General features: G+C 64.8%; 104 protein-coding genes, 1 tRNA gene and 1 pseudogene (1 of these 106 running past the window's edge). 53 read left to right on the top strand and 53 right to left on the bottom strand.

All coding sequences use genetic code 11. The annotated features are described in order from the left end of the window. Positions 1-4: 4 nt before the first annotated feature. Positions 5-382, bottom strand: coding sequence for a tautomerase family protein (locus tag AB7531_RS37065; protein ID WP_063985471.1), 378 nt, complete (start codon positions 380-382; stop codon positions 5-7). Between the two features lie 171 nt (positions 383-553). Between AB7531_RS37065 and AB7531_RS37060 the strand changes: the two genes are divergently transcribed. Continuing rightward, positions 554-1,153 carry a TetR/AcrR family transcriptional regulator gene (locus AB7531_RS37060; RefSeq protein ID WP_063985470.1) on the top strand — a complete coding sequence of 200 codons (600 nt, stop codon included), beginning with the start codon at positions 554-556 and terminating at the stop codon, positions 1,151-1,153. A 142-nt stretch (positions 1,154-1,295) separates the two neighbouring features. Here the strand turns inward: AB7531_RS37060 and AB7531_RS37055 are convergent, their stop codons facing one another. Both AB7531_RS37055 and AB7531_RS37050 read right to left on the bottom strand, forming a co-directional pair. Continuing rightward, positions 1,296-1,769: a hypothetical protein gene (locus AB7531_RS37055; RefSeq protein WP_063985469.1), complete on the bottom strand. Its 474-nt coding sequence runs from the start codon at positions 1,767-1,769 to the stop codon at positions 1,296-1,298. An 11-nt stretch (positions 1,770-1,780) separates the two neighbouring features. After that, a complete protein-coding gene (locus AB7531_RS37050) occupies positions 1,781-2,281 on the bottom strand; it encodes a hypothetical protein (RefSeq protein WP_063985468.1) in 501 nt (166 codons plus the stop codon). Between the two features lie 294 nt (positions 2,282-2,575). Between AB7531_RS37050 and AB7531_RS37045 the strand changes: the two genes are divergently transcribed. The 3 genes from AB7531_RS37045 (at position 2,576) to AB7531_RS37035 (ending at position 9,704) form a co-directional block, all read left to right on the top strand. Further along, positions 2,576-4,258, top strand: coding sequence for a methyl-accepting chemotaxis protein (locus tag AB7531_RS37045; RefSeq protein ID WP_063985467.1), 1,683 nt, complete (start codon positions 2,576-2,578; stop codon positions 4,256-4,258). Positions 4,259-4,452: 194 nt separating this feature from the next. Continuing rightward, on the top strand, positions 4,453-7,755 hold the full coding sequence (locus AB7531_RS37040; protein ID WP_063985466.1) for an acetyl-CoA carboxylase family protein: 3,303 nt from the start codon (positions 4,453-4,455) through the stop codon (positions 7,753-7,755). 95 nt (positions 7,756-7,850) lie between these two features. Next, positions 7,851-9,704: a sigma-54-dependent Fis family transcriptional regulator gene (locus AB7531_RS37035; RefSeq protein ID WP_063985465.1), complete on the top strand. Its 1,854-nt coding sequence runs from the start codon at positions 7,851-7,853 to the stop codon at positions 9,702-9,704. 206 nt (positions 9,705-9,910) lie between these two features. Here the strand turns inward: AB7531_RS37035 and AB7531_RS37030 are convergent, their stop codons facing one another. Together AB7531_RS37030 and AB7531_RS37025 are read right to left on the bottom strand one after the other, a co-directional pair. Then, positions 9,911-10,465 (bottom strand): flavin reductase family protein, encoded by a 555-nt coding sequence (locus AB7531_RS37030; RefSeq protein ID WP_187387815.1) that lies wholly within the window; start codon positions 10,463-10,465, stop codon positions 9,911-9,913. A 57-nt stretch (positions 10,466-10,522) separates the two neighbouring features. Then, entirely contained in the window at positions 10,523-11,620 is a 1,098-nt protein-coding gene (locus AB7531_RS37025) for an LLM class flavin-dependent oxidoreductase (RefSeq protein ID WP_063985464.1), read from the bottom strand. 240 nt (positions 11,621-11,860) lie between these two features. Here AB7531_RS37025 and AB7531_RS37020 point away from each other — a divergent pair, with 240 nt between their 5' ends. The 3 genes from AB7531_RS37020 (at position 11,861) to poxB (ending at position 15,238) form a co-directional block, all read left to right on the top strand. Next, positions 11,861-12,775: a 2-dehydro-3-deoxygalactonokinase gene (locus AB7531_RS37020; RefSeq protein WP_063985463.1), complete on the top strand. Its 915-nt coding sequence runs from the start codon at positions 11,861-11,863 to the stop codon at positions 12,773-12,775. Positions 12,776-12,788: 13 nt separating this feature from the next. Next, a complete protein-coding gene (locus tag AB7531_RS37015) occupies positions 12,789-13,421 on the top strand; it encodes a 2-dehydro-3-deoxy-6-phosphogalactonate aldolase (protein ID WP_063985462.1) in 633 nt (210 codons plus the stop codon). A gap of 80 nt (positions 13,422-13,501) precedes the next feature. Next, complete coding sequence (gene poxB, locus AB7531_RS37010; RefSeq protein WP_063986686.1) at positions 13,502-15,238, top strand: ubiquinone-dependent pyruvate dehydrogenase; 1,737 nt, start codon at positions 13,502-13,504, stop codon at positions 15,236-15,238. Here the strand turns inward: poxB and AB7531_RS37005 are convergent. Both AB7531_RS37005 and AB7531_RS37000 read right to left on the bottom strand, forming a co-directional pair. Further along, complete coding sequence (locus tag AB7531_RS37005) at positions 15,235-15,600, bottom strand: hypothetical protein (RefSeq protein WP_038942774.1); 366 nt, start codon at positions 15,598-15,600, stop codon at positions 15,235-15,237. The two genes, poxB and AB7531_RS37005, sit on opposite strands and share 4 nt — an antisense overlap. 68 nt (positions 15,601-15,668) lie before the next feature. Beyond that, positions 15,669-16,577, bottom strand: a complete 909-nt coding sequence (locus AB7531_RS37000) for a PaaI family thioesterase (protein ID WP_063985461.1) — start codon at positions 16,575-16,577, stop codon at positions 15,669-15,671. 161 nt (positions 16,578-16,738) lie between these two features. On the opposite strand from AB7531_RS37000, the gene AB7531_RS36995 reads away from it, so the two are divergent. Then, complete coding sequence (locus AB7531_RS36995; protein ID WP_028151536.1) at positions 16,739-17,056, top strand: hypothetical protein; 318 nt, start codon at positions 16,739-16,741, stop codon at positions 17,054-17,056. A 38-nt stretch (positions 17,057-17,094) separates the two neighbouring features. On the opposite strand, the gene AB7531_RS36990 is transcribed toward AB7531_RS36995, so the two are convergent. Beyond that, the gene (locus AB7531_RS36990; protein WP_014492253.1) at positions 17,095-18,564 is read right to left on the bottom strand and encodes an amidase; all 1,470 of its coding nucleotides are present in this window, start codon (positions 18,562-18,564) and stop codon (positions 17,095-17,097) included. A 112-nt stretch (positions 18,565-18,676) separates the two neighbouring features. Further along, complete coding sequence (locus tag AB7531_RS36985) at positions 18,677-19,783, bottom strand: ring-opening amidohydrolase (protein ID WP_166081270.1); 1,107 nt, start codon at positions 19,781-19,783, stop codon at positions 18,677-18,679. 246 nt (positions 19,784-20,029) lie between these two features. On the opposite strand from AB7531_RS36985, the gene AB7531_RS36980 reads away from it, so the two are divergent. The 4 genes from AB7531_RS36980 to AB7531_RS36965 all read left to right on the top strand — a co-directional run bounded on the left by AB7531_RS36980 (position 20,030) and on the right by AB7531_RS36965 (position 25,138). After that, the gene (locus AB7531_RS36980; RefSeq protein WP_231143621.1) at positions 20,030-22,366 is read left to right on the top strand and encodes a Tex family protein; all 2,337 of its coding nucleotides are present in this window, start codon (positions 20,030-20,032) and stop codon (positions 22,364-22,366) included. A gap of 340 nt (positions 22,367-22,706) precedes the next feature. Further along, a complete protein-coding gene (locus AB7531_RS36975) occupies positions 22,707-23,282 on the top strand; it encodes a hypothetical protein (protein WP_063985458.1) in 576 nt (191 codons plus the stop codon). Positions 23,283-23,382: 100 nt separating this feature from the next. After that, the gene (locus AB7531_RS36970; RefSeq protein ID WP_063985457.1) at positions 23,383-24,075 is read left to right on the top strand and encodes a response regulator transcription factor; all 693 of its coding nucleotides are present in this window, start codon (positions 23,383-23,385) and stop codon (positions 24,073-24,075) included. Beyond that, the gene (locus tag AB7531_RS36965) at positions 24,062-25,138 is read left to right on the top strand and encodes a sensor histidine kinase (protein WP_063985456.1); all 1,077 of its coding nucleotides are present in this window, start codon (positions 24,062-24,064) and stop codon (positions 25,136-25,138) included. The genes AB7531_RS36970 and AB7531_RS36965 overlap by 14 nt, the downstream gene beginning before the upstream one ends. Positions 25,139-25,150: 12 nt before the next feature. Here the strand turns inward: AB7531_RS36965 and AB7531_RS36960 are convergent, their stop codons facing one another. Together AB7531_RS36960 and AB7531_RS36955 are read right to left on the bottom strand one after the other, a co-directional pair. Continuing rightward, complete coding sequence (locus AB7531_RS36960; protein WP_063985455.1) at positions 25,151-25,522, bottom strand: response regulator transcription factor; 372 nt, start codon at positions 25,520-25,522, stop codon at positions 25,151-25,153. Next, complete coding sequence (locus AB7531_RS36955; RefSeq protein ID WP_063985454.1) at positions 25,519-26,385, bottom strand: S1C family serine protease; 867 nt, start codon at positions 26,383-26,385, stop codon at positions 25,519-25,521. Before AB7531_RS36955 ends, AB7531_RS36960 begins: the two co-directional genes overlap by 4 nt. A gap of 200 nt (positions 26,386-26,585) precedes the next feature. Between AB7531_RS36955 and AB7531_RS36950 the strand changes: the two genes are divergently transcribed. The 3 genes from AB7531_RS36950 to AB7531_RS36940 all read left to right on the top strand — a co-directional run bounded on the left by AB7531_RS36950 (position 26,586) and on the right by AB7531_RS36940 (position 31,046). Continuing rightward, complete coding sequence (locus tag AB7531_RS36950; RefSeq protein ID WP_063985453.1) at positions 26,586-27,551, top strand: VOC family protein; 966 nt, start codon at positions 26,586-26,588, stop codon at positions 27,549-27,551. Between the two features lie 64 nt (positions 27,552-27,615). Then, the gene (locus tag AB7531_RS36945; protein ID WP_063985452.1) at positions 27,616-28,494 is read left to right on the top strand and encodes a dihydrodipicolinate synthase family protein; all 879 of its coding nucleotides are present in this window, start codon (positions 27,616-27,618) and stop codon (positions 28,492-28,494) included. A gap of 227 nt (positions 28,495-28,721) precedes the next feature. Continuing rightward, positions 28,722-31,046 (top strand): xanthine dehydrogenase family protein molybdopterin-binding subunit, encoded by a 2,325-nt coding sequence (locus tag AB7531_RS36940; protein ID WP_063985451.1) that lies wholly within the window; start codon positions 28,722-28,724, stop codon positions 31,044-31,046. 237 nt (positions 31,047-31,283) lie between these two features. Here the strand turns inward: AB7531_RS36940 and AB7531_RS36935 are convergent, their stop codons facing one another. Genes AB7531_RS36935 through AB7531_RS36925 form a run of 3 tightly spaced genes read right to left on the bottom strand, consistent with a single transcriptional unit; the run spans position 31,284 to position 34,494 of the window. Next, a complete protein-coding gene (locus AB7531_RS36935) occupies positions 31,284-32,480 on the bottom strand; it encodes an acyl-CoA dehydrogenase family protein (RefSeq protein WP_063985450.1) in 1,197 nt (398 codons plus the stop codon). Between the two features lie 15 nt (positions 32,481-32,495). Further along, positions 32,496-33,635, bottom strand: coding sequence for an acyl-CoA dehydrogenase family protein (locus AB7531_RS36930; protein WP_063985449.1), 1,140 nt, complete (start codon positions 33,633-33,635; stop codon positions 32,496-32,498). Between the two features lie 4 nt (positions 33,636-33,639). Continuing rightward, a complete protein-coding gene (locus tag AB7531_RS36925; protein ID WP_063985448.1) occupies positions 33,640-34,494 on the bottom strand; it encodes an enoyl-CoA hydratase in 855 nt (284 codons plus the stop codon). A 171-nt stretch (positions 34,495-34,665) separates the two neighbouring features. Here AB7531_RS36925 and AB7531_RS36920 point away from each other — a divergent pair, with 171 nt between their 5' ends. The 6 genes from AB7531_RS36920 (at position 34,666) to AB7531_RS36895 (ending at position 40,010) form a co-directional block, all read left to right on the top strand. Then, a complete protein-coding gene (locus AB7531_RS36920; RefSeq protein ID WP_063985447.1) occupies positions 34,666-35,274 on the top strand; it encodes a LemA family protein in 609 nt (202 codons plus the stop codon). Positions 35,275-35,412: 138 nt separating this feature from the next. Then, positions 35,413-36,309, top strand: coding sequence for a TPM domain-containing protein (locus AB7531_RS36915; RefSeq protein ID WP_063985446.1), 897 nt, complete (start codon positions 35,413-35,415; stop codon positions 36,307-36,309). A gap of 5 nt (positions 36,310-36,314) precedes the next feature. Further along, entirely contained in the window at positions 36,315-36,812 is a 498-nt protein-coding gene (locus AB7531_RS36910; RefSeq protein WP_063985445.1) for a TPM domain-containing protein, read from the top strand. Positions 36,813-37,146: 334 nt separating this feature from the next. Further along, positions 37,147-38,118 carry a hypothetical protein gene (locus tag AB7531_RS36905; protein WP_441280246.1) on the top strand — a complete coding sequence of 324 codons (972 nt, stop codon included), beginning with the start codon at positions 37,147-37,149 and terminating at the stop codon, positions 38,116-38,118. Between the two features lie 93 nt (positions 38,119-38,211). After that, positions 38,212-39,762 carry a hypothetical protein gene (locus AB7531_RS36900; protein ID WP_063985443.1) on the top strand — a complete coding sequence of 517 codons (1,551 nt, stop codon included), beginning with the start codon at positions 38,212-38,214 and terminating at the stop codon, positions 39,760-39,762. 80 nt (positions 39,763-39,842) lie between these two features. Further along, complete coding sequence (locus AB7531_RS36895; protein WP_014492272.1) at positions 39,843-40,010, top strand: hypothetical protein; 168 nt, start codon at positions 39,843-39,845, stop codon at positions 40,008-40,010. 11 nt (positions 40,011-40,021) lie between these two features. Here the strand turns inward: AB7531_RS36895 and AB7531_RS36890 are convergent, their stop codons facing one another. From AB7531_RS36890 to putA, 3 genes are all read right to left on the bottom strand, one after another. Then, positions 40,022-40,669, bottom strand: a complete 648-nt coding sequence (locus AB7531_RS36890) for a glutathione S-transferase family protein (RefSeq protein ID WP_063985442.1) — start codon at positions 40,667-40,669, stop codon at positions 40,022-40,024. A gap of 156 nt (positions 40,670-40,825) precedes the next feature. Continuing rightward, on the bottom strand, positions 40,826-42,031 hold the full coding sequence (locus tag AB7531_RS36885) for a CaiB/BaiF CoA transferase family protein (RefSeq protein WP_063985441.1): 1,206 nt from the start codon (positions 42,029-42,031) through the stop codon (positions 40,826-40,828). Positions 42,032-42,153: 122 nt separating this feature from the next. Beyond that, positions 42,154-45,147, bottom strand: a complete 2,994-nt coding sequence (gene putA, locus AB7531_RS36880; RefSeq protein WP_441280245.1) for a bifunctional proline dehydrogenase/L-glutamate gamma-semialdehyde dehydrogenase PutA — start codon at positions 45,145-45,147, stop codon at positions 42,154-42,156. A 114-nt stretch (positions 45,148-45,261) separates the two neighbouring features. Here putA and AB7531_RS36875 point away from each other — a divergent pair, with 114 nt between their 5' ends. Next, positions 45,262-45,723 (top strand): Lrp/AsnC ligand binding domain-containing protein, encoded by a 462-nt coding sequence (locus AB7531_RS36875; protein WP_038954741.1) that lies wholly within the window; start codon positions 45,262-45,264, stop codon positions 45,721-45,723. Between the two features lie 36 nt (positions 45,724-45,759). Here AB7531_RS36875 and AB7531_RS36870 read toward each other — a convergent pair whose 3' ends face one another. The 5 genes from AB7531_RS36870 to AB7531_RS36850 all read right to left on the bottom strand — a co-directional run bounded on the left by AB7531_RS36870 (position 45,760) and on the right by AB7531_RS36850 (position 51,315). Then, complete coding sequence (locus AB7531_RS36870) at positions 45,760-47,094, bottom strand: IS5 family transposase (RefSeq protein WP_063982113.1); 1,335 nt, start codon at positions 47,092-47,094, stop codon at positions 45,760-45,762. A gap of 343 nt (positions 47,095-47,437) precedes the next feature. Next, positions 47,438-47,638 (bottom strand): cold-shock protein, encoded by a 201-nt coding sequence (locus AB7531_RS36865; protein ID WP_008134691.1) that lies wholly within the window; start codon positions 47,636-47,638, stop codon positions 47,438-47,440. A 208-nt stretch (positions 47,639-47,846) separates the two neighbouring features. Beyond that, the gene (gene sorB / locus AB7531_RS36860; RefSeq protein ID WP_063985439.1) at positions 47,847-48,155 is read right to left on the bottom strand and encodes a SorB family sulfite dehydrogenase c-type cytochrome subunit; all 309 of its coding nucleotides are present in this window, start codon (positions 48,153-48,155) and stop codon (positions 47,847-47,849) included. Between the two features lie 12 nt (positions 48,156-48,167). After that, positions 48,168-49,367, bottom strand: a complete 1,200-nt coding sequence (sorA, locus tag AB7531_RS36855; RefSeq protein ID WP_063985438.1) for a SorA family sulfite dehydrogenase catalytic subunit — start codon at positions 49,365-49,367, stop codon at positions 48,168-48,170. Between the two features lie 217 nt (positions 49,368-49,584). Then, positions 49,585-51,315 carry an adenylate/guanylate cyclase domain-containing protein gene (locus tag AB7531_RS36850; protein ID WP_155794894.1) on the bottom strand — a complete coding sequence of 577 codons (1,731 nt, stop codon included), beginning with the start codon at positions 51,313-51,315 and terminating at the stop codon, positions 49,585-49,587. A gap of 428 nt (positions 51,316-51,743) precedes the next feature. Here AB7531_RS36850 and AB7531_RS36845 point away from each other — a divergent pair, with 428 nt between their 5' ends. Further along, complete coding sequence (locus AB7531_RS36845) at positions 51,744-53,249, top strand: glycosyltransferase family 39 protein (protein ID WP_063986685.1); 1,506 nt, start codon at positions 51,744-51,746, stop codon at positions 53,247-53,249. A gap of 256 nt (positions 53,250-53,505) precedes the next feature. Further along, a complete protein-coding gene (locus AB7531_RS36840; RefSeq protein WP_063985436.1) occupies positions 53,506-53,748 on the top strand; it encodes a hypothetical protein in 243 nt (80 codons plus the stop codon). Positions 53,749-53,760: 12 nt separating this feature from the next. On the opposite strand, the gene AB7531_RS36835 is transcribed toward AB7531_RS36840, so the two are convergent. From AB7531_RS36835 to AB7531_RS36820, 4 genes are all read right to left on the bottom strand, one after another. Further along, complete coding sequence (locus tag AB7531_RS36835) at positions 53,761-53,964, bottom strand: hypothetical protein (RefSeq protein ID WP_063985435.1); 204 nt, start codon at positions 53,962-53,964, stop codon at positions 53,761-53,763. 313 nt (positions 53,965-54,277) lie between these two features. Further along, positions 54,278-54,412 carry a hypothetical protein gene (locus AB7531_RS36830; protein WP_256376432.1) on the bottom strand — a complete coding sequence of 45 codons (135 nt, stop codon included), beginning with the start codon at positions 54,410-54,412 and terminating at the stop codon, positions 54,278-54,280. Positions 54,413-54,998: 586 nt separating this feature from the next. Then, on the bottom strand, positions 54,999-56,024 hold the full coding sequence (locus tag AB7531_RS36825; protein ID WP_063985433.1) for a YcjF family protein: 1,026 nt from the start codon (positions 56,022-56,024) through the stop codon (positions 54,999-55,001). Beyond that, positions 56,021-57,490, bottom strand: a complete 1,470-nt coding sequence (locus AB7531_RS36820) for a YcjX family protein (protein ID WP_063985432.1) — start codon at positions 57,488-57,490, stop codon at positions 56,021-56,023. Before AB7531_RS36820 ends, AB7531_RS36825 begins: the two co-directional genes overlap by 4 nt. A gap of 179 nt (positions 57,491-57,669) precedes the next feature. Between AB7531_RS36820 and trhA the strand changes: the two genes are divergently transcribed. Continuing rightward, the gene (trhA, locus tag AB7531_RS36815) at positions 57,670-58,365 is read left to right on the top strand and encodes a PAQR family membrane homeostasis protein TrhA (RefSeq protein ID WP_028151267.1); all 696 of its coding nucleotides are present in this window, start codon (positions 57,670-57,672) and stop codon (positions 58,363-58,365) included. Between the two features lie 93 nt (positions 58,366-58,458). Then, positions 58,459-59,253 carry an SDR family oxidoreductase gene (locus AB7531_RS36810; protein WP_063985431.1) on the top strand — a complete coding sequence of 265 codons (795 nt, stop codon included), beginning with the start codon at positions 58,459-58,461 and terminating at the stop codon, positions 59,251-59,253. Positions 59,254-59,328: 75 nt separating this feature from the next. Here AB7531_RS36810 and AB7531_RS36805 read toward each other — a convergent pair whose 3' ends face one another. Then, on the bottom strand, positions 59,329-59,790 hold the full coding sequence (locus AB7531_RS36805) for a MarR family winged helix-turn-helix transcriptional regulator (protein ID WP_084795397.1): 462 nt from the start codon (positions 59,788-59,790) through the stop codon (positions 59,329-59,331). A gap of 75 nt (positions 59,791-59,865) precedes the next feature. Between AB7531_RS36805 and AB7531_RS36800 the strand changes: the two genes are divergently transcribed. Beyond that, positions 59,866-60,642, top strand: coding sequence for an SDR family NAD(P)-dependent oxidoreductase (locus tag AB7531_RS36800; RefSeq protein ID WP_063985429.1), 777 nt, complete (start codon positions 59,866-59,868; stop codon positions 60,640-60,642). Between the two features lie 110 nt (positions 60,643-60,752). Here the strand turns inward: AB7531_RS36800 and mdlC are convergent, their stop codons facing one another. The 4 genes from mdlC to AB7531_RS36780 form a co-directional block, all read right to left on the bottom strand. After that, positions 60,753-62,375, bottom strand: a complete 1,623-nt coding sequence (gene mdlC, locus AB7531_RS36795; protein ID WP_063985428.1) for a benzoylformate decarboxylase — start codon at positions 62,373-62,375, stop codon at positions 60,753-60,755. 140 nt (positions 62,376-62,515) lie between these two features. After that, on the bottom strand, positions 62,516-63,367 hold the full coding sequence (locus AB7531_RS36790; protein WP_063985427.1) for an FAS1-like dehydratase domain-containing protein: 852 nt from the start codon (positions 63,365-63,367) through the stop codon (positions 62,516-62,518). A 15-nt stretch (positions 63,368-63,382) separates the two neighbouring features. Next, a complete protein-coding gene (locus AB7531_RS36785) occupies positions 63,383-64,486 on the bottom strand; it encodes a CaiB/BaiF CoA transferase family protein (RefSeq protein WP_063985426.1) in 1,104 nt (367 codons plus the stop codon). Positions 64,487-64,495: 9 nt separating this feature from the next. After that, entirely contained in the window at positions 64,496-65,665 is a 1,170-nt protein-coding gene (locus AB7531_RS36780) for an acyl-CoA dehydrogenase family protein (RefSeq protein WP_063985425.1), read from the bottom strand. A 125-nt stretch (positions 65,666-65,790) separates the two neighbouring features. On the opposite strand from AB7531_RS36780, the gene AB7531_RS36775 reads away from it, so the two are divergent. Then, positions 65,791-66,711, top strand: a complete 921-nt coding sequence (locus AB7531_RS36775) for a LysR substrate-binding domain-containing protein (protein ID WP_063985424.1) — start codon at positions 65,791-65,793, stop codon at positions 66,709-66,711. A 234-nt stretch (positions 66,712-66,945) separates the two neighbouring features. On the opposite strand, the gene AB7531_RS36770 is transcribed toward AB7531_RS36775, so the two are convergent. Together AB7531_RS36770 and AB7531_RS36765 are read right to left on the bottom strand one after the other, a co-directional pair. Next, on the bottom strand, positions 66,946-68,220 hold the full coding sequence (locus AB7531_RS36770; protein ID WP_063985423.1) for a cytochrome P450: 1,275 nt from the start codon (positions 68,218-68,220) through the stop codon (positions 66,946-66,948). A gap of 54 nt (positions 68,221-68,274) precedes the next feature. Next, positions 68,275-69,540 carry a cytochrome P450 gene (locus AB7531_RS36765; RefSeq protein ID WP_063985422.1) on the bottom strand — a complete coding sequence of 422 codons (1,266 nt, stop codon included), beginning with the start codon at positions 69,538-69,540 and terminating at the stop codon, positions 68,275-68,277. A 390-nt stretch (positions 69,541-69,930) separates the two neighbouring features. Between AB7531_RS36765 and AB7531_RS36760 the strand changes: the two genes are divergently transcribed. Together AB7531_RS36760 and AB7531_RS36755 are read left to right on the top strand one after the other, a co-directional pair. Further along, on the top strand, positions 69,931-71,085 hold the full coding sequence (locus AB7531_RS36760; protein WP_063985421.1) for a YjgN family protein: 1,155 nt from the start codon (positions 69,931-69,933) through the stop codon (positions 71,083-71,085). Positions 71,086-71,088: 3 nt separating this feature from the next. Beyond that, a complete protein-coding gene (locus AB7531_RS36755) occupies positions 71,089-72,201 on the top strand; it encodes a M48 family metallopeptidase (RefSeq protein WP_063985420.1) in 1,113 nt (370 codons plus the stop codon). Positions 72,202-72,266: 65 nt separating this feature from the next. Here AB7531_RS36755 and upp read toward each other — a convergent pair whose 3' ends face one another. Genes upp through AB7531_RS36740 form a run of 3 tightly spaced genes read right to left on the bottom strand, consistent with a single transcriptional unit; the run spans position 72,267 to position 75,456 of the window. After that, positions 72,267-72,896 carry a uracil phosphoribosyltransferase gene (gene upp, locus AB7531_RS36750; protein ID WP_014492299.1) on the bottom strand — a complete coding sequence of 210 codons (630 nt, stop codon included), beginning with the start codon at positions 72,894-72,896 and terminating at the stop codon, positions 72,267-72,269. A gap of 57 nt (positions 72,897-72,953) precedes the next feature. After that, positions 72,954-74,192 (bottom strand): URC4/urg3 family protein, encoded by a 1,239-nt coding sequence (locus tag AB7531_RS36745; RefSeq protein ID WP_063985419.1) that lies wholly within the window; start codon positions 74,190-74,192, stop codon positions 72,954-72,956. Positions 74,193-74,199: 7 nt separating this feature from the next. Continuing rightward, positions 74,200-75,456 carry a GTP cyclohydrolase II gene (locus AB7531_RS36740; RefSeq protein ID WP_014492301.1) on the bottom strand — a complete coding sequence of 419 codons (1,257 nt, stop codon included), beginning with the start codon at positions 75,454-75,456 and terminating at the stop codon, positions 74,200-74,202. A 383-nt stretch (positions 75,457-75,839) separates the two neighbouring features. Here AB7531_RS36740 and AB7531_RS36735 point away from each other — a divergent pair, with 383 nt between their 5' ends. Further along, entirely contained in the window at positions 75,840-76,967 is a 1,128-nt protein-coding gene (locus tag AB7531_RS36735; RefSeq protein WP_063985418.1) for a threonine synthase, read from the top strand. A 49-nt stretch (positions 76,968-77,016) separates the two neighbouring features. Here the strand turns inward: AB7531_RS36735 and AB7531_RS36730 are convergent, their stop codons facing one another. Next, a complete protein-coding gene (locus AB7531_RS36730) occupies positions 77,017-77,832 on the bottom strand; it encodes a DUF2927 domain-containing protein (RefSeq protein ID WP_063985417.1) in 816 nt (271 codons plus the stop codon). Between the two features lie 84 nt (positions 77,833-77,916). Further along, the gene (locus AB7531_RS36725) at positions 77,917-78,495 is read right to left on the bottom strand and encodes a L,D-transpeptidase (RefSeq protein ID WP_063985416.1); all 579 of its coding nucleotides are present in this window, start codon (positions 78,493-78,495) and stop codon (positions 77,917-77,919) included. A 269-nt stretch (positions 78,496-78,764) separates the two neighbouring features. On the opposite strand from AB7531_RS36725, the gene AB7531_RS36720 reads away from it, so the two are divergent. Both AB7531_RS36720 and AB7531_RS36715 read left to right on the top strand, forming a co-directional pair. Then, a complete protein-coding gene (locus AB7531_RS36720) occupies positions 78,765-80,312 on the top strand; it encodes an acetolactate synthase large subunit (protein ID WP_028151250.1) in 1,548 nt (515 codons plus the stop codon). 38 nt (positions 80,313-80,350) lie between these two features. Beyond that, positions 80,351-80,881 (top strand): hypothetical protein, encoded by a 531-nt coding sequence (locus AB7531_RS36715; protein WP_063985415.1) that lies wholly within the window; start codon positions 80,351-80,353, stop codon positions 80,879-80,881. A gap of 194 nt (positions 80,882-81,075) precedes the next feature. Here the strand turns inward: AB7531_RS36715 and AB7531_RS36710 are convergent, their stop codons facing one another. Together AB7531_RS36710 and AB7531_RS36705 are read right to left on the bottom strand one after the other, a co-directional pair. Continuing rightward, positions 81,076-82,614, bottom strand: a complete 1,539-nt coding sequence (locus AB7531_RS36710) for a peroxidase family protein (RefSeq protein WP_231143615.1) — start codon at positions 82,612-82,614, stop codon at positions 81,076-81,078. A gap of 328 nt (positions 82,615-82,942) precedes the next feature. Continuing rightward, the gene (locus AB7531_RS36705; RefSeq protein ID WP_028151247.1) at positions 82,943-83,176 is read right to left on the bottom strand and encodes a DUF3551 domain-containing protein; all 234 of its coding nucleotides are present in this window, start codon (positions 83,174-83,176) and stop codon (positions 82,943-82,945) included. A gap of 253 nt (positions 83,177-83,429) precedes the next feature. On the opposite strand from AB7531_RS36705, the gene AB7531_RS36700 reads away from it, so the two are divergent. The 6 genes from AB7531_RS36700 (at position 83,430) to AB7531_RS36675 (ending at position 88,226) form a co-directional block, all read left to right on the top strand. After that, positions 83,430-83,768: a hypothetical protein gene (locus AB7531_RS36700; RefSeq protein WP_063985413.1), complete on the top strand. Its 339-nt coding sequence runs from the start codon at positions 83,430-83,432 to the stop codon at positions 83,766-83,768. Positions 83,769-83,934: 166 nt separating this feature from the next. After that, entirely contained in the window at positions 83,935-84,420 is a 486-nt protein-coding gene (locus tag AB7531_RS36695) for a hypothetical protein (protein ID WP_063985412.1), read from the top strand. A 92-nt stretch (positions 84,421-84,512) separates the two neighbouring features. Next, positions 84,513-84,995, top strand: coding sequence for a transcription elongation factor GreA (gene greA, locus AB7531_RS36690; protein ID WP_063985411.1), 483 nt, complete (start codon positions 84,513-84,515; stop codon positions 84,993-84,995). 202 nt (positions 84,996-85,197) lie between these two features. Next, entirely contained in the window at positions 85,198-86,784 is a 1,587-nt protein-coding gene (locus AB7531_RS36685; protein ID WP_063985410.1) for a tetratricopeptide repeat protein, read from the top strand. Positions 86,785-86,804: 20 nt separating this feature from the next. Continuing rightward, entirely contained in the window at positions 86,805-87,368 is a 564-nt protein-coding gene (locus AB7531_RS36680) for a hypothetical protein (protein ID WP_084795301.1), read from the top strand. 180 nt (positions 87,369-87,548) lie between these two features. Beyond that, positions 87,549-88,226, top strand: a complete 678-nt coding sequence (locus tag AB7531_RS36675) for a hypothetical protein (RefSeq protein ID WP_063986683.1) — start codon at positions 87,549-87,551, stop codon at positions 88,224-88,226. A 92-nt stretch (positions 88,227-88,318) separates the two neighbouring features. Here the strand turns inward: AB7531_RS36675 and AB7531_RS36670 are convergent, their stop codons facing one another. The 3 genes from AB7531_RS36670 to AB7531_RS36660 all read right to left on the bottom strand — a co-directional run bounded on the left by AB7531_RS36670 (position 88,319) and on the right by AB7531_RS36660 (position 90,443). Further along, positions 88,319-88,684 carry a hypothetical protein gene (locus AB7531_RS36670; protein ID WP_063985409.1) on the bottom strand — a complete coding sequence of 122 codons (366 nt, stop codon included), beginning with the start codon at positions 88,682-88,684 and terminating at the stop codon, positions 88,319-88,321. Next, positions 88,681-89,115: a hypothetical protein gene (locus AB7531_RS36665; protein ID WP_071909693.1), complete on the bottom strand. Its 435-nt coding sequence runs from the start codon at positions 89,113-89,115 to the stop codon at positions 88,681-88,683. Before AB7531_RS36665 ends, AB7531_RS36670 begins: the two co-directional genes overlap by 4 nt. A gap of 62 nt (positions 89,116-89,177) precedes the next feature. Then, entirely contained in the window at positions 89,178-90,443 is a 1,266-nt protein-coding gene (locus AB7531_RS36660; RefSeq protein WP_231143614.1) for a metallophosphoesterase family protein, read from the bottom strand. Positions 90,444-90,769: 326 nt separating this feature from the next. On the opposite strand from AB7531_RS36660, the gene AB7531_RS36655 reads away from it, so the two are divergent. The 3 genes from AB7531_RS36655 (at position 90,770) to AB7531_RS36645 (ending at position 94,173) form a co-directional block, all read left to right on the top strand. Continuing rightward, on the top strand, positions 90,770-92,107 hold the full coding sequence (locus tag AB7531_RS36655; RefSeq protein WP_063985407.1) for a TAXI family TRAP transporter solute-binding subunit: 1,338 nt from the start codon (positions 90,770-90,772) through the stop codon (positions 92,105-92,107). Positions 92,108-92,140: 33 nt separating this feature from the next. After that, positions 92,141-92,890 carry a bestrophin-like domain gene (locus tag AB7531_RS36650; protein WP_063985406.1) on the top strand — a complete coding sequence of 250 codons (750 nt, stop codon included), beginning with the start codon at positions 92,141-92,143 and terminating at the stop codon, positions 92,888-92,890. A 965-nt stretch (positions 92,891-93,855) separates the two neighbouring features. After that, entirely contained in the window at positions 93,856-94,173 is a 318-nt protein-coding gene (locus tag AB7531_RS36645) for a hypothetical protein (RefSeq protein WP_187387814.1), read from the top strand. 74 nt (positions 94,174-94,247) lie between these two features. On the opposite strand, the pseudogene AB7531_RS36640 reads toward AB7531_RS36645, so the two are convergent. Further along, a pseudogene (locus AB7531_RS36640) lies at positions 94,248-94,442 on the bottom strand (SulP family inorganic anion transporter); the annotation flags it as partial. A gap of 136 nt (positions 94,443-94,578) precedes the next feature. On the opposite strand from AB7531_RS36640, the gene AB7531_RS36635 reads away from it, so the two are divergent. After that, complete coding sequence (locus tag AB7531_RS36635) at positions 94,579-95,997, top strand: DUF2252 domain-containing protein (protein WP_084795299.1); 1,419 nt, start codon at positions 94,579-94,581, stop codon at positions 95,995-95,997. A 32-nt stretch (positions 95,998-96,029) separates the two neighbouring features. On the opposite strand, the gene AB7531_RS36630 is transcribed toward AB7531_RS36635, so the two are convergent. The 4 genes from AB7531_RS36630 to AB7531_RS36615 form a co-directional block, all read right to left on the bottom strand. After that, the gene (locus tag AB7531_RS36630; RefSeq protein WP_084795298.1) at positions 96,030-96,299 is read right to left on the bottom strand and encodes a hypothetical protein; all 270 of its coding nucleotides are present in this window, start codon (positions 96,297-96,299) and stop codon (positions 96,030-96,032) included. A 611-nt stretch (positions 96,300-96,910) separates the two neighbouring features. Then, positions 96,911-96,985, bottom strand: a tRNA-Val gene (locus AB7531_RS36625). Between the two features lie 158 nt (positions 96,986-97,143). Continuing rightward, positions 97,144-98,442, bottom strand: coding sequence for a hypothetical protein (locus AB7531_RS36620; RefSeq protein ID WP_063985401.1), 1,299 nt, complete (start codon positions 98,440-98,442; stop codon positions 97,144-97,146). Between the two features lie 220 nt (positions 98,443-98,662). After that, the gene (locus AB7531_RS36615) at positions 98,663-99,268 is read right to left on the bottom strand and encodes a DUF1134 domain-containing protein (RefSeq protein WP_028151234.1); all 606 of its coding nucleotides are present in this window, start codon (positions 99,266-99,268) and stop codon (positions 98,663-98,665) included. A 139-nt stretch (positions 99,269-99,407) separates the two neighbouring features. On the opposite strand from AB7531_RS36615, the gene AB7531_RS36610 reads away from it, so the two are divergent. Next, a complete protein-coding gene (locus AB7531_RS36610; RefSeq protein WP_063986679.1) occupies positions 99,408-99,893 on the top strand; it encodes a YHS domain-containing (seleno)protein in 486 nt (161 codons plus the stop codon). Between the two features lie 8 nt (positions 99,894-99,901). Here AB7531_RS36610 and AB7531_RS36605 read toward each other — a convergent pair whose 3' ends face one another. Next, positions 99,902-100,732, bottom strand: coding sequence for a 3'(2'),5'-bisphosphate nucleotidase CysQ family protein (locus AB7531_RS36605; RefSeq protein WP_187387813.1), 831 nt, complete (start codon positions 100,730-100,732; stop codon positions 99,902-99,904). Positions 100,733-100,902: 170 nt separating this feature from the next. On the opposite strand from AB7531_RS36605, the gene chpT reads away from it, so the two are divergent. The 7 genes from chpT (at position 100,903) to AB7531_RS36570 (ending at position 108,343) form a co-directional block, all read left to right on the top strand. After that, on the top strand, positions 100,903-101,556 hold the full coding sequence (gene chpT / locus AB7531_RS36600; protein WP_063985400.1) for a histidine phosphotransferase ChpT: 654 nt from the start codon (positions 100,903-100,905) through the stop codon (positions 101,554-101,556). A gap of 195 nt (positions 101,557-101,751) precedes the next feature. Then, positions 101,752-104,535, top strand: coding sequence for a hybrid sensor histidine kinase/response regulator (locus AB7531_RS36595; RefSeq protein WP_231144255.1), 2,784 nt, complete (start codon positions 101,752-101,754; stop codon positions 104,533-104,535). 27 nt (positions 104,536-104,562) lie between these two features. Continuing rightward, positions 104,563-105,036 (top strand): chemotaxis protein CheW, encoded by a 474-nt coding sequence (locus tag AB7531_RS36590; protein ID WP_063979738.1) that lies wholly within the window; start codon positions 104,563-104,565, stop codon positions 105,034-105,036. 72 nt (positions 105,037-105,108) lie between these two features. Further along, a complete protein-coding gene (locus AB7531_RS36585) occupies positions 105,109-105,474 on the top strand; it encodes a response regulator (protein ID WP_007600538.1) in 366 nt (121 codons plus the stop codon). A 74-nt stretch (positions 105,475-105,548) separates the two neighbouring features. Continuing rightward, positions 105,549-106,736 carry a protein-glutamate methylesterase/protein-glutamine glutaminase gene (locus tag AB7531_RS36580; RefSeq protein WP_063979739.1) on the top strand — a complete coding sequence of 396 codons (1,188 nt, stop codon included), beginning with the start codon at positions 105,549-105,551 and terminating at the stop codon, positions 106,734-106,736. Beyond that, entirely contained in the window at positions 106,733-107,605 is an 873-nt protein-coding gene (locus tag AB7531_RS36575) for a CheR family methyltransferase (RefSeq protein ID WP_063979740.1), read from the top strand. The genes AB7531_RS36580 and AB7531_RS36575 overlap by 4 nt, the downstream gene beginning before the upstream one ends. 294 nt (positions 107,606-107,899) lie before the next feature. Beyond that, on the top strand, positions 107,900-108,343 hold the full coding sequence (locus AB7531_RS36570) for a hypothetical protein (protein ID WP_231144256.1): 444 nt from the start codon (positions 107,900-107,902) through the stop codon (positions 108,341-108,343). Positions 108,344-108,399: 56 nt separating this feature from the next. Here AB7531_RS36570 and AB7531_RS36565 read toward each other — a convergent pair whose 3' ends face one another. The 4 genes from AB7531_RS36565 to ctrA form a co-directional block, all read right to left on the bottom strand. After that, complete coding sequence (locus AB7531_RS36565) at positions 108,400-109,560, bottom strand: glutathionylspermidine synthase family protein (RefSeq protein ID WP_231144257.1); 1,161 nt, start codon at positions 109,558-109,560, stop codon at positions 108,400-108,402. 85 nt (positions 109,561-109,645) lie between these two features. Beyond that, positions 109,646-110,029 (bottom strand): hypothetical protein, encoded by a 384-nt coding sequence (locus AB7531_RS36560; RefSeq protein WP_063985398.1) that lies wholly within the window; start codon positions 110,027-110,029, stop codon positions 109,646-109,648. Between the two features lies 1 nt (position 110,030). Next, positions 110,031-110,435 carry a DUF350 domain-containing protein gene (locus tag AB7531_RS36555; protein WP_014497691.1) on the bottom strand — a complete coding sequence of 135 codons (405 nt, stop codon included), beginning with the start codon at positions 110,433-110,435 and terminating at the stop codon, positions 110,031-110,033. 169 nt (positions 110,436-110,604) lie between these two features. Further along, complete coding sequence (gene ctrA / locus AB7531_RS36550) at positions 110,605-111,306, bottom strand: response regulator transcription factor CtrA (protein ID WP_008138878.1); 702 nt, start codon at positions 111,304-111,306, stop codon at positions 110,605-110,607. 431 nt (positions 111,307-111,737) lie between these two features. Between ctrA and fliI the strand changes: the two genes are divergently transcribed. Next, positions 111,738-113,063 carry a flagellar protein export ATPase FliI gene (gene fliI / locus AB7531_RS36545; protein ID WP_038936482.1) on the top strand — a complete coding sequence of 442 codons (1,326 nt, stop codon included), beginning with the start codon at positions 111,738-111,740 and terminating at the stop codon, positions 113,061-113,063. 121 nt (positions 113,064-113,184) lie between these two features. After that, positions 113,185-113,453, top strand: partial view of a flagellar export protein FliJ gene (gene fliJ, locus AB7531_RS36540; RefSeq protein WP_008138882.1) — the 5' portion only. It continues 151 nt past the right edge of the window; only the first 269 of its 420 coding nucleotides appear in the window; the start codon lies at positions 113,185-113,187; the stop codon falls past the right edge of the window.

Raw genomic sequence — 113,453 nt, 5'->3', positions numbered from 1 at the left:
CACTTCACGCAAATTGCGCGATGCCGTTTCCGACGGACCAGTTCTCCGCGGGGGCGTCGAGCACGTTGACGAACACGTCCTCGGAGCGGATGCCCGGGTTTTCGCCGAGAAGCTCCGCGATCCGCCGGTACAGCGCCTTCTTCTGCTCCGCCGTGCGCGATGCGAACACAGTGATCTGGATCAGCACGGCGTCGTCGCTGCGTTTGACGCCATAGGCATTGCCGCAGCGGAAGTTCGAGGCGTCATGCTCGCTGATGGTCATGAACTCGTCGCCCTCGGGCACGTTCAGCGCCTCGCGCATGGCGAGGTACAAACCATCGAGGATCGCCTGCCGATAGGCTTCCGGTTTGCCGGCGCGCATCGAGATGTGAAGGAGAGGCATGGGCGGGTCCCTTTTGGCATGCGGGCCCGATCGGCCAGGGCGCACGCAAGCGCCGGCCGTTGGGCCCATTGACGGAACGGGCTATCAATCCCAATTAGTTTTTGACACGATGTCGAGAAAACACGTTATTGACGTCGTGTCAAATACTTTTGCCGGGCAGAGGAGCAGGATTTGAGGCCGCGCGAGTTCGACCACGACGACGTCCTGCGTATCGCGTTCGACCAGTTCTGGCGCAAGGGCGTGCGCGGCACGTCGCTGTCGGACATCGCGCGCGATGCCGGTGTTCAGCGCGGCAGCCTCTACAATGCCTTCGGCAGCAAGGAGGCGCTGTTCCTCCAGGCCTATGAGCGTTATGCGGGCGATTATCTCCTCGCCCTGCAAAAGGCGCTCGGCGCGGGCTCATTGCGAAAACGCCTCACCGCGTTTTTCGACCTGACCATCACCAACTTCCGCTCGGGCTCGCCACCGCGGGGATGTCCGACCACGCGCGGATTGATGGAGCTCGGCGCGGCCGAAGGGGAGGGCTTGGATGAAGACGCGCGTCAGGCCTTTGCGGGCCTCATCTCGCGCATCACCATGCTGGTTCAAGAGACGTTGGCGGCAGGCGCAGAGCGCGGCGAGTTCAATGGCAATCCCGCGGCCGCAGCGCTGCACATCATCACGGTGACGCGCGGCCTTGGCGTGCTCGAACGTGCCTTCGGCGACGAGCCGCAGCTGCGCAAGATCGCGGCTCACACCATCGATCTCGTGCTCGGCAAGAAGGGCGGTTAGGTCAGGCCGCAAAACGACGACCCCAGCGGTGGTGATCCCTGGGGCCGTCTGGAGGTTTTATGGAGGGCATCGAGCACTGCGTCTCCATGAGGACGTTGATAGCGCAAGGTCGCTTGAGATGCGACTAGAACCCATCAAAGCGTCAGCACAAGGCAAGCGCGTTGACGGCCCGCGTTGTCGCGATCTCGTTCTCGTTCCCGACGAACTGGCAAACGATGGATTCGAGTTCGCCCGGCTGGTTGCGGCGCGCGACCGCCAGCAGTCGCATCAATTCCGCCTCGTCCTGCGAGAGGCGCCGGCACGAGGGCGGCATGAAGCACAGTTCGCACGGCCGGCCGCTGCGCAGGATCCTGACGAGCGCAGCAGCACGCGCCACCAGCAGCGGACTGTCGGCGATGCCCGACGCCTCGTCGGCGAAGCGATAGGCCGCTTCCCAGCAATCGGAGGCGCCGGTCGTATAGGCCGCTCCGATGAATCGGAACAGCGACAGCGCAACGCGGGAAAATTCATCGTAGCTCTCGACGCAGGGACGCGCCGCAAGCGCGGCCTGGAGCGGACAGAGCCGCGGCTGGCCGGCTGTTTCGACTGGCGCAGAACCACACGTATCGTGGAGCATGAACGATCCCGTCAGTGCAGCGTGGGACTTCCGACCAGCCAGCTCTTCATCGCCATCGTCCGGTCATGGTCGAAAGACTGAACGTGTCGGTCGGGCAGAATGAGGCCGGCCATGCGGAAGATCGTTGCAAGCCCCTGCACGGGCGCGAGAGCCCAATCGGCACCGACCGGCGGCAGCCAGCTCTCGAACTGCTCGCGCGCGACGTCGATGCGTTCCTGCTGTGCCGCGGCGATCGCCCGCAAGATTCCATGCTCGCTGTCGGACATCTTCGGACAGGTCGGGCAATGAACTTCGATGGCCGTATGCGCCGTGCAAGCGAAGATCTCGATGATGGATTCCAGCGACGGCACGGCGTCGCCGACGCGAAAGTGGTCGTACACTTGCTGGATATCGGCCGCGGTCGGAACGGCGCTTCCGCTGCGTGCCTTGGCCCGAAATCCCCAGATGAAGAGCCGCTCCGCCGCGCACAGCGCGGGAAGGTCGAGGGACTTGCCATATGTCGATTGATGCATTGAGCCTCTGGCCTTTGCAGCTCACGCCACAGCTGGCGCTGATGATCTGCGCCGATCGTTCCGCCAGAGCCGACCGCAAGTCAACGCTTGGAGCGGCGATATCGAGGTCTTCTAGATCTAAAGAGCCGGGATCCCGGATGCAGCCAAGCCTCGCCGGCCTGCCAAGCCGCACGCAGTACGCCGGCGGCCACCGACGCAATTTTGCGGCGATTTGGGGAACCCGAATGCTTAAAGCTTCGCTAAGGGGTGCGGGATAAACTGGCATATCAGACCTTCCAATTCTTGCGAGCACCGATGTTTTTCTCCCGCATCAGTTTCAAGCTGGTCCTGATTGTCGGCATCAGCCTCCTCGGCATGATCGCTCTTGCGCCGATCGCGCTCTCGACCCTGCGCGCGCAGATGATCGCCGACCGCCAGGCCAAGACGCAGCACATGGTCGATGTCGGCTACGGCATCCTGGCGCACTATCAGACGCTCGAGAGCGAGGGGAAGCTGCCGCGCGAGCAGGCGCAGGCCGCCGCGATCGCAACGATCAAGAGCCTGCGTTATGACAAGGTCGAGTATTTCTGGATCAACGACATGGCCCCCAAGATGGTCATGCACCCGATCAAGCCCGAGCTCGACGGCAAGGATCTCTCTGGCATGAAGGACCCTGCCGGCAACGCGCTGTTCATGGGTTTCGTTGACGTCGTCAACAAGCAGGGCGCCGGCTTCTACAGCTATCTCTGGCCGAAGCCGGGCTTCGAGCAGCCGGTCGGAAAAATCTCCTATGTGAAGGGCTTTGCGCCCTGGGGATGGATCATCGGTACCGGCATTTATCTCGACGACGTCGATGCCGTTTTTCGCCAGAATGCGACGACATTCGCCTACATTTGTCTGGCCGTCCTGGTCCTGGTGCTGGCCTGCTCCTTCGTGATCGGCCGCAGCGTGACCCGGCCGCTCGCGAACATCACCGCGCTGACCGAGCGGCTCGCCGCCGGCGACAGCGCGTTCGAGGTGCCCTACACCGGCCGCAGCGACGAGGTCGGCGGGCTCGCCAAGGCGCTTGCCGTGTTCAAGGACAATGCGTCGGCGGTGAGCCGCATGCATGCCGAGCAGCAGGAGACCAAGCAGAGGGCCGACGACGAGAAACGCAAGACGATGGCCGATCTCGCCGGCAAGTTCGAGGCGAGCGTTCAGGCCGTCGTCCGCGACGTCTTCACCGAGGCGCGCGCGATGCAGCAGGCCGCGCAAGGCATGTCGGAGACCGCGAACAAGGCGACAGACCGCGCAAGCTTCGTCGCGACCGCCTGCCAGCAGGCGTCGAGCAATGTGCAGACAGTGGCGTCCGCCGCCGGCCAGCTGTCGTCCTCGATCACCGAGATCAGCCAGCGTGTCGCGCAGGCTGCAAACGTGGCCGACAAGGCGGCCGCGGACGGTCAGCGCACCAACGACACCGTGCAGGGGCTGGCCGTCGCCGCGCACAAGATCGGCGAGGTCATCGACCTCATCAACCAGATCGCCTCGCAGACCAACCTGCTCGCGCTCAACGCCACCATCGAAGCGGCGCGCGCCGGCGAGGCCGGCAGAGGATTTGCCGTGGTCGCGAGCGAGGTGAAATCGCTGGCGAGCCAGACCGCGAAGGCGACCGACGAGATCGGCGCGCAGATCACCGCGATCCAGGCCGAGACCAACCAGGTTGTCGGCAACATCGAGAGCATCCGCAAGACCATCATGGAGGTCAACGAGATCTCCTCGTCGATCGCCGCCGCTGTCGAGGAGCAGGGCGCCGCGACGCAGGCGATCGCCCACAGCGTGCAGGAGGCGGCGTCCGGCACCGACCAGGTCTCGCAGAACATCTCCGGTGTCACCGACGCCACGGCGGAAACGGGCCAGGCCGCGGGCCTCGTGCTGCAATCGAGCGGCCGGCTGTCGCAGAAGCTGCAATCACTGGAGAACGAGGTCAGCACCTTCGTTGCGGGCGTGCGGGCGGCCTGACATCGCGTTCATACTATCTGCCGTGACGCGGACTATCCGCCTCGTCACGGCGCGCGCGGGCAATTGATATTCCGGCCCGCGGGACCGGTCACCGCGACCGGCTTTCCCGCCCTTGACGGCTGCGGTTAAAGTGAAGAAGCAGGATCATCGAACCTGCCGACCCGCGCCTCGGCCCGCGGGCATGGAGACGCCGCATGTCGTTCAAGAAACTCCTGATCGCCAACCGTGGCGAGATCGCCATCCGCATCGCGCGCGCGGCGGCCGATGCCGGCATCGCGACGGTCGCGATCCATCCGGCCGATGACGCGCTGTCGCTGCACGCGCGTGTTGCCGACGAGGCGGTCGAAATCCCCGGCCGCGGCGCACGGGCCTATCTCGATATCGAAGCGGTGGTGAAGGCGGCGAAGAGCGCCGGCTGCGACGCGGTGCATCCCGGTTATGGCTTCCTCAGCGAGAACGCCGCGTTCGCCAAGGCTTGCGCGGATGCGGGCATCGCCTTCGTCGGGCCGAAGCCGGCCGCGCTTGAACTGTTCGGCGACAAGGTCGCGGCGCGGCAACTGGCGAAGCGTTGCGGCGTGCCGATCATCGCCGGCACCAGCGGGCCTTCGTCGCTGGAGGAGATCACGGCATTCTTCGAATCCCTCGGCAAGGGCGCGGCGATCGTGATCAAGGCGATGGCCGGTGGCGGCGGCCGCGGCATGCGTGTCGTGGAGAATGCCGCCGATCTCGCGGCAGCTTATGCGCGCTGCCAATCCGAGGCCAAGGCGGCGTTCGGCTTCGACGGCGTCTATGCCGAGCGCCTGATCCGCCAGGCCCGCCACATCGAGGTGCAGATCATCGGCGATCGCCATGGCGCGATCTCCCATCTCTGGGAGCGCGAATGCACCATCCAGCGCAGGCACCAGAAGCTGATCGAGGTGGCGCCGAGCCCGTCGCTCAGCGACGCCTTGCGCGGCCGCATCATCGAGGCTGCGAGGCAGCTCGCGACCGCGGCGGCTTACGACAATCTCGGCACCTTCGAGTTCCTGGTCGACGGCACGGCCGAGGACAGCTTTGCGTTCATCGAGGCCAATCCGCGGCTTCAGGTCGAGCACACCGTGACGGAGGAAGTGCTCGGTCTCGACCTCGTCCGGGCCCAGCTTGCGGTCGCCGCCGGCGCAACATTGGCCTCCCTTGGTTTGGCACAGGGCTCCATCCCAAAGCCGCGCGGCTACGCCATGCAGCTCCGCGTCAACATGGAGACGCTGGACGAGCTGGGGGCGACGCATCCGACCGGCGGCGTGCTCGCCGTGTTCGAGCCGCCGTCGGGGCCCGGCGTCCGCGTCGATAGTTTTGGTTATGCCAGCTATAAAACCAGCGCGGCGTTCGACTCCCTGCTGGCCAAGGTCATCGTGCACACGCCGGGCGAAGCCTGGCACGACGTCGTGGCAAAAGCCTCGCGCGCCTTGCGCGAGTTCAGGATCGACGGTGTCGTCACTAACATCGCCTTCCTCCAGGCCGTGCTCGCACATCCCGATTTCAGGACCAACCGCATTGCGACCGATTTCATCGATCGCAACATCGCAAAGCTGGTCGAGGCGGCCGATGGCGCGGCAAAGCCGCTCTATTTTGCCGCGACCGAGCGAAGCGGCCATGGCGCCGAGACGCACGTCGTGCAGATCGTGCCCGAAGGCGCGGTGATGGTCGCAGCGCCCTTGCAGGGAACCATCGTCACCATCCAGGTGAAGGAAGGCGAGATCGTGCGCCCGGGCCAGCAGCTCGCCGTGATCGAATCCATGAAGATGGAGCATCTGGTCATGGCCGAGCAGGGCGGCCGCGTCATGAAGCTCGTGGCCGCCGATGGCGTTACCCTGATGCATGGCGAACCGATCATGTATCTGGAGCCGCTCGACGTCGCGGCCGATGCGTCGGCAGCGGAAGCCGATGTCGATCTCGACCACATCCGCCCTGATCTTGCCGAGATGATCGCGCGCCAGGCCAATACGCTCGATGCCAACCGACCGGCCTCGGTCGAGCGCCGCCGCAACACCAACCAGCGCACCGCGCGCGAGAACGTCGCGCAGCTCGTCGACGACGGCTCGTTCATGGAATATGGCAGCCTTGCGATTGCAGCGCAGCGGCGCCGCCGTAAGCTCGACGATCTCATTAAGAGCACACCGGCCGACGGCCTCGTGATGGGTGTTGCGACGGTGAATGCCGACAAGTTCGGCGCCGAGGGCGGCCGCTGCATCGTCGTGGCCTATGACTACACCGTGCTCGCGGGCACACAGGGCCACATGAACCACAAGAAGATCGACCGCATGCTGACGCTTGCGGAAGACTGGCGCGTGCCGCTGGTGTTCTATGCCGAAGGCGGCGGCGGCCGGCCCGGCGACACCGACCGGCTCGGTATGACCGGCCTCGACGGCCCGTCCTTCGTCCAGTTCGCAAGGCTCTCCGGCCTCGTGCCGGTTATCGGCGTGGTCTCCGGCTATTGCTTCGCCGGCAACGCCGCGATGCTCGGCTGCTGCGACGTCATCATTGCCACCAGGAACGCCTCGATCGGCATGGGCGGTCCGGCGATGATCGAAGGCGGCGGTCTCGGCGTCTATCACCCGGCCGAGGTCGGCCCGGTCTCCTTCCAGTCACCGAACGGCGTGATCGACATCCTCGTCGAGGACGAGGAGGAGGCGACGCGGGTGGCGCAAAAATACCTGTCCTATTTCCAGGGCGCGGTGACGGAGTGGCAAGCGGCCGACCAGCGCCTGCTTCGTCGTGCGATCCCGGAGAACCGCCTGCGCGTCTATGACATCCGCAGCGTGATCGATCTCGTCGCCGACAAGGATTCCGTGTTGGAGCTGCGCCGCGACTACGGCGTCGGCATGATCACCGCGCTGATCCGCATCGAGGGCAAGCCGTTCGGTCTGATCGCCAACAATCCACGCCATCTCGGCGGCGCGATCGATGCCGACGCCGGCGACAAGGCCGCGCGCTTCCTCCAGCTCTGCGATGCCTTCGATCTGCCGATCGTCTCGCTCTGCGATACGCCCGGCTTCATGGTCGGCCCGGAGGCCGAGAAGACCGCGATCGTGCGCCACGTCTCGCGCATGTTCGTGACAGGTGCGAGCCTTACCGTACCGCTGTTCGGCATCGTGCTGCGCAAGGGCTATGGTCTCGGCGCGCAGTCGATGATCGGCGGCGGCTTCCACGCCTCCTTCTTCACCGCGGCCTGGCCGACCGGCGAATTCGGCGGCATGGGCCTGGAGGGGTATGTCCGCCTCGGCTTCCGCAAGGAGATGGAGGCGATCGCCGACCCCGAGGAGCGCGAGACCTATTATCGGAACAAGGTCGCCGAGCTCTATGCCAACGGCAAGGCGGTCTCGATCGCCTCGGTGTTCGAGATCGACAACGTCATCGACCCCGCCGAGACGCGGCGCTGGATCATGGCGGGCGTGCGCTCGGTGCCGAGGCCGCCCGCGAGGACGAAGAAGAAGCGACCCTGCATCGATACGTGGTGAGCGCAGTGCAGCAATAGCTGCGTCCCGGTTCCCGATTGACATCCCCGCCTGTGCTGCCAGACTTTGCACAATAATGCAGGGTGGAGACGTCCGCGATGGCCAGCCTTTCGGCCTCGAACCATGTCGCCCGTGTCTTGTCCGTCGCCAACCACGTGGCCGACGTCGATGCCTCGTCGCGGATCGCCAATTCCTGGCGGCGCTGCGTAATCAGCCACAAGCTCGATCCCGCGCGCCAGGGCCCGCCGCAGACGCTGACCGAGGCCGAGATCCGGCACGTCGCCGAACCGATGGAGGAGACGATCCGGCTCGCGATGCCCGAGCTCGACGATCTCGCCCGGGTGCTGCGCGAGGCCGGCTACTGCGTCAATCTGGCTGATACGAACGCGACCATGCTGTTCAGCCGCCTGCCGGGGGAAGCCGACGCAAAGATGTTCTTGGACTGGAAGATCTACACCGGCTCGAATTTCGCCGAGACCTTCGAGGGCACCAACGGGCTCGGCACCGCGCTTGCCGAAGAGAAGCCCATCCTGGTGCATCGCGACGAGCATTTCCGCGCGCAGTGGCACATGTTCTCCTGCGCCGTGGCGCCGTTGTTCGATCAGGCCGGCCGGCTCGCCGGTGCCGTGAACATCACCTCGTGCCGCGAGGATCTCGAACGCGCCGCGCATCAGCTCGCGCTCGCGGTGACGATGGAGGCGACGCGGCGGATGGAGGGCGCGATCTTCCGCGGCTATTTCCGCAACGCCTGGATCGCCACCGTGCCGGGCGACGGCGGCAGCGGCCTGCTCGCCTATGACGACGATCGCCGCATCGTCGGCGCCTGCCGTTCGGCGCGCGCGCTGCTGGGCCTCACAGACGGCTTGATCGCATCGGGCATCGATCTGTCGCGCTATATCAAGTTCGATCATCATGCTGCGCGTGGTGCGGACGAGGTCGTCGAGCTGCGCCGCGCCGACGGCAGCGCGCTCGGGCAGGGACATGTCGCGCCGCCGCTGCGGGCGAGGCCGTCCACTCTGCGTCGTGACGTTCCGGTCGATCGTTTCGATTCGCTGCATCGGCTCGCAGGTCGCGATCCTGGCCTGATCAAGAGCGTCAAACGGCTGCGGAGCATCGGCGACCACAATCTGCCGGTGCTGCTGCATGGCGAGACCGGCGTCGGCAAGGACGTGTTCGCGCGCGCGATTCATGCGGCGAGCAACCGCGCCCGCAACCGTTATGTCGCGCTGAACTGTGCGGCGATGCCGGAGAGCCTGATCGACGCCGAGCTGTTCGGCTATGAGGCCGGCGCCTTCACCGGCGCGCGCCGCGACGGCTCTAAGGGTCTGATCGTGCAGGCCGACGGCGGCACGCTGTTCCTCGACGAGATCGGCGACATGCCGATCGCGCTGCAGACGCGCCTGTTGCGCGTGCTCGAAAACCGCGAGGTCTGGCCGCTCGGCGCGCTCAAGCCGGTGCCGGTCGACATCCGCCTGATCAGCGCGACCCATCGCGATCTCAGCCGCATGGCGGAGGAGGGCGCCTTCCGCGCCGATCTCTACTTCCGCCTGCGCGGCATGGAGGTGCGACTGCCGGCGTTGCGCGAGCGCGCCGACAGAGACGATATCATCCGCCAGATCGCGCGCGAGGAGGCGCCGGATTGCCGCCTGTCGGAGGAGGCCTGGGCGTTGCTCTCGGCCTATCCCTATCCCGGCAACATGCGCCAGCTCCGCCACGTGCTGCGGCTTGCCGGCTGCACGGCCGAGGACGGCGTCATCATGGACGCCGATCTCGATCTGCCTCCGTTCGGTGGGAGGACGGAGCCGGATCTGGTGGCGGCAGAACGGGCGACGATTGTCGAGGCGCTACGCAAGCATGGTGGCCGCGTCACAGAGGCGGCGCGGGCGCTGAAGCTCAGTCGTGCCACGCTGTATCGCAAGATCAAGCAGCTGAAGATCGAGACGGCGCAGTAGCGTTCAGTCGCATGCGGCGTTCTTTCTTCCCCCCTCCCCTTGTGGGAGAGGGTGGATCGCCGCGTAGCGGCGAGACGGGTGAGGGGTCTGCCTCCGCGGATTCACCTCGCCATTTGCGTGCGCGGAAAGATACCCCTCATCCGGCGCGTCGCGCCACCTTCTCCCGCAAGGGGAGAAGGAAGGGGCACCGAGACTAGGGCGCGCTCTTACGAAAAATCGCTCCAGCTCAGATGCCGGGAATCGAGGTCGCCGACTGAAACGGTGCCGCGGATCTCGTGAGGAACGTGGAAGCTGCTACGCAGATACACCAGCGGCGCGGCCTCGTCGGAATGCGAGACGCCGCGCACCTCGCCGACGAAGATCGAATGCGTCTTGGTCTCGAACTCCTGCGCCAGCACGCAGTCGAATGCGGCGACCGCATCCGTCAGCACCGGCGCGCCGGTTGTGCCGCGCGTCCACTGCCCGAAGGCAAATCGGTCGTCGCCGTTGACGCCCTTCTGGCCGCTGAAGGTGAGCGCGAGCAGGGCATGGTCCTCGTGCAAGAAGTTGATCGCGAAGGCGCCTTCCTCGCGGATTCGCGCATGTGCGCTGGCGTTGCGGTTGACGCAGACGATCAGGGACGGCGGATTGTCCGATAGCGAGCAGGCTGATGTCACCGTCAGCCCGGTGCGCTTGCCGTGCTCGGCGCCAACCGTGACCAGCGCAACCGCGCCGGCGCATTGGCGCATTGCAAGTTTGAAATCCTTTGCGTCGACGCTCACGCCGAAATCTCCGAAACGGGGGCGGGTGCGACACGATTGCGCCGCACCCGCCGCGCGTCAAGCGGCCTTCTTCGCGGAGCCGAGATGCTTCAGGCGCGGCATCACCTCTTTGCTGAGCAGCGAGAGCGAATGGCGCCAGGCCTCCGGCTTGTGCTTGTAGTCGAAGCCGAACACCAGCAGCACGCCGAAGCCGCCGACCTCGTCGTAGATCTTCTCGATCTTTTCGGCGACGGTTGCGGGCGAGCCGACGATCCAGTTCCGCTTGGCGCAATATTCGACGGTGACGTCGCTATCGGGCACGTCGGGCGCGTGCTTCAAATAGTCCTTGAAGCCGAAATGGCCGAGCAGGGGCAGGAAGTACTCTCCCATCATCCGGCCCATCATGTCGCCGGTCGAGAGCTTCCAGGCCTCCTCGTCGGTGTCGGCGACGAACACCTCACGTACGAGGCGCCAATCCGCGCGGTTCGGCTTGCGGCCGGTCTTGGCGGCGCCGATCTCGACCGAATCCCAATGGCTGCCGACATAGGCCGGATTGAGGTTGAGGCTCATCGGGATGAAGCCGCGCTCGCCGGCGAGCTTCAGCGTGTCCGAGTTCTTCGAGAGCCCGGCAACGCCGATCGGCGGATGCGGGGCCTGGAGCGGCTTGATGTGGGGCTTGAGGAAGTCGAACATCGTGTCCGGCTTGGTCACCGTCCAGAACTTGCCCTTGTAGGTGAAGGGCGCGGGATCGGACCAAAGCTTCAGGATGATCTCCAGCGCCTCGCGGGTCATGTCGCGGTTCTGCCCGCTCATGCCGTCGACGTTGAACATCGCCCAGTCGCTCGGCAGGCCGCTAGCGGCGACACCGAAATTGAGCCGGCCCTCGGAGAGATGATCGAGCATCGCGACGCGGTTGGCGAGCTCCGCCGGGTGGTGATAGGGCAGCAGGAAGCCGCCCGGCCCGATGCGAATATTCTTGGTCTGCATCAGCGCCTGCGCGATCAGGAGGTCCGGCGTGGGATTGGGTTCCCAGGGTGCGGTGTGGTGCTCGCCGACCCAGGCCTCCTGATAGCCGAGCTCGTCGAGCCAGCGCATGACTTGCAGGTCCCAGTCGTTTCCTTCCTTCAGGCCGCACTCCGGCGGATGCGAAGGCATCGTGAAATAGCCGATCTCCATGGGTTTCCTCATCTGATGTTGACGCGTCTTGTTGCGCGTTCCCGGACTTGAACAGGACAGCTTTAGCAAGCGGTGTGCCACCGCATCGCAAGCCGTGTGCCAGCGCGGCGAGCGCCTCAGATCCGCGAAAAATCGCTGGTTTGAGGCGGCAATAGCCGATATCCCGGGGCGGATTTGCGGGCGTCCGTCTCATTGTCGCGAGACGGCGTCTTGCCGGTGAGACCAAGGATACCCGTTGAGATGACCGAACCCGCCTATGTCGCGGTGGACTGGGGCACCAGTAGCTTCCGCCTCTGGCTGATCGACCGTGCCGGCCAGCTGCTGGCTGAACGTCGCAGCGATGAGGGCATGCTGGCCGCGGCCAAGGCCGGCTTTGCCGGTGTGCTGCAGTCGCATCTCAAGGCTGTCGAGGCCCCGGCCCAGCTGCCGGTGCTTGTCTGCGGTATGGCCGGCGCCAAGACCGGCTGGGTCGAGGCCGGCTATGTTGACACGCCTGCGCCGCTCTCTGCCGTGCTGAAGCAGGCCGCGCTTGTGCCCGGCGAGACGCGCGATATTCGCATCCTGCCCGGGATCGCGCAGCGCGATACCAGGGCGCCGGACGTGATGCGCGGCGAGGAGACGCAGCTGCTCGGCGCACTCGGCCTCGAGGCCGCAGGCGAAGCGCTGGTCTGCATGCCCGGCACGCATTCGAAATGGGTGCGCGTGAAGGACGGCACGGTCGCGCATTTCTCCACCTTCATGACCGGCGAGCTCTTCAGCGTGGTCTCGCGCGAGACGATCTTGTCGCTCGCGGTCGCCGGTGCCGATGATGCCGAGGATGTTGCGAGCTTCAAGGCGGCCGTGAAAGCCGCGTATGAAGCGCCGGCCTTTGCGGCCAACCTTCTGTTCACTGCGCGGTCGCGGCAGCTCCTGTTCGGCGGCACGCCGGCCGCCGCGCGCGAGACGCTGTCGGGCACGTTGATCGGCGTCGAGCTGGCGGCAGGGCTCTCCGGCACGGTGCCGAAAGCGGGCATCACGCTGATTGCCTCCGGGCGGCTCGCGATGCTGTACCGGCTCGCCTTCGATGCGCTGTCGGTCACCGTGCAGCCGATCGATGCCGATGAAGCCGTTCGCCGCGGCCTGTCGATGGCTGCTGCCGCGATCTGGACGAAATGAGAGGAATCTTGAGATGAGCGTTCCCTTTCCGCCGATGAAGCGGCCGCTGGTCGCGATCCTGCGTGGCGTGAAGCCCGAGGAGACCGAGGCGATCGTCGGCGTGCTGATCGAGGCCGGCATGACCGCGATCGAGATTCCCCTGAATTCGCCGGAGCCGTTCCGCTCGATCGCGACTGCCGCGAAGCTCGCGCCGGCCAGCGTCCTGATCGGCGCCGGCACGGTGCTGACCGCCGCAGATGTCGATCGTCTCAATGACGTCGGCGGCAAGTTGATGGTTTCGCCGAATGTGGATACGCAGGTGCTCACGCGTGCACACCAGTACGCCATGGTGACGTTGCCGGGCGTGTTCTCGCCGACCGAGGCGCTGCTCGCGGCGCGCTCCGGAGCATCGGGCCTGAAATTCTTTCCGGCCAGCGTGCTCGGTGCGTCCGGTATTGCCGCGATCCGCGCCGTGCTGCCGGCGGGCGTGATGATCGCCGCCGTCGGCGGCGTCTCCGACCAGAATTTTGCCGAGTACATGAAGGGCGGCGTGACCGCGTTCGGGCTCGGCTCCAGCCTCTACAAGCCCGGCATGACGGCCGCCGATGTCGCCGCTCGCGCAAAGGTGACAATCGCGGCCTATGATCGGGCGATTGTGAAAGACTGACCCAGAAATAAACAAGCCGTGATCCCGTCATAGCCGCGCTTTATCCTATCTTGCTGCACCAGCGAGATCAGGAGACCGACATGGCGATCAACAACGTAGCCGATCTGTTCGTGGCAACGCTCGAGCAGGCCGGCGTCAAGCGCATCTACGGCATCGTCGGCGACAGTCTGAACGGTCTCACCGAGGCGCTGCGCCGCCGCGGCACCATCGAATGGATTCATGTCCGCCACGAGGAGGTGGCGGCCTTCGCGGCTGCCGGCGAAGCCGAGATGACCGGAAGCCTTGCGGTGTGCGCAGGCTCCTGCGGCCCGGGCAATCTGCATCTGATCAACGGGCTGTTCGACGCGCATCGCAGCCGTGTTCCCGTGCTCGCGATCGCCGCGCAGATCCCCTCGGCGGAGATCGGCGGCGGCTATTTCCAGGAAACCCATCCGCAAAACCTGTTTCGGGAATGCAGCCATTATTGCGAGCTGGTCTCGGACCCGAGCCAGCTTCCTTTCGTGCTGGAGAACGCGATCCGCGCGGCCGTGGGCCTGCGCGGCGTTGCCGTGATCGCCATGCCCGGCGATGTCGCGTTCCGCAGCCCGCCCAAGCGCGCGCTATCGATGACGCGCGGGCTCGCGCTGTCGGCGCCGAAGGTCGTGCCGCAGGCCGACGAGCTGAAGGCGCTCGCGGACCTCCTGAACAGCGCCGAGCGCATCACCCTGTTCTGCGGCCGCGGCTGTGCGGGTGCGCACGCGCCGCTGATGCAGCTGGCAGAAGCGCTGAAGAGCCCGATCGTGCATGCGCTCGGCGGCAAGGAGCATGTCGAGTACGATAACCCCTACGACGTCGGCATGACCGGCTTCATCGGTTTCTCCTCAGGCTATGCCGCCATGCACGCCTGCGACGCGCTGGTGATGCTCGGCACCGATTTCCCTTACAAGCAGTTCTTCCCCACCGATGCGCAGGTCGCGCAGATCGACATCCGCCCGGAAAATCTGGGACGGCGCTGCAAGATCGATCTCGGCCTCGTCGGCGACGTCAAGCTGACCATCGAGGCGTTGCTGCCGCTGCTCAAGACCAAGACGCAGCGGAGGCATCTCGACGACGCCATCGCGCATTACAAGAAAGCGCGCGAAGGGCTCGACTCGCTTGCGAAGGGGACACCGGGCAGCAAGCCGATCCATCCGCAATATCTGGCAAAAGTCATCAGCGACCATGCCTCTGATGACGCCGTCTTCACCGCCGATGTCGGTACGCCCACGGTGTGGGCCGCGCGCTATCTCGACATGAACGGCCGCCGCCGGCTGATCGGCTCGTTCGTGCATGGCTCGATGGCCAACGCGATGCCGCAGGCGATCGGCGCGCAGGCCTCGCAGCCCGGCCGCCAGATCATCTCGCTCTCCGGCGACGGCGGCTTCACCATGCTGATGGGTGACCTGATCACGCTGACCCAGATGAAGCTGCCGGTGAAAATCGTCGTCTTCAACAACGGCGTGCTCGGCTTCGTTGCGCTGGAGATGAAGGCGGCCGGGTTCGTCGACACCAATGTCGATCTTGAGAATCCCGATTTCGCGGCGATGGCGCGCGCGATGGGCATTTTCGCCAAACGCGTCGAGGACCCCGGTGAGCTTCCGGGCGCCGTGAAGGAGATGCTCGCCCATGACGGACCCGCGCTGCTCGACGTCGTCACGGCGAAGCAGGAGCTGTCGATGCCGCCGACCATCACGCCCGAGCAGATCAAGGGTTTCAGCCTCTGGGTGCTGCGCGCGGTGATGAACGGGCGTGGCGATGAGGTGCTCGATCTCGCGAAGACCAACCTGTTGCCGCGCTAGCCGCGCTTCACCGAAGGCGCGGGCAGCCGCTCGTGGCGGTGCTGGAAGCGCTGCCAGTGCAGCACGATGCCGATCAGCAGGGCCGGCACGAAGCCGAGTGCGATCAGGAAATACGGCAGCTGCGTCGGCGAGATGAATGCAATGGCGATATCGGAGATCAGCCAGAGCGCTGCGAACATCACCGCGAAATCGGTGCGCGGGCAGCGCAAATAGTAGAACACGGCGGTGATGACGATGGCGGGCCCGATCGCGATGCCGATCATCACCGCGGTCAGCTCCTTCGGCGTCAGCGCGTCGAGCACCATCGACGCCAGCAGCCAGAGCGCGGCGAACATGGCGATGATGTCGAGCGGATGCCGCAATCCAATACCTCTCGCAGGAACCGCGCTATCGTTGTGGCCGGAACTCCGGTCGTCAAGGGAAAATACGCCTATTCCTCGTCACTTCCGGGCGTTGGCCGCAGCATGAAATGGCCGAAAGCGGTAGCGATCGGCTTGTTCGCATCGTCCTGCCAGGCCCGCGCCTCGAAGGCGACGATACGCCGGCCCTGTTTCACGATCGAGACATTGGCGACGGTATCGAGGGCACGTCCGGAACGCAGATAGTTGACGGTGAGTCCGATCGGCTTGGGCAGCGCCGCGATGCCGAGCTCGCGCCTCACGCCGAGGATCGCGGAGGTCTCGAGGAAGGCACCGGTCATGCCGCCATGGATCGCGGGCAGGATCGGATTGCCGATGATCTGCGGCGAGAACGGCATCGTCAGCGTGCCGTCGTCATTGACGCGAATGCCGAGGCAGCGCGCGAACGGGCTGTTGGCGAACGGGCCGTCCGGATCGTCGGGCGCCTCCAGCGTCGGGATGCTGCGCGAATCCATCCTGCGGTCCGCGAGCATGTTGGTGCGGTTGGCGCCGATCATGAAGCAGGCGGTCGCGGTTGCGACCGGATCGTCCTCGGAGTCCTGATAGGCGGTGGAGCGCACGAAGGCGATCGAGCGCGTGGTGCGGTAGCAGACCGAATGCGCCTTGATGTCGAGGCCCGGCGTTGCCGGCTTCTGATAATCGATGCGCAGATCCAGGGTTGCGATCGCGCGCGTGCCGTCGAGCGCAAGTTGCACCGCCATGCCGCAGCTCTCGTCCAGCATCGCGGTGACGACGCCGCCATGCAGCACGCCGGTCTCGGTGTCGCCGACGAAGACCGGACGATAGGGCAGGCTGGACCAGGCCTCGGCGGGGGCGAAGCGGTCGAGCTGGAGCCCGCTGATATGGCCGTAGTCGGAGCGGCGGCCCTTGATCGCCTCGGCGAGTTCTTCGAACGGCAGCGTGGTGGGTGAAGTGGACATGACGACGTTCTAGACCAGTGTCGCTCGCCGCGCAAAACCCCGAAAGGGGCTCATCAGGCAGGTCCGCAGGCAGGTCTGTCTGGGCCGGTTTGGCCTCGACATGGTGTGCCGAAGCAACGATGGTGGGCGCTTCGTCCGTCGACTAGCCCCAAGGAGTGCCCATGGCCGACCCCGAAACACCCGCCACCAATCAGGGGCCCGTGACCATTTCGAGCTCCAGCTCGGAACGGGCACCGATCATCTATTTCGACGGCGCATCCTGCTTCGGACACCACAACGGCGCGATCCAGATCGAGCTCGCCGCGAACCTGCTGATGCCGGTCGGGGCCGCCGTCAGGGTCGACGTGGTCCAGACCGCGCACTTGCGTTGCAGCGTGGCCGCAGCGCTGGCGCTGCGCGAGGCGCTCGACAAGGCGCTGGCAATGTACAGGCAGGGGCAGCAACAGCCGGCGGAGGTGATCCCGACGGTGAAGAATTGAGATCGCGGGCGATCGCTTGTGAATGCGATCGCAATCTCTCAGCCCACATGCACCTTCGGCTTCTTGCCGCCGTTCCACTTGCCGTCGAGCGCGCGCTCGATCTGGGCGGCGAGTTGCAGGAGCAGGCCGTCATTGGCCTGCTTGGCGATGGCCTGGATGCCGAGCGGCAGGCCGTGGTCTTGCTCTGCCATCGGCATCGAGATCGCCGGCATGCCGCAGAGATTGGCCAGCGGCGTAAAGGCGAAGAAGCGCCAGAGATTGCCGAACCAGTCGAGGACGTCAGGGTTGTCGGAGATGGTGAGATATTCCCTGGTGCCGACCTTCGGCGTCGGCAACGCGGTGATCGGCGTCAGGATCACGTCCCACTGCTCGAAGAACGCGCCGAAGCCACGTGACGTGGTGTTGAACACGCCTTGCATCTTCGCCCGCTCGGCGAAGCTCGTGTGCCGACCGGCTTCCCAGATCCTGATGTTCATGGGCTCGATCAGATCTTCCGGCGGCTTTTCCAGCCCGCGTGCGGCGAGCATGTTGGAGATCACCACGGCAAAATTGCTGATGTAGCAGGTGGTCTGCGCCGCGAACGCGGCGCGGAAGTCGAGTTCGGGCAGCGCGTATTCGACGTGATGGCCGAGGCCTTCGAGGAAGCGGCCGGTTTTCTCCAGCTCGGCGGCGATCTCCGGCGTTGCGGTGTAGTCGCCCCAGGTGTGCGACAGCGCGATGCGAAGCTTTGACGGGTCGCGCTTGATCATCTCGGAATAGGGCTGCGCCGTCGTCCAGAATGGCATGAACTCGCCGGGCGCAGGTCCACGGGCATGATCGACGAAGGCAGCGGTGTCGCGCACCGAGCGCGATTGACAGCCCTGGATCGAGACGAGGCCGGTGAGATCGGACATGTGCGGCGCGAGCGAGAACACGCCGCGCGATACTTTCAAACCGATATTGCCGTTGACGCCGGCGGGAATGCGGATCGAGCCGCCGCCGTCGGTCGCATGCGCGATCGGGACGACGCCGGCCGCGACCATCGCCGCGCTGCCCGCGGACGAGCCGCAGGTGGTGTAGTCGGTATTCCAGGGATTGCGCGTCACGTAGACGGCGGGATTGTCGGCCGAGCTGCACACGCCGAATTCCGGCGTCGTCGTGCGTCCGATCAGGTTGAGGCCTGCCTGACGGAATTTACCGGTGAGAAACGTATCGGCCGCGGCGCGATTGCCGCGCATCAGCAGCGAGCCCATCTCCTGCAGCCGGCCCTTCATGGTCGGTCCGAGGTCCTTCATCAGGAAGGGCAGGCCGGCGAACGGGCCGGCAAGATTGGCGCCGTCCTTGGCCGGATCGGCGATCACGTCCTCGAACAGCTCGACCACGCCCGACAGTGCCGGATTGACCTTGGCGACGCCCGCAGCCGCCTGGCGCGCCAGCTCCTTCGCCGTCAGCTCGCCCTTGCGGACGCGCGCCGCCAGTCCGACGCCATCGTGCTGCGCCCATTCGTTCCAGCTCATCGGCAAAGTCATGAAGTCCAAATCCCCGTGGGTAGCGGCGTCACCTTTTTCGCAAGGGCCCGCGTGAATCAACTGAGCCGGCGCGAAGGGCAGGGTTGCGCCGGGCGGAGAGGTCGCAGCGTCATTAAGACAGCCGTGCGATCACCGCAACCGGGCCGCCGCCCGCCGGCCCCTGATGCTCGGCACCGCCGGAGACATAGACCGCGCCGGTGCCGGCGAGGCCGGCGATCAGGCCGCCGACGGCTGCGCGGGCATGGCGCGTCGAGCTGATGTCGGTATCCTCCAGCATGGTGTGGCGGAAGCCGCGCACTCTGCCATCAGGCGAGGCCTCGGCCTTGGCGAAGATATTGACGAGCTCGCGGCCCTCGGTGGCTAGCGGCGCGACGCCAAGGCCAACGCTTTTCAGCGCCGAAACCACCGCCGGGACATCGATCGCATCGTTCATCACGGCGTGGCCGATCTCGAACTCGCTCGCTGAAGACGCCGAGTTGCCGAGCACGATGATGACGTTGTGCATCAGCTCGATCCCTGACGAGGTGGACGCAACCGACGAGAACAGATCGTAGCGCCGCAGCACGTCGTCGTCGCTGATATCGGAAGCGATCTCGCCGAGCGCGACCGCGACCCCAAGCGCGGAGGCGCCGCGCGAATAGGCCATCGAGCTGTAGGCGCTGGTCGTGGCCGTCGTGTTGCCGCGCGCGTTTGCCGCTTCGACGCGGTCGCTGGTAAGCAGCGGGCATTTGATCTGCACGAAATGGACGTCGGCGGGATCGGTGATGCTGGCATCCGCCATCGCGGCAGTCACCGCCTTGGCCGTTTCCACGATCTGTGCGGAGCGGCCGATCTCTTCGGGGAGGAAGTCCCGCGTGTGCGCCATGCCGATGCTCAAGCGCTTGCCGGACATGCCTGCCGGGCGCTCAGCCTCGCGCCGCGTGAACACCGTGATATGCGGGCTGAGGACGCCTTCGGTGCCACCCGACATCACGAAGGCGATGCGCTGCTCGACCGCCTCTGGCGAAAGGCCGAGTTCTGGCGCCAGCGCGGTGCACAACGCAGCAACGGCATATTCCCGCGTAAAATCGTTGACGCCGCCATTGCCTTCGGTCTTGCCGAGGATGGCCAAAATCGTTGTCGGGTCGATCGCGCCGGAGCCGATCATGGCCATGAGGCCGGAGACGTCGCCGGGGCCGGTGGTGGCGACCCTGAAGACGCCGACCGATGCTGTCCGCATTGCAGTCCTCGTGTGGAGTTCGGTGGTCCGGCGGATGAACCAGCCGTGGAACGGACGCGCATGTCAAGGCACAAGCAGGGCGCAGGCACCCACGAATGTGGCGAGATCGCATCCGGTTCAACAAAAAAATCCTCTGTCGACGGTTGCGCGCCGCACCTTGATGAATCAACCTCGGTTGGTCCATAAGCGGCGTCCCGCTGCCGGTGGTTCGCCCCCGCGTCGCGTGCTTGATAGAGGGATTCTCGCGTGGCAAATATCAACCAGAAAATTGCGCAGGAGCTTGGGGTACGGGCGGAGCAGGTCGAGGCGACGGTGACGTTGCTCGACGGCGGCGCCACGGTTCCCTTCATCGCCCGCTACCGCAAGGAAGCGACCGGTGCGCTCGACGACGCGCAATTGCGCACCCTGGAGGAGCGCCTGGGCTATTTGCGCGAGCTCGAAGACCGCCGCAAGGCGATCCTCGAATCGGTCCGCGAGCAGGGCAAGCTCGATGCCGCGCTCGAAGCCTCCATTCTCGCCGCCGACAGCAAGGCGCGCCTCGAAGACATCTACCTGCCGTTCAAGCCGAAGCGCCGCACCAAGGCCGAGATCGCCAAGGAAGCCGGGCTCGAGCCGCTCGCCAATCAGCTGATGGCGGAGCCGGGCAACGATCCGAAGGTCGTGGCCGAAACCTTCATCAACGCCGAGAAGGGCGTGGCCGATGCCGCTGCCGCGCTCGATGGCGCCCGCGCCATCCTGGTCGAGCGCTTCGACGAGGACGCCGACCTGATCGGTGCTTTGCGCGAGGAGGTGTGGACCAACGCGCGCATGGCCTCCAAGGTGCGCGACGGCAAGAAGACCGAGGGCGAGAAGTTCGCCGATTATTTCGAGTTCTCCGAGCCGCTGACGAAGCTCCCGTCGCACCGCATCCTCGCGATGTTCCGCGGCGAGAAGGAAGAGGTCCTCGATCTCCAGATCCAGGCCGAAGCCGAAGCGTCGCCGCCGGGCGTGCCGAGCGCTTATGAATTGAAGATCATGAAGCGGTTCGGCATCGCCGACCTCAAGCGCGCCGGCGACCGCTGGCTGATCGACACCGTGCGCTGGGCCTGGCGCACCAAGATCCAGGTGCATCTCAACATCGACCTGCGCATGCGGCTGTGGAACGCCGCCGAGACCGAGGCCGTGCGCGTGTTCGCCTCCAATTTGCGCGACCTGCTGCTCGCGGCACCCGCCGGCACCCGCGTCACCATGGGGCTCGATCCCGGCTACCGCACCGGCGTCAAGGTCGCCGTCACCGACGCGACCGGCAAGGTGGTCGATACCGCCGTGATCTATCCGCACGAGCCGCAGCGGCAGTGGAACGAGGCGCTTGCGATCATCGGCAAGCTTGCGCTGAAGCATCGCGTCGAGCTGATCGCGATCGGCAACGGCACCGCCTCGCGCGAGACCGACAAGCTCGCAGGCGATCTCGTCAAGGGCCTGGCCGAGCTGAAGATGACCAAGATCGTGGTGTCGGAAGCCGGCGCGTCGGTCTATTCGGCCTCGGCCTTCGCCTCGGAGGAGTTGCCGGGTCTCGACGTCACCCTGCGCGGCGCGGTCTCGATCGCGCGGCGGCTCCAGGATCCGCTCGCCGAGCTCGTCAAGATCGAGCCCAAGGCAATCGGCGTCGGCCAGTATCAGCACGACCTCGGCCAGGCCAAGCTCGCCAAATCGCTCGATGCCGTGGTCGAAGACTGCGTGAACGCGGTCGGCGTCGACGTCAACACCGCCTCGGCGCCGCTGCTGGCCCGCGTGTCGGGCGTCGGCTCCGGCCTTGCCTCGAGCATCGTGGCACACCGCGACGCCAACGGCCCGTTCAAGTCGCGCAAGGCGCTCAAGGACGTGCCGCGGCTCGGGCCGAAGGCGTTCGAGCAGTGTGCCGGCTTCCTGCGCATCCTCGGCGGCGAAGATCCGCTCGACGCCTCCGGCGTGCATCCGGAAGCCTATCCCGTTGTGCGCCGGATTCTCAGCGCCACCAAGAGCGACATCAAGGCGCTGATCGGCAGCAGCGAGATCGTCCGCACATTGAAGCCGAAGGATTTCGTCGACGAGACCTTTGGTCTGCCGACCGTCACCGACATCCTGCGCGAGCTCGAGAAGCCCGGCCGCGACCCGCGTCCGGCGTTCAAGGCCGCGGTGTTCAAGGAGGGCGTCGAGGAGATCAAGCATCTCCAGAAAGGCATGATCCTCGAGGGGACCGTGACCAACGTTGCCGCCTTCGGCGCCTTCGTCGATATCGGCGTGCATCAGGACGGCCTGGTTCACATCTCGGCGATGTCCAGGAACTACATCAAGGATCCGCGCGAGGTGGTGAAGCCCGGCGACATCGTCAAGGTGAAAGTGCTGGACTTCGAAGTCGCCCGCAAGCGCATCTCGCTGACATTGCGCCTCGACGACGAGGTCGGCGCCAAGAAGGATGCGCCCGGCATGCAGCGGGACAACAGCTCGCGAAACCCCGCGCGCATGACGTCGTCGGCCCCGCGCAACCAGGAATCCTCCGGCGGCGGTGCCCTCGCGGAGGCCATGCGCCGGGCGGCCGAGAAGAACGGCGGCAAGCGGGCGTGATACTTTAACCTCTCCCCGCTCTTGCGGGGAGAGGTCGGATCGCGCTAGCGATCCGGGTGAGGCAAGGCATGCGGCTGACCAGATCAAAGGTCTCTCCGGCTCGTAACTTGACGGTGCACGGGACAAGCGTTGCGATCACTTTTTAGATCGCCTCGGCGGGACGCAGCCTCTCACCCCACCCTCTCCCCGTCAGAACGGGGTGAGGGAGCGAAAGAGCGTTCGTCCCTAACACCTGCGTCAGAATCTGGCGCGTTTGTAAGTTGAAGGTGCCTGTCCCTTCCTCTCATCTGATCCTCCTCGCGCGGCAGAAAGATCGCCGCGCAGCACGGAGGATGCTTCGATGGACAACAGGCTTCTCAAAGGCGTCACTGCGGTGACGCTCGCCGCAATGATGGCGCTCGCTTCACCTGTGCTTGCCCGTGGCGGCGGCGGCGGTGGCGGTGGCGGAGGCCACGGCGGTGGCGGCTTCGGCGGTGGCGGACATGGCGGCTTTGGCGGTGGTGGACACTTCGGTGGCGGCGGAATGCATGCGGGTGGCTTCGGCGGCGGTATGCACGTCGGCGGTATGGGTGGCGGCGGCATGCGATTTGGCGGCATCGGCGGTGCTCGTTTCGGTGGCGCCCGCTTCGTCGGCTCGCCAATGAATGCCCGCGCCGCCATCGGGCCGCGCTTTGCCGGTGCACCATTAGCGACCCGCGCCGCTTTCGGCCCGCGGTTTGCTGGCCCGGGCTGGCACGGCAGGCCGTTCATTGGCCGCCATGCCTTCTTCCACCGTCACCGCTTCAACCGGTTCGCTTTCGTCGGCGCGCCGTTCTTCTATGCCAACTATGCCAACTATTACGACGATGGTTGCTGGCGCAGGAGCTTGACGCCCTATGGATGGCAATGGGTCAATGTGTGCGGAGACTATTGGTAGTCGCATCGCGGTACCGCACCATTGTCGCGATCGCCACCGGGCGGTTCCGCTCAGCCCCGGAACGGGATAGTCTGGTGGCGATCGTCGCGCGGAGTTTTGCATGACCGGAGGTCACCGCCGCATTCTGGTCGTCGAGGACGATCCGGAAACCGCAGGCCAGCTCGTCGAGGAGCTCACCACCTCGGGCTACGACGTCGATCTTGCCGCGACGGGTCGTGAAGCCCTGAGCCACGGCGTCGCCCGCGACTATGCCGTGATCACCATCGACCGCATGCTGCCCGACATCGATGGCATCGCCGTGATGCGCCAGTTGCGCGACGACGGCATCGCCGCACCCTTCCTGATCATCTCCGCGCTCGGCGAGGTCGACGACCGCGTGCGCGGTTTGCGCGCCGGCGGCGATGACTATCTCGTCAAGCCGTTCTCCTTCGTCGAGCTGCTGGCGCGCCTCGAGGCGCTCGGCCGCCGCAGCGAGACCGTCGCCAAGGAAACCATCCTGCGGGTCGGCGATCTCGCCATCGACCTGATCGCGCGCAACGCCAGCCGGCGCGGCCGGAAAATTCCGCTGCTGCCGCGCGAGTTCCAGCTGCTCGAATATCTCGTCCGCAACGAAGGCCGCGTCGTCTCCCGGGCGATGCTGCTCCAGCATGTCTGGGATCTGCACTTCGATCCCTCCACCAACATCATCGACGTCTATGTCGGGCGGGTCCGCCGCAAGGTCGACGATGCCCAGGCCTATCCGCTGATCCATACGATCCGCGGCATCGGATATTGCATCCGTGCTCCTGGCTAAGACGCTCCGCTCCTCCACCTTCCGTCTGGCACTGATCGCGATCGCGGCGTTCGGCCTGATCGTCGCGGCGATCATGGCCTATGTCTATTTCGGCACGATCGCCTATGTGCAGGGCCGGGTCGGCGACGCCGGCGATCACAGCGGCTTCACCGCGATGATCGAGCTCGCGATGGTCGCCGTCGCCGTGCTGCTGGCCGTGCTGGCCGGGGTCGCGGCCGTGCTGGTGACGCGGCGCACGGTCGGACGGATCGAGGAGATCAATGCGACCAGTCGCGCCATCATGCTGTCGGGGCTCGACCGGCGCATTCCCTTGCGCGGCAGTCACGACGAGTGGGACCGCGTCGCCGAAAATCTCAACCAGATGCTCGACCGCATCGAGACGCTGATGGGCGAGGTCAAGCAGGTCAGCGACAACGTCGCCCACGATCTGCGCACGCCGCTGACACGCATGCGCGGCCGGCTGGAAAAGGCCTATCACACCCCGCGCAATGGCGAGGCCGATGCGACGCTGATTGGCGATACCATCGCCGATCTCGACGCCGTGCTCGGCATGTTCGCTTCCATCACCCGGATCTCGGAGATCGAGACCCGCGCCCGCCGGAGCGCGTTTCGCACGCTGAGCCTCACCGAGATTGCCGGCGAGGTCGTCGAGCTCTACGACGCCGCGGCCGAGCAGGTCGCGACCCGCCTCAGCCTTGACGGCGACCGCGAGGTTGCGATTACGGGGGACCGCGACCTGCTGTTCGACGCCATCGCCAATCTCGTCGACAACGCGATCAAGCACGGCCGCGCGGGCGGGCAGGTCACCGTGACCTGTCGCAGTGCCGGCGGCGGAGCGGTGATCGCGATCGCCGACGATGGTCCGGGCATTCCCACCGAAGAGCGCGATCACGTGTTCAAGCGCTTCTACCGGCTCGAACAGAGTCGTTACACGCCGGGCAACGGTCTGGGCTTGAGCCTGGTCGCGGCCGTTGCCGGTCTCCATGGCGCCGAGATTGCACTGCACGACAATGCGCCGGGCCTCACGGTCCGGCTCAGCTTCCCGGCGACACCAGCGCGATAGGAGCTGACGGCGTCATAGCTCGATCACGCCGCGGCGTGCCGCATGCGCGACCGCGTCGGTGCGGCCGGTGGCATCCAGCTTATCGAGCAGCGAACCGACGTGGAATTTGACCGTGTGCACGGAAATGCCGAGCTGGCGCGCGATCAGCTTGTTGGACGCGCCTTCCGCCATCAGCGCCAGGACATCGAGCTCGCGCTGCGTCAGCGCGATGTCGTCCGGCATGCTGCGCGGATCGCGGGCCATGACCGTCGCCGTGGCGGCCTCGCCGGGCGCGGCGAGCCGAAGCCCGGCGATGTTGCCGAGCAAGACCGCCAGGCGATCGGCGAGGGCGGGATCGTCGATCTCCAGGGCGAGCACGATCTCGGGCGCGTTGTCCTCGCTCACGCCTCCGGCCTCTCGCCGATCGTGACCTTGAAGCTGACTGGCTCGCCGCCGCGGCGCACCGCGACATCGACCACCGTGCCGACGCTCGCAGGTCCCAGCGTCCGCGACAGCGCACGCACGCCGGAGAGCTTCTGGCCGTTGACCGCCACGATGACGTCGCCCTGGCGGATGCCGGCCGCAGCCGAAGGACCGGCCTTGTCGACATTCATCACCATCGCACCGATGCCATCGTCGAGCCGCACCGGCTGGAGCCCGAGGCCGAGATATCCGCGGGCGATGCGACCGCGCGCCTCGAGCTGTGCCGCGACCCGCTCGATTGTCGCCGTCGGGATCACCAGGACCCGCCGCGGCCCGAGCACGGCCATGCCGAAGGCGTCGCCTGTTGCGTCGAGTGCGAGCCCGCCTTGCTGCGCGAAGCGCAGGCGCACGTCGAGCTCGATACGCGCATCGATGTCGCCGCCGCGCAAGGAGCGCCAGCTCTTGCCGGACAGTGATACCATGCCGAGCGCCGCGCTCGGCGCATCGCGATCGGTGGCGACGACGACCGACAGCGTGCCGAGGGGCGGAACGGTCGCGGCCAGCTTGACCGGCGCAAGACTGGCATCGGTGCGCAACAGCGCGATGTCGGTCGTATGGTCGCGGCCGACGATTGTGGCGGCAGCATTGCTGCCGTCGGGGAGGCTGATCTGGATATCGCCCTCGTCGGCCAGCGCTTCGTCGGCAGTGACGATCAAGCCGGGTTTCCAGACGAAGCCGGTGGCGCGGGAGCGATGCGAATGCACGGCGACGACGGACGGCGCGGTGCGCGCCACGACATCCGCGAGCGCGGACGAAAGGGACGACAGAGGAGTGGGGTCGGTCATGGAAGGCTCCTGTAGATTATCCTCAATCTGGGATGTCGCGGGCGATTGCGAAACTGGCCGGGTGGCCAGGACAGACGGGGCGGACCGGCCTCCGCAGGGCCGCGGCCGACGAACATGTGATTGGGACGCCTTCACGGGAACGTGTAGCAATCCAGGAATTGCACTGTACGACCTCCAGCGTTTCCAGCGAGCCCCGACCGATGACCGTCGACCTCACCCGCCGCACCCTGCTTCAACTCGCCGGTGCGACCTCGCTCGCGATGGCGGCCGCCGCCGCCGCTCGGGCCGAGGGCATGCCGCAAGGCGGCGGGCCGACCTATGCCAGCCGCACGCCGATGCGGGTGGGCATGGTGACGCTCCGGGTCAAGAACCTCGACAAGGTCGCGGACTACTATCGCGACGTGATCGGGCTCACCGTGATGGAGCGCTCCGCGACCGCCGCGACGCTCGGCACGGCCGGCATCACGCTGCTCGTGCTGGAAGCCCGTCCCGAGGCCGCGATCGAGCCGCGCAACGCCGCGGGCCTCTACCACACCGCCTTCCTGATGCCGTCGCGCAAAGATCTCGCGCGCTGGCTGGTGCACGCCGCCTCGCATCGCGTGAAGCTGTCGGGCTTTGCCGATCATCTCGTCAGTGAATCCGTCTATCTCGACGACCCCGAAGGCAACGGCATCGAGGTCTATGCCGACCGCGATCCCTCGCAATGGCAGTGGAGCGAGGGCAGCGTGAAGATGGCGAGCGACGAGCTCAACATCCCTGACCTCTTGTCGCTGACCAACACGCGCGTGGCAGACTACGCCAAGGCGCCGGACGGTCTGCGCGTCGGCCACATGCATCTGCGTGTCGGCGATCTCGCCGAGGCCGAACGGTTCTATCACGGCACGGTCGGCCTCGATCCGACCCGCCGCCGTGGCGGCGCCGCGTTCCTGTCGTCGGGCCGCTATCACCATCACCTCGGCATGAACGTCTGGCAGAGCCAGGGGGCCGGCCAACGTGACGATCAGACGACGGGGCTTGCCTGGTTCTCGCTGGTGATGGCGAAGCAGGACATTCTCGCCGCGCAGGAGGAACGCCTGCGCAAAGGCGGTGCGCAGGTCACAGCGCTCGCCAACGGTCTGGAGGCCGTCGATCCCTGGGGCACGCGGGTGCGCCTGATCAGGGTTTGATCGCTAGCGCGGGCATTGCTATGACCGGTCAGGCGCTAGCCAATTTTCCGGGGTTCAGCCTGACATGCCCGATTTTCACGGCGTCTTTCCCTATCTCGTTTCGCCCGTCGATGCCGATGGCACGGTGCGCACCGAAGTCCTCGGCAAGCTCTGCGACGATTTGATCGGCGCAGGCGTGCACGGGCTGACGCCGCTGGGTTCGACTGGCGAGTTCGCCTATCTCAATGCCGCGCAACGCACCGCGATCGTGCAGACCACCATCGAGGCCGCGAAGGGCCGCGTGCCGGTTGTGGCCGGCGTCGCCTCCACCGCGACGGCGGACGCAGTGGCGCAGGCGAGGGCCTATCAGAGGCTCGGCGCCAACGGCATCCTGGCGATCCTGGAAGCGTACTTTCCGCTCGCCGACGCCCAGGTCGAATCCTACTTCCGCAGCATCGCGGATGCCGTCGACATCCCCGTCGTCATCTACACCAATCCGCAATTCCAGCGCTCCGACCTCACCCTCGACATCATCGCGCGCCTCGCTGAACATCCGCGCATCGGCTACATCAAGGACGCCTCGACCAATACCGGCCGGCTGCTCTCGATCATGAACCGCTGCGGCGATGCCTTGCGCGTGTTCTCGGCTTCCGCCCATATCCCGGCGGCGGTGATGCTGATCGGCGGGCTCGGCTGGATGGCGGGACCGGCCTGCATCATCCCGCGCCAGAGCGTCGCGCTCTACGACCTCTGCAAGGCCGGCCGCTGGGACGAGGCCATGGCGCTCCAGCGCAGACTGTGGCGGATCAACGAGGCTTTCGCCCGCTTCAACCTCGCCGCCTGCATCAAGGCGGGCTTGGCGATCCAGGGCTACGACGTCGGCGATCCCGTCCCGCCGCAGGCCGCGCTGACCGTGGAGGCGCGCAAGGTCGTGGAAGCGGCGTTGAGGGAGCTTTCTCCGTAGCAGTGCCTTTGGGTGGGCAAAGCGTAGCGTGCCCACCATCCCGATCATCCGTTGAGAGATGGTGGGCACGGCGCAAGCGCGCCTTTGCCCACCCTACGGAATCGCGGATTTGCGAGACGGCATGCCGAAATCGTGGATATCCCGCCCAAAACCGCGGCTGGTATGCCTCCGATCGATCCGCTAAAAGGCTGCCCGCAGTTTCGAAAAGACCCTGAGGACCCCACGGAATGAACATTCTTCCCGGCAATTTGCGTTTCGGAGCGGGCCAGCCCGTCAAGCGTTTGGAAGACCAGCGGCTGCTCACCGGGAAGGGGCAGTTCATCGACGACAAGCCGGAGGAAGGCGCGCTGTGGTTGCATGTGCTGCGCTCGCCGCATGCCCACGCGAAGATCGTCTCGATCGACACCGGCGCTGCGGCATCGATGCCGGGCGTCACCGCGATCTACACCGGCGCTGACCTCGTCAAGGACGATATCGGCACCATTCCGACCCTGAGCATCTTCAAGCGCCCCGACGGCAAGCCGATGACGGTGCCGCCGCGCCGCCTGCTCGCCCATGAGATCGTCCGCTACGCCGGCGAAGCGATTGCGGCGGTGGTGGCCGCCTCTCGTGCGGAAGCGCAAAGCGCGGCCGAAGCGATCGTGATCGAATACGACGTGCAGCCCGCGGTGGTCGATCCTGTCGAGGCGGTCAAGCCCGGCGCGCCCGTGGTATGGCCCGAGGCGCCCGACAACATCGTCGGCGCGATGAGCTATGGCGATGCCGCCAAGGCGGACGAAGCGTTTGCCAAGGCTGCGCATACGGTCGAGCTCGACATCGTCAGCCAGCGTCTGGTGCCCTCCGCGATGGAGCCGCGCTCGACCATTGCCGAGATTGACAAGAAGACCGGCCGCCTCCTCCTGCATGTGCAGTCGCAGACGCCGGCCTCGACCCGCGACGTGCTGGCGGAAGCCGTGCTCAAGCGCCCCAAGGACAGCGTCCGCGTGCTGGTCGGCGACATCGGCGGCGGCTTTGGCCAGAAGACCAACCTCTATCCCGAGGATGGCATCGTCGCCTATGCCGCAACCAAGCTGAACAGGAAGATCCGCTGGCGCGGCGACCGCACCGACGAATTCGTCGGCGGCACCCATGGCCGCGATCTCACCTCGACGGCCTCCTTCGCGCTCGACGAGAAGGGCAAGGTGCTGGCCTATCGCGTCAAGTCGATCGGCTGCACCGGCGCGTACTCCTCGGGCGCGGCGAACATCATCCCTCTGGTGCTCGGGCCGTTCGTGCAGACCGGCGTCTACGATTTGCCGCTGGTGCATTTCGAGGTGCAGTCGGTGATGACCCACACCGCGCCGGTCGGCGCCTATCGCGGCGCGGGCCGGCCTGAAGCGGTGTTCATCGTCGAGCGTCTGTTCGACGCCGCCGCGCGAAAGATCGGCATGGATCCGCGTGCGATCCGTAAGGCGAACTACATCAAGCCGACGCAGCTGCCCTACACCAACGCTGCGGGCCAGGTTTACGATTCCGGCGCCTTCGCGCACATGCTCGATCGCGCCGTGAAGCTTGCGGATTGGGACGGCTTTGCCGCGCGCAAGAAGGCGGCGAAGAAGAAGGGCCTGCTCTACGGCCGCGGGCTCACGTCCTACATCGAATGGACCGGCGGCCGCGCCCACACCGAGAAGGTCAGCCTGCATGCGACGTCGCAGGGCCGCGTCGTGCTGCATTCCGGCACCATGGCGATGGGGCAGGGGCTGCAGACCACCTATACCCAGATGATCTCCGACACGCTCGGCATTGCCATGGACAAGATCGACGTCGTCCAGGGTGACACTGATCTTGCGATGGGCTTCGGCAGCGTCGGCTCGCGCTCGCTGTTCGTCGGCGGCACGGCCGTGGCAGTTTCCTCCAACGACCTGATTCAGAAGGCGCGCGAGAAGGCGGCCAACGTGCTCGAGACCTCGGTCGAGGATATCGAATATCAGGGCGGCATGCTCACCGTGGTCGGCACCGACCGCCGCATCAGCCTGTTCGATCTCGCCGAGAAGGAGGGCGGCGCCAAGCTCAGCGTCGATTCCGAAGGTGAGGTCGATGGCCCAAGCTGGCCGAACGGCACGCATATCTGCGAGGTCGAGATCGACCCGGAGACCGGCGTGTCCAAGGTCGTGCGCTACACCACCGTCGACGACGTCGGTGTCGCCGTGAACCCGATGCTGGTCACCGGCCAGATCCATGGCGGCGTCGCGCAGGGCATTGGACAAGCGCTGTACGAGGGCGTGTCCTACGATGAGGACGGCCAGCTCCTCACCGCGAGCTACCAGGACTATTGCATCCCCCGTGCTGACGACGTTCCGCCGATCGAGGTCACGCTCGACGACTCCGCGCCCTGCCGCACCAATCCGCTCGGCGCCAAGGGCTGCGGCGAATCCGGCGCCATCGGCGGCCCGCCCTGCGTCACCAACGGCGTGATGGACGCACTCGCCGAGCTCGGCATCACCCAGCTCAACACGCCGCTGACGCCGCAGAAGATCTGGAAGGCGATCCGGGACGCGAAGGTGGCGGGTTAGCGGAAGGCGTTGTTGCGCTAGCTGCCGCCTCATACCCAACTGTCGTCCCGGGGCGCGCAACGCGCGAACCCGGGACCCATAACCACAGGACGTTGTTTGACGAAGACTCGTGGTGACCAGCTCGCGCCATAACCTCACCCCGTGGTTATGGGTCCCGGATCTGCGCTTCGCTTCGCTGCGCTTGTCCGGGACGACAGCGGAGAATGCCGCGCCAGCTCTGGCTAAATCCCCACGCCCTCAAATCCCCAGCATCATCTTCGCGATGATGTCGCGCTGGATCTCCGAGGTGCCGCCGAAGATCGTGTAGGCGCGGCCGTTGAGATATTCCGGCACCACCGTCAGCATCTCCTCAGGCGTCGCCGGCGCGTGGTTGAGCTTGTAGAGCGGGCGCATCGGCTCGACCGCGAGGGCGTCGTGGCCGATCACGTCGGCCCCCAGCCGCGTCACGGCCTGCCGGATCTCGCTGTTGCGCAGCTTCAGGATCGACGACACCGCGCCGGGATTTTGCCCGGTCTGAAGTGCGGAGAGCACGCGCAGCTCGGTCATCTCCAGCGCGTCGATGTCGATTTCGACCTCGGAGATGCGCACGGCGATATCCGGGCTGTCGATCGCGCGGCCGGTCAGGTCCGACTCGGCCAGCTCCGCGATCGCCTTCAGTCCCTCGCGCAGCTTCGCTGACGCAATGCCGGAGCCCCGCTCGAACTCGAGCAGATACTTGCCGTAGGTCCAGCCCTTGCCTTCCTCGCCGACGCGATTGGCCACGGGCACACGCACGTCGTCGAAGAACACCTGGTTGACCTCGTGGTCGCCGCCGATGGTCAGGATCGGGCGCGTGGTGATGCCCGGCGTTGTCATGTCGATGAGAATAAAACTGATGCCGTCCTGCTGCCGCGGTCCGTCGCTGGTGCGCACCAGCGCGAACATGCGGTTGGCGTGGTGGGCATGCGTGGTCCAGATTTTCGTGCCGTTGATGATGTAGTCGTCGCCGTCGCGCACCGCGCGCGTCTTCAGCGACGAGAGATCGGAGCCGGAGCCCGGCTCGGAATAGCCCTGGCACCAATAATCCTCGCCGGAGAGAATGCGCGGTAGATAAAAGTTCTTCTGCTCGGGCGAACCGAAGCCGATGATAACAGGCCCGACCATCTTCACGCCCATCACGTTGACATTGGGCACGCCGGCCCGAGCGCTTTCGGTCTCGAAAATCCAGCGCTGCGCCGGCGTCCAGTCCGGACCGCCATATTCGACCGGCCAGCCCGGTGCGCCCCAGCCCTGCCGGTGCAGCGCGCGCTGCCAGGCCATGCCGATATCAGGATCGGAGAACACCGACGGCGTCAGCGCGGTTGCGCGCTTCATCTCCTCGGTGAGATTCTTGGCGATGAAGCCGCGCACCTCGTCCTGGAAAGCGCGCTCCTCGGTGTTGAACGAGAGGTCCATGATGCGCTCCTTGTGTCAGGCCGTGCGGCCAAGCTGGGCGTGGCGGCTGTAATGGTGCGCGCTGCCGCCGAACAGCGTGTCGAAGGCGACCAGCCGCTTGAAATAGGCGCCGACCTCGAGCTCCTCGGTGACGCCCATGCCGCCATGAAGCTGGATCGACTGCTCGCCGACGAAGCGCGCGCATTTGCCGATCTTCGCTTTCGCACCGGAGGCGGCCCGCGCGCGCTCGATCGGCGGGCTGTCCACCTTCAGCGCGGCGCGCAGCGCCATCGAGCGCGCCTCGTCGACCTGCATTGCCATGTCGGCGAGGCGGTGGCGGATCACCTGGTTGGCTGAGAGCGGCCGGCCGAACTGCTTTCGGATCTTGGTGTATTCCAGCGTGGTGTCGAGCAGCGTCTGCATGAGGCCGACGGCTTCGGCACCTAACGCAGCCATGGCGCGATCGATGGCCCATTCGATCGCGGGCAGGGCGTCATGTCCGTCGCCGAGCAGGGCATCCTCCGGCAGCTCGACGCCGGACAGCTCGATATTGCAGGCCCGTCCGCCGCCGAGACGCTCGTAGTCGCTGATGGCGAGGCTCGGTGTCTTTGCCGGCACCAGGAACAGGCCGATCCGCCCCGACGGTCCCTGATGGTCGTGGACATGCGCGGATACGATGATCTCGTCGGCGGCGTGGCCCTCGAGCACCGCGATCTTGCTGCCGGCAAGACGCCAGCCTTGCGCCGTCTTGTGGGCGACGGTCGCGACTTTTGCGAGATCGAACCGCGCCGTGCGCTCGGAATGGGCAAAGGCGAGCTTCAGCGATCCATCCGCGACCTTCGGCAGCCTCGCCTGCTTCTGCGCGGTGCTGCCGCATTTGTCGATGAGCGAGGCTCCAAGCACCACCGTTGCAACATACGGTTCCGACACCAACCCGCGGCCGAAGGCTTCCATCAGAATGCCGATCTCGACCGCGCCGCCACCGAGCCCGTCAAACTCTTCCGCGATCGGCAGTGCCAGCCAACCAAGCTCGGCGAACTGCTTCCACACCGCAGGGCTGAAGCCGGACGGATCGTTCGCCATTTTGCGGCGATGATCGGCGTCGTAGCTCTCGGCCACGAAGCGTTCCGCGCTTTCGCGCAGCAGCCGTTGCTCGTCACTCAGATTGAGGTCCATGTCGTTACTCCGCGGCCGCCGGCGGCTTGCGCACGGAGGGATGCAGTCCGGATGGATCGACCACCATGCCGAACTCCTGAAGGTTATGGGCGTGACAGAGCTGATGCAGCGCAAAGGCCTGGTCGATCGCGGCGGGCTGGCCCATCACATCGACCGAGCGGTTCACGGCTTCCTTGGTCAGCTTCAGCGCGAAGGACGGCTTTGATGCGATCCGGCGCGCCAGCTCCAGCACCGACGCTGAAAGCTCCGCGCGCGGCACGACCCGGTTGACCATGCCGAGCTGATGCGCCTCCTGCGCACTCCATGCGTCGGCCGTGAACAAAAACTCCTTGGCCTTGCGCGGTCCGAGCTCCCAGGGATGCACGAACCATTCGACCCCACAGACGCCCATGGTCACCACGGGATCGCAGAACTGCGCATCGTCGCTGGCGACGATGAGGTCACAGGCCCAGGCCAGCATCAGCCCGCCGGCAATGCACTTGCCGTGCACCTCGGCAATGGTCGGCTTGGCGAGGTTGCGCCAACGCCGCGTGATCTGGAGATAGATTTCCTGTTCGCGCGCGAAGCGGCCATGCGCGTTCGCCTCCGCGAAGCCGCCCCAATTTCCGATCGGCGGAAAATCGACACCTGCGGCGTTCTTGCCGCCGGGGCGCAGATCGTGGCCCGATGAGAAATGCGGCCCGTTGCCGGCGAGGATGATCACCTTGACCGCGTCGTCCTGCACCGCCTCGTCGAAGGCGGCGTTGAGGTCGTAGGTCATCTGCAGGTTCTGCGCGTTGCGCGCCTCGGGCCGGTTCATCACGATCCGGGCAATCGCCGGCTCGGGCCTCTCCACGAGGATGGTCTCGAACGAGCTCATCGCGTTCCCCTTGGCGTTTCCGTTCTTGTTTTGCTCAAGTTGACTATGTCGGCCAGGGATAGGCAAGGGGCTTGCGTCAGTCGGTTGCTTTTCGCGCCGCCGGCACAAGATGTCTGGCACCCCGCGCGTTCAATCTGATAGTTTACGCCAGATTTCACCGGGAGGAATTTGATGCGCAAGATCCTGACCGTGCTGGCGGCTCTGGCCTCGCTGAGCCTGACCAACTGCGGCTACAACGCCATCCAGAGCGAGGACGAGCAGATCAAGGGCAACTGGTCCGAGGTCGTGAACCAGTATCAGCGCCGAGCCGATCTCGTGCCCAATCTCGTCAACTCGGTGAAGGGTTTTGCGCAGCAGGAGAAGGACGTGCTGCTCGGCGTCACCAATGCGCGCGCCAAGGTCGGCAGCATCCAGGCGACGCCTGAGGTGCTGAACGACCCCGCCGCCTTCCAGAAGTTCCAGGCCGCCCAGGGCGAGCTCTCCAGCGCGCTGTCACGTCTCTTGGTCGTCACCGAGAACTATCCGCAGCTCAAGTCCGATGCGCTGTTCAAGGATTTGATGTCGCAGCTCGAAGGCACCGAGAACCGCATCACGGTCGCGCGCAACCGCTACATCAAGGCGGTGCAGGACTATAACGTCACCATTCGCTCCTTCCCGAGCAACCTCACCGCGATGATGTTCGGCTACAAGGAGAAGCCGAATTTCGCGGTCGAGAACGAAAAGGAGATCTCGACCGCGCCGAAGGTCGATTTCAACCCGGCGCCCGCGCCGTCGAAGTAGCTGCGCGCCGTTTTGCGAATGCGCCCAGCCCCACCCACCGCCGTCATTCCCCGCGAAGGCGGGGAATCCAGTACGCCGCAGCTTCTCCGTAATCCGCCGGCGTCTCTGGAATACTGGATCGCCCGGTCAAGCCGGGCGATGACAGCGAGGTTGTGGCAAGCGATAGCCGTATTCGTACTCCTCCTCGCCTTCAATTTCCCCGCCTTGGCCGATGTCGCCGTGCCGCAACTCACAGGTCGCGTGGTCGACCAGACCGGCACGCTCTCCAGCGCCGACGTCGCCGCGCTGTCGCAAAAGCTGCGAGACTTCGAGACTCGAAAAGGCAGCCAGGTCGCCGTCCTGATCGTGCCGACCACGCAGCCGGAGACGATCGAGCAGTTTTCCATCCGCGTTGCCGACGCCTGGAAGGTCGGCCGCAAGAAGGTGGACGACGGCGCGATCCTCGTCGTCGCCAAGAACGACCGGCATTTGCGCATCGAGGTCGGCTACGGCCTCGAGGGCGCGCTCACCGACGTCACCTCGCGGCGGATCATCGACGAGATCATCACGCCGAAATTCAGGACGGGCGATTTCGGCGGCGGCATCTCGGATGGTGTCGATCGCATGATCCGCGTGATCGACGGGGAGCCGCTGCCAGTACCTTCGCCGACTGTGAATTTCGGTAATCTGGATGATATCGCGCCGCTGTTCATCGTGACGCTGTTCGCCTCGATCGGGGTCGGCGGCTTCTTCCGGGCCATGCTGGGGCGGCTGCTTGGCTCCTTGGCGACCGGCGGCATCATCGCGGCGCTGACCTGGCTCATTCTCGGGTCCTTTGCAATCGCGCTCGCGCTCGGAGCGCTGGGCTTCGTCATCGGCTTCATCGCCGATCTGTTTGCGGCGATGGCGCCAGCCACGAGATCGTCGCGCGGCGGCTCGTGGTCGAGCGGCTCTTCGGGAGGCGGCTGGAGCAGCGGATCGTCGTCCAGCGACGGCGGCAGCTTCAGCGGCGGTGGCGGCAGTTTTGGCGGCGGCGGCGCCTCGGGGAGCTGGTAGCGGTCATGAGCATGAAGCGCATTGCCAGACATCTCGTGCAGCATCATTGGCGGGCGAAGCAAATCTTCCCGCCAAAGGTGCTCGCCCGCATCGAGCAGGCGATCAAGCAGGGTGAGAGCACACATTCCGGCCAGGTCCGCTTCGTCGTCGAAGGCGCGCTCGACGGGCGACCGCTGTTCCGCAACCAGCCGGCCCGTGAGCGTGCGCTCGACGTGTTCTCTCACTTGCGCATCTGGGATACCGCGCACAACAACGGCGTCCTGATCTATCTCCTGCTCGCCGATCGCGACGTCGAGATCGTTGCCGACCGCGGCATTCACGCGAAGGTCGGTGCCGAGGGCTGGGAGAACATCTGCCGCGCGATGGAGGCCGAGTTCGCCTCCGGCCAGTTCGAGCGCGGCGTGATCGGCGGCATCGCGGCGGTGTCGCGCGAGCTGTCGCGACATTTCCCGCCGCAGGGCCCGCATGCGAACGAGCTGCCGGATGCGCCGGTCGTGATGTGACGGATAGTGATTGGGAGCCGGCGGGTGCGGCGCGCTCCGTCATTGCGAGGAGCTCTCGCGACGAAGCAATCCAGACGGCGGCTTTGGAAAGATTCTGGATTGCTTCGCTGTGCTCGCAATGACGGTGTGGAGGCACCCATTCCGCGGCCGTTCATCTTCCCCGGCTTACAATTTGTTTCACGCCCGCCACACCGGTTCCACGTTCCCGGCCCAATTCGGCCCCGGATGACTTCCTAAAATTTCGGTAAGCGGGTCCCGAAGTAAGGATTTCGCAAGCAATGAAAGTTACCAAAAGGTCAATCCAGAGTGGAGTATTCGAACTGTGAGCGAACCAATGGCTGAGCAGGCTGCCCAGGATACGAGCGTCGAAGCCGCGGTGACCGCGCCGCAGGCCGTCGAGGCTGCCGGCATCGAGGCTCCCTCGATTGCGCCCGACCATGAAGCGCCGCCCAAAGCTGATCCGGTGAAGGCTGAAGCCCCCAAGGTCGAGCCGCCCAAGGTCGAGGTGCCGAAGTTCGAAACCAGGGCCGAGACCAAGCCCGAGCCAAAGCCCGGCAAGCTCATCGTCATGGCACCGTCGGAGCGCTCCTGGGAGCGCGAAGAGTTTGCCCCGCATGTGAAGGCGGACGAGCCGCGCGAGACCGGCGGCAAGCGCCGCCTGTCGGCGATGGCCGCGGTGGTGGCGATTGCGGCCAGCGTCGGCGCCATCAGCGGCGCGCTCGCGACTGCGGGCATGATGCACTTCGCGCCCCCGGCCCCCGCGCCGGTGCAGGTCGCCGACACCAGCGCGCTGGAATCCTCGGTTGCCCGGATCGATGCCGATGTCGTCGCACTGAAGGCGAATGTCGAGCACACCTCCAAGACTGGCCTCAGCCAGTTCAACCGGTCCAATGACCGCCTCGACAAGCTCGAGAAGGCCCAGGCCGAGCCGATGGCCAAAATCGCAAAGCTGTCCGAGACCGTCGACAAGCTCCGCGCCACGCCGCCCGCGGCCCCCGCGCAGGCCGCGGCTGCCGCCGCGAAGGAGACCACCGGCTCGATCGCGCCGACCCAGGTTGCGACCGCAGCCGCTGCACCGGTTCCGGCCCCTGCCGCGCCCAAGACCGAGGTCGGCCGGTTGCCGACAATCGACGGCTGGGTTCTGCGGGACGTTGCCAATGGCGGCGCGCTGATCGAGGGCCGCGGCGGCCTCTACGAGGTCTATGCCGGTGACCCCATCCCCGGAATTGGCCGCGTCGATGCGATCCGCCGTCAGGACGGCCGCTGGGTCGTCGTCACCAGCAAGGGCCTGATCGTCGCACGCTGAGCGTTCGATCTCCGCTCTTCAAAGAGGCGCTTCACCACCATGTGAGGCGCCTTTTGACTTGAATAGGCCGGCTTACGCGGTGTTACTGAAGGCATGAGCCGCGCGTTGCGAATTCTCGTTGCTGCCGCCGTCTTGCTTGGCGGGACTGCTTCGCTTTTCGCAGCGGAGAACGCGCCGTTGACGCGCGGCACGGCGATCATCGATCCCGATCTGCTCCGCAAGCTCGACCAGAACGATTCGCTCACGATCTCGCGCCTGCTATGGCCGGAGCGGAACGCAAACGTTCCGCTGACGACCGATTTGCTGTTCTCGTCGCTGTCGCAGCTCAAGGGAATTCCACCCGCGATCGACGCGGAGTTCGACCGCTACATCATCAGGCAGAAGGCGGCGTACCCGACCGAGACCATCGGCGTCGGTGAAGGCTTTGACGTGCAGCTGTTCGATCGGGCCAATCTCAAATCGCGCGACACCCGCTTCGTGCTGGCCGGCATCGTCAGTCGCATGGACCGCGCCTATGTCTCGGAGGAGGCGTGCGGCGAGATCAGGCTGATCTATCGGCTGGTGCGTTTCGAGAGTAAGCCGGAAGGTGGCAAGACCGCAACGCGTCTGCCGATGACGTTCAATCTGGTGATGAAGGCACGCGATGCGCGCCAGACCGATGCGAGCGGCAAGCCTGTTACCTGCGCCGAGGTCGCGCGGCGCTGGCTCGACAATGGCGACTGGCAGGGGCTGATCGGCAGCGGCATCTCCCCTTCCGACGCCATGCTCGACCGCATCGAGACCAATATCCAGATCTCCATCGCGCCGAAATCGGCACTGCACGATTTCCGCTCCGACTATCTGCTCAAGGTGTTCAAGTATAACGCCGCGACGAAGACGTTCGAGGAATCGACGCTGGAGAACCAGATCGATCGCGACCGCATCCTCGCCGACGACGATCTTCGACGTGACTTCAAGGCCTGGCTGCTTGCGCCGGAAAATCTCCGCGAGTTCGATCGCGGCACGGTGCTGATCCCCGAGAAATTCCTGGCCAAGGCCGCGGTGGTGCCGACGCCGGCGGGCCTCGATGCTTCGCCGTTGCAGCCGGAGTTCGGCATGGTGCAAGGGGAGGACAGGGACAGCAACAAGGGCGAGCCCGTCTTCAACGACAACGACGTGGTCGGCGCGCTGAAGCAGGCGGCGGCGCGTGGCATCGACATGCAGAACATCCGCTCGGTCGCGGGCTTCCAGCGCCGCCTCAACGACGTCACCTGCGGCGGCTGCCACCAGACCCGCGGCATCGGCGGCTTCCATTTCCCCGGCGTCGACTGGCTGGCGGACAAGCCGTCGAACTCCACCATCGTGCCGGCCTCGCCGCACTTCTTCGGCGACCAGGTCCGCCGCCGCGACATCCTCACCGCATTCGCCGCGGGAAAACGCCCTGATTTCTCACGCGGATTTGCCAGCCGGCCGCAGACCCGCGGCAGCGGCGAGCTGGCCGGCACCGAATATCAGGATGGCTGGGGTGCCCATTGTTCCCTGCAAAATGCGGGATCGGGAGCGTCGGATAAGAGTTTTACGTCATGGAGCTGTGCTAAAGGTCTCACCTGTCAGGCTGCCGCGGCATCGAGCCGCATCGGCATGTGCTTCATCAAGACGCGTTAGCGCGTGATCCGAAACAGCGTGTAGCGGTTTTTCGAAAGGATCACGCGCCAGATAAAGCCCGCAACCGATTTGGATGACCCATGACTGAGACCAGCGACGCCGATAAGGAGCGCAATCGCGAGATCGCGCGCAATGAGGAAGCCAAGCAGGTCACCGGCAGCATCCGCGTCAGCACCTGGGCGGTCGCGGTGGTCGTCATCGTCGGCGGGATTCTGTTCACGCTGGGCTGGCTGGCACTGCGGGGTTAGTGCCAGCGCCCTCACTTCGCGTAATTCGTCATCCGCTTGCCGGGCAAGAGCTCATAGGCCGGCTTCCAGCCGGGCAGCGCGGCCATGCGGCCGAGCCAGGCGTGAATGGCAGGGTGGCTCGCCGCGAAATCAAAGCCGTGCTCGTCGCTCGGATAGTGCAGGTAGGCCATCATCGAGATATCGGCGATCGTCGGCTTCGCCCCGATCGCAAAGGCATTATGCTGGAGATGTCCGTCGAGAATGCCGAGGAAGTCCTCGAGCCGCCGGCGAAAATGCTTCAGCACCTGCGGATCGTTTTTCTCAGTGAACGCCCGCATGAAGCGATAGGTCGCCATGTAGCCGGTGAGCTTGTGGTTGTCCCAGAACAGCCAGCGCAGCAGCTCGAACTTTTCCTCCTCGGTCTCCGCGCCGAAACGGCCGTACTGCTCGGCAAGCTTGAGCAGGAGCGGTGCGGTCTGCGTCATCTTCACGCCGTCGACCTCGAGCACGGGAATCTCGCCCATCGCGTTCACGGCCTTGCGCCATTCCGCCGTGCGCGTGACGCCGCCGCCAAAATCGGTCCACACCGGCTCGAACGTCTCGCCGCAAAGCGTCAGCATCAACGCCAGCTTGTAGCTGTTGCCGGATTCCGGGAAGTAGTGCAGGCGGTAGCTGGGCATGGGACCTCGCGGCGCGGGAGCTTTGCCGATCGTTATACCGGGATGCTTCCACGCCGTCATTGCGAGCGCAGCGAAGCAATCCAGCAATGCATCCGCGATGGGATTCTGGATTGCTTCGCTGCGCTCGCAATGACGGGGGTTGCGCCAGCGACGCTTCTAGCCGACCGCCCCCGAACCCCGCAGCTGCTTGATCGCCTTCTCGTCGTATCCCGCCCCGCGCAAAATCTCGTCACTGTGCTCGCCGACGGCGGGCGGCTTGCGCGGCTGGACCTTCTTGGCGCCGTCGATCCAGATCGGGCTGGAGATGGTGAGCATGGTGTCGTTCTCGAACGGCACCAGCACCTCGTTGTCGAGCATCTGCTTGTCGTTGGGGATGTCGTCGAGAATGCCGACGATGCCGAACACGAGGCCGTTGCCGTCGAGGATCTTGCGCCATTCGGCAAGATCCCTGGTGGCGAAGGTCTCGTCAAAAATCTTGATCAGTTCGACCGAACGGGCGTGACGGTCGGCCTTGGTGGCGAAACGCGGATCGTCAATCAGGTCCTCGCGTCCCAGGCATCTGGCCAGTATCGGAAACTGCTTCTCCTCGCTCAGCAGCGACAGGATCAACCAGCGGCCGTCCTTGCACTGGTAGTGGTTGGCCACGGCGTTCAGCGCACGTTCGCGCGGCCGCCTCTCGGCGAACTTGGAGCCGCACAGTTTTGCCTGCGCCAGCGTGCCCGCGGCCCACACCCCGTTCGCCATCAGATTGGAGGCGACATGCGAGCCCTTGCCGGTCTTCTCGCGCTGATACAGCGCGGTGACGATGGCGCCATAGAACGCCATGGCGCAGGGATGGTCGCCCATGCCGGCGACCGAGCGGGCCGGCGTCGTGTGGGTGTCGGCGCGGACGAGGTCCATCAGGCCTGAACGCGCCCAATAGGCGTTGCTGTCGAAGCCGGGCTTGTTGGCCTCTTCGCCCTTTTCGCCATAGCCGGTGAAGGAGGCGTAGATCAGCCGGTCGTTGAGATGGGCGAGATGATCATAGGTGATGCCGAGCTTGGCGCGCACCGGCGGCGGCATGTTGGTGATGAAGACGTCGGCCTCTTCGACCAGCTTGTAGAGCACGGCCTGCGCCTCCGGCTTGGAGAGGTCGAGCGCGATGCTTTTCTTGTTGCGGGCCTCCAGCAGCCAGGCGAAATTGTGCTCGCTGGTCGGATAGCCCGGAATGTTGGGCAGATTGCGGTAGGGGTCGCCGGCGCCGGGCGGCTCGATCTTGATGACGTCGGCGCCGAAATCCGACAGCACGGTCGCGGCGGCGGGCGCTGCGATGAAGCTCGCGCAGTCCAGAACCTTGAGCCCTGCAAAAATGCCCTTTTCCATCGCGGCGTAGCTCCCTCGCTCTTGTTGTTTCCCGCGCGCTGGAATTGGCGCAGGTCAAGTCATGGCAGCATTAGACCGATGTTTCGGCGGGATGCAACGGCGCCAGGCGCAGGGCTTCACTCCTACCCCGCAAGCAGCGCGGCATTGCCGCCGGCTGCCGCGGTGTTGATCGTCACGGTCTGCTCGGTCGCAAAGCGTGCGAGATAATGCGGGCCGCCCGCTTTCGGGCCGGTTCCGGACAGCCCGTTGCCGCCGAATGGCTGCACGCCGACCACGGCGCCGATCATGTTGCGGTTGACATAGATGTTGCCGACCTGGACGCGATCGATGATCGCCTCGATGGTGTCGTCGATCCGGGAGTGAATGCCGAGCGTGAGTCCATAGCCGCTGCGCTCGATCGCCTGCAGGACGCGGTCGAGGTTTTCCGCGCGATAGCGCACGACGTGCAGGATCGGGCCGAACACCTCCTCGGTGAGCTGGCCGGCGTCCTTGAGCTCGAAAATGTGCGGGGCGACGAAGCAGCCGTCGGGCGCAGTGCCTGCAAAGTGTAGCCGCGCCTCGCACTTCATCCGCGCGATATGCGCATCGAGGCGCTGCTTGGCCTCAGCGTCGATCACCGGACCGACATGGGTCGCGACATCGCCGGGGTCGCCGATCTTCAATTCGCGCGCCGCGCCCGCGATCATCTCGATCATGCGGTCGGCGACATCCTCCTGCACGAACAGCAGCCGCAGCGCCGAGCAGCGCTGGCCGGCGGAGCGGAAGGCCGAGGTCACGACGTCGTCGGCGACCTGCTCGGGCAGCGCGGTCGCATCCGCGATCATGGCGTTGATACCGCCGGTCTCCGCGATCAGCGGCACGATCGGCCCCTCCTTGGCGGCGAGCGTCCGGTTGATCAGGCGCGCGACCTCGGTCGAGCCGGTGAAGACGACGCCGGCGATGTCGGCATGCGCCGTCAGCACGGCGCCGATGCGGCCGTCACCGGTGACGAGATGCAGCGCGCTCCTGGGAATGCCGGCCTCGTGCAGCAGCGCTACGGCCTCACGCGCGATGCGCGGCGTCTGCTCGGCGGGTTTTGCGATCACGCTGTTTCCGGCCATCAGCGCCGCCGTGACCTGGCCCATGAAGATCGCCAGCGGGAAATTCCACGGCGAGATCGCGACGAAGGCGCCGCGGCCGCGCATCGCGAGCGCATTGCTCTCGCCGGTCGGGCCCGGCATGGCGGCCTCAACGCCGAACAGCTTTCGACCCTGTGCGGCATAGTAGCGGCAGAAGTCGGCGGCCTCGCGCAGCTCCGATAGCGCATCGTCCAGCGTCTTGCCGCCCTCGGCTTGCAGCAGCGCGATGAAATGGGCGCTCCGGCTCTCCAACAGATGCGCGGCCTGCTCCAGTGCGGCCGCGCGCGTGGCCGCCGGCGTTCGGCTCCAGGCGGCAAAGCCGGCGCGCGCAGCAGTCACCGACGCATTGGCTCGGTCCGGCGTTGTGTCGGCTATGGGCTTGAGGTCGGCTGCCTCGGCCTTCGCGTCCGCCAGCAGCCGGTCGAGCGCCGCGCGCGCGCCGAATTCGACGCCGCGCGAATTGCGCCGGTCCGGCGCGAACAGATCGCCCGGCAACGGAATTCTGGGATGGGCCGCCGCTTGCGGCCGGACGATGGCATCGGCCGGACGCTGCAACAGCGCCACAACCGGCACACGATAGTCGGCCGCCTGCGCCACGAACGACGAGTTGGCGCCGTTCTCCAGCAGCCGCCGCACCAGATAGGCGAGCAGGTCGCGATGGCTGCCGACCGGGGCATAGGTGCGGTAGGCGATGTCAGGATGATCCTTGGCGAGCTGTTCGTAGAGCGCTTCGCCCATGCCGTGCAGGCGCTGGAATTCGAAGCCGCCGCCATCTTGCGCAAGCTCCAGCACGGTCGCGACCGTCAGCGCGTTGTGGGTGGCGAATTGCGGAAAGATGCGCGGCCGCAGACTCAAAAGCTTCGAAGCGCAGGCGACGTAGTTCAGATCCGTCATCGCCTTGCGCGTGAACACGGGATAGCCGTCCAGCCCGCGCTCCTGCGCGCGCTTGATCTCGGTGTCCCAATAGGCGCCCTTGACCAGCCGCACCATCAGCTTGCGGTCATGCGCGCGGGCGAGCGCGTCGACATAGTCGATCACGGCGCTCGCGCGCTTCTGATAGGCCTGGATCGCCAGGCCAAAGCCGTCCCAGCCGCTGAGCGAGGGATCGGCGAGCGTTGCCGCGATCACGTCGAGCGACAGCTCCAGCCGGTCCGCTTCCTCGGCGTCGACGGTGAAGTTCAAATCATGCGCCTTGGCGCGCTGCGCCAGGTCCAGCAGTTGCGGCACCAGCTCGCCCATCACGCGGTTGCGGCTGATGGCCTCGAAGCGCGGATGCAGCGCCGACAGCTTGACCGAGATGCCGGGCCGGTCGGGCAGGGGATAGCTGCCCGCAGCCTTGCCGATGGTCAGAATCGCGCTCGCATAGGCGTCGAAATAGCGCCTGGCGTCCTCCGCCGTGCGCGCGCCCTCGCCGAGCATGTCGAAGGAGTAGCGCGTCTTTTGGCCGGAGCGCGGCTTACCCCGCTCCAGCGCCTGCTCGATGGTCTCCCCCAGCACGAAATGGTTGCCCATCAGCCGCATCGCCTGGCGCGTGGCGGTGCGCACCGCCGGCGCGCCCAGCCGCTTCACCAGCCGGCCGATGGTGCCGTCGGGCGTCTCGCCGGGCTGGATCACTCGCGCCGAGAGGCCGAGCGCCCAGGCCGAGGCATTGACCAGGAAGGCCGTGGACTTGGTCTCGTGGTGGATGAAGTCGCCTTCGCCGAGCTTGTCCTCGATGAACTGGTCGGCGGTGCGCGCGTCGGGCACGCGGAGCAGCGCCTCGGCCAGCACCATCAGGGCGAGCCCCTCCTTGGTCGAAAGCGCGAACTCCCGCAGCATGTCCTCGACCCCGCCAAGCCGGTCGTCGCGCTTGCGGATCGCCTCGATCAGCCGCGTCGCGGTGCGGTCGATCCGCGCCTCCTGCGGCGGGCCGAGATGCGAAGCGGGCAAGAGTCGCGCGGCAATCTCGGCATCATCGGGCGCATAGGGGGCGGTGAAGGGCGGCGGGATGTTCGGCATGGCGTGTCCTGTGGCTCGAATCCAGGATAAGGCCCGCTAGACCGTAGTTCGATAGACAAATTAGCCATTTTGCCTTAGAAAATGAAGATCATTGGTACATTGGCCACATAAAATATGGAACTCGATCGAATCGACCGGAAGATCCTCTCAATTCTGCAGCAGGACGGGCGCATCGCCAATGTCGAGCTTGCGGAGCGCATCGGGCTTTCGCCGACCTCGGTCGGCGAGCGGCTGAAGCGGTTGCAGCGGGAGGGCTTTGTCGAGGGCTACGGCGCGCGGCTCAATCCGCACCGGCTCGGCCTGGGTCTTCTGGTGTTCGTCGAGGTGCTGCTCGACAAGACCACGCCGGACAATTTCGAGCGGTTCGCGCGCGCGGTGAAACTCGCACCCGAGGTGCTGGAGTGTCACATGGTTGCAGGAGGCTTCGACTATCTTGTGAAGGCGCGGCTTGCGGACATGACCGCCTATCGACGCTTCCTCGGCGAGACGTTGCTGTCGATGCCGGGCGTGCGCGAGACGCGAACCTATGCGGTGATGGAAGAGATCAAGCGCGACGCACCATTGCCGGTGGACTAACGAGTCGTTCGTGAAGAACTGGCGGCGGCGCCCGGCTCAAGCGGTGTTTCGAGCCGGGACGGTCTCGAAGAAGGCTCGGATGATGACACGCAAGAGCTCTGCGAGCCATCGCAGCAGCAGACCGAAGTTATAGCCGGCGGCGGCGAGAACAGCGTTGATGCGGTCGCCGAGGCGTCCCTTGAGATAATTTCTGTCCATGCGGTGCTCGGCCTTGACGTGGCCGATGACAGGCTCGACAGCCGCGCGACGCTTCATCTCGCGACGGATGGAAGCTGTGACGCGGCGGACCTGACCCGAGATCCAGACCCTGAACCGATGCGGGTGGTTGTGACCGCGATATCCTTTGTCGACGTGGATACGGCGAGTCTCCACCCCGGTGAGCTTCTCCATGTCGGCGATTACGGGACCGAGCGTGTGCCCATCGAAGGGATTGCCATGCAGGGCCTTGGCATGGAGCACGAACTGGCCGCCCTTCGGAGACGTCACAGGGGTGGCGATGCTGACCTTGCAGCCGAACTCGTAGGGCGCGCGGGCTTTACCTTTGCCGATGCACTCAACCTCCGGAGCATGTAACGCATAGACCTTCGGACCGCGCTGATGCTGATCCTGGCTGCGCACCTGCTGCGCTAAACCGAGCAACGGGCCGAAGCGAGCTTCCAGCACCGTATCGCCATCAATCTTGCGGCGGATGTCGCGGATGATCCGGCCAAGCCGTGTCCGCAGGAACTTGAGCTGCCGCCGGGCGCGTTTGAACTGGTGGGCGTGGGTATAGCGGCCGGTCATGATGGCGGCGCGCTTGGCCAGGCGCAGATAGCTCTGGCGTAGCGGCACACGGTTGCACTTGGCGAGCCCGACCAGCTTGGTGATTGCTCGATGCAGCAGCCGCGCGTCGGTCGGATGTGCAACCGCCTTGGGCTGCACTGTGGTATCGACGACCACCCGTTCCAGGTCCTTGGGACCGATGGCGCCGGTCTTGTGCGCCACTGAAAGACTTTCCTGGATCAGGGCGACGAGCTGTTCCTCGCCGAGCCGCTGCCGCCAGCGTGTCATCGACGATCGATCGAACGGCAGACGGTGGCAGAAGCTCAATTCGCCGCAGAAGTATTGGTAATAGGGGTTCTCGATCCAGCGAGCGCACAGCACCTCATCTGACAGGTTGTGCATGTGCTTCAAAATGAACAGGCCGGCGACTAGCCGCGTCGGCAAGCCCGGCTGGCCCGACCCTGCTTGGCACACTGAACTGAAGCGCTCATTCAGGATGTTCCAGTCGATCAGCGCTGCCAACCGCACCAGCGGATGACCCATGTCGATGATCTGATCAAGCGCCGGAAGCAACAGGTCTTTCTGGCGATCATCCCTCGGCTTGCTCATCGCATTCCCCAATGTCGACGACGCCGTCAGGGAATCACGAATCGCCCAAAAGCAAAATCCTAAAACGCAAGAAAGCGAGGTCCAACACCCCGCTTTCCTGCAAAATCGAATACTACATCAAGACAAATTCTGCTTATTTCTCAGATCAATCCGCATTCTTCACGGACGACTAACGAAGGGCCGTCGCGATTGTCATTGCTGTGGCGTTGAACGAGCGGTCTTCGCGGGAAAATAGCTCTCCGTGTGCAATCGCAACGCCCGTCGTCGAATGCACTGGCCGTCTTCTAAAATTTTTTTGGCCCGGCTCCCGGACAGATCCGGGAGGCAGCAAAGGCTGCCGGGCTTATACTTTGAGGTTCTCTGCGGAGGTCTTGCCCCGGTTTGCGATCTCTTCGTATTCCACCGTCTGTCCTTCGTTCAGGGACGACAGACCGGCTTTCTGCACTGCCGAGATATGCACGAACACATCCTTGCCGCCCGACGCAGGCTGGATAAATCCATAACCCTTCGTCGGGTTGAACCACTTGACCGTACCTTTAGCCATCACGTCTTCTCCGCGGGTCTTCCTCCGAGATCTCGAACCGCCAGTCCCCGCCAACCGGCCGGTTCGGTCCTAACAGGATACGCGGAATGTGGCCGGCTTGGTAGCTCAAACCATATCGGCATTTCGCCGAATTCCGCTCAACTTCGCAGCGATTTTGCCGATTCTGCCCGTTTCGCGGTCAATTGATCGGCACGCCGCGCGCCATCCGTCAATAAGTCGCGGCCAGATAATCGACGATCTTGCCGACATCGGCATCGTCGATCGGGGCGCCATAGACCTTGATCATCTTGGTCACCTCGGCCTGCCAAAAACCTTTCTTGTCCTTCATCGGCGGCTGCGTGTTGACGTAATCGGCCGAGTGGCAGGCGCTGCAATTGCCCTGCACGACCTCGAGATTGGGGCCTGGCTTGAAGGCCGCGACCTCGTCGGGCGTCTTGTAGTTGAGCGGCGCTGCAAGCGCCGAACCCACCATTGCGGCGACGGTGAGTGAGATGGCGAGGAGAACGGTGCGCTGCATGATCATTCTCTCTCAGGCCACGGTGACGCGGACGGTTTCGACGACGTTGCGTAGATAACCCGCAGGGTTCCAGCGTGGCGCATCCGGCTGGGTCTCGCCGCCATTGCCGGTGGCGCGCACCCTGAGCTCGTGGGCGCCCGCCGCGAGCTTCACCGGCAGCTTCCATTCACAGAATGAGTATTTGCCGAGATCCTTGCCGAGCTTGGCGCTGACCCAGGTCTTGCCGCCGTCGGTGGAAACCTGGACGTCCTTGATGCCCTTGCCGCCGTCGAAGGCGATGCCGCGCAGCGTCGTGCCGCCTGCCTTCAGCTTGGCACCGTCGGGAACGCTGGTGATGAAGGATCGGATGGTGAAGCGGTTGATCGGGATCGTCGCCTTCGGCGCGGTGCCCGGCTCGACCGCATTGTTCGGCGTGTCCGGAATGCGATAGGCCGACTTCATCCAGAAGCCGTCATAGACATTGTCGATGACGGTGATCTCGTTGAGGTGCTTGACCCAGTAGGTGCCGTAATAGCCGGGGACGATCAGGCGCAGCGGAAAGCCGTTGAGGAACGGCAGGTCCTCGCCGTTCATGCCATAGGCCAGCATCACCTCGCCGTCGGTGGCGTGCTCGAGATCGAGCGCCTTGACGAAATCGGGCGTCTTGTCGCTGACGGGGCCGTCCATGCCGTTGAAGGTGACCTGCTTGGCGCCGCTCTGCACGCCTGCCATCTCCAGCACGGCCTTCAGCGGCACGCCGCGCCAGCGCGCATTGCCCATCGCGCCGTTGGCGAGCTGGCCACCGGCGACACGCGGCTCGGAGAAGCCGCGGCTGTTGCCGGAGCACTGGTTGACGGCGACGATCTCGGTCGCCTTCATTTTCCTGATGTCCTTGAGCGACAGCTTGAGCGGCTTGTCGACCTTGCCCTTGACCTCGAGCGTGAACTTGTCGGGATCGAGATTGTAAGGCAGGTCCGAGAGGTGATAGCGCACGAAGAACGCGTTATTCGGCGTGATCGGACCGTCGTTGAAGATCGCGAACGGCGTCTCGAGCTGCGGCGGCCGGCTGGTCAGGCCGATCATCGGCCGCTTCTGCGGATATTTCACCAGCGGCCGCTCGCCATTGGCGAAGGGAAGCGTGACGGTGTCGAGTGCCAGCGCCTTGGTGGAATTCAGTGTGGCCGCCATAGCGGCAAGGCCCGCTCCTTTGAGCAGGTCGCGTCGATCGAACATTCTCGTCTCCTCCCGGAGCTTTTCGTTGGACCGCAGTCATCACCGCGATCCCGCGCTCATCTGTCGCAACGATCGAGATGAAGTCAATTCGTGCTTTCGCAGCAGGCCCATGTCGCTGCGTTGCAGCAAGCCGGTGTTACGTTCGTAACGAGATTGCCGAGCTGTAGCCGCAGTGACAGTGCACTCCCTCTCCCCGCAAGCGGGGAGAGGTGAAGAATCAAGCTGCGACGCGCTCGCTTCGGTCAACCAGCGCCGACAGCTGCCTCGTGTCCGCAACCACGCGCACGGCCAGGGGCTCGTCGCGGCCGCGGATCGCGACCTCCTGCTGCGGCAGCGCATCGTCGGCAAGGCCCGCGGTACGGCGGACCTCCTCCGAGACGATTGCTTCGCAGGCCAGTGTCTTGGTCATGTCCTGGAGCCGGGCCGCGACGTTGACGGCATCGCCGAGCGCGGTGAAGACGATGTGATCGCGATAGCCGATGTCGCCGATGATGACCTCGCCGCCGTGAATGCCGATGCCGAAGCGGATCGGCTGGCGGAGATCGTGGCTCAGGAGCTCGTTGAGCTCGTCGATATGCGTGGCGATGCCGGCGGCAGCCTTCAGCGCTTGCCGGCAGGCGGTCTCCGGATCGGCTGACAGCCCGAACAGCGCCAGCATGCCGTCGCCGACGAACTGGTTCGGCTGGCCGCCATTCTCGATCACGGCCCGCGAGACGGCGCCGAGGAAACGATTGACGATGAAAACGGTGTCGAATGGCAGCCGCTTCTCGGCAAGCTGCGTCGAACCGCGCATGTCCACGAACAGGCTGACGAGGTAGCGCTCCTGGCCGATTCTGGCCGATGTCGAGGCCTGCCCGTCCGCCGAATGCGTGTGGGGCGTGAACAGCTGGAAGAAGGAGAGGTCGGAGTCCGGCCGCAGCTGGCAGGCAAGCCGGATCGAGGGATCGGCAGTGCCGACGCGCGCGAGCACGAAGGCCTCGCGCTGCGACGGCTCGGGCAGGGCGGCATGGTCACCGATGATGCGGATGCGGCAGGTCGAGCAGCGGGCGCGGCCGCCGCAGACGCTGGCATGCGGCACATTGTGGCGCAGGCTCGCCTCCAGCACGGAGAGGCCCTTCGGCACGCGCACCGTCTTGCCGTTGCCGTAGGACAGCGCGATCATGCCGCGGCGCCGCTCGCGCAAGGCGCGCACGCCGCGTGCCGCCAGCGCCAGTCCGAGCAGGCCGACATAGCCGATGGTGAGGCCGCCGGTGATGCGGTCGAGCGTCGCGGCTTCCGCGGTCGAGCCGAGCTGGCGGCGGGTGAGATTGTGCGTGCGCCATTCGCCGTCGTCGACCTCGATCTGCACACTGCGTCCGCCCTGGTAGACGCCGAGCAGCGACAGCGTCGGGATCAGCACGGCGGCGGCGAGCAGATAAGGCGCGGCGCGCGCGAAGAACGGCTTCAGGCGCAGCCAGAAATAGATGCCGATGCAGCCATGGACCCAGGCGATGATCAGCAGGACCGTCATGGTCCAGATGCGGTTCGACGTGACGAAGAACAGATAGAGTTCCTGCGGATAGAGCTTCTGGTGTCCGTACAACGTGTAGCCGAGCCGGACGCCGATCACATGGGCCATGACGAGGGCGGGGATGCTCAGGCCCAGCACGAGCTGGAGCGGCTCGATCGTTCGCCAGCGGAACTGGCGGCGCTGATAGAGCGCGTAGATTCCGAGCCCCATATGCGTGAGCGCGGCCGTATAGAACACGATCGCGATGGGGAGGAACCGCCAGAACGCCGTGTGATAGTAGACCCCGATCTCCATGGCATCGACCGAGATGTTGCCGAGCGCATGGTTGAGGAAATGGCTCACCACGTAGGAGAACAGGATGACGCCGCAGACCAGCCGAACCTGCCGCATGCTGGTCGCGCGGGACAGTTCGGACAATCGTGAGGATGCAGTGGCCATGATTCGGTTTGTATCAGTTCATGAAGGAGAACAGCCAGCGTAGCGTTTAATTCCAGGGGCGGACAGCTGGCCTGATCACATGCGCGGCAAGGTTACCGAACCGTAGGGTGGGCAAAGGCGCGCGCCACACCCACCGCTGTCGTCCCGGACAAGCGGCGCGGCGATCCGGGATCCATAGCCACAGGATCGGATTTGACGAAGACTCGTGGTTACCAGTTCGCGCCACGACTCCTCCCTGTGGCTATGGGTCCCGGGCTCGCGACTATGTCGCGCCCCGGGACGACAGCGATATGCGCGGCGCCCCCGCATTGACTCCCCCTCCCAGGTTGGCGAAAAGCGCGGCCGTGACGACAGCCCCTGATATCACTACGCCCGCAGCCGGCGCCGTGCGCCGGCCCCTCGTCGTGGCCGTGCTCGTCATCGCCGCGATGACGCTGCTGCGCATCGTCTACGCCTCCGCCATCGAGCTGCGCACCGACGAGGCCTATTACTGGACCTGGTCGAAGGAGGGAGCGCTCAGCTTCCTCGATCATCCTCCCATGATCGCCTGGTTCATCCGTTTTGGTACCGCGATCTTCGGCGACACCGTGCTCGGCGTCCGTTTCGGCGGCATCGTCGCGATGCTGGTCACGCAGCTGCTGCTCGCCGACATCGTCCGCCGCCTCACTCATGATGCGCGCGCCATCATGTTCGCGGTGCTGATGCCGGAGGCTGCGCTCTATTACGGCCTGCTGATGGCCAAGGTCGCGCCGGACGTTGCCATGATCCCGTTCGCGGTGGCGATGATGTGGTCCCTGGTGCGGCTCGCGCAGGGCGGCGATGGACGCTGGTGGCTGGCGGCGGGCCTGTTCGCCGGACTGTCGATGTTGTCGAAATTCACCGCGATCATGTTCGCGCCGGCGGTCGCCGCGTTTCTGCTGGTGCCGGATTGGCGCTGGCGCTGGCTGCGCAGTCCTTACCCCTATCTCGCGGTGCTGATCGCGATTGCCGTGTTCTCCCCGGTGCTGATCTGGAACGCGCAGCACGACTGGGCCTCGTTCCGTTTCCAGGGTGTGCGGGCCACCGCCAATTACGGCATCTCGCTGCGCACGATCGGCGACTACATCGGCCTGCAATTCGGCCTGGTCGGCTTCGTCATGCTGCCGGTCGTGCTGTCAGGCCTCGTGATGACGGCGTGGCGCGGCTATCGCACGCGCGAGCCGGTCGCGATCCTGCTGTCGACCGCGGTGCTGGTGCCGTTCCTCTATTTCTTGTTCAAGTCGACGACGCTCAGGGTCGGCGACACCTGGCCGATGTTCATGTGGCCGGTCGGCTTTGCCGCCGCCGCGGTCAACCTCGTCATGCTGTCGCGCGAGCACTGGTCGGCGCGGATGATCCGGTCGAGCATTTTCTGGCTCAACACGGCGGTCGTCACGGGGATCGCCTTCGTCGTCATCGTGTTCCTGTACTACGTCGCCGCGCCCTGGAATCTCCTCGGCAAGATCGATCCGATCGGCGCCGAGGCCGGCTACGAGCAGGTAGCTGCGCGTGCGCAGGCCGCGCTCGACGAGACCGGCGCGACCTGGATCGCGACGACGGACTATCGCACCTACGCGATGATGCGCTGGTTGTTCAGGGGCCGCGTGCCCGTCGTCGAGATCAACGAACGCGGCCGCTTCCAGGATTTTCGCGATCCCGGCATCGATCGGATCAGCGGGCATGCAGGCATCTATGTCGGGCGAGAGCCGGACAATCGCGCACCGGTGTGGGGATCGATCCCGGCGAAGCGCGAGCAGCTCGGCCAGGTCGAACGTCGGTGGCGCGGCGTTCTGACGGATACCTACGTGATTGAGAAGCTCACCGGCTGGACGCCGGAACTCTCGCCGCCAACGGATTCGCCGCTGTTTCAATGGCGGGTGCTGGCGGGGGAATTCGAGAAACGTACGCTCGCCTAGCGAGGCAACCTTCTTCCCTTCTCCCCTTGTGGGGTCCCAAAGGCAAACGAGGCCACGCGTTGAAGCGGCCTAGCGTGACATGAGAACAACATAGAGCAGAAATCTGAGCTGATCGCTTAGCTGCAACCAGCATTTTTCCCGACATTCACAGGCCGCCATCCCAGATTACCACCCGCTCAAGCATTTAAGCCGCTAAGCTGGAGCTATCGTGACGAAACATATTTTCTCTTATTGATATTATCTGCGGGGATAGGACATGTTTGATGTCTATCGCAATGGCAAGCGGGACTTCCTCGTCGTCAGCAACGGCTCTCCGATGCCCGCGCTCTACTCTTCCAACAAATGGCGCAAGAGCAGAGCGAGAGTTCTCAAGGTCAGCGACGAGATCAGGGCAGCCGTCCAGGAGCGAGGTTATTATCTTGGCAGCGTGCGGGTGACCAAGAAGGACCTGATCCACACCGGGTGCACCGTTGCCGATACGACACCGGGCAATCTCTAAACATCCGGCCGACTAGGTCGGCAACCGCGCCAGCCCGGCCTCAATCACGACGATGTCTTCCTCGATCTGCCGGATGGTACTCCTGCAGTCGATCCCGGTACATGCATCGAGATCTGCGATAAGTTTGCGACGCTGTGTCCGAAGCTCATCAAGAGCTGCTTGGTCCTTGAGGGAAACGTAGCCCTCCACGATCAGCTCAATTGCACCTGCCGCCATCAAACTCCCCACGCCTTGTTAGCCCCGTCAAGGCACTCCCGACCAGGCGAGGATCGATCGTGCCAATTGGTTGCGCGGCTCAATCCCGCGCACTGAGTTCTTCCAGAACAACGCGCCTCCGCAGCTCGTGCGCAGCAGCGGTCAAATGAGACCCTGCGATCAGCCCGAGCCGCTTCAATCTTGGGAGAGCGACGGGGTCACACAGCTCGATCGGGAGCCCGGCGCCCAATATCGCAATGGCGCGTTGCTCCTCAGCGTCGAGATCAGTCCAGGGGATGCCCTTCATCACCGGCCTCAAATCGTCCAGTGCACCTCAAAATCCAAACGCGCGCCTGATTTGCCGCAGCATATCCGTGGCCGCGTCGGTGTACCGACCATTGGTCAGGTATCGATCCAGCTGCAGTGTGCTGATCAGCGCCACAAGCGCTGCCATTAAGCCCTTAAACATTGGGCCTCTCCTGAAAGAGACCGCCAACCGAGCGTGTCGAAATATTGAGACGTTCTCAGAATGCGCGCCGCATATGGCGGCCTAATATGCAAATGGTGACATTGACTGGTAACCAGTTTCTTAACGGGCTGATGCGCCGTGGTATGGGGCGGCCAGAGGCTGACTTGAAAGCGGCGACTTGAATTGCCGCCTCCTTGTGCTCAGTTGCCATTAACTGCGGCACATAATCCTCCAATACTCGAAAGGGCTAACTCGATAGTTCGCTTGCGAGGTGCGGCTTGACTGAGCAAGGTCATTTTACCGGACAATTGCCCTTTAACCCCGTCCGGGTCTGCCTCAGATCAGCCGGCGAGGGATGATATTCCGCTCGTTGGCTCGATTGGGTGGCATCAGCTGCTCGGAGCCTTTCGTGTGGTCCTTTGCTGTTGCGGCACTGTTCCTGGCGCTGTTGGTGTTTGGTGCGGTCGGGTTTATCATTGTCAGCTTCGACTTTCCCGATGAACCGCGAGCTTAAGCTTCGCTCATTCAGGCGCCGCGCCATGTGTCGGTCCGGCGAATGGCGCGAACGATGGCGCGGATAGCGCCGCTACTCCTCGTCCTTCTTCCGCAGCAGATCCGTCGCGAGGTCCGACAGTTTTGGCGGCGGCAGCGCCGCGAACGGCAGCGGGCGCGTCACGTCGATCGCGGCCAGACCCAGCCGCGCGGTCAGCAATCCGTTCAGCACACCTTCGCCGAGCCGCTGCGACAGCTTTGCCGCGATGCCATGGCCGAGCATCTGCTGCACCAGGCTGTCGCTCGCGGCCATGCCGCCGGTGATAGCGAGATGGGCGATCACGTGGCGGAGCAGGCGGATCATGCCGAGCGCGCCGGGGCGGCCGCCATAGAGAAAAGCGAGCTGACGGATCAGGCGCAACGCGGCTACGAACACGAACAATACGTCGATCGCCGCGCGTGGTGAAACTGCGGTCACGATCGAGACTTTTTGTGCGGCCGACGACACCAGTCGCCGCGCTTCCGCATCCAGCGGCGACATCAATTCGCGCTCGGCAAGCCGGATCATGTCGGCGCCGTCGATGATCTCGCCCGTGTGGCTCTCCAGCGTCGCGCGCGCGCGTGCAAGCTGCGGATTTTGGTGCGCGATCTTGAGCAGGTCCTGCACGATCACGCGGCTCTCCTTGCGGTCGTCACTGGCAAGGACTGCCGCGGCGCGCGCATGCAGCTTCTCGATGGTTGCAAGGCGCGCCAGACCAAAGGCCTCGCGCCCGATCACCACCGCGAGCGCCAGTGCGGTGACGAAGGCGAATGCGAGGCCGACGAAGCCGAGCGTTTCGCTGCGCGCAAACAGATCCTCGATCAGACGGACCACGCCGAGCCCGGTGCCGAGCAGCGTCAGCCCGCCGAGCCCGGACCAGAACAGCGTGCCCCAGGGAAAGCCGCGACGCGCCGGGAGCGCGGCCTCGATCGGCACCGGCAATGCCTGCGGATCGTGCTCGGGCGTGATCTGGATCGTGGTGCGGCCAAGCCGCGCCGCTTCGTCGGCTTCGGTGACAACGACGCCGGGATCGTCGAGCCGGAACGTCGCCGGCCGCCGCGGCTTGGATCGGTCGTTCATGACAGCTTGTCTCCGATCAGGAACTGCAGGGCACGGTCGAGGCGGATGTGTGGCAGCGCCGGCTCGTCATTGCCTTCGCGTTCGAGCTTTGGCGGACGGAAGCGCAGGAAGCGAAAATCGCTCTTCTCGGCGGCCTGGGTCGCGAGGCCCCGGAATGCGTCGGTGCCGTTGAACAGCGCCTCGGGGTCCGGCGGCAGGTCACCCGGAAAGGTCGCAACCTCCGTGTTGCCGTCAAAGAACTCGCCGCCGGCGCTTTCGCCGGCCGCTGGCGTTCCCAGGATCGACGGCAATTTGTCGCGGCCATGCGCGACCTGGGCCTCGCGCGTGGCGCGAACGGCGGCGAGCGCCACCACGTCGATCTCCGCGCCGGTATCTTCCGCACGCACCACTGCCCGGGTGACCGCGCGGCGCAGCACCGCCTCGAGCCGGTCGTGACTGGAATGATGCAGATGGTCCGCCTTGGTCGCCGCGAACAGGATGCGGTCGATACGCGGCCGGAACAGGCTGGAGAGGAACGTGCTGCGGCCGATGCGGAAGCAGTCGAGAATTCCGGCAAGCGCGGCTTCGAGATCGTGCAGCGCTTCGGGGCCGGAGTTGAACGCGGCGAGCGCATCGGCCAGCACGATCTGGCGATCGAGCCGGGCAAAATGATCATGGAAGAACGGCCGCACCACGACGTCCTTGTAGGCCTCGAAGCGGCGGACCATCATCGCCCACAGCGAGCCGTCCGGTGCCTGGCCGCCCACGCGTACGTCGAGCGGCGCAAAAGTCAGCGCCGGCGTGTCGGCGAGATTGCCGGGCATCAGGAAGCGGCCGGGCGGCAGCAGGCTCATCGCAAAGCGCTCGTCGCGGCAGGCGCGCAAATAGCCGGTGAAGAGCTTTGCCGCGGTGAGCGTCGCCTGCTCGTCCTCGCGCGCCTCGGGCTTGAGCGTCGCGAGATGCGCGTGCCAATCCCCCGCAAGATGCGCGCGGGGCGCCTCGCGCGACAGCGCGAGGCTTTCGACCGACCATTGCTCATAGCTCTTCTGGAGCAGCGGCAGGTCGAGCAACCACTCGCCGGGATAATCGACGATGTCGAGCGTCAATGTGCGATCGGCGCCGTTCTGGCGCTGATAGTCGATGACGAGCCTGAGTTCGCTGATGTCGACGGTCGAGTTCGGCCAGCGCCGCTCCTCGAGCAGCGCGCGCAAATGGTTCTCATAGGCGAAGCGCGGCACGGCGTCGTCCGGCTGCGGCGCCAGATGCGCCCGCGCGATCCGGCCGGAGGCATAGGCCTCGAACACCGGAAAGCGGCCGCCGCGGGTGAGGCCGTGGATCAGCGCGGTGATGAATACGGTCTTACCGGCCCGTGACAGGCCGGTGACCCCGAGACGCACCGTCGGGTTGAAGAAGTGCTCGCCATAGTCGATCAGCGCCCTGGCCGACAGCCGCGCTTCTTCGACCATATCCTGGAAACTGAATGCCATATGAACGTGATTGATCTCGGGGCGGGCGGAACAGTGAAGCCGTTCACAAAAGTGGCAATTGCGTAGGGAAAATCAAGCTTCATACTTCCACCGCCTTTGTCGGCAAATCAGCCGTTTGAACGATGCGCCGATCGCGAAAGACCCTACAAGAGGGCATTGTCTGAGCCTTGCGGATTGCCATGACCGTCTTCCAGCTGAAACAGCTCGCATCCACCTCCGTCCACGCCGCGGCCGACGCGATCGGCTGGAACTACGACCGTGCCGAATTGATCGCGGACGGCGTGATCCACGCGATCGGCGTGTTCTGCGGCATCGTCGCCGCCACGGTCCTGGTGGTGCTGACGGCGGTTTATGCCGACGCCACCAACATCGTCGGGGTCTCGATCTATGTCGCCGGCCTGCTCTCGATGCTGGTGCTGTCGGCGACCTATAATCTCTGGCCGGTCTCGCCGGCCAAATGGCTGCTGCGGCGGTTCGACCATTGCGCGATCTATCTGCTGATCGCGGCGACCTATACGCCGTTCATCCTCGAGGTGAGGGACAGTGTGTTCGCGCTGGTGCTGCTCGGCGGCGTCTGGTGCGTCGCGATCCTCGGTATCGTGCTGAAACTTCTCTACCCCGGCCGGTTCGACCGCGTCGCAGTCGGAATCTATCTCGCGATGGGCTGGAGCGGCGTGATGGTCTACGACGCCGTGGTCAAGGCGCTGCCTGCGCTGGTGCTGGGCTTCATCCTTGCGGGCGGCCTGCTCTACAGCTTTGGCGTGATCTTCCATGCCTGGCGGCGGCTGCGCTTCCAGAATGCGATCTGGCACGGCTTTGTCTTGGCCGGCGCGGCGTGCCATTATACCGCGGTGCTCGACCTCGTGTTGAGCTGAGCAAGATCCGCGAAGCGGAATTAGCGAAGCGGTATAAGATAGCGAAGCGCTATCCGAAAAGAGAAGCGCTACAAGACAAAGAGGAGACGTCGCATGCAGGTGACCGGCAAGGTCGTGGTCGTCACGGGCGGCGCAAACGGCATCGGCAAGGCGCTGTGCGAGGCCTTCCACAAGGCGGGTGCCGCCAAGGTCGTCGTCGCGGACATGGACGCCGCCAATGCAAGAGCCGTCGCCGCCACGGTGGATGGTGCGGCCTTCAGATGCGACGTCGCGCAGGAAAAAGAGATCGCCCACGTCATCGAGGAGACCGAGCGGCAGTTCGGCCCGATCGAATTGTTCTGCTCCAATGCCGGCATCGGCGGCGGCTTCGATCCGATGTCGGTGAATGCCGGCGGCGCCTCGGACGAGCCCTGGCAGCGGAGCTGGGCGATCCATGTCATGGCCCATGTCTATGCGGCGCGGTATCTCATTCCCCGCATGAAGGCGCGCGGCGGCGGCTATTTCCTCAACACGATCTCGGCGGCAGGCCTGCTGTCGCAGGTCGGAAGCCCCGCCTATTCCACCACCAAGCACGCCGCGGTCGGCTTTGCCGAAAATCTTGCGATCTCGCACAAGGCGGACAATATCAAGGTCTCGATCCTCTGTCCGCAGGGCGTCGACACCAACATGCTGCGCTCGATCCCGAAGGGCCCGCAATCCGGCGACGGCGATCTCACGCCGGAGCAGGTCGCGAAAGACGTGCTCGCCGGCCTCGCGCAGGAGACCTTCCTGATCCTGCCGCACCCCCAGGTGCTCGGCTACATGCGCAAGAAGACCGAGAATTACGACCGCTGGATCGGCGGCATGGCCAAGATCCAGGCGAAGATGCGGGAGGAGTTCGGGAAGTAGCCGGCGCAGTTTCCGCGATTGACCCTGTCATGCCCCGCCTAGTGCGCAATTGCGTACGGGGGGCGGGACACCTAGCTACGCCGCCGACTCCCCCTCGTCCTCCATCCGGCTCTGCCGCAGCGCCCGCGCATAGAGCATCATGCCCTCGCGCACCGTGCGCTGCTCGGTCTCTGTCAGCGCGGCCAGCGCGCCGCGCACCTGCTGGCGTCCGAACGCGTGCAGCGCCTCCAGCGTGCGCCGGCCCTTCGCCGTCAGCGACAACAGCTTGCTGCGCGCATCGGCTTCATCAGGCGTCTCCCGCAGCTCGCCGCAATCGACCAGCTTGCGCACCAGGCGGCTGACGCTGGATTTCTCCAGCCGCAGGAAATCGCCGAGCTCGCCTGAGTTCATCGGGCCGCGGATGCCGATCTCCAAAATGGTGTGCACCGCCGAGGGCGGATAGTCCGAGGCCGCCACCGTCGCATCCATGAAGCCGAGCTCCCGCACCATCAATCGCGAGGCGGCGCGGATGTCGTCGATCAGCGCAAGCTCGGCCATCTTGACTCCCAGCATATAGTTGTATCATACAACTATATGCGCGCAACGTCGCGCGCAAGCGTTTTGGAGTGAGCCATGAGCGGAACTGTGCCGGCCGGGATGCGGATGAGAGGCAAGGTCTGCCTCGTCACGGGCGGCGGCAGCGGCATCGGCCGCGCCACGGCGCTGCGGATGGCCTCGGAAGGCGCCGAGGCGATCGTCGTTGCGGGGCGGCGCGAAGCCGAAATCAAGGACACCGCCGCAGCGTGCCGGGAGCTCGGCGCTGACGCGATCGCGATCCAAACCGACATCACGCAAGAGGATGACGTCGAACGTCTGGTTCGCACGGCGGTCGAGCGTTGCGGCCGGCTCGATGTCGCCTTCAACAATGCCGGATTCCAGGAGCGCCGTGCGCCGCTGGAAGAGCAGGGCACGGAGATCTACGACACGGTGTTCGACACCAATGTCCGTGCGCTGTTCCTGTGCCTGCGCCATCAATTGCCGGCGATGCTGGCGCAGGGCCGCGGCAGCATCGTCGTCAACGCCTCCGTCAGCGGCGTGCGCAATCCCAATCCCGGCTTCTCGCTCTACTCGGCCTCGAAGGCCGCCGCGATCTCGCTGACACGCTCGGCCGCGATGGAGAATGCCCCGCGCGGCATCCGCATCAACGCGATTGCGCCGGGCCGGGTCGTCACCGACATGATGCTGCGCGCCGGCGTCGGCGATGTCGCGACCGTCAGTGCGGGCCTGCCGCTGCGGCGGATGGGGAGCCCGGAGGAAGTCGCGGAGGCCGTGGTGTGGCTGTCGTCCGACGCGTCATCCTATGTCGTCGGGCACGTGCTGGCGGCGGACGGGGGATTCTTGGCGTCGTGATGTCGTAGTCGTAGTTCGTAGCCCGGATGGAGCGCAGCGTAATCCGGGGCCGACTCGCTTGCGGCACGATTCCCGGATTTCGCTTCGCTCCATCCGGGCTACGCGCCCCCCTAATGCTTCTGCCCGTACAGCACCGGCACCGTCGAATCCACGACGACCTCGACGAGGCTCGTCCCCTCGAACGCCATTCCGCGCTCGAGCGCCTCGCCCAGTTCCGCGGCCTTGCTCACCCGCACCGCATGGCAGCCCATGCCCTCGGCGAGCCTGACGAAATCGATCCCCGGCAGTTCCAGCCCCGGCACGTTCCTCACCTGCATCACCTGGCTGAACGAGCGCATCGCGCCGTAGCCGGAATTGTTGATGACGACAATGGTCAGCGGCAGTTTTCGTTGCGCGGCGGTCCACAGCGCCTGGATCGAATACATCGCCGAGCCGTCGCCGATCAGGCACACCGTCCGCTGCTTCGGCTTGCCGAGCGCCATGCCGACCGCGGCGGGCAGCGAGTAACCGAGGCCGCCGCTCGCCATCGTGTAGAAACTGTCCTGGCCGCGCATCGGCATGAACTTCTGCATCGCCGGCCGGTGCGAGGGCACTTCCTCGACCAGTGACGCGTCGTCCGGCATCGCCTGCGACAGCGTATGCAGCAGGAATTCAACCGGCAGCGGATCGGCGGCCTGCGGTGCCGACGGCAGCGTGCGGCCCTTTGGCGTGGCGCGTTTGCTCTCCGGCAGCAGGTCGAGCAGCAGGCTGAGCGCCGGCTTCATCGTCGCGACGATGCTGGTGCCGACCGGCGTCACCGCGGCCGCGTCCGGATCGTCGGTGATCTGGAAGATCGTCGCGCCGCTGTCGAAGATCGCGGCATGGCCCTCGACATGAAAGGTGAACACGGGCGCGCCGATAACCACGACCACATCGTGCTCACGCAGCGCGTCGGACAGCTGCGCCGGCGAGGCGTGCAGGAAGCCCGCGAACTGCGGATGACGCTCGGGGAACGAGCAGCGCGCGGAGAACGGGCTGACCCAGACGCTGGCCCTGGCCTTCTCGGCCACGCGCACCATCAAATCGACCGCGCCGGCGCGGTCGACGCCGGGGCCGACCACGAGGGCGGGATTCTTGGCTGAGCCGAGCGCGGCGACCAGCGCCTTCATCGCGTCAGGCTCGGGCCCGATCTCGCGGCTGACCTTGCGCGCATCGACCGGTGCGGTCGCATGGGCCCAATCGTCGATCGGGATCGACACGAAGGTCGGCCCGCAGGGCGGCTGCATCGCGGTGTAATAGGCCCGCGCGATCGCGGCCGGAACGTCCTCGGGCCGGGCCGGCTCGACGCTGTACTTGACGTAAGGCCGCGGGAATTCCGAGGCGCGCTCGGCATAGAGGAACGCCTGCAAGGGCAGGATCGAGCGCGCCTGCTGGCCCGCGGTGATCACGAGCGGCGTCTGGTTGCGGTGCGCGGTGTAGATATTGCCGAGCGCGTTGCCGACGCCGGCCGCCGAATGCAGATTGACGAAGCCGGCATTGCGCGTCGCCTGCGCGTAACCATCGGCCATGCCGACGGCGGAGGCTTCCTGCAACGCCAGCACATAGTCGATATCATCAGGCCAGTCGCTCAGGAACGGCAGCTCGGTCGAGCCGGGATTGCCGAACACCCTGTCGATGCCCAGCGAGCGCAGCAGATCGAGCGTCGCCTGCTTCACGGTGACGGACTTGCTGCCGCTCTTGCCGTTCTTGGCCATGGTTTCCGTCCCCTGTAAATTCCTCATCCTGAGGAGCGCGGAACGCGCGTCTCGAAGGATGAAGGCCCGGCTGGTGGCCTCGCCCTTCGAGACGCGCGCGAAGGGGTGCGCTCCTCAGGGTGAGGGTCTAATAGCGGTGCCTACCACACCGCCGTGCCCTTCATCGTCGGCTGTCCCTCCGCATTCGCGGTCCACAGCTCCAGGCCCGTCTCGGTCTCGTTGGCGTTGATGGAGAACTCGGTGCCCTCGAACAGCGGCTGAAGGCCGCGATAGGTGAATTTCCTCGGCGCCTTGCCGTCGTGCAGTTTCGCCGCCATCTCCACGATCAGCGCCGCTTGCAGCGGGCCGTGGAAGATCAGGCCCGGGTAACCCTCGACCTTGGTGACGTAGTCACGGTCGTAATGGATGCGGTGGCCGTTGAAGGTCAGCGCGGAATAACGAAACAGCAGCACGGGATCGGACACATGCGTCTCGCGGTGCTGCGCCTTGGGCGGCGGGGGCGGGGCCCTGGCGCCGGCGGGCGCGCTGCTCGTCATCTCGCGATAGACGATGTCCTGCCGCTCGCGGATGGCAACGCCCCGCGGCGACGAGATGCTGTGTTCGACCGAGACGAAGCACAGCGTGCCGGTCGAGCCCGATTTCACCTGGACGTCGGCGATGCGCGAGGTCCGCGTCGATTCATCGCCGACGCGCAAGGGCTGCAGGAACTCGATCTCGCCGCCGGCCCACATCCGGCGTGGCAGCGGCACCGGCGGCAGGAAGCCGCCGCGGGTCGGATGGCCGTCGGGTCCCAGCATCGACATCGGAAACACCGGCTGCGCCAGGCACCAGTGTACCGTGAACGGCGCGGCGTCACCCTTTTTGGGCTCGCCGACCTCCTGGAACAGCGTCGCGCGCAGGCCCTTGACGAGCTGCGCGGTGACGATGTCGGTGGCCTCGGTGCTGCGGCCGATCCATTGCCGCAAGTGATCGATGTCGAGCTTCTCGGTCATGACGCCTCGCTCTTGTTATGACTTCTTGGCCGGCCGCTCGCCGATGCCCGGCACGGCGCCGTAGCTGCGGGTGTCGCCGACGATGATCGGCGCCGGCGCGGGATAGCTGACGCGCCCCTGCGGCGTGTCGACCTCGATGCGGCGCAGATGCGGATGATTGGTGAGGTCGGCCATGGTGTTGACCTCGGCAAAGGCGATGTCGGCGTCCGACAGCCGCTTCAGCAGCTCGTCGCGCGTCATCTTGCCGAAGATATCTGCGACCGTCGTGTCGGTGAAATCGCGATTGCGCACGCGCTCGACCATGTTGGCGACGCGCGGATCGGCCGGCAAATCGGGCTGGTCGAGCACCTTGACGCAGAGCGTCTTCCACTCGCGCTCGCTCTGGATCGAGATCAGGATGTCCTTGCCGTCCTTGGAGGTGAACACGCCGTAGGGCGCGATCGAGGGATGGCGCAGGCCCATGCGCTTGGGCGGATTGCCGGCTTCGGAATTGAGCAGCGGCACGGTGCACCAGTCGGCCATCACGTCGAACATGGAGATGCGGATGTCACAGCCCTTGCCGGTGCGCCCGCGCGCGATCAGCGCTTCCAGGATCGCCGCATGCGCGGTCGCGCCGGTCGCGACGTCGACGATCGACATGCCGACCCGCGAGGCGCCGTCAGGGTTGCCGGTGATCGAGGCAAGGCCGCTCTCGGCCTGGATCAGCAGGTCATAGGCCTTGCGGTGGGCGTAGGGACCTTCGTCGCCATAGCCGGTGATGGTGCACGAGATCAGCTTCGGATAGTCCTTCAGCAGCCGCTCGCGCGAAAAGCCGAGCTTGTCCATCGAGCCCGGCTTGAGGTTCTGGATCAGCACGTCCGCGCTCGCGATCAGCTTCTCGAGCTCGGCGCAGCCTTCCTTGGTGGCGAGATCGACCACCGCCGATTGCTTGCCGCGGTTGAGCCACACGAAATAGCTGCTCTGGCCCTTGGCCGCCGCGTCATAGCCGCGGGCGAAATCGCCCTCGGGCCGCTCGATCTTGATCACCTCTGCGCCGGCGTCTGCCAGCCGCGACGAGCAGAACGGCGCCGCGACCGCCTGCTCGACCGCAATCACCCTGATCCCGTCCAATGCTCCCATGATGCGACCTCAGTACGAGCGGGGCATGCCGAGCACGTGCTCGGCGACGTAGGACAGCACGAGGTTGGTCGAGATCGGCGCCACCTGATAGAGCCGCGTCTCCCGGAATTTGCGCTCGACGTCGTACTCCTCGGCGAAGCCGAAGCCGCCATGGGTCTGGATGCAGGCATTCGCTGCCTCCCAGGACGCATCGGCTGCCAGCATCTTGGCCATGTTGGCTTCGGCGCCGCAGTCGAGCCCGGCTTCATATTTGCGCGTGGCTTCCTTCACCATCAGCTCGGCCGCGCGCATCGAGGCGTAGGCCTTGGCGATCGGGAACTGAATGCCTTGATTCTGGCCGATCGGCCGGCCGAACACCGCGCGCTCCTTGGCGTAGTTCGTGGCCTTGGCAATGAACCATTTGGCGTCGCCGACGCATTCGGCCGCGATCAAAATGCGCTCGGCATTCATGCCGGAGAGGATGTAGCGGAACCCCTTGCCTTCCTCGCCGATCAGATTCTCCGCCGGCACCTTCATGTCGGTAAAGAACACTTCGGTGGTGGCGTGGTTCATCATGGTGCGGATCGGGCGGATCTCGAGGCCGTTGTTCTTGGCCTCGCGCATATCGACGATGAAGACCGAGAGACCATCGGTGCGCTTCTTGCTCTGCTCCTTCGGCGTGGTGCGCGCCAGCAGCACCATCAGGTCGGAATGCTCGGCCCGGCTCGTCCAGATCTTCTGGCCGTTGACGATGTAGCTGTCGTTGCCTTCCTTGCGCGCAAACGTCTTCAGCGAGGAGGTGTCGGTGCCGCTGGTCGGCTCGGTAACGCCGAACGCCTGAAGCCGCAATTCGCCGCTGGCGATCTTCGGCAGGTACTTCGCCTTCTGCTCGTCATTGCCGTGCCGCAGCACGGTGCCCATCGTGTACATCTGGGCGTGACAGCCACCGCCGTTGCAGCCGGCGCGTTGGATCTCTTCGAGAATCGCAGCCGCGGCGGAAAGCTTCAGGCCCGCGCCGCCATATTCCTCGGGGATCAGCACCGAGAGATAGCCGGCCTGCGTCAGCGCGTCGACGAAGGCCTTGGGATAGGCCATCTCGCGATCGAGCTTGCGCCAGTATTCGCCGGGAAACTGCGCGCAGAGTTTTGCGACGGCTTCGCGGATGTCGGCGTGATCTTCGGTGTGGTGTTCTTCACTCATGGCGTTTCCCGTATCTAGCGGCAGTCAAGATAACGCCGGCCGACCCTCTGGCGTTGTGAAAACATCGCCAGCCCCCTATGCTCATTTGCTATAGCGTATGAAGTAGCCTTCGAGGATTGGCAAGCATGGATTTCCGGCAGCTCAGGACCTTCAGTTGCGTGGCGGAGCTCGGCAGCCTCTCCAAGGCGTCCGACACGTTGCGCGTGGCGCAGCCGGCGCTGAGCCGGCAGATCAAGCTGCTGGAACATGAGCTGCGCACCGAATTGTTCACCCGCAACGGCCGCGGCATGGTGCTGACGGAAGCCGGCCGTCTCCTGCTGGCACGCACCTCCGGCATCGTGCGGCAGATCGACCAGATCCGCGACGACATCCAGTCGACCAAGGGGCCGCCGTCCGGCCAGGTCGTGCTCGGCCTGGTTCCGACCGTGAGCTGCGTGCTGTCGGCGCGTTTTGCGCGCCGCTGCGTCGAAAAATTTCCCGGCATCTCGCTGCGCATCGTCGAGAGCTACAGCGGCCATCTCGTCGAATGGCTGCATCGCGGCGAGATGGATCTGGCCATCCTCTACGGCCGCTCCGCCGATCTGCATCTCAACGTGGAGAGCCTCGGCCGCGACAATATCGTCGCGGTTGGCCCGCGCGGCTGCGGCCTCGCGCGCAAGAAGAGCGTCGATGTCGGCTGGCTGCTGCGCCAGCGGCTGGTGCTGCCCAGTCATTCCCACGGTCTCCGCGCGCTGATCGAGCACGCCGCCGCCCAGCGCAAGATCAAGCTCAACGTCCAGCTCGAGGCGGATTCGTTCCGCGTGTTGACGAGCCTCGTCGAGGAAGGCCTCGGCTTCGCGCTGCTGCCGCCCTCGTCGGTCCACGGCGAGGTCGCCGACGGACGGCTGGAGACCGCGCCCGTATCCAAGCCGATGACGCGCGAGCTCATTTTCGCCTCTCCGATCGACCGTCCGGCCTCAACGGCGTCGCTCGCCATCACGACGCTTCTGCGCGAGGAAGTCGCTGCCTGCCGCAAGGAAGGCCTGTGGGACATCAAGTTGAGTTAGATGCACGCGTGTCCTAGAACAGCCGCGCGCCAACTTGGCTTCGCATCTGGCGCGACCTGTCATGCCGGAATTTTATAGCTGGGCTGGACGATGCGTGAGCGTGCGCTCCCAGCCTCACCCTCAGTGTCATCGCCCGCGAAGGCGGGCGATCCAGTATTCCAGAGGCTGCAGTGCTCGAGCCGAGAGGCCGCGGCGTACTGGATGCCCCGCCTTCGCGGGGCATGACAGTGGGGCCTACCCCGGAATCCTCACCGGCAGCGACTCATAGCCCTTGATGAAGCTCGAATAGATCCGTTTGGGCTCGCCGACCACCTCGATGCGGTCGAAGCGCTTCAGCATCTCCTCCCAGACGATCCGAAGCTGCAGCTCGGCCAGCCGCATGCCGACGCAGCGGTGGATGCCGAAGCCGAAGGAGAGGTGGGTGCGCGGGCGGGGGCGGTCGATGATGAAGTCGTTCGGCTTCTCGAACATCTCCTCGTCGCGGTTGCCCGAGACGTACCACATCACGACGCGGTCGCCCTTCTTGATATGCTTGCCGCCGATTTCGGTGTCGGCAAGCGCGGTACGCCGCATATGCGCCAGCGGCGTCTGCCAGCGGATCACCTCGGGCACCATGGAGTCGATCAGCTCCGGATTGGCGCGCAGCTTGTCGAACTGGTCCGGGTTCTCGCTCAGCGCCAGCACCGAGCCGCTCATGGTGTTGCGCGTCGTGTCGTTGCCGCCGACGATGAGCAGGATGATGTTGCCCATGAGATTGTCGGGGTCCATGAAGCGCGTCGCGTCGTTATGCGCCATCAGCGACAGCAAATCGTTGCGCGGCGCGGAGTTGACGCGTTCGTTCCAGAGCTTGGACATGTAGGCGTAGCACTCGTCCATCTCGCGGCGGCGCTCTTCGGCCGAGGCGACGATGCCGCTCTTGGGCAGCGCGGTCGCGACATCAGACCAGCGCGTCAGCTTGCGGCGTTCTTCCCAGGGGAAGTCGAACAGGGTCGCCAGCATCTGCGTCGTCAGCTCGATCGAGACGCGTTCGACGAAATTGAAGGTCTCGTTGCGGGGCAGATTGTCGAGCACGGTCTGCGAGCGCTGGCGGATCAGTTTTGCCAGCTCGTCCAGATGCGTCGGCGTGAACATCGGCGACACCGTCTTGCGCTGCGCCGAGTGCTGCGGCTGGTCCATCGCGATGAAGCTCGGCCAGTCATAGCCCTGCGGCACGTCGCGGATCCCGATGCCGCCGAGCGTCGAGTCCGAGGAGAAGATGCCGTGACTGGTGTCGACATGCATGATGTCGTTGTACTTCACCACCGACCAGTACGGCTCGATCGGCGCATTGGTGCAGTAATGCACTGGCTCTTCCTTGCGCAACCGCTCGAACCACGGCCACAAGGTGTCGTCCTGGAACAGCCGGGGTGCGCCGGGGTGGAATTGCGCCAGCGGCGTCGCATAGGCCTCCTCGCGGGCCCTGCGCATGCGTTCGGCGTTGTCGGTTTTGACCGGAGTCTGGATGTTCATGGTAGTAGCTCCAGTGTTTCTCTTTCTCCCCGCAAGCGGGGAGAGGGAGTGATCTCACGCCGTAATCTTCACCGGCAAGGTTTCAAGTCCCTTTACGAAACTCGAATAGACCCGCTTGGGTTCGCCGACCACGTCGATATGGTCGAAGCGCTTGAGGATCTCTTCCCAGATAATCTTGAGCTGAAGTTCGGCAAGCCGCAAGCCGACGCAACGGTGAATGCCGAAGCCGAAGGACAGATGCGTGCGCGGGCGGGCGCGGTCGATGATGAAATCGTAGGGCTTTTCGATCGCTTCCTCGTCGCGGTTGCCCGAGACGTACCACATCACGACCTTGTCACCTTGCTTGATCTGCTTGCCGCGGAACTCGAAGTCGGCAAGCGCGGTGCGGCGCATATGCGCCAGCGGCGTCTGCCAGCGGATCACCTCCGGCACGAAACTGTCGAGCAGGCCGGGGTTCTCGCGCAGCTTGCGATACTGCTCCGGATGCTGGCTCAGCGCGTAGATCGATCCCGACATCGTGTTGCGGGTGGTGTCGTTGCCGCCGACGATCAAAAGGATGAGATTGCCGAGGAAGTTTTTTGCATCCATGTCGCGCGTCGCGGCGCCATGCGCCATCATCGAGAGCAGGTCGCTCTTCGGCGGCTGCTCGATACGCTCCTTCCACAGCCGCGCGAAATAGCCCGCGCATTCCGTCAGCTCTGCCTGCCGTTCGTCTTCGGTGGCGACGAGGCCGTCCGGCCCGGGAATGGTGGTGGCGATGTCAGACCAGCGCGTCAGCTTGCGGCGGTCCTCCCAGGGAAAGTCGAACAGCACCGCGAGCATCTGCGTGGTGAGCTCGATCGAGACCTTGTCGACCCAGTCGAACACCTGGCCCACGGGCAGATTGTCGAGGCACTCGGCGGAGCGCTCGCGGATGCTGAGCGCGAGATTGTCCAGATGCGTCGGTGTGAACATCGGCGCCACGGTCTTGCGCTGCGCCGCGTGGCGCGGCGGATCCATCGAGATGAAACTCTCGCGGCGCAGATCCGGGTCGATGTCGCGGATGGTGATGCCGCCGAGCGCAGAGGCCGAGGAGAACACCGAATGGTTGGTCTCGATCTCCATGATGTCGTTGTAGCGCGTCACCGACCAGTACGGCCCGAACATCGAGTCCTTGCAATAGTGCACGGGATCTTCGCGGCGCAGCCGATCGAAATACGGCCAGAACGTATCGGTCCTGAACAACTCGGGATCGCCCGGATCGAACTGCTCCAGCGGCAGTGACGTGGCGCGCGCGCGTAGCTCGTCGAGCTTCGCCGCGCTCTCGATGGTCCCATGCATGACCGCTCTCCCTGACATGAACCGCGCGTTCTCGTTGAATTCTGCGCTGCGGTATTTGATTTGCAATTACAGCCGGTTGTCTGCGTCGGAGCAAGGGAGACTTTTGCCACATCCAACCTTTGCGAGAGGTGGCTAGATGCGTAGCCCGGATGGAGCGGAGCGAAATCCGGGATTCGGGCCTCCATTGGCGCTGTCCCGGATTACGCTCCGCTCCATCCGGGCTACGGATCAGCAACCGTCACGCAGATGTGTCAACGTGATCTCCCGCACCCCCGCGCCTGCGGAATCATGCGAGAAATCGAGGTAAATCGAACCCAGCCATCTTGGGGATCGACCAAATCTCTGATCTATAGTTTGACCGTATCAGGTCCGCACCCCGAGGTTGCCGCCGTGAACGACATGCAATGGGCCCCCATCGGGTCCGAACCCTTACCCCCGCCGCTGCCGCCCACGCGGGTCGACTTCACCGGCAACCGCTCCGAGTTCCGCAAAATGGTCACCAAGGGTGCCATGCTTGAGCTCGTCACCTTCGGCTTCTACCGGTTCTGGCTGGTCACCGACATCCGCCGTCATTTGTGGACGAACACCGCGGTCGACGGCGATGCCGCCGAATACACCGGCCGGGCCAAGGAGCTGCTGGTCGGCTTCCTGTTCGCGCTCGCGATCCTGGTGCCGATCTACCTCGCTTATTTTCTCATCGGCATCGAGTTCGAGCGCTGGCAGGGCTTTGCCTCGACGCCGCTGTTCATCAGCTTCTATGCCTTCGGCCAGTTCGCGATTTTTCGCGCGCGGCGCTATCGCCTGACGCGCACGGTCTGGCGCGGCGTCCGGTTCTGGATGGACGGTTCGGGCTGGGCCTATTCGTTCCGCGCCATGGCGTGGGGCCTGCTGGTGTTCCTCACCCTCGGCCTGGCGCTGCCCTGGCGCGAGGCGTCGCTCGAACGCTACAAGATGCGGCACACCCATTACGGCGATCTCCCCGGCGATTTCGAAGGCGACGGCTGGACCTTCTTCAAGCGCGGCTGGTGGCTGTGGCTCTTGAGCCCGATCGCGCTCGTGATCTTCCCGCTCGCCCCGTTCTTCTATGCCGAGTTCAAGGCGCGTGAATGGCGCTGGTGGCTCGACGGCATCCGCATCGGCGGTGTCAGCCTGTCCTCGGAGTTGCCGCACAACGCGTTCTACGGCCTGTACTGGAAAGTGATCGGCTGGTGGATGCTGCTTTCGACCATTTTCGCCGCCTATATGGGCGGCGGTGCCTTGCTCGTCGTCCAGCTGAGTGGCGTTCCGGCTGATCAGGTCTTCGGCCCCGGAAATGCCGGCAAGAGCATCCCGATGCTGGTCATGATGGTCATCGGCTATTTCGCCGTGGCGCTAGCGATCAACATCGTCATGCGGGTCTATCTGCAGCGCGATCTCTGGGCCAAGGTGCTGGAAACCGTCGAGGTGCATAACATCGGGGCCGCGGCGGATGTACGCGGCAGCGGTGAGCTTGCCAGCGCGCTCGGCGAAGGCTTTGCCGATGGGCTCGATGTCGCGGGATTCTGATCTGTGAGTGAGTTGTCCACCGAGGTTCCGGCGCAGTCCGCCAAGCCGACGATCTTCTTCGACGGCGTGTCGAGCCGCAGGCGGGAGGTGTCGCTGGCGCTCGGTGACGCGCTCGACATCGTCGAGGAGGGCGGAGCGCCGGTTCGCTGGACCTATGCCGACATTCGCCGCGCCGACAGTCCGGCCGGGATATTGCGCCTGGCCTCGACATCCGCGCCGCCGCTGGCGCGGCTTGAAATTCGCGACGCCGCGCTCGCCGCCGACGTGACCGCCCGCTGCATGCGTCTCGACGAGCACCAGACCTCGCGCCGCGGTGTCGCAAAGATCGTCGGCTGGTCGGTGGCCGCCGCCGTCTCCATCGTTTGCGTCGTGCTGTTCGGTGTGCCGCTCGCTGCCGACCGGCTCGCGCCGCTGGTGCCCAAGCCGATCGAACGGCGCATCGGCGACGCCTCCGAAGTCCAGGTGAAAACCATCTTCGGCCGCAAAGCATGCGAAGACCCCGCGGGCAAGGCCGCGTTCACAAAACTGGTCAATCGTCTGCGCGATGCCGCCGGCCTCGACGACGATTCCATGACGGCCGGCGTGCTGCCGACCTCGGTGCCGAACGCATTCGCGCTGCCTGGCGGCAAGGTGTACGTGCTGAGGGGCCTGGTCGACAAGGCCGAAAACCCCGACGAGCTCGCCGGCATCCTTGCCCATGAGCTCGGCCATCTCAAGCATTACGACAACATGCGCGGGCTGATCTACAACGGCGGCACCTCGTTCCTGATCGGCCTGTTGTTCGGCGACGTCACCGGCTCGAGCGCTGTGATCTTTGCCTCGCGCAGCGTGGTCGAAGCCTCCTATTCGCGCGAGGCCGAGACCGCCGCGGATACGTTCGCGATCGAGATCATGCACAAGCTCGGCCGCTCGCCGAAACCCGCGGCCGAATTGATGTTCCGCATCACCGGCAAGGAAGGCGGCTCCGGCCTCACCACGATCCTGGCGAGCCACCCGCTCACCGAAGACCGCCTCGCGCGCATGACGAAGGAAGATCGTCCCGCCAGCGGCCCGCCGCTGCTGACGGACAAGGAATGGCAGTCGCTCAAGCTGATTTGCGGCAGCGGGAAGATCTAGAGCGTTTTCGAGCGAAGTGGCGACCGGTTCGCGTGAAGAAAACGCGTCAAAAAAGAGCTCCGCGCCTACCGCGTCCCGTAAGCGCGGTCGCCGGCATCGCCGAGGCCCGGCAGGATAAAGCCGTTCTCGTCGAGACCTTCGTCCACCGCAGCCGTCCAGATCGGAACGTCGGGATGCAGTCCGCGCAGCCGTTCGAGCCCTTCAGGGGCCGCGATCAGGCAGGCGAGGCGGATGTCCCTGGCGCCGCGCTCCTTTAGTCGGTCGATCGCGGCGACGGCCGTGTTGGCGGTGGCGACCACCGGGGTCACCACGATCGCCAGGCGCTCGCTGAGATCGGACGGCGATTTGAAGAAATATTCGACCGCGGCAAAACTGTGCGGCTCGCGGTAGAGGCCGATATGGGCGACGCGCGCGGTCGGTACCAGATCCATCATGCCGTCGACGAAGGTCGTGCCGGCGCGCAGCATCGGCACGAACACCAGCTTCTTGCCGGCGATCTTGGCCGAATGCATCGTCGCCAGCGGCGTCTCGATGACGGTATCGGCGAGCGGCAGATCCCGCGTGATCTCGTAGCACAGCAGCATGCCGATCTCCTTGATCAGCTCGCGGAAGGACTTGGTCGAGATGGATTTGTCCCGCACCAGCGTCAGCTTGTGCTGCACCAGCGGATGATCGACGATCGTGACGCCTTCCATGATGGGATGCTCCTGAAATTCATCGATACGCAATGGATTACGCTGCGGACGAATGGATTAAAAAACCGTGCCGTCGCTGATCACCTTGAGCGGCGGTGCGCCGTCGGGTCGGCGCGCGAAGGCGATAGCGCGGCCGGCAGCCCAGCTGCCACCTTCGAGAATGCTCGCGAGGGGCAGGGTCTCGGGCTTGCGGCCGAGCCTGGCGCGGATGCTGCCCGCAAGCCGGTCGAGCAGCGCAACGGTGAGCGCGCGCCATTCTACGACGAGCAGGGAATCCACAGCATGCGCGCGCTCGGCATCGCCGGGATCGCGCAGGCGCAGTACCTCGTGATCGACGAACAGGCCGCCATTGCGGTATTCGGCTAGTCCGGTGAGGCCGTCGATGTCGGTGACGTCAAAGCCGGCGCGCTGTAGCGGTTCGATTAGCGAATAGCTCAGCCATTGCGACAGCTTGTGCAGGGGCACGAGGCCTGCCGTTCCGTCGTCCGTCTCGATCGCCGGATGACGCCAGCAATCACCGAGCGGAATCCCGGCAAGCTCGAGCCGTGACGGCCAGATCGGTCCAAGCTGGTTCAGCACTGCGGACAGGATGGCGGGCGCGGCGACCGCGCCGCCCACAGCCTGCGCCGCGATGTGATCGAACAGGCCGCCTGGCCGCGGCGTATCGTGCAGGCCGAAAATGTCCGCGCGCTCGGCAACCAGCTTGCCAAGGCGTCGCAGCAGATCAGTGCGTCCGTCGAGACTGAGCAGCGGATTGGCATCGCTCACCTGAAAGGCCGAGGTGAGGGAGGCCAAGGGCAGTTTCGCCAGCACGTCTGCATCGGCCCTGAACGGCGCACGCGCATCGCCGGAGAACAGGCCGGCTGCAAACATGTCGAGGCTTGCGATGGCAAGCCCCTCCGATCGGCCGATACTTTCGCCGGTCACGGCATCGCGATAGCGCCACGTGGCTCCCGCGCCTGCGTCGAGCAGCACGCTGACGATGGCGAGGTCGAACTCCGCGCGCGCACGTGCCGCGCGATCCGGCCACGATACTTTGTCGGCAAGGCCCGCCCAGCGATCGACGCCGCCGAGCACGAAATGCCGCCAGCGGGCATGGAAGGGGATATCCAGCGTCGGATAGGCTTTGCGCGTGACCGCGACCACGGCATCCGCAACGCCATCCATCCGATCGAGATCGATCGTGAAATGATTGAGCCCGCCGGCAAGGCCGATCTCGAGCATTTTGCCGGCACGCGCACGAACAGCTCCTGCGCTGAGCAGGGAGCGGGCCTGTTGTTCCAAAGCCTCCGCCATCGCGCGATCAGTACTTTTCCAGCGAGCGCCCGACCACGCCGTTCACATCCTTCTCCGGCGCGATGTCGGTCGAGTAATAGCCGGCGGCCTTCTTCGCGGCGATCTCGACATAGGCGTCGGCCGGGATCAGCTCCGGCGGGATCGGCACGCGCTCGACGATGTCGATGCCCTGCGAGGTCAGTGCGTCATGCTTCATGTCGCTCATCGACAGGAAACGGTCGATGCGCTTCAGGCCGAGCCAGTGAATGGTATCCGGCATCAATTGCTGGAAGCGCGCGTCCTGGACGCCGGCAACGCATTCGGTGCGCTCGAAATAGGCGGCCGCCGCGTCGCCGTCCTCCTGGCGCTTGCGCGCATTGTAGACCAGGAATTTGGTGACCTCGCCGAGCGCGCGGCCTTCCTTGCGGTTGTAGATGACGAGCCCTAGCCCGCCCTCCTGCGCGCCGCGCGCGGATTCCTCGATGCCGTGGATCAGATACGGACGGCAGGTGCAGATGTCGGAGCCGAACACGTCGGAGCCGTTGCACTCGTCATGCACGCGGCAGGTGATCTTGGTGCGGTGGTCCGGCAGTTTTGTCACATCGCCGAACATGTAGACGGTGGTGCCGCCGATCGGCGGCAGGAATACCTTCATGTCCGGCCGCGTCACGAGCTCGGGGAACATGCCGGCGGTCTGCTCGAACAGCGTGCGCCGCAGCTCGGTCTCGCCGGTGCCGAAGCGCGTCGCAAGGCCCGGCAGGTACCAGACCGGGTCGATCGCGATCTTCACCACCGACACGCTGCCATTGGCGTGCACGACCTCGCCGTCGGCGCGCAGCCGTTTTGCGGCGAGCGCCTCGCGGATCTCCGGCAGGTCGAGCCGCGCGCGCGTCACCGCGATGCTTGGACGGATGTCGACGCCCTCGGCGATGTCCTTGCCGAAATTCTCCGCGACGAGATGCCCCCAGGGATCGAGCGCGACGATCTTGTCGGGATCGCGCCATTGCTCGAACGGTCCGATGGTCGCGGCCGGAAAGGTGTTGGTGAGGTCGGGCCGGCGGATCGGATCGAGCGCGCCTGCGGACACCGCGAGCGCCCGGTACATCGCGTAGGAGCCGCCATGGCTGCCGATCACGTTGCGATCCCCAGCGCGCGACACCGTGCCGATGATCGGCCCCCGGGCGCGCGCGTCGGCTGCGCCCCAGTGAATCGGAAACGCGGCCTTTTTGCCCGGCTCCGGGTGGGAGGTCAGGCGGATGTGATCGGTACGGTTCGCGCGGCTCATGTCCAGGCTCCCAAAAAGCCGACGGCCCGCCGCTCGGACGGGCCTGGCTCACCTGCGTTGCCGGTGCCGAACACCGGCGATGCAAGCTCAATCCAACATATTGTAGCGGCTGGCGACGACAGACAAGTTAATGGTACCGCGCCGGGCAGGCGATCATGGCCAAATTCCCGTCATCGACGGGCCGGTCGGGCTCGCCTGGATGCCGCGCCTTCGCCCCGGCCGAACCCTGCTATTCGATCCGCGCGATAGGTCTAAGGATTTGAAATAGTTTTATTTTTTATGTTTTCAAGAGGGTGTCCTGCAAGTTGCGCCACCGCGGTGCCTTGGGCTGGACCGGACCCACATAATCGGACAAATAGGTCGCCTCTCGCTTGGAGACTGCCATGCCCACCGCCAGCTACATCGACCCCCGCAACGGACAGCTCTATCCGCTGGACCAGCCGCGCTGGTGCTCGGATGAGCGCACGCCGCTGCTGGTGACGCCGGGACCAGGCATATCGCGCGCGGACATTGACGGCGCCACGCGCTCGCTCTGGCGCTACCGGGCGGCGCTGCCGGTCGAGATCAAGAAGCCGATCACGCTCGGCGAAGGCTGCACACCGCTGGTCCAGCAGGACTGGGGTGATTTGCGTCCGTTCTTCAAGCTCGAATGGTTCAACCCGACCGGCAGCTTCAAGGACCGGGGCTCTTCGGTGATGCTGTCGTTCCTGCGGCAGATCGGCGTCGACGCGATACTGGAGGATTCTTCGGGCAATGGCGGCTCGTCGATGGCGGGGTTGGGTGCCGCCGGCGGCATGCGCGTGAAGATCCTGGCGCCGGCCTCGACGTCGCCGGCCAAGATCGCGCAGGTGCGCGCCTATGGCGCGACGGTTCAGCTCGTCGAGGGCCCGCGCGAGGAGTCGGAAGCCGAAGCCATCCGCCAGTCGAGCCAGACCTTCTATGCCAGCCACAACTGGCAGCCGTTCTTCCTCGAAGGCACCAAGTCGCTCGCCTATGAAATCTGGGAAGACCTCGGTTTTCGCGCACCCGACAACGTCATCGTTCCCGTTGGCGCAGGCAGCAGCCTCCTCGGTTGCGCCTTCGGCTTCCGCGAGCTGCTGAAAGCCGGGCAGATCGCGAAGCTGCCGCGCCTGTTCGCGGCGCAGCCGCTGAACTGCTCGCCGATCGATGCCAGCTTCAAGGCGGGTGTCGACACGCCGGTCGCCCGCGAGGTGAACAAGACCGTCGCCGAAGGCACCGCCATCAAGAATCCGCTGCGCCTGCGCGAGATCATCGGGAGCTTGCGCGAGAGCGGCGGCGGCACCGTTGCGCTGACCGAGGACGAGATCGTCGCCGCGTTGCGGCGTCTTGCGCGGCAGGGATTGTTTGCCGAACCGACCAGCGCCAGCGCGGCCGCTGCGCTTGAGAAACTCTCCGGCGCCGGATCGATCAAGGCGAACGAGACCACGGTCGCGGTCCTCACCGGCACCGGCCTGAAAGCCGCGACCACCGTCGCCGATCTCGTGCAGTAGGGGCGGAGGAGGCGCGCCGCTTACCCTCCAGGGGAGGGTAAGCAGTACCTCACTCCTTCAAATCATTCACGCGCTTCACCCAGGCGCGCACATCGGCGAGCACTTGGGGCAGCACCGCCCTGACCTCCTGCACGGTCATGCCGGCCTTGATGCGGGGATCGTAGAGCAGGTTGAGGATGTACTGGTCGTAGACGTCGAAATAGCCCATCGACACATTGTCGTTGAACATGGTCCACGGCACGCTCGCGGTGTCGTTGATTGGGCCGAGCGATTGCAGCAGTTCCTCATAGGCGCAGTCGAGGAAGGTGAAATCGCCGTTGTCGACGGTGAGGATCACGTCGGAATGCTCGATCTCGAAATTGTCGTTCTTGCGGAAGCCGGACAGGCATTGCGGATCGAGCGAGGTGCGGATCTCGCGCGCCTTCTCCGCGCCGTAGAAGCTGGAAATCGTCCGAAACAGGTCGCGGTCGCGAACCAGCTTCACCCGCACGTTCGCGGCTTCGCTGGTGTCGATCATGGCGATGTCGAGATGCTGCACGCGCCTGCCGATGTCGGCCACGACCTTGGCGAGCTGCGTCTTGCGGTCGGCGCGCTCGCTCTCGGCGTAGACGCGCACCGGCCCGTCGAATTTCCGGATGCGGTCGACGCGGCCGGCGAGGTGGTATTCGGCGCCGAACGCCGTCTTCAGAAAGCCTTCGACGATCTCGCCGTCGGTGAAGCTCTTCTTCTCGGCGCGCTGGCGCGAGGCGATCGCGGGCAATTCGCCCGCGACGGCGATGGTAGCGGTGTCAGGGGCGAACGCGAAAGTGGCGAGCGCCAGCAGGGCGATGCGAAAGCCTGACGAAGGCGGGGCCAATGCGCTCATTGCGTCCCGACGCTGCCGTATTCGGCAGCGACGCACAAGACCGCATATTCACGCGCCCTGCGGGTTCCCGCAGTTCGCCGACGGCTAGTTGTTGAGCACGACCACCTTGGTGCCGACCGAGACGCGGCTGTAGAGATCGCTGACGTCCTCGTTGGTCATGCGGAAGCAGCCCGAGGACACGGCCTGGCCGATCGTCTCCGGCTCGTTGGAGCCGTGGATGCGGTAGAGCGTCGAGCCCAGATACATCGCGCGCGCGCCGAGCGGATTCTCGATGCCGCCCTTCATGTGGCGCGGCAGGTCGGGCCGGCGGGCCAGCATCTGCGACGGCGGCGTCCAGTCCGGCCATTCCTTCTTGGCGGTGATCCTGTGCACTCCGCCCCAGCGGAAGCCGTCGCGGCCGACGCCGATGCCGTAGCGCAGCGCCTGGCCGTTCTGGAGCACCAGATACAGGCGGCGCTCGCTCGTGTTCACCACGATCGTGCCGGGGGCGTAATTGCCGTTGTACATGATGGTGGTGCGGGGGATCGGGCTAGAGCCGCCGCGGAAGAAGCTCGGGCCGAAGCCCATGATCTCGCGCGAGTCGAACCCCTCGGCGAATGCGCCGCCGGCGGTGGCCGACAGCAGTGCGATGGCGGCAATCGGCGCGGCAAAAAATCGGATCATTGTTTCCCCCAGCAAAAAAATCGGATTCAACTGAAGTTACAGGCCATATTTGCGGGCTTTTCGCAAGCCACGGCCCCGTGAGGGAGATCATCCTTAACGTTTGGCGTTACCAAACCGGCAACCACGCTAATTTGCCTGAAAGCATTAGCCAAACAAGCGCATCGTCGCGCGGAGCAGGCCAGCGATGCCGGCTATTGCTTTGACGGAGGCGGCGAACAATGATTGATCGAGCGGACATTTGAATATTGCCGGTTGCAGGGAGCTTTGGGATGAACGGTGCGGAAAGCCTGGTGCGGACGATGGTCAAGGGTGGGGTGGATGTCTGCTTCACCAACCCAGGCACCTCCGAGATGCATTTTGTCGCGGCGCTCGACCGCGTGCCGGGCATGCGCTGCGTGCTCGGCCTGTTCGAAGGCGTGGTGACCGGCGCCGCTGACGGCTATTTCCGCATGAAGGGCACGCCCGCCTCGACGCTGCTGCATCTCGGCCCCGGCCTGGCCAATGGCCTGGCCAATCTGCACAACGCCAAGAAGGCGAATTCCGGCATCGTCAACATCGTCGGCCAGCATGCGGTCTACCACATCGACTACAACGCGCCGCTGACCTCCGACATCGAGGGCCTGGCCCGGCCGATGTCGTCCTGGGTCCGCACTTCGCCGGACTCCAAATCGGTTGCAGCTGACGGCGCCGCGGCGATCGCCGCCGCCAAGAGCGCACCGCCACAGATCGCGACCCTGATCCTGCCCGCCGACACCGCCTGGAACGAGGCCGATGGCATCGCCGAGGTACCGGCCGAGCAGCAGCGCGCCAGCTATTCGCCGCAGGCGGTCGAGCGGGCCGCGAAGATCCTGCACGGCGACGGCGAGGGTACGCTGCTGCTGATGACCGGCAGCGCGCTGAGCGAACAGGGCTTGGCGCTGGCCGAGCGTATCGCCGGCAAGACCGGCTGCACGGTGATGGGCCCGACCTTCCGTCCCAAGATGGCGCGCGGCCGCGGCCGCTATTCGATCGACCGCATTCATTACGTGATCGAGAACGCGCTGCCGATGCTGGCGAAGTTCCGGCACATCGTGCTAGTCGAGTCCGATGATCCGGTGGCGTTCTTCGCCTATCCGAACAAGCCGAGCATGCTCAAGCCCGAGGGCTGCGAGGTGCATCGCATGACCTCCTGGGGCGAGAATTCGGTCGCGGCGCTCGAAGCACTGGCCGGCGCGGTGAAGGCGAGCGCGAAGGACGTCAAGCCGCAGGCCTTGGCTGAGCTGGTGAAGCCGACCGGCGCGCTGACTTTTGCCTCGATCGCGCAGGCGATCGCATGCGCCATCCCCGAGAACGCAATCATGGTCGACGAATCCCTGACCACCGGCCGCGGCTTCTTCCCGCCGACGGCGGCGGCCGCTCCGCACGACTGGCTCCAGAACATGGGAGGTTCGATCGGCTTCTCCACGCCGCTGTCGATCGGCGCCGCGATCGCATGTCCGGACCGCAAGGTGATCACCATGGTCGGCGACGGCAGCGCGATGTACACGATCCAGTCGCTGTGGACGCAGGCCCGTGAGAACCTCAACATCGTCACCATCGTGTTCGCCAACCGCATCTACCAGATCCTGCGCGGCGAGTTCGACAATGTCGGCGCCGGCGAGCCCGGCCAGCGCGCCAACGACATGCTGCGGCTTGACCGTCCGACGCTGGACTTCGTCGCGCTGGCGAAGGGCATGGGCGTCCCCGGCCGGGCCGTCACCAATGCCGAAGAGTTCAACAAGGCTCTGGCCGAAGCCGTCGCCGAGCCCGGGCCGCGGCTGATCGAAGTCCAGATGTAGGGCGCAGCATCAGGGAGCGCCGAGGGCCGGGGGGCAAGATGCAGACCGAGCTGAACAAGGTGATCGCGGCGCTCCGGGACTTCTACGCTCACGAAGGATTCTTGTTCGAAAAGGACGTCGGCGAGCGGGCGGTGACGCACCGCTTCGCCGTCTATCTGGAGCGGCAATTCGCCGGCTGGTCAGTCGATTGCAACTACGACCGCCTCGGCGAGCGCACGCTGCATCTGCCGCACGGCACCATCGTCTCCACCGACGATCATCTGGGAAAATCGATCTACCCCGACGTCGTCGTGCATCAGCGCGAGATCCCGAACAACCTGCTCGCCGTCGAGATCCGCAAGGCGAGCAATCACACCTCGCTCGACCACGACCAGCACAAGCTGATGGCGCTGACCGACGCGCATGTCTGGTTCGCGTACTGGATCGGCGTACTGCTGGTGCTGGACAGGCAGCAGGTGACGATTTCGGAAGTCTATGTCAGCGGCGTCGTTGATCAACCGCTGTCGCTATGGTTTGCGGCGCGGCTGGAGGAGAGCGGACTGGGGGCCGCGCATAAAACTGCGTCGTAGCGGGTTGAAGTCCGAATTGAATTCGGACGGCAGCAAGACCCTCCCCGTTCCCTCTCCCTTGTGGGAGGACCGACAGTCACCGCAGCGTCATGGCCGGGCTTGTCCCGGCCATCCACGCCTTGCCACGTGGTACTGAGAACGTGGATGCCCGGGACAAGCCCGGGCATGACGACCTCCCGTGAACTGTCACCACCTCAGTGCAGCGGATCGCCCTGGCCGAGCGCGTAGGCGACGAGGTCCTTCAGCGCGAAGCTGGAGCCGGTCACCGGCGTCCATTGCGGGTCGAGCGACAGCACGGAGGAATGGTCGCCGAACATCATGCCGAGGAAGACCTCGGCCACGATGCGACCGCCGACGGGGCCGAGCTGCGGCGTGTTGATTCCGGTCGCCGGCGCGCCGGTAGCCGGGATCGTCACCGCGGTCTGGAATTGCCGCGCCTCGGCCAGGATGTAGGTCCAGAGCGGGCAATTGCCGGCAAACACCCCGTTCGCGATGGTCGCGATCCCAGTTTGCGGATCGCCCGCGCCGGGCTCGTCGACGGCCTTGCCGACGATGATCTGATCATCCGTCAGCGGCGTCAGGTTCATCGCCTTGGCGACGGCCTGGCCGGACGGCAGGCCGAGCCGCCAGCTGCGCTCGAGATTGCGCAGCGCCAGCGACGACGGATTGGACGCGACCTCCGGCGGCAGCTTGCGCAGCGGATCGACCAGCGATGCGTCGATGCGATAGGCAAACTGCAGTCGCTTCTTGTTGTCAGGATTGGTGTCGTCGTCCTCGACACCATAGGGGCGCGTGTCCAGATCGATGAAGCGGCCCCAATCCATGGCGCGTCCCGGGCCCATGGCGCGGAAGCCGGTCAGCGCGTTCTTGTCGGGATTGTGGGGGTCGGGGAAGATCTGCAATAGCATGTTGTCCGCATCGTTCAGCCGATAACCGGGGCGGATCATGGAATGGCCGAGACGGTAGGCCGCAACCGAGAACTCGACCGGCATGAACGGATAAGTCTTCCAGTGGTAGTGAGCGAGCTTGCTGCGGTCGTATTGGCCCGCGGTCCTCAACTCGTCCAGCACGCTGGCGTGAACGATTCGCGGCAGGAAGTCGTTCAGCACGACGTATTGATAATGGAATCGGACGCGCTGCTGCACGTCCTCGAACGACAGGCTGTCATTATCGTCGACCATGCGGTTGTGAAAGCGCAGCATCAAGGCCTGGAACTGCGAGACGATGCTGTTCTCGTCGTTGCGGGGGTCGCCGATCAGGGCGCGGCCCTTGAAGCGCGGCAGGTCGCTGGCATCGGGCACGCCCGCGCCGGTCAGCTTCTCGCCGAGCCGGAACTTGATGCCGTCATACATGTAGGGCTGATCGTTCGGACCACGGCCGTAGAGATTGTCCAGATCGAGCGACGGCGTGCGGAAGTCGACGAGCCCGTCGGGATCCTGCTGCTTGGTCAGCGAGCTGACCGGATCGAAGGTGATGTCGTGGTCGATGAACTGGCCGAAATAGGTGTAGAGCGCGGGAATGCCGCTCTCCTCCGCGTCCGGCCCGTCCTTCGGACCATCGAAGTCGGCGACCATCTTGTCGGCCAGCGCCGAAAGGTTCGCGACATTGTCGGCGTCGTTCGGACCGAATTTCGCCGGCGTGAGCTTGCGGAACATGCGTCCGAAACGGCCCTGGGAAAGCGGCGAACGCGTTGCGTTCAGACCGCGCGGAACAACGCTGTGGCGGCTGCTCATTGAAAACACCTCCCTGAAAAGTCACGACGTGCAACGAATAAAGCTAAAGTTGTTCGCAACAGAATATGCATGTCACGCTAGATCAGGCGATTGGGTGCCACAAGCGATCTGCTTCACACACTGTGCGGCATCGATGATGTTCCGAAAGGGAGCGTTGCGAACAAGCTGCGGTCGCGCTTTGCAAATTTTTCCCGGAGCGATGACGGATAACATTCTCGTCATCGGCATGCGCGAGCAGCTTCGCGCAAGTGAGTTCGCCGGACTGTCGGCGAAGTGGATCGTCTTCACGCAATAAGTGTGCGCGTCATGCGCGCACGCCGCGATGTCTTCAGTAGGCGTACTGCTGCGAGAACGCGTAGCGCGGATTGATGCCGCAAGAGGCCGACGTGCCGGAGGCGGTGGCGAGGCACTGCTGATAGCTCGCGAACTGGCAGTTGCCGGGATAGCCCCACATGCGTCCCTGCAGGCAATATCGATCGTTTGCAGGATGTGCCTGGGCGGCCGGGGATGCTACGGCGACCAGGGCGGCGAACGATGCGAGAGTGAGGATGATGCGACGCATTTCAATCTCCTTCGAGAGCGGGTGGACGGGAACGTCAGCGAGCTGGGCTCGTCTGAGGCATGTCATGCCTATCTTGGTGTCGGCGGAATGCCGTGCGTTCGCGACATGGCACATCATGACGCAGCCGGCGGCCAGGAATGTGATCTACGCCACAGTTCGCGGTGGGGGCCGGGCCTATCGTGAGAAGACGTGCACGCGTCGATCCCGGAGAATCAGGCTTGTCTCATTCGGATCAGGTATTTTGGAGGTTCTAATGCAAAGGTCATATTTGCTGGCTGCGACAGCAGCGCTGGCGCTTTTCATGCAAATACCGCTCGCGCTGGCCCAGAGTGCGCCGGCCGCCGGTGGAACCGCAGCGCCTACCGCGACGACCACTGCGCCGGCAGCGACGACGACAACGCCGGCCGCGACCAGCGACACCTCCAGCCAGCCGGCCGACTCCAAGAAGAGCGCATCGAAGAAGCCGGCGAAGAAGAAGATGACGCGGCAGCAGGAAATCGATCATTCGGTCGACACCGGCACCGTGCCCGCGCGCTACCGCAGCTCTGTGCCCAAGCAGTACCAGCAGTACATTCCGTTCGATAAGCGGTGACGGGTCTCACGGCGGGCGACGTGATCAGACGTCGGGCCGCCGGTGCCATCGTGGCCTTGGTGTGACGCCTTGTCGTAGCGCCTTAACCAAGCGGAATCCGGCCATACATCCCCAGTGGCGGTCCGCGAGAGCGGTGCTAGAGTAGGCCGAAGCCCCGGGGGGAGAAATGAGCGACGACGTGAAGGATGCTGGCCTTGTGGCCATGATCAGCAGCATCCTGGGAGGCAACAAGCGCGCAGACAGCAGTGCTCCGCCGCCGCTCACCGAGGTTCCGCCGACAGCGCCGACGAACGGGTTCGACCTGGTCGAGCCGTCCACCCCCGATCCTGCACCGGCCGAATCCGACGATGCGCCCGATGCCGTGCCGGCTGCCGCGAAGCCGGTCGAGCGGCCGGCGAAAATCACGACGACGCCTGATGGCAAGAAGCTGCTTCCCGCCGAGGCGATTGCCGATCTGGTGCTTGGCGAGCTGCGCAAGCTGGAGAATTTTCCGGCGACCGGCGCCTCCGTCACGGTCTACGGTTACAAGCACTGGAATGCGATGATCACCTTCGCGCCGTTCTCGACCACGTTCCAGAACGCGACGCGGTTCCGCCAGGCCGTACCGGACCTGGTCTTCAAGCTGCGCCGTTTCGTCGAACTTGAGATATAGTCCGGGACAATCACCGGCTGCTGTTCGGCGCGATTCCCCGTTGTGGGGCGAGGCGCGAGCGGGTGTCCGAAACAGTTCGACAGGATCTTGAATTGAGCGTCGCCTTTACCAAGGAAGAAAGCGCCGAAACCGCGTCCGAGACGCTGCTGCCGGATCGCCCGATCTCGCCTCATCCAAACCTCGTGACGGAAGCAGGCTTGCAGGCGCTGCAGGCGCAGCTGCGCGAGGCGCGCGAGGCCTATGAAGCCGCGCAAGCCATCGAGGACGTCAACGAAAAGCGCCGGCAGTCGGCGGTGCCCTTGCGCGATGCTCGCTATCTGACCGAACGGCTGCGCACGGCGCAGGTCATTCCCGATCCGGCGTCGACCGATGTCGTCGCCTTCGGCAGCACCGTGACCTTCAGCCGCACCGACGGCCGCGTGCAGACCTATCGCATCGTCGGCGAGGACGAAGCGGATCCAAAGGCCGGATCGATCTCGTTCGTGGCGCCGGTTGCGAAGTCGCTGATCGGGAAGGCGGTGGGCGATGTCGTGGGTTCAGGCGCGCAAGAGATCGAGATTCTGTCGATCGCGTAGGGATGCGATCTGAGGCCTGAATGGTGGGCGCGTGAGGATCCAACTCCGACGGCTCTGGCTTCGGATTGGTTGCGCCAACTCCGATCGCGTCACTGGGTCAGTTGCGCTGCCGCGATTCACTTCGCTGTTCAAAAGCCGCGAAGGTCATATAGTGAGGGGTATCAAGACCAATTCATTGCGTGTCAGGCCAAGGGAGCGATCCATGCGGAAGTCCCTATACTTCGTCATCGCAGCCGGTCTCGGCCTATCAGGACCACAAGCTCTGGTCGCGCAAGACGATGTAGATCAGCAGCTCGGCAGCGTTCATTTCCAGACCTCTTGCAACGATGTGGCCCAGCGTCGTTTCGATCGCGGGATGCGCTATCAGCATTCCTACTGGTACGCCAACGCCAAGGAGATCTTCGAGGAAGCCATCAAGGCTGACCCGACATGCAGCATGGCCTATTGGGGCATTGCGCTCACCTACATGGACAATCCGCACAATGCTATTCCAAAGCCGAACCTGGCGCCGGGCCTCGCCGCGATCATGAAGGCCAAGGAGATCGGCGCCGCGACCGAGCGCGAGCGCGACTACATCGATGCGCTGATGGTGATGTATGCCGATTACGACAAGATCCCTCACGTCCAGCGGATGCGCATGCTGCGTGACGCGCAGGCCCGCGTCGCGGCAAAATATCCAGACGACGACGAAGCCCAGATCGCCTACGCCATTACGCTCAATACGTCGGCGGATCTGAACGACAAGACCTATGCGCAGCAAATTAAAGGCGCGGCGATTCTCGAGCCGATCTCCAGGCGGCTGCCGATGCATCCGGGCGTGACGCATTATCTGATCCATCTCTACGACTACCCGGCGCTGGCGCAGAAAGGGCTCGATGCCGCCAATCGTTACGCCAAGATCGCGCCGGCCGCGCCGCACGCCCAGCACATGCCCTCCCACATCTACACGCGCGTCGGCTATTGGAAGGAATCGATCGACTCCAACACTGCTTCCGTGAAAGCCGCGATGGCCGAAAAGTCGGTCGGCAACTACCTGCATGCGCAGGACTACATGGTCTATGCTTACCTGCAGCTCGGCCAGGACAAGCAGGCGCGTGCCGTCATCGACGACATGATCAAGGAGACCGACTTCAAGGCGACGGTCGCGGCGGCAGACTACGCGCTGGCGGCTTCGCCGGCGCGTTATGCGATCGACCGTGGCGATTGGGAGGGTGCCTCGCAGCTGCCGGTCAGGCCGAGCAACCTCAACTTTGCGATGGCGGTAACGCATTTCGCCCGGGCTCTCGGCGCGGCGCGCTCCGGCAAACCGGAAGCCGCCAAGGCCGACATCCAGAAGCTGGCGGAATTGCGCGACAAGCTGCAGGACGCCAAGGACAGTTATTGGTCCGGAATCGTCGACATCCAGCGTCAGGTCGCCGTCGCCTGGGTGCTTTACGCCGAGGGCAAGTATGACGAGGCGCTCAATGCGATGAGCGCCGCGGCGGATGCAGAGGACAAGACGGAAAAGCACGTGATCACGCCCGGACCGCTGGCGCCGGCGCGCGAGCTTTACGGCTTCATGCTGCTCGATCGCGGCATGGCCAAGGAGGCGCTTGCTGCATTCGAGGCAACCAAGGCGAAGGAGCCTAACCGCTTGCACGCTTTCGCGGGGGCGGCCAAGGCGGCCGAAGCCCTTGGTGACAGGGAAGGGGCACGGCAGAACTGTCAGCAGCTCGTAACGCTGACGGCCAGTGCCGATTCGGAACGCCCCGAGGTCGCGGCGGCGAAGCAATACCTCGCCAGCAACTGAGCCGGAACGAGAACGGTGGAATGATGAGAAGGGCAGCCGCCATCGCCGTCGCAGCAATCTCGCTGGGAAGCGCGCTGGCGGCGTCGCTCGTGTGGCTCCATGTGCCACGGCATGCCGCCGCAAATTCCGCCACGCCGGTGTGGCACGAGGTGACTTGGCCGTTCTCGATCGACCAATGGGGCAAGGGAAAGGCGTTCCGGTGCAAGGCTTCCGACTGCGGTGTCGAGGTGACGCTGTACCTGCGCGCCAAGATAGGTTTTTGCAATTGCGCGACGGGCGTCGCCGATGACGAGGACCTCGATCGCATGGGCGATACCGTTCTCCTGGGCGAAGTCTCTCCACGCGGTTCCGGCCATCCCATCAGGATTGCGTCGATGAACGGTCGCAGCCGCGCCTACACGCTCAACTCACGTGGCGCTCCCGGCAAAACGCTGGTGTCGGTCGTCTACAACGAGCGTTGCGACATGATCGCAGCGACCGCTGTCACCGGCTCCGATCGGCCGGAGACCATCGAACCCCGCGTGATCGAGTTTCTGGGCGGCAGCACCGCGATGCACTGGGCTGAGGTCACACTAGGTCTGTGATCGACTGCACCTTCCCGATCGGCGGGCATTTCAATGCGGCGATTGGCCCGCGCAGCCGGGGCGAGGATTGCTATCGACAGGGGCAATCTCATTCGCCTAAACATGAGCCATGCGTTTCCGTTGTCTTGTCCCGATATTGAAGGTCTCCGCCGTGTCCGCGAAACAAAGCGCGGCGGCTGGATGAGGCGGTTTTTGTCGGGGGCGTTGCCGTTCTACGCGCTGGCCGGATTGGCCATGTGCATGTACCTCGTCCTGTACAAGACGAACCTGTTCGACTTGAACGCGATCGTCCAGGGTGCGACCGGTTCGGCATGGTTTCCGGTCTTCATGTTCGCTTGCGTGCTCCTGGAGTCGGTCTTTCCGTATTTCGGCTATTTTCCCGGAACCGCCCTCATCCTGATGTCCGTGGCGCTCAATCCGAAGCCTGCGGATGTCTCCGTTTTCATCGTGGCGTGGGCGGCCATCATCGTGGGCGCCGTTCTGAGTTACGGACAGGCTCGCTTTTTCAGGCCGATGTTGCAGCGGGTTGCCTCAAAAGCGGCAATGAGCCGATGTGAGTCCCTCCTCGACTCCTACGGTCCTTATGCGCGCGTTGCCTTGTTCGTTCATCCCAACGCTTGCGCGATGTATTTCACGGCCCTCGGACTTCTTGGCCGGAACCTGACGCGAGAGCTCGCTTATCTCAGTGTGGGTGCAGCAGCCTCCGTGGGCATTCTGTTCGTCATTGTGACCAGACTGGTGTCGTCCGCAGGCGCCACCGATGATGGGGAATTGCAGGTGCTGCTGGCGGCAGGCCTGGTCGCTATCGGAACCCTCCTCGGTCTCTACGCCGCCTTCCGGCCGGATCGGGCTGCTTGAGGCTTGAATCCGGAAGACTGCGAACCGGCTTTCCGACCAGAGAGCCCGCTTTGAGCTTGGTCGGTCATGATCCATGTGCGGAAGCACCCAAGTCAGAGCCTAAACCAAGGCAGGGTGAGATAGACGCAAGCGATCATCGAGAGGATGGGAATTATCCACACCCATCCCGACCAGAAGTTTCGCACTGAACGTCCGGGTAACGACGCAGCAACGAGGGCGACGATCAGTGCCCCGAGCGCGGCCGTCGCGGCCCACCCGTACCAGTACATCGCTGGAGCTAGAAATCCCATCGCAGGGTCAGCAACGTCTCGCGAATGATGCGTGCCCGCCAGCACGATGCCGAGCGACGGGAAAACGGTGAAAAGAGCAAGGTCCTTTGCGAGTGCAACCACGTAGAGGAAGCCAAATGTCGTCCCGAACGCGAATGCAAAGCGGCGGAACGCAGCCGATAACGTCATGCGCCGAAACCCCTGATGTTGTTTACGACGTGGCCAGTTAGGAAGCCCCACCAGATGACAAAGGCGAGGATCGAGGTGAGCATCGTGCGCGTCTGAGCAGGCTCGTCGGCACGCGGCCGTCGCCAGCAAACCCAGTAGGCTGGTAGCAACGCAAAACCGATAGCGGCGAAGTGCTCCTTGAGGTCGAAGAAGCCCAGGGCTGGCCAATGACCGGCGCGCTCTAACTCTGGCCTGATGTCGACGCGAAAATACAGATAGATGATCCCACCGAGCAGGATGGAGATGGCATACAAGACGACGACGGCGTCGGCGAACCGGGCCGATGACACGGAGCGAAAGCGGCCGAAAAACGAACTGGGGCGCGTTCCCACAGTCGCCCACGTCGCCAAGGTCTGGTGCGTAATCGCGCCAAGCAGTGCAACGGCGACCAAGCCGTGAATAATCAGGAGTACTGTCGCCAGAACCTCACTCCCGGCCTATTGCCCGCTTGCTGTCACGTGAAGAGTTCCTCAGTCCCGAATGGCTCCGCCGACCACGGCCGGAAGCGATTGAGGGTGAACTTCGTCTTCTGGCCGGGTTCAACGTCCACCAGCACGTAGTTGTACTCCTCTTGCGGAGGCTGGCCCTTCCAGTAAAGGTCCCGCGGATAGTCGGCGGGCACCTTGATGCTGGTTCGCCCCGGCAGGATTGGGTCTTGTTCTGCGCCCCCACCGCCCAACATCAGATACTTTACCCCATCTACGTCGTAGATTTCCGTGGTGTGGACGTGCCCGTTCAACACGACCACCTCCATGTCCTTGGCATACGACGCAATCACCTTGTGCGGGTTATCGGGAGCCGGGATCGGGCCTAAGCCTGACCGCGCAAACACGGGATAGTGGAAGACGATAAACGCCTTCCGAATGCCATTGGCCTTGGCCTCGTCCATCCACTTTTGAAGCTGGGTCATCTGCTCGGCATATTTTGGCCGATCAGCGTCCCACAGCGACGGCGAACGGTAATCGTACTTGCCACTCCAGAGATAGATGAAGCGGGTGCCCTTGAAGTCGAATTTGTAGATGAGGTTTTCCGGCGTGACGCCGAATTTTTTCAGATACGGCACAGCCGAAAGTACGCCCTCAATCTTTGGGTCGGCCCACACCTCATGATTACCCACACTCATGAAAAAGCGCCCATCCAGACCGGCTGCGCGCATCTCGTCATCCGGCGCGGGTAGTTTCTTCAACATTGTTTCGTTCACGCGCTTCCAGTATGGGCTGTCACTCACGGTCAAGCCCTGATTGCCCCACCACACAGCGTCACCGCTATTGACCACGAATTTGGCGCGACCGGATTGAACGTCCTTGACGATTTCGCGCGTCACCCATTCGCCGCCCTGCAGCCGGAACATGGTTCGATGCACTCCGGGAAGCAATTTCACGTCTTCAACGGATGCCTCGGTGACCCAACCTTTATCTACCGTCAGGGTCATCACTTCCGTCTTGGATGTAAACGGCATGACGACCTTGATCAGGTCCTTTGTGACCGGATCGAAGATCATCTTCACATCCTTCGCTACGACGGCCTCGGCGACCTTCTCCGGCATGACCAATCCGAACATCTCGACGAAGAACTTGCTGAGGTCCGGTTGTCCCTCTTTCAACGGGAGGTACATCATCGGTCGGGTATCGCCGACCGCAGCGAATGAAAAGCCGCCCCCGATGGAAACGGGTGCTTGCGCGGTTGTTGTTTGGGCCTGCGCGTTGGCAACGAGTGGCACGGAGAATGCGGGCAGTGCTGCGAGTGCGCCTAGAACCAGGCGACGACTGGGCTCGTTAGGCCAAGAGGATTGCATAATGATCACCCCTGATCGAGGAGAGGGAATGAGCCGCCGTATCGGGCGCGCAAACAGCCCGATTTGCCGACCGCTTTCCCGTGGACCTTCAGCGGCGGGTAAGCTTGATATAGATCAACGTCCTCATCTGCCGTAGCAGCGAGCACGTAGAGCGGCGGCTGGCAGCTATTCTGGCCGCGGACGCTTGCGGGCATCGCAGGTGTGCAGAAATACAGCGGCAAGGACGTGGCGAACCCACACAGGTGGCGAGCATGATGTCGATGAAATTGCCGCTGTGGCTTCGCTTTTTCCTGCTCGTCGGCGTCGTCGCCTTTGCGGCAGGCGCGGGTCTCCTTGCCTATCGGTACTACAGCCGCCCGGTAACGCTGACTGTGGCGGTCGGCTCGCTCGACGGCGAGGCAGCGAAGGCAATGTCAGCGATAGCAGGCGAGTTCGTTTCAGCGAACGCGCCGGTCCGGCTCAAGGTCATCGACAGCGGCACCGCGCTCGAGGCCGCTGCGGCTTTCTCCGCGGGCAAGGTCGATCTCGCTGTGGTTCGCGGCGATGTCGGCGACTTGTCGCAGGCGCAAGCCGTCGTCGTCGTCAGCCATATGGTCGTACTGATCATCGCGCCGCCGGGATCGTCCATCGACAGCATTGCCAACCTGAAGGGACGCACGGTCGGCGTGGTCGGCGGAGCAGTGAACGCCAAAATTGTCGATGTGTTGACCAAGGGATACGATCTGGCGGGCGCAAAAGTTGTCTTCAAGAACCTTGCTTTGACGGATGTCCGGCAAGCCATTCAGTCGAAGCAAGTCGGCGCCCTGCTTGTCGTGATCCCGCTCGCCGAAAAATACCTCTCGCTCGTTCGCGGATTTTTTCAGCTTGACCGTAAAAAGACCCCGGTACTGATCCCAATCGAGTCCGCGGGGGCAATTGCAGAGAATGAGCGCGCTTTTGAAAGCTTCGACGTCCCGAAGGGCACACTGCGGGGATCGCCGCCGGTCCCGGAAGATGACCTGACGACTCTGAGGACCTCGCTATATCTGGTTGCGCAAAAGAAGCTTGGCACTGATCTGGTAACCGACCTCACGGAGGCGATCATGAGCGCGCGCAGGAATCTTCTGCGTGAGCAGCCGATTTTCGCGCAGATCACCGCGCCCAGCACCGACCAGGATGCCTACCTTCCGCTGCACCCTGGCGCCGCAGCCGTCTACAACAGCACCACGCAAAGCTTCATGGATGAGTACGGCAACTGGATCTATTTGACGCCGATGGTACTGGGTGGCGCTGCCACCATGCTTGCGGCGGCGTGGAAATTCCTGGGCCTCGGCAGCCGCGCAGCCGAAGGCCCGCTCGATTCTCTCTACGCCCTGGCGCGCCGGATTCGGAAAGTCGATACAGAGGCTGAACTTTCGGATATCGAAGACGAAATCGACCGCATTCTAAAGGTGGAGCTCGCCAAATCCGCTGCTGGAGACGAGAGCGCGGTGGATGATGCCACATTGAACGTGGCAGCCCACCGGCTGGAGAGCTTGATTCACGACCGACGCACATTGATCGCCAAGGGACCCGCAGTTGCCTCCGCGGCGAAGGCGACACAGCGCTAAGTCACGACACGCCTCGCAACACAGTGGTGAATCATGAATGCAATCGCGCTATCGTGCATCACGTTTCTATGCATCTCAGGCGGTGCCCTGCTCGGTATGTTCCTTCCTGGGCATCACCTGAGCACGGATGACAAGGATGTGGTCAGGCTGGGCACGGGCCTCATCGGGACGATAGCCGCGCTTGTCCTCGGCCTGCTGATCGCCTCGGCGAAGGGCTCATACGACACGCAGAGCACTCAAGTCACGCAGATGACGAGCAATGTTGTCCTGCTCGACAATCTGCTGGCGCAGTACGGACCGGAGGCGAATGACGAACGCAACCTTTTGCGGCGGGCCATCGTTGTTTTAGCCGATCGAATGTGGCGCGAGAAAAGTTCCGAGGTTGCCAAGGCGAACCCCTTCGAGGCGAGCGCCGCAAGCGAAGCATTCTTTGCGAAGCTTCAGCAGCTTTCGCCGCAGAACGATTCCCAACGCTCCCTGCAAGCCAGGGCCCTACAGATCGCCACCGACATTGCGCAAACCCGCCTGTCGCTGTTCGCACAGACGAACAACTCGATCCCTATGCCGTTCCTGGTGGTGCTGATTTTCTGGCTCACCATCATCTTTGGAAGCTTCGGCCTGTTTGCCAAACCCAGCGCAACCGTTTTCGGCTCGCTGTTCGTTTTTGCACTGTCGGCCGCCGGGGCGATCTACCTGGTCCTGGAGCTGGGTCAGCCATTTGCGGGTTTGATGCAAATTTCCAGCGCGCCACTGCGCGACGCCCTCACGCCGCTCGGCCCCTAAGCCATTCGCATGATCGAGATTGCCGGCCAGAGCGAGCCCCGACGGTTATCGTGGTCGTCGCGACCTGCTGCCGCGGCTTTTCGAATTGATCAAGGTGCGCATTGTGCTGAGATGTCCGAATCTGGCCCATGTCGGTCGGCTGATTTCTGCTTGCGAGGGCAAAGCGGACGTTTGGGAAATTAGCGAGGTCGACTAGGGGCCAGAAGCGGAATAGAAGCGGCCTAATCGTATGATGGACAGACGACAGGCAAAGGCGCCGCACCTCGTTTTCGGTGCGGATAGCCTGTGCAGAAATTCTTGACACAGTCCGGGTTTTTCCCGGTCCCACATTTCTTGCATCTCTCCACGCAGTCCTCGTAAGTGACCCCCGGGTGAACTTGCTGAATTAGCGGAGGCTGCGGGGGGGTCTGAGTCTGAGCGAATGCCGGAGCAAGCAAGAGCCCAAAGAGTAGCAACGCGACGAGGCGCTTCATGTGGGCGTGCTCCCTTTTCTGCGGACGAGCTTACGCAGTGTTGCCGCGTTGCTCGGCAGCGGCCGCACGAAGTTAGCATGTCACTCCACGTGCGCACCTGCTGGCGGCACGTCGGGTGGGAGTCCTGATGCAAGCACCATTCGCAGTGCGGCGCATACCCGGTCCGCATGCTTCGCGGACTTGGATGACAATCCCGTCCGGCTGTTGAAGGGGTATCAGGGGCATGGCCTGCGCCGATGACGCCAAGGCCAGTGCGAAGGCAACAGCAAATAACCTGATCATTGTTGCTCTCCTGTTGAAGTCGCCCAAAACAGGGTAGTCGCCCTTAAGCGCGCATCGGCGCACATCTGGGGCCGGAGGTCGTTGATCTGGATCAACGAGCGTAGTCTGCCGAAGCGGGGCAAGGGCGTGCCGCCACTCGCTGATGGGCCAAAGGGCGACATTGGATGACGTGAGGTGCTGACGACGCTCGGTCAGGGCTAACAGCGTCGCTTGAGCATCGTATTGCTCCTGCGCGAGCTGCAGTTGGGCCTTCGCCTTTGCGGTCGTCGCCGAGGCCTGATCAACGGACGCCCCGAGCTGGACGACATTGGCCTCCGCGTCCGCGAGCCCCGCCCGCTTTTCCTCGACGATATATTCGTAAGGCTTGGGATCGATCCTGAAAAAAACTTCGCCGGCTTCGAGGTGCTGGTTAGTGCGCCCGGCGCGGATGTTGAAAACCTGAACGCCGCCTGCGCGGTGGCGTTAGAGATGAGTCGCGTGGCCGCGATCTATTGCCGAAAGCGATACTCTCGCTGCTCGTCACCCTGATACTAACGCAACACGACCGCGTTCCCATCCCTCGTTTGCCAAAACTGGAGCTAAGGGATGGCGCTTGTCATTAATGGTGGCCGCCCGATCCTCCGCCCGGCATAGGCAAGGGAGACTGGGATTGCGTAGGCTGCGAGCGTGACGCCGGCGATGATGTCGGAAGGCAGCCAGGCCGCGGAATAATCTGCGAGCCAGCGGGTCGGTGGCAGCCAGGACAGCCACGAAGTCTGCCGCTCGACGCTGCCCGTTGGTTCTGTCGCGTCGGCCATCATGCCAAGCCTTTCGGCTGGTGGGACGGCAACGTTGACGACGCTGCGCAGCGATCGCTTGATCCAAGTCAAGGCCCTTGAGGCTTCCCGATCGAAAAATGAGGCATAGACCGGGGTTCGAAAACCGGGGTTCACGATGGACATTGCCAGCCACAGATCAGAGGCCAGGACGAGGCCGACTGCCGGCACAACACCCCACATCGTTTTCCCAAGCGATCGCGCTGCCGCCGGCAAGGCTCTGCGCGACAGGCTCGCGCGCGAGCAACAGGGTCGCTGGAAGCCATCCAGGGAGCGGCCGAATCCCCTCGACATCCTGCTCAAATCGGACGCCGGCCGGGTCAAGAAGCTGATACCGATCCGCTATGGCCGGATGCTGCAATCGCCGTTCGCATTCTTTCGTGGCTCCGCGGGTGTGATGGCCGCGGATTTGGCGCGGACGCCGAGCACCGGACTGAATGTGCAGGCGTGTGGCGACTGCCACCTCGCGAATTTCGGGGGCTTTGCCACCCCCGAGCGACATATCATTTTCGACATCAACGATTTCGATGAGACGTTGCCGGCCCCGTGGGAATGGGACGTCAAGCGTCTCGCCGCCTCGGTGGTGCTCGCCGCACGATCGATCGGATTGTCCGACGTCACGGGCCGCGATTGCGCGATGGCTGCCGCGCGCGGCTATCGCGAACACATGCGCGGATTCTCCAGGATGGATCCACTCGCCGTATGGTACGCGAACATCCCCGCCGAGGATTTGATGGCGATCGCGCCGAAGAGTGCGCGAAAACACCTGCAGCGGCGGATTGACCATGCCGCCGCGGACCGGGGCTCGGAGCTGGATTTTCCCAAGCTTGCCGGCAGCATCGGCGGACAAATCCGCATCATGGAGCAACCTCCGCTCATCTTTCACCCGGATGTGGCTCGCGCTTCTGATTTCCTGTCGGCGCTCGAAGGGATCCTGCGTATCTACCGGGATTCGCTGCCCGATGACCGGCGTCAGCTATTCGACCGCTACCGGCTGGTCGACGCCGCCATCAAGGTGGTCGGCGTTGGAAGCGTGGGTCGGCGATGCTGGATCGTCCTCATGATGTCGGAGCCCAACAGTCCGCTGTTTCTGCAGGTGAAGGAAGCGGCGCATTCCGTTCTGGAGTCCTATGCGGGAAAGAGCGTCTATCGTCATCACGGGCAGCGCGTTGTGATGGGTCAGCGCCTGATGCAGCCCGCCTCAGATATTTTCCTCGGCTGGCTCACGGGCTCTCGCGACCGTCAGTTCTACGTGCGGCAGCTGCGCGACGCCAAAATCAAGCCCCTGATCGAAACTTTCGACGCGAAAGTTCTGGAGGTCTATGCGGGCGCCTGCGGTTGGGTGCTCGCGCGTGCACATGCCAAGGTCAGCGAGATATCGGCGACGATCAGCGGGTATCTCGGCTCATCCAGCGACGAATTCGACCAAGCCATGGGCCACTTTGCGGTTTCCTATGCCGACCAGGCCGAGCGCGACCATGCGACCCTAAAAGCTGCTGTGAAGAAAGGCGACATCAGGGTTTATCTGGAATCCTAGCAACAGTGCTGCGCTGCGGACCAGCAAAGATCTCAGCGGCAGACGTAAGAGCCGTTGACTAGCACGCGCACGCAGGCCGTGCCGGCAGCGGCTGCACCTACGGCAGCGCCGCCAACGACTGCCCGTCGCGTCTGTCGACGCGCAACGCCCGCAACGCTGACAGGGGTCAGCGGGCGACCGACCCGCGCCTGAGCGCTCTCGACAGATAGCGAGACGCCGCCTTGCTCGGACCAGCCGAAAGTAAGCAACACCCCGCCCATCAAGGCGGCAGCTGCGACGGCAAACGTTCCCGTCCGTTTCATAGGCTTTCTCCGTTACGCAACTAATCCCAGTGCATCTTGCTCGCGCGAGCTTCGCCAGACTTGATTCAGATCAAGGGGGCCATCGCAAAGCTCCGGCTCCGGTAGTAACCAAGGGCTAATCTGAAGATTGGAGCGACTTCGGCTCTTTGAGGCCGAGGGCGTTCGTCTGAAAACGCCGAACCCACACGACCTCCGGTCGCCTCAGTCTTCAGGGATGGACATGAATCCTCCCGAGGTCCGCGGTGGGTCAAAAGCCGACCTCGGGTGAATGACCGCTTTTGGCAAAGCGGACGTTCGCACGCCTCGCAAGGGAGCTTTCAGCGACTCTTGGAATCTAGGATCAATGCTGGGCGCACATGGGTCGAACCATGGGCCTCTCGCGTGTCAAGGCGGGCTAGTCGCAGGGGGGGCGGGCCTCTCCTTGGATGATGCCATCATGCCGGTGTTTTGCCCGACGCGTCAATCGAATTTCGGAAAAGGCGTAACCCATTGATCCGACTGACGGCGGCTACTGTGCATGGGGTTGTTTTCGACATTTTTGATTGAGCCGGTCCACGAGCGCCGCGAGGCGTCGACGATGGTCCGCAATCTGGAGGGTTCAGGAAGATGGATGGTGGGCGCACAAGGGATCGAACCTTGGACCTCTCCCGTGTGAAGGGAACGCTCTCCCGCTGAGCTATGCGCCCGGGACCATCATGCCGACGGCCGGACTTTCGGCCGGCCGGCACATCGGAGCCCGCGATTTAGAAGTGCGGGCCAAAGGTGTCAAGTTTCCAGGCGCCTCGAGGCCGGAAAACCTTGCGTCAATCACGCGATTCGCGCGCGAAACCGTGGTTTGGGCCGCTTATGCGCCCTGCTGGCGGGCGCGGGAGGCGTGGGCCTGCAGCGCGCGGATGCGCTCGGCGAGCGTTCCGCCGCCCTCGGGCAGGGTGATTGCGGCCGCGCCATTGCCGGCGGCGTCATTGGCCGGGCGGGGCGCCGGTTTCGGGGGCTGGCCGGCCTCGGCCGCCAGCAGGGCCTCGATCGGCGAGTTCGGGCCTTCGAGCTGCATCGCGAGCTTCGCGACCTCGGCGGCGATGTCGTTGATGCGTTCGCGTAGCAATGCATTCTCCATGCGCTCGGTCGCCCAGGAACTCTCCGCCTGCTGCTGGATCGCATTGATGTCGCGCTGGAGTTTTGCGCGCTCGTCGCGCGCGGTGCGCAGCTGCTCCTCCAGCGCGGTCTTTTCCGCGCGGAGCGATTCGAACGCCGCCGACGATTTGCCGCCGCTTAAGCCGGCGATCTCGACGCGCAGCTCCTTGATGGTGCGATCATTGCCCTCATTGGCCTGGCGGAGCTGGTTGTTCTCGTAGTCGCGCTCGGCGAGCAGCTTGCCCTGCGTGGCGAGGCGGCCTTCGAGATCGGCGACGCGGCCCGACAGCATCTCGGCCTCTTTCACCTGCACGATCAGCTGGCGATCGAGCTCGGTGACGCGCTGGCTCAGATTCTCGACACGGCCGCGCGCATCGCCGAGCTCGCGGGAGGCGGTCTCGGATTCGGTCCGCTCCTGCGTCAGCCGCGCCTGCGTGGCGGCAAATTCCTTCTCGGCGTCGCCGACGCGATTTTTCAAGTTCTCGATCTGCGCGCGCACCGCGACCAGCTCGACCTGCCGGCTCTCCGCCATCATCGAGCGGTCGGACAGCTCGGAATTAATTTTTGCGAGCTCGCCCTGCTTGTCGGTCAGCGCGTTCTCGGCGGCGCGCAGGGCCTCGGTCTTGGCGCTGAATTCCTCTTCGGTGGCGCGGAGCTGCTCCTTCACCGCCTTCTCGCGCGCCTCCAGCGCGAAGATCGTGGCGTTCTTCTCGCCGAGCTCGATCTTCATGCGGTTGATGGCGTCGCTCTTCTTGCCGAGCTCGGCAAGCTGGCTCGTGGTCTTGTTCTTGAGCTGGTCGACGCTCATCTCGAGCCGCCGCGCCGACATGGCGAATTCGGCCCGGAGCTGGTCCTTGTCGGCCTGGATCTCGGCCATCGAGAGCGGCGTGGCGGCCTCGAGCCGGCGCGTGGTCAGGCGGACCGCGCGGTTATGCACCAGCGGCACGATGGCAAGCCCGCACAGCATCGAGAGCAGGAAGCCGATCGCCAGGTACATGATCGGTTCGACCATGGGGCCAGAACTCCGAAAGCAAGGAAAAATTTACCAAAGACAATGCATGGCGGGCCGGCAAAAAGCCAGCCCCGCCCTGTTGTTAACGTGAATCCGGAATCGGACCCGAGGAGGGAGCCCTAGAGCATGATCCGGGCCCGAAGGGCCGCGTCAGCGCAAAGTGCGCAGCGGCTTTCCGGAAAGATCATGCTCGAACAACAATCTAAAGCGCGATCGCGCTTTAGAACGGGTTCCAGGTCGCGCGCGGGGTGAATTTCAAATAGCCGATATTGGCGCCCAGCCGTAGCCCGAGGCCCGAGCGGATCGGCACCAGCACGATGTTGTTGGCGGTGAGCGCCGTCATGCCGAAGCCGCCGATGATATAGGCCGAGCCGTCGATGCCGGCGAAGCGCTGGTAGATCGCGTTGGTGGCGGGCAGGTTGTAGACCAGCGTCATGGTGCGCGCACCGTCGCCGCCCCAGTCGAAGCCGAGCGAGGGGCCCTGCCAATAGACGCGCAGGTCGCCGGCGTTCTTGGTGTAGAGCGTGCCTTCGCCGTAGCGCAGGCCGGCAACGAAGGCGCCGGACCCTTCCTCACCCAGGATATAGCCGTTGGGCAGGCCCCACTGGCTGACGGCCTTCTCGATGATCGAGGCGAGCCCGCGCGAGACGTTGCCGAAGAAGCGGTGGCCGGCGGTCACGAGTTCGTCCGGCCCATAGGTGCTGGGTGACGGGCTCCGCTGCGGCGGCGGCAAATTGGGCGGCGGCGGCTGCTGGGCGGAGGCCGGGACGATCCAGCCGACCAGCGCGGCAAGCGCGACCGCAGCAAGGCGTGATGCGAAAGTCATAAAAGAACCCCTGGTATCGAATGCCGCCGCTTCCTTAACCTGACGCCAACAGGCACGGCTCTAGGTTGCGCCGGATGTCCCCTCGACTCGGATGTTATCCGCAGCAACTATGACGGCACAACGGCAGGAAGATAGCCCTTTGCGCCCCGGAAATGCCTTGATCCGCCTCCTCGTCCGCCTGCTGGCGGGCATTTGGATCGCCTGCGCAGGTTTGCCGGCCGAGGCCGCCACCACCGAGCGGATCGTCGTCAACCGCTTCAGCGGCGTGGCGATCGAGGGGTTCGACCCCGTATCCTATTTCGTCGATGGCGCGGCCGTGCAGGGGACGGCCGAGTTCGAGGCGAACCTCTGGGGCGCGGTCTGGCGTTTCCGCAACGAGGGCAACCGGGCGTCCTTCCTGGCCCATCCCGAGATCTATGGACCGCAGTTCGGCGGCTACGATCCGGCCGACATCGCCCGCGGCGTCGCCGTCGCCGCCAATCCCCGCTTCTACGTGATTTCGGCGCAGCGGCTCTATCTGTTCAGCCGGGAGGCCAATCGCGATGCCTTCGCCGCCGACCCGGAGCGCTTCCTCTATGAGGTACGCAAGCGCTGGCCGGCGCTCCAGGATCAGCTTAGTCAATAACAGCTCAGTCAGTAGCAGCCTGCCGCCCGCGGATCGCCCCAGGCGATGAACTCCGGGATGATGAAGCCGGTGTCGCCGCGCTGGCCGAATCGGAGCTCGCCACCGTTGCCGTCGGTGACCTTGCCGCCTGCCGCCGTCACGACCGCGCAGCCCGCCCCGACATCCCATTCGCAAGTGGGTCCGAAGCGGGGATAGATGTCGGCGCTGCCCTCTGCGATCCGTCCGAATTTCACCGCCGAGCCGACCGTCTTCCTGACCGCATTGGGCCGGCCGTCGATGAACGCCTCGCTTCTGAGGTCGCCATGGGAACGGCTCACCGCCGCGATCCAGGGCTCGCCCTGCGTCGGCAGCGTGCGGGTGCGGACCGGTTCGGCAGCACCGATGTTCACGCCGTCGAACCTGACGCGCTCGGCGCCGCGGCCGACGATGCCGCGCCAGAGCAGGCCGAGTGCGGGCGCGGCTACGATGCCCAGCAGCGGCACGCCTTCGGTCACGAGGGCGAGGTTGACGGTGAACTCGTCGCGGCCGGCGACGAACTCCTTGGTGCCGTCGAGCGGGTCGATCAGGAAGAAGCTGTCGCGGAATGGCGGCGAGGCGAGCTGGGTCCGCTCTTCCGACAACGTCGGCACGTCGCCCGCAAGCTGCGCCAGGCCGTCAGCGATGATGCGGTCGGCGGCGAGATCGGCCTCGGTGACCGGCGAGCCGTCCTGCTTGCCGTCGACCCGCATCGCTGCGCGGTTGACCGCGAGGATCGCTTCGCCCGCCTTTACCACCAGCGCGGTGAGCGGCTCCATCAGGTGGGAGGCGGCCGGGCCGTCGATGATCCGTTTCACCTGCATGCCTCATTCATCGGCAATTCCATCCTACTCGACTGATTCGCCGCGGCTTTAGGGCCGCTTCGAGCCGATCGCAAGCTAGCTGCCACGGGCTTGCGAATGTTAGAACCTGCGGCATTCGTCAAGCATGCGTGATTCGCCGCGTCCGCGCCGTGCAATTCCAGGAACCCTTTATGTCTGACGCTTCGTCACCCGGTACCGCTACCGCTCCAGATGCGCTCGAACTCGCCGCGCTCCTGTGCTCGCGGGTCTGCCACGATCTCATCAGCCCTGTCGGAGCCATCGTCAATGGGCTCGAAGTGCTCGACGACGATCCCAAGCCCGAGGATCGCGAGTTCGCGCTCGATTTGATCCGCAAGAGCGCGAAAACCGCCTCCGCCCGCCTCCAGTTCTGTCGCCTGGCCTTCGGCGCGGCCGGCTCGTCCGGCGCGCAGATCGACCTCGGCGATGCCCAGACCATGGCGCGCGGCCACATCGAGGACGGCAAGTGCTCGATCACCTGGAATCTGCCGCGGCTCTTGCTGCCGAAGAATCGCGTCAAGCTGCTGCTCAATATGCTGGTTGTTTCCCAGCACACGATCCCGCGCGGCGGCATGCTGACGATCGACCCGATCGGTGACGGCGAGACCATGAGCTTCCGCGTCACCGCGACCGGTCATAATGCGCGCCTGCCGCAGAACATCTCCGAGCTCCTGAGCGGAGAGCGCGGCCCGGCCGCGGATGCGCACGCGATCCAGCCTTATTATACGCGGCTGTTGGCGGAGGCTTGCGGGCTCACCGTGAGGCTCGCGCACGAGGGCGAAGCGATCACCATTACCGCGTCGTAAGCGCGCCGCCGCCCTCAAACGTTAATCGAATCTTTACAAGGCGCTTCGGCTTGTCCGGAGCGCCTTATCTCTTTGTTGGTTCCGTTCTTTTGCACATACTCAACCATTATTAAACGCTTTGCGGTGAAGCTGGCCCCATTCCGAAATGGCGCATCACAAGTCGTGCGCGCCCTCCCTGTATGAAGGCCTGTTTTCATGGATGATCTGTTGCGGGAGTTTTTGACGGAGACCAGCGAGAGCCTGGACACCGTCGACAATCAGCTGGTGAAGTTCGAGCAGGAGCCGAACAACGCCAAGATCCTGGATAACATCTTCCGCCTGGTCCACACCATCAAGGGCACGTGCGGCTTCCTCGGCCTGCCGCGGCTTGAAGCGCTGGCACATGCCGGCGAGACGCTGATGGGCAAATTCCGCGACGGCATGCCGGTGACGGGGCAGGCCGTGACGGTGATCCTGTCCTCGATCGACCGCATCAAGGAGATCCTCGCAGGCCTCGAGGCGACCGAAGCCGAGCCCGAGGGCACCGACCGCGATCTCATCGACAAGCTGGAAGCGATGGTTGAGCAGGGCATGGCCGCAATGGCGGCTGGCAGCGCTGCTCCCGTTGCTGAAGCGCCGCCGCTGGTGCCGGAAGCTCCGGCCGAAGCCAAGGCCGCACCTGCCAAAGAGATGACGCAGGGTTCGCTGATCGACCAGACCCTAGAGCGTCCGCTGCGTCCGGGCGAAGTCTCGCTCGACGAGCTCGAGCGCGCCTTCCGCGAGACCGCGATCGAAGCGCCGGCTCCTGTCGCCAAGGCCGAGCCCGCGCCGGCTGCTGAAGCTCCCGCGCCCGCCGCCAAGGAAGCTGCGAAGCCCGCCAAGGAGAAGGCCGCGCCGAAGAAGTCGATGGCCGACGAGGGCGCCGCCGAAGGCGACCGCATCGCCAACCAGTCGATCCGCGTCAACGTGGATACGCTGGAGCATCTGATGACCATGGTCTCCGAGCTGGTCCTGACCCGCAACCAGCTGCTGGAGATCTCCCGCCGCAACGAGGACACCGAGTTCAAGGTGCCGTTGCAGCGCCTGTCCAACGTCACCGCCGAGCTGCAGGAAGGCGTCATGAAGACGCGCATGCAGCCGATCGGCAATGCCTGGCAGAAGCTGCCGCGCATCGTCCGCGATCTGTCGAGCGAACTCGGCAAGCAGATCGAGCTGGAGATGCACGGCGCCGACACCGAGCTCGACCGCCAGGTGCTCGACCTGATCAAGGACCCGCTCACCCACATGGTGCGCAACTCCGCCGACCACGGCCTGGAGACCCCCGCCGAGCGGCTCGCGTCCGGCAAGGGCGAGCAGGGCACCATCCGCCTGTCCGCCTATCACGAGGGCGGTCACATCATCATCTGCATCGCCGACAACGGCCGCGGCCTCAACACCGAGAGGATCAAGGCCAAGGCGATCTCCTCCGGTCTCGTCACCGAGGCCGAGCTCGAGAAGATGAGCGAAGCCCAGATCCACAAGTTCATCTTCGCGCCGGGCTTCTCAACCGCGGCCGCCATCACCTCGGTCTCCGGCCGCGGCGTCGGCATGGACGTGGTGCGCACCAATATCGACCAGATCGGCGGCACCATCGACATCAAGTCGGTGGCCGGCGAGGGCTCCTCCGTCACCATCAAGATCCCGCTGACCTTGGCCATTGTCTCGGCGCTGATCGTCGAGGCCGCCGGCGACCGCTTCGCGATCCCGCAGCTCTCGGTGGTCGAGCTCGTCCGTGCCCGCGCCAACAGCGAGCACCGCATCGAGCGTATCAAGGACACCGCCGTCCTGCGCCTGCGCAACAAGCTGCTGCCGCTGATCCACCTCAAGAAGCTCTTGAAGATCGACGACGGCGCGGCCTCCGATCCCGAGAACGGCTTTATCGTCGTGACCCAGGTCGGCAGCCAGACCTTTGGCATCGTCGTCGACGGCGTGTTCCACACCGAAGAGATCGTGGTCAAGCCGATGTCGACGAAGCTGCGTCACATCGACATGTTCTCCGGCAACACCATTCTGGGCGATGGCGCTGTTATCATGATCATCGATCCCAACGGCATTGCCAAGGCGCTCGGCGCCGCCGGCTCCTCGGCCCATGACATGGGCGACGAGAACGGGGCGCATCACATCGGAAGTGGCGAGCAGACCACCTCGCTCCTCGTCTTCCGCGCCGGCTCCAGCCAGCCCAAGGCAGTCCCGCTCGGGCTCGTCACCCGTCTGGAGGAGCTCCCGGCCGACAAGATCGAGTTCAGCAACGGCCGCTACATGGTGCAGTACCGCGAGCAGCTGATGCCGCTCGTCGCCATGGAGAGCGTCACCATCGCCAGCCAGGGCGCCCAGCCGATCCTGGTGTTTGCGGACGACGGCCGCTCCATGGGCCTCGTCGTCGACGAGATCATCGACATCGTCGAGGAACGGCTCAACATCGAGGTCGGCGGCTCCGCCTCCGGCATCCTCGGCTCGGCCGTGATCAAGGGCCAGGCCACCGAGGTGATCGACGTCGGCCACTTCCTGCCGATGGCGTTCGCCGACTGGTTCACCCGCAAGGAGATGAAGCCGTCGCAGCACTCGCAGTCGGTGTTGCTGGTCGACGACTCGGCCTTCTTCCGCAACATGCTGGCCCCCGTGCTGAAGGCGGCCGGCTACCGCGTCCGCACCGCGCCGACCGCGCAGGAGGGCCTGGCTGCACTGCGTGCGCAGAGCTTCGACGTGGTCCTGACCGACATCGAGATGCCCGACATGAACGGGTTCGAGTTCGCCGAAGTGATCCGCTCCGACACCAATCTGGGCGCGATGCCGATCATCGGCCTGTCCGCGCTGGTGTCGCCGGCGGCGATCGAGCGCGGCCGTCAGGCCGGCTTCCACGACTATGTCGCCAAGTTCGACCGTCCCGGTCTGATCGCGGCGCTGAAGGAACAGACCGCGGGCGCCGCCGGCGCCTCCGAGCTGAGCCGGGCAGCGGCGTAACGGCACTGGGGATCAGGAGATACCGCTATGAGCAACAAGAAGACGCAGATCGGCGAAGGCGCCATGGTCGAATACGTCACCGCGATGATCGGCGGCCAGCTGTTCGGCCTGCCGATCTCCCGCGTCCAGGACGTGTTCATGCCCGAGCGCGTCACCCGCGTTCCCTTGTCCTCGCGCGAGATCGCGGGCGTGCTGAACCTGCGCGGCCGCATCGTCACCGTGGTCGACATGCGCGCCCGGCTCGGCCTGCCCAAGCCCGAGGACGGCAAGACCCCGATGGCGGTCGGCGTCGACCTGCGCGGTGAATCCTACGGCCTCCTGATCGACCAGATCGGCGAAGTGCTGCGGCTTGCCGAGGCCGGCATGGAAGAGAACCCCGTCAACCTCGATCCCCGCATGGCCAAGCTCGCCGGCGGCGTCCACCGCCTCGACGGCCAGCTCATGGTCGTCCTCGACGTCGATCGCGTCCTCGAGCTCGCGCCCGAGATGATGGCGGCCTGATACGGCGGCATCGCCGCCGACGGACTCGCAATTGGAAGTATCCCCACAAGGGGGTAGGAAGCAGAGGTTCACATGCGCACTTGTCTCGTCGTTGATGATTCCAGCGTCATCCGCAAGGTTGCGCGCCGGATCCTGGAGGGCCTCGACTTCCAGATTCTCGAAGCCGAGGACGGTGAGAAGGCACTGGAGGCCTGCAAGCGCGGCTTGCCCGATGCCGTGCTGCTTGACTGGAACATGCCGGTCATGGACGGCTACGAATTCCTTGGCCATCTCCGGCGGATGCCCGGCGGTGACCAGCCCAAGGTGGTGTTCTGCACCACCGAGAACGACGTCGCGCACATCGCCCGTGCGCTGCACGCCGGCGCCAATGAATACATCATGAAGCCCTTCGACAAGGACATCGTGACGGCGAAATTCCAGGAAGTCGGGCTTATCTGAGCGAACATCCGGAGGCTGAACGGATCCTTCGGCGATTGTTTCAACTGAACCGTTTCAGTCTGAGTTGGTGAGTAATGAGTGTTGCGTTCGCAGGTAATTCGACCACGGGTCCGTCGCGCGACGCCGGGCCGCTGCGGGTGATGGTCGTCGACGACTCGGTCGTCATACGCGGTCTGATCTCGCGCTGGATCGGTGCCGAGCATGACATGGAGGTCGCGGCCTCGCTGCGCACCGGGCTCGAGGCGGTCAACCAGCTCGAACGCATCAATCCCGACGTTGCCGTGCTCGACATCGAAATGCCCGAGCTCGACGGCATCTCGGCGCTGCCGCAACTGCTGGCGAAGAAGCGCGATCTCGTCATCATCATGGCCTCGACGCTGACCCGCCGTAACGCGGAGATCAGCTTCAAGGCGCTGTCGCTCGGTGCGGCGGACTACATTCCGAAGCCGGAGTCGACACGCGAAGCGTCGGCCGCGGACATCTTTCATCACGACCTGATCCAGAAGATCCGTCACCTCGGCGCGCGGCTGCGCCGCAGGCCCGCAGTCGCGAGCCCGCCGCTGGCGCCAGCGACCCCGGCTGCACGTGCGCCGGCTGTCGTGCGGCCCGCCGCGCCCGCACCGACCCTGCATGCGCCGTCGTCTGGGGTGCTGTCCACGCGCCCGTTCTCGGCCCACGCACCGAAGGTGCTGTTGATCGGCTCCTCGACCGGCGGTCCGCAGGCGCTGATGGCGCTCGTCACCGAGCTCGGCCCGGTGATCGACCGCTTCCCGGTGCTGATCACCCAGCACATGCCGCCGACCTTCACCACCATTCTCGCCGAGCACCTGGCGCGCGCGAGCCGCAAGCCGGCGGCCGAGGCGGTCGACGGCGAGCCGGTGAAGCCGGGACGGATCTACCTCGCGCCCGGCGGCAAGCACATGCGTGTCGTGCGCAGCGGCGCTGACGCGGCGATCGCGCTCGACGACGGTCCCGCCGTCAATTTCTGCAAGCCCGCGGTCGATCCGCTGTTCACCTCCGCCATCGACATCTGGCACGGTAACATCCTCTCGGTGATCCTGACGGGCATGGGCTCGGACGGCATGCGCGGCGGCAAGGACATCGTCGCCGCCGGCGGCAACGTGATCGCGCAGGACGAAGCCTCCAGTGTGGTCTGGGGCATGCCGGGCGCGGCGGCCAATGCCGGCATCTGCGCGGCGATCCTGCCGCTCAACCAGATCGGCGCCAAGGTCAACCGCCTGTTCGCGGGAGACCGCTCGTGACGCCGGTTGACTACGAATATCTGCGCAAGTTCCTGAAAGAGCGCTCCGGCCTCGATCTCTCCGCCGACAAGCAGTATCTCGTCGAGAGCCGGCTGCTGCCGCTTGCCCGCAAGGCGAGCTTGCCCGGGATTCCCGATCTCGTGCTGAAGATCAGGAACGGCGACGGCCGGCTTGCGACCGACGTGGTCGAAGCGATGACCACCAACGAGACCTTCTTCTACCGCGACAAGATCCCGTTCGATCATCTGCGCGAAACCATCCTGCCGGGCCTGCTCCAGGCGCGCGCGGCGCGCAGGTCGCTCCGCATCTGGTCGGCGGCCTCGTCGACCGGGCAGGAGCCCTATTCGATCGCGATGTGCGTGAAGGAGATGGGCGCGGCCTTCGCCGGCTGGCGCATCGAGATCGTCGCCACCGATCTGTCGCAGGAGGTGCTGGAGAAATCCAGGGCTGGCATCTACAGCCAGTTCGAGGTGCAGCGCGGCCTGCCGATCCAGCACCTGATGAAATACTTCACGCAAGTCGGCGAGCTCTGGCAGCTCAATGCCGACATTCGCGCGATGGTGCAGTTCCGTCAGCTCAATCTGTTGCAGGACTTCTCCCATCTCGGCACGTTCGACGTGATCTTCTGCCGCAACGTTCTGATCTATTTCGACCAGGACACCAAGGCCGTGATCTTCGAGCGCATGGCGAAGGGACTGGAAGCCGACGGTACGCTGCTGCTTGGCGCCGCCGAATCCGTCGTCGGCATCACCGACGCGTTCCGCCCGATCACCGAGCGCCGCGGTCTCTATCAGCTCAATCCCGCGCGCTCCGGCCGTCCGATGGGCGGATTGATGCCGCAGCCGCTGAAAATCGCAGCGGCGAGGTGATTCGCCGAACGACAGGCAATCTCACTGAACGCCGTCGTCGCGAATGATCGGCAACAACTGGCGGATATCGTTCCGTCAGAGTGCGTGACGCTTCACACGCGTTTGAGCATTGCGGATTACTCGACTACCGCGCAATAGAGCTCGTGCCGCGATGCAATGCAATCGCGGCCCTGATCAGCATCTGACGGTTGTGCTATGCTGGCGATGGTCCCGCCGAACCGAGGCGGGATTTCATTCCATCATGAATTGTACTGAGGAGGACATACCATGCGAATGTCTTGTGCCTCGTATTTCTTGTTCGCGGCGCTTTCGTTGCCCGCCACTGCTCTCGCTGGCGAGCAGGTCCTCGAATTCAAGCTTGTCACCAAGCCGATGGACTTAAAGGTCACCGAGGTCGCGAACGTCGAAGGTCAGACGGTCATGTCTGGCAAAATGTTTGGCGTTGCCTTCTTCAAGGACGGCCGCGTTGCGGTGAAGGACTTCGTCCACTCCGCCGACCTGATCAAGGGCTCAGGACCCATCTACGGCTACAGCACCTACACCTTCGACGACGGATCCTCGATCACGGCGCGCTACGCCGGCGCGATCAAGGATGGTCGGGCGAAAGGCGAATACACGATCCTGTCGGGCACCGGGGCGTATGCAAACGCGACGGGCACGGGCGGCTTCGAAAGTGCGCAAGCCGGCTTCAAGGGCGCGGGCCTCTACGACGGGAGATTCATCGTCAAGACACCCTGAGTAAGCACGCAAGTCTCTGCGCTCGCGTCCCGTTCCGATGAGGTCGCGAGCGCATTTCACAAAATCCCATGCGGCAGAAACCGCGAGCGGTTGCCGGTGATCGGGCTCTCGTCCTCGCGGATCGACAGGCCGCATGGCTCGTGGTTCACCAGCCAGCTTCCCACCACCACATAGAAGCCCGAGAAATTCGGCAGCGGCGACAGCGCCTGCCGCACGAAACCTTCTGCGCCGTAGGGGCCTGCCTGCTCGTCGAGCGGCGTGCCTCCGGACACCAGCGTGACATTGGCGCCTTCGCGCGACAGCAGCGGCTTGCGGACGTAGGAGCTGCCGAGCTCGGCTGCCCGCGCGTCGTCCTCGAAGAAGGCCGGCAGCAGATTGGGATGGTTCGGAAACATCTCCCAGAGCAGCGGCAAAATGCCCTTGTTGGAGAGCACCGCCTTCCACGGCGGCTCGATCCAGCGTGTCGGCGCACTCATCAGCTTGGCGCCGAAGGCGTCGTGGAACATCCATTCCCAGGGATAGAGCTTGAAGGCGAGCGCGATGTCGCCGTCGTCGAGATCGACGAAGCCGCCAGGCTCGTCGCGCCAGCCGATCTCCTCGATGTCGAGCAGTCTGGTCGAGAGCCCCGCCTGGCGCGCGGTGTCCTCGAGATAAGCGAGCGTGCCGGCGTCTTCCTCGTTGCCGGTGGTGCCGGTGAGATGGACATGGCGGCCTGCGGCAATCTCCTTCCACGCCGCGATCAGCCGCTCGTGGATGGAGTTGAACTGGTCGGCGCGCGCCGGAATGATGCGGCGTTCGATCGCCTGTTCGAGCCAGGTCCATTGAAACACCGCAGCCTCGAAAATCGAGGTCGGCGTATCCGCGTTGTATTCGAGCAGCTTTGCAGGCGACTGTCCGTCGAACTTCAGATCGAGCCGGCCATAGAGGCTGCGGTCGTCGCGCTCCCAGCTCTCGGCGATCAAGCTCCAGAATGCCTCCGGAATCTTCAAGCGTCGCAGATAGCGCTCGTCACCGATCACGCGGCCGGCAAGCTCGATGCACATCGCGTCGATCTCGGCTGTCGGCGTCTCGATGCCGCGCTCGATCTCGTCGAGCGTGAAGGCGTAATAGGCGCTCTCGTCCCAATAGCGTTCGCCGTCGATGGTGTGGAAGGCGAAGCCGCATTGTTCGGCGGTCTGCCGCCAGTCGTCGCGCTCGGGGCAGACGATGCGTCGCATGTTATTTCCTGCGCATGATCTCCGCGCAAACGCGTTCCGCGTTTGTCGCGAGGGAAAATCGGTGGCCGCTTTTCCGGATCATGCGCTAGCCGCCGCCCGAGAAGCCATGGCCGAACGAGCCGAAGCCGCCACGGCTCACGCTGCTGGAGCCTGAGTCCGAAGAGGTGCCCGATGAGGAATGGCTCGAGGAATCGCTGCTGAAGAAGCTCGATCGCGACGACCAGCGCGAGCTGCTGCCGCCCGATGAACTGCTGCTACTGCTGCACGTCGTGGTCGTCTGGCCCGGCACGGCTCCTGGCGAGGGCTCGCAGTGCTGCCGCGGCATCAGCGTGTAGGCGGTGGTGCCGACCGCGATCGTGCCCATCACCAGCAGCGCGACATGGCCGGAGCGCTTCACCGGCGGCCCCGATGGCGGCGCCACGGGCGCCGGCCGGCGCTTGCCGAACTCCTTTTTGGAGGGTTTGGCCATGTCAGTAGATCATGCAGGCGGCGTTCAACAGGCCCGCCGCGAGGGAGGACAGCCCGAGCCAGATCGCCGGCGCAAGCTCGCCTGCGGCAATCCGCGCCGACAGGTTCGGCACCGGGACCTTCACCAGAAAGAGCACGATGATCTGCACGATCAACGCGATGACCGCCCAGATCAGGCAGTCCAGCACATTGGCCGAATGCGCGATCGCGCTGACCAATGGCGCCACGAAGCCGAGCAGGCTGAGACCGAGCGCGATCGCGGCGGCCGGCTCGTTGTCGCGGATGAGCTGGAACTCGTTGTGCGGGGTGATGCGGGTGTAGACGAACAGATACGCCACGATCGCGATCAGGCCGGTGCAGAAATAGACCAGGAAGGCGGGCAGGCCGGCCAGTGATTGCAGGATCATCGTTCCCCCATCGTGCAGCGACCATTCGTCGGCGGGGGGAGGATAGCGGTTCAATGGCGCAAGGACGATGAGGCCGCGTTGGCGTCCCAAAAAACAAAACCCCGCCATTTGCGGCGGGGTCCAGGCTGGGAGGAGCGAGCCCCGGGGGCTCGCGACGTAAACTTAGTGATCAGGCGGGAATGCGCTCTTCGTGCTCGTGCGGCTCGCGCAGCACATAGCCGCGGCCCCACACGGTCTCGATGAAGTTGCGGCCCTCGGAAGCGTTGGCGAGCTTCTTGCGGAGCTTGCAGATGAAGACGTCGATGATCTTCAGCTCGGGCTCGTCCATGCCGCCATAGAGATGGTTGAGGAACATTTCCTTGGTGAGGGTCGTACCCTTGCGGAGCGAGAGGAGCTCCAGCATCTGGTATTCCTTGCCGGTCAGATGCACGCGCTGGCCGCCGACTTCCACCGTCTTGGTGTCGAGGTTGACGACGAGGTCGCCGGTCTGGATGACCGACTGGGCGTGACCCTTGGAGCGGCGCACGATCGCGTGGATGCGGGCCACCAGCTCGTCCTTGTGGAAGGGCTTGGTCATGTAGTCGTCGGCGCCGACGCCGAGACCCTTGACCTTGTCCTCGATGCCGGCGAGGCCGGAGAGGATCAGAATCGGTGTCTTGATCTTGGAGACCCGGAGCTGCTTGAGCACGTCGTAGCCGGACATGTCGGGCAGGTTGAGGTCGAGAAGAATAATGTCGTAATCGTATAACTTACCGAGATCGACGCCTTCTTCCCCCAAATCGGTCGTGTAGACGTTGAAGCTCTCAGACTTCAGCATCAGCTCGATCGACTGCGCGACGGCGCTGTCATCTTCAATCAGCAAAACGCGCATGCCAGTTCCCCATAGTCGCCGCTCCTGGGCGTCAGGTCGGCCGCATTCGCGGCACTCAACAAAACGCCTTTGAACAACTGATTCGGATCCTGACAACAGATGGTTAACAAACTCTGATTCTGGAACGCAAGTCCCCCCGGTGCAATTTTTGTCGAATCGCCCTAAGGTCTTGCGCGCGAAGCAGCTTTCGTCACCCCGTATCGTTCAAGTTCCACTTTAAGAGACGGGCCTAACCGACTCCCGCGACTCAGCCTTCTTCTGAAGGGGAGTCACGCTCAGTCACAAAGACAGTGACGCAATGATTAACGATGCGGGTAAACACGAAGTTAAGCGCCGTTCAGAAATATGGCGAAACTTAAGTCTTTCGCCATGAAGCCCGGGATCGGAGGCGATCACCTTATGAAGGTCCTCTTATTAAAGGCGCGCCCCTGATGAAGGCTCTTGCCGAACAGATCGGCGACATCGACGGCGTCAACATTTATGGCCGTGTGGTCGGCGTTCGCGGCCTGATGGTCGAAGTGGCCGGACCCATTCACGCGATGTCGGTCGGTGCGCGGCTCGTGATCGAAACCGGCGCGAACCGTTCCATTCCCTGCGAGGTGATCGGCTTCTCCGGCAACAACGCTGTCGTGATGCCGTTCGCCGGCCTGGACGGGGTGCGCCGCGGCTGCAAGGCCGTCATCGCCAATGCGGCCAATCAAGTGCGTCCGTCGTCGGCCTGGCTCGGCCGCGTCGTCAACGCGCTGGGCGAGCCGATCGACGGCAAGGGGCCATTGCCGCAGGGCCCGGCGCCGATGCCATACCGCAATTCGCCGCCGCCGGCGCATTCGCGCAAGCGCGTCGGCGCCCCGCTCGATCTCGGCGTGCGTGCGATGAACACGTTCCTCACCTGCTGCCGCGGCCAGCGCATGGGCATTTTCGCAGGGTCCGGCGTCGGCAAATCGGTGCTGCTGTCGATGCTCGCGCGCAACGTCGATGCCGCGGTCAGCGTCATCGGGCTGATCGGCGAACGCGGCCGCGAGGTCCAGGAATTTTTGCAGGACGATCTCGGCGAGGAGGGCCTGGCGCGCTCGGTCGTGGTGGTCGCGACCTCGGACGAGCCGGCGCTGATGCGGCGCCAGGCCGCCTATCTGACGCTCGCGGTGGCCGAATATTTCCGCGACGAGGACAAGGACGTGCTGTGCCTGATGGACTCGGTGACGCGCTTCGCCATGGCCCAGCGCGAGATCGGCCTGTCCGCCGGCGAGCCGCCGACCGCCAAGGGCTATACGCCGACCGTGTTCACCGAGCTGCCGAAGCTTCTGGAGCGCGCGGGGCCGGGCCTGGGCGAGGGGGCGATCACCGCGATCTTCACGGTGCTGGTCGACGGCGACGACCATAACGAGCCGATTGCGGATGCCGTCCGCGGCATCCTCGACGGCCATATCGTGATGCAGCGCTCGATCGCAGAGCGCGGCCGCTACCCCGCCATCAACATCCTCAAATCCGTCTCCCGCACCATGCCGAAATCGGCCGATCCGCAGTTCTGGCCGACCATCCAGCGGGCCCGCCAGGTGATGGCGACCTATGCCGACATGGAGGAATTGATCCGGCTCGGGGCCTACCGGGCCGGCTCCAGCCCCGAGGTGGACGAGGCGATCCGGCTGCACGAGCCGCTGGAGGCGTTCCTTCGCCAGCGCAAGGACGAAAATGCATCACTGGCGGACGGCTACCGCCAGTTGGCGCAAATCCTCGGTGATTTGGAAACGGAACGCTAACTTTGTCAGGTCATCATCCGCTCTCACAGAGTAGCAGAGCCGGTCTTGGCCTCAATCGGGCCTGTGGGGAGACCGGTGACGTCCCACGTGCAGCCAGGGGACTTCTGGGGAGTATGAGTCGATGAAGTCACGTGATACCCTCATCCGCCTGAAGAAATTTCAGGTCGACGAGAAGCGCCGCCGGGTCACCCAGATCGAGACCATGATCGCCGACTTCCAGCGGATGTCGACCGATCTTGAACGCGAGATCACGACCGAGCAGGAGCGTGCCGGGATCAACGATCCCTCGCACTTCGCTTATCCGACCTATGCCAAGGCCGCGATTCAGCGCCGTGAGAACCTGACCCGCTCGGCCGACGAACTGAAGGGCCAGCTCGACGAAGCCAAGGC

Origin of the sequence: Bradyrhizobium sp. 63_E2_N1_3, from assembly GCF_052076005.1 — a bacterium.
GTDB classification, from domain to species: Bacteria; Pseudomonadota; Alphaproteobacteria; order Rhizobiales; family Xanthobacteraceae; genus Bradyrhizobium; species Bradyrhizobium barranii.
This window is presented reverse-complemented; position numbering and strand designations above follow the sequence as displayed.

Excerpts from the sequence above, each read along its gene's own strand:
- AB7531_RS37065 (WP_063985471.1), bottom strand. The coding sequence starts at position 382 with ATGCCTCTCCTTCACATCTCGATGCGCGCCGGCAAACCGGAAGCCTAT.
- AB7531_RS37055 (WP_063985469.1), bottom strand. The coding sequence starts at position 1,769 with ATGCTCCACGATACGTGTGGTTCTGCGCCAGTCGAAACAGCCGGCCAG.
- AB7531_RS37050 (WP_063985468.1), bottom strand. The coding sequence starts at position 2,281 with ATGCATCAATCGACATATGGCAAGTCCCTCGACCTTCCCGCGCTGTGC.
- AB7531_RS37045 (WP_063985467.1), top strand. The coding sequence starts at position 2,576 with ATGTTTTTCTCCCGCATCAGTTTCAAGCTGGTCCTGATTGTCGGCATC.
- AB7531_RS37040 (WP_063985466.1), top strand. The coding sequence starts at position 4,453 with ATGTCGTTCAAGAAACTCCTGATCGCCAACCGTGGCGAGATCGCCATC.
- AB7531_RS37035 (WP_063985465.1), top strand. The coding sequence starts at position 7,851 with ATGGCCAGCCTTTCGGCCTCGAACCATGTCGCCCGTGTCTTGTCCGTC.
- AB7531_RS37025 (WP_063985464.1), bottom strand. The coding sequence starts at position 11,620 with ATGGAGATCGGCTATTTCACGATGCCTTCGCATCCGCCGGAGTGCGGC.
- AB7531_RS37020 (WP_063985463.1), top strand. The coding sequence starts at position 11,861 with ATGACCGAACCCGCCTATGTCGCGGTGGACTGGGGCACCAGTAGCTTC.
- AB7531_RS37015 (WP_063985462.1), top strand. The coding sequence starts at position 12,789 with ATGAGCGTTCCCTTTCCGCCGATGAAGCGGCCGCTGGTCGCGATCCTG.
- poxB (WP_063986686.1), top strand. The coding sequence starts at position 13,502 with ATGGCGATCAACAACGTAGCCGATCTGTTCGTGGCAACGCTCGAGCAG.
- AB7531_RS37000 (WP_063985461.1), bottom strand. The coding sequence starts at position 16,577 with ATGTCCACTTCACCCACCACGCTGCCGTTCGAAGAACTCGCCGAGGCG.
- AB7531_RS36995 (WP_028151536.1), top strand. The coding sequence starts at position 16,739 with ATGGCCGACCCCGAAACACCCGCCACCAATCAGGGGCCCGTGACCATT.
- AB7531_RS36990 (WP_014492253.1), bottom strand. The coding sequence starts at position 18,564 with ATGACTTTGCCGATGAGCTGGAACGAATGGGCGCAGCACGATGGCGTC.
- AB7531_RS36985 (WP_166081270.1), bottom strand. The coding sequence starts at position 19,783 with ATGCGGACAGCATCGGTCGGCGTCTTCAGGGTCGCCACCACCGGCCCC.
- AB7531_RS36975 (WP_063985458.1), top strand. The coding sequence starts at position 22,707 with ATGGACAACAGGCTTCTCAAAGGCGTCACTGCGGTGACGCTCGCCGCA.
- AB7531_RS36970 (WP_063985457.1), top strand. The coding sequence starts at position 23,383 with ATGACCGGAGGTCACCGCCGCATTCTGGTCGTCGAGGACGATCCGGAA.
- AB7531_RS36955 (WP_063985454.1), bottom strand. The coding sequence starts at position 26,385 with ATGACCGACCCCACTCCTCTGTCGTCCCTTTCGTCCGCGCTCGCGGAT.
- AB7531_RS36950 (WP_063985453.1), top strand. The coding sequence starts at position 26,586 with ATGACCGTCGACCTCACCCGCCGCACCCTGCTTCAACTCGCCGGTGCG.
- AB7531_RS36945 (WP_063985452.1), top strand. The coding sequence starts at position 27,616 with ATGCCCGATTTTCACGGCGTCTTTCCCTATCTCGTTTCGCCCGTCGAT.
- AB7531_RS36940 (WP_063985451.1), top strand. The coding sequence starts at position 28,722 with ATGAACATTCTTCCCGGCAATTTGCGTTTCGGAGCGGGCCAGCCCGTC.
- AB7531_RS36935 (WP_063985450.1), bottom strand. The coding sequence starts at position 32,480 with ATGGACCTCTCGTTCAACACCGAGGAGCGCGCTTTCCAGGACGAGGTG.
- AB7531_RS36930 (WP_063985449.1), bottom strand. The coding sequence starts at position 33,635 with ATGGACCTCAATCTGAGTGACGAGCAACGGCTGCTGCGCGAAAGCGCG.
- AB7531_RS36925 (WP_063985448.1), bottom strand. The coding sequence starts at position 34,494 with ATGAGCTCGTTCGAGACCATCCTCGTGGAGAGGCCCGAGCCGGCGATT.
- AB7531_RS36920 (WP_063985447.1), top strand. The coding sequence starts at position 34,666 with ATGCGCAAGATCCTGACCGTGCTGGCGGCTCTGGCCTCGCTGAGCCTG.
- AB7531_RS36915 (WP_063985446.1), top strand. The coding sequence starts at position 35,413 with ATGACAGCGAGGTTGTGGCAAGCGATAGCCGTATTCGTACTCCTCCTC.
- AB7531_RS36910 (WP_063985445.1), top strand. The coding sequence starts at position 36,315 with ATGAGCATGAAGCGCATTGCCAGACATCTCGTGCAGCATCATTGGCGG.
- AB7531_RS36905 (WP_441280246.1), top strand. The coding sequence starts at position 37,147 with ATGGCTGAGCAGGCTGCCCAGGATACGAGCGTCGAAGCCGCGGTGACC.
- AB7531_RS36900 (WP_063985443.1), top strand. The coding sequence starts at position 38,212 with ATGAGCCGCGCGTTGCGAATTCTCGTTGCTGCCGCCGTCTTGCTTGGC.
- AB7531_RS36895 (WP_014492272.1), top strand. The coding sequence starts at position 39,843 with ATGACTGAGACCAGCGACGCCGATAAGGAGCGCAATCGCGAGATCGCG.
- AB7531_RS36890 (WP_063985442.1), bottom strand. The coding sequence starts at position 40,669 with ATGCCCAGCTACCGCCTGCACTACTTCCCGGAATCCGGCAACAGCTAC.
- AB7531_RS36885 (WP_063985441.1), bottom strand. The coding sequence starts at position 42,031 with ATGGAAAAGGGCATTTTTGCAGGGCTCAAGGTTCTGGACTGCGCGAGC.
- putA (WP_441280245.1), bottom strand. The coding sequence starts at position 45,147 with ATGCCGAACATCCCGCCGCCCTTCACCGCCCCCTATGCGCCCGATGAT.
- AB7531_RS36875 (WP_038954741.1), top strand. The coding sequence starts at position 45,262 with ATGGAACTCGATCGAATCGACCGGAAGATCCTCTCAATTCTGCAGCAG.
- AB7531_RS36870 (WP_063982113.1), bottom strand. The coding sequence starts at position 47,094 with ATGAGCAAGCCGAGGGATGATCGCCAGAAAGACCTGTTGCTTCCGGCG.
- AB7531_RS36865 (WP_008134691.1), bottom strand. The coding sequence starts at position 47,638 with ATGGCTAAAGGTACGGTCAAGTGGTTCAACCCGACGAAGGGTTATGGA.
- sorB (WP_063985439.1), bottom strand. The coding sequence starts at position 48,155 with ATGCAGCGCACCGTTCTCCTCGCCATCTCACTCACCGTCGCCGCAATG.
- sorA (WP_063985438.1), bottom strand. The coding sequence starts at position 49,367 with ATGTTCGATCGACGCGACCTGCTCAAAGGAGCGGGCCTTGCCGCTATG.
- AB7531_RS36850 (WP_155794894.1), bottom strand. The coding sequence starts at position 51,315 with ATGGCCACTGCATCCTCACGATTGTCCGAACTGTCCCGCGCGACCAGC.
- AB7531_RS36845 (WP_063986685.1), top strand. The coding sequence starts at position 51,744 with ATGACGCTGCTGCGCATCGTCTACGCCTCCGCCATCGAGCTGCGCACC.
- AB7531_RS36840 (WP_063985436.1), top strand. The coding sequence starts at position 53,506 with ATGTTTGATGTCTATCGCAATGGCAAGCGGGACTTCCTCGTCGTCAGC.
- AB7531_RS36835 (WP_063985435.1), bottom strand. The coding sequence starts at position 53,964 with ATGGCGGCAGGTGCAATTGAGCTGATCGTGGAGGGCTACGTTTCCCTC.
- AB7531_RS36830 (WP_256376432.1), bottom strand. The coding sequence starts at position 54,412 with ATGTTTAAGGGCTTAATGGCAGCGCTTGTGGCGCTGATCAGCACACTG.
- AB7531_RS36825 (WP_063985433.1), bottom strand. The coding sequence starts at position 56,024 with ATGAACGACCGATCCAAGCCGCGGCGGCCGGCGACGTTCCGGCTCGAC.
- AB7531_RS36820 (WP_063985432.1), bottom strand. The coding sequence starts at position 57,490 with ATGGCATTCAGTTTCCAGGATATGGTCGAAGAAGCGCGGCTGTCGGCC.
- trhA (WP_028151267.1), top strand. The coding sequence starts at position 57,670 with ATGACCGTCTTCCAGCTGAAACAGCTCGCATCCACCTCCGTCCACGCC.
- AB7531_RS36810 (WP_063985431.1), top strand. The coding sequence starts at position 58,459 with ATGCAGGTGACCGGCAAGGTCGTGGTCGTCACGGGCGGCGCAAACGGC.
- AB7531_RS36805 (WP_084795397.1), bottom strand. The coding sequence starts at position 59,790 with ATGGCCGAGCTTGCGCTGATCGACGACATCCGCGCCGCCTCGCGATTG.
- AB7531_RS36800 (WP_063985429.1), top strand. The coding sequence starts at position 59,866 with ATGAGCGGAACTGTGCCGGCCGGGATGCGGATGAGAGGCAAGGTCTGC.
- mdlC (WP_063985428.1), bottom strand. The coding sequence starts at position 62,375 with ATGGCCAAGAACGGCAAGAGCGGCAGCAAGTCCGTCACCGTGAAGCAG.
- AB7531_RS36790 (WP_063985427.1), bottom strand. The coding sequence starts at position 63,367 with ATGACCGAGAAGCTCGACATCGATCACTTGCGGCAATGGATCGGCCGC.
- AB7531_RS36785 (WP_063985426.1), bottom strand. The coding sequence starts at position 64,486 with ATGGGAGCATTGGACGGGATCAGGGTGATTGCGGTCGAGCAGGCGGTC.
- AB7531_RS36780 (WP_063985425.1), bottom strand. The coding sequence starts at position 65,665 with ATGAGTGAAGAACACCACACCGAAGATCACGCCGACATCCGCGAAGCC.
- AB7531_RS36775 (WP_063985424.1), top strand. The coding sequence starts at position 65,791 with ATGGATTTCCGGCAGCTCAGGACCTTCAGTTGCGTGGCGGAGCTCGGC.
- AB7531_RS36770 (WP_063985423.1), bottom strand. The coding sequence starts at position 68,220 with ATGAACATCCAGACTCCGGTCAAAACCGACAACGCCGAACGCATGCGC.
- AB7531_RS36765 (WP_063985422.1), bottom strand. The coding sequence starts at position 69,540 with ATGCATGGGACCATCGAGAGCGCGGCGAAGCTCGACGAGCTACGCGCG.
- upp (WP_014492299.1), bottom strand. The coding sequence starts at position 72,896 with ATGGAAGGCGTCACGATCGTCGATCATCCGCTGGTGCAGCACAAGCTG.
- AB7531_RS36745 (WP_063985419.1), bottom strand. The coding sequence starts at position 74,192 with ATGGCGGAGGCTTTGGAACAACAGGCCCGCTCCCTGCTCAGCGCAGGA.
- AB7531_RS36740 (WP_014492301.1), bottom strand. The coding sequence starts at position 75,456 with ATGAGCCGCGCGAACCGTACCGATCACATCCGCCTGACCTCCCACCCG.
- AB7531_RS36735 (WP_063985418.1), top strand. The coding sequence starts at position 75,840 with ATGCCCACCGCCAGCTACATCGACCCCCGCAACGGACAGCTCTATCCG.
- AB7531_RS36730 (WP_063985417.1), bottom strand. The coding sequence starts at position 77,832 with ATGAGCGCATTGGCCCCGCCTTCGTCAGGCTTTCGCATCGCCCTGCTG.
- AB7531_RS36725 (WP_063985416.1), bottom strand. The coding sequence starts at position 78,495 with ATGATCCGATTTTTTGCCGCGCCGATTGCCGCCATCGCACTGCTGTCG.
- AB7531_RS36720 (WP_028151250.1), top strand. The coding sequence starts at position 78,765 with ATGAACGGTGCGGAAAGCCTGGTGCGGACGATGGTCAAGGGTGGGGTG.
- AB7531_RS36715 (WP_063985415.1), top strand. The coding sequence starts at position 80,351 with ATGCAGACCGAGCTGAACAAGGTGATCGCGGCGCTCCGGGACTTCTAC.
- AB7531_RS36710 (WP_231143615.1), bottom strand. The coding sequence starts at position 82,614 with ATGAGCAGCCGCCACAGCGTTGTTCCGCGCGGTCTGAACGCAACGCGT.
- AB7531_RS36705 (WP_028151247.1), bottom strand. The coding sequence starts at position 83,176 with ATGCGTCGCATCATCCTCACTCTCGCATCGTTCGCCGCCCTGGTCGCC.
- AB7531_RS36700 (WP_063985413.1), top strand. The coding sequence starts at position 83,430 with ATGCAAAGGTCATATTTGCTGGCTGCGACAGCAGCGCTGGCGCTTTTC.
- AB7531_RS36695 (WP_063985412.1), top strand. The coding sequence starts at position 83,935 with ATGAGCGACGACGTGAAGGATGCTGGCCTTGTGGCCATGATCAGCAGC.
- AB7531_RS36685 (WP_063985410.1), top strand. The coding sequence starts at position 85,198 with ATGCGGAAGTCCCTATACTTCGTCATCGCAGCCGGTCTCGGCCTATCA.
- AB7531_RS36680 (WP_084795301.1), top strand. The coding sequence starts at position 86,805 with ATGATGAGAAGGGCAGCCGCCATCGCCGTCGCAGCAATCTCGCTGGGA.
- AB7531_RS36675 (WP_063986683.1), top strand. The coding sequence starts at position 87,549 with ATGAGGCGGTTTTTGTCGGGGGCGTTGCCGTTCTACGCGCTGGCCGGA.
- AB7531_RS36670 (WP_063985409.1), bottom strand. The coding sequence starts at position 88,684 with ATGACGTTATCGGCTGCGTTCCGCCGCTTTGCATTCGCGTTCGGGACG.
- AB7531_RS36655 (WP_063985407.1), top strand. The coding sequence starts at position 90,770 with ATGATGTCGATGAAATTGCCGCTGTGGCTTCGCTTTTTCCTGCTCGTC.
- AB7531_RS36650 (WP_063985406.1), top strand. The coding sequence starts at position 92,141 with ATGAATGCAATCGCGCTATCGTGCATCACGTTTCTATGCATCTCAGGC.
- AB7531_RS36635 (WP_084795299.1), top strand. The coding sequence starts at position 94,579 with ATGGACATTGCCAGCCACAGATCAGAGGCCAGGACGAGGCCGACTGCC.
- AB7531_RS36630 (WP_084795298.1), bottom strand. The coding sequence starts at position 96,299 with ATGAAACGGACGGGAACGTTTGCCGTCGCAGCTGCCGCCTTGATGGGC.
- AB7531_RS36620 (WP_063985401.1), bottom strand. The coding sequence starts at position 98,442 with ATGGTCGAACCGATCATGTACCTGGCGATCGGCTTCCTGCTCTCGATG.
- AB7531_RS36615 (WP_028151234.1), bottom strand. The coding sequence starts at position 99,268 with ATGACTTTCGCATCACGCCTTGCTGCGGTCGCGCTTGCCGCGCTGGTC.
- AB7531_RS36605 (WP_187387813.1), bottom strand. The coding sequence starts at position 100,732 with ATGCAGGTGAAACGGATCATCGACGGCCCGGCCGCCTCCCACCTGATG.
- chpT (WP_063985400.1), top strand. The coding sequence starts at position 100,903 with ATGTCTGACGCTTCGTCACCCGGTACCGCTACCGCTCCAGATGCGCTC.
- AB7531_RS36595 (WP_231144255.1), top strand. The coding sequence starts at position 101,752 with ATGGATGATCTGTTGCGGGAGTTTTTGACGGAGACCAGCGAGAGCCTG.
- AB7531_RS36590 (WP_063979738.1), top strand. The coding sequence starts at position 104,563 with ATGAGCAACAAGAAGACGCAGATCGGCGAAGGCGCCATGGTCGAATAC.
- AB7531_RS36585 (WP_007600538.1), top strand. The coding sequence starts at position 105,109 with ATGCGCACTTGTCTCGTCGTTGATGATTCCAGCGTCATCCGCAAGGTT.
- AB7531_RS36580 (WP_063979739.1), top strand. The coding sequence starts at position 105,549 with ATGAGTGTTGCGTTCGCAGGTAATTCGACCACGGGTCCGTCGCGCGAC.
- AB7531_RS36565 (WP_231144257.1), bottom strand. The coding sequence starts at position 109,560 with ATGCGACGCATCGTCTGCCCCGAGCGCGACGACTGGCGGCAGACCGCC.
- AB7531_RS36560 (WP_063985398.1), bottom strand. The coding sequence starts at position 110,029 with ATGGCCAAACCCTCCAAAAAGGAGTTCGGCAAGCGCCGGCCGGCGCCC.
- AB7531_RS36555 (WP_014497691.1), bottom strand. The coding sequence starts at position 110,435 with ATGATCCTGCAATCACTGGCCGGCCTGCCCGCCTTCCTGGTCTATTTC.
- ctrA (WP_008138878.1), bottom strand. The coding sequence starts at position 111,306 with ATGCGCGTTTTGCTGATTGAAGATGACAGCGCCGTCGCGCAGTCGATC.
- fliI (WP_038936482.1), top strand. The coding sequence starts at position 111,738 with ATGAAGGCTCTTGCCGAACAGATCGGCGACATCGACGGCGTCAACATT.